Origin of the sequence: Lysinibacillus sphaericus (genome assembly GCF_001629735.1) — a bacterium.
Lineage (GTDB): Bacteria > Bacillota > Bacilli > Bacillales_A > Planococcaceae > Lysinibacillus > Lysinibacillus pinottii.
The window spans coordinates 57,672-173,014 of sequence record NZ_CP015224.1 but is presented as its reverse complement, the minus strand read 5'-3'; the positions used below and the strand labels follow the sequence as shown (position 1 = coordinate 173,014).

Here is a 115,343-nt window from a genome sequence, read left to right as displayed (position 1 = left end):
AATGACACCAATTATACAAATAACAGCATACGCGGTGCTCAATAATAAAAATAAAAAACGCCAAATTTTCTTTAATAAAGGCTTCACTTCTATTTCTTTTTTTGTCCGCCAATCAATATATGTAAAAATCATAGCCATCATTATTGCAAGTATGACTAAAAGTCCCCCTACATTTATTTGCCATAGTACCCCAATGCCTAAGGGTACCGAAAAGAACAAACAGAAGGTTGTCACATCAGAGGCTGCACCAAATGCATGCGTGCCCCGTATTTTAACTTTCCTACTAATTAGATAGACTATAATAAAAAGAACAATTGGACAAAAAATAACGATACTAACAATTATATGTAAAATGTCTTTCAACTTTGTTCACCGCTCTCCTCTATCGCAAGTACTTGGAGATATAAGGTACGCAAAGTAGGCAAATGATGACCATTTGTTAAGGCTTTATTCAGTATGGCACCAACAATTGTTTCAATCTCACTTCTTCTTCCCTGCATACGATCTGCAAGCATAGAAGAGGTATTTTCGGCTGTTTGCCTACATAAGTCTACCACGTCTCCAAAAGATATAGTGCGCTCAATGCCTTCGAACGCCATTGTTAACTCCTCATATAAATTTTTCATAAGTACATACGCATGTGTATTCGTCACTAGTTCCCCGTTCTTTATTTGTAATACACAAGTTAATGGATTGATTAAGCTATTGAATATAGCTTTTTCAAATAGCATCTTCTCCGCATTATCGACCAGTTCAACAGGAAACAATGGGTTTTGTAACTGTAACAACTTAAAAAAAACATGTTGTTCCCCTCGTTCAATAGCTATTTTACATGGACCAATTCCTCTATGTTGAACCGTTGTTTGATTCAGCAATTGTGCGCCAAAAGATACAGAGCAAAACGCGATATTTTTTTGAGGTAAATTTAGTGCCTCCTCAAAATGAGCTAAGCCATTTTGCAAAAAGAGCAAAGGTATTTCATTTGATAGTGACGCTAATTGGTCGTAGAGATTCTGTAAATGAACATATTTAACAGCAATGACCATTAAATCTTGAGGTGGTAAAGAAGTTAAATTTGTTGTAGAAACAATTTTTTGTACAGTTTTAGTTCCATCAACATTCAATCGCGTTAATTGATTGATAGTTAGCTCTTCTACCTGCTCCTGTTTTCTGGCAACCAATGACACTGACATTCCCGACTCTGCTAAAAAGCTTGCTGTTAATTGACCAACCGCACCAGCACCAATAACTGCTACCTTCATCATTTCATTTTACATCCTTTCCTCACTACTTTATAAAGCTATAAGAATAAGGTGCCTCAGAATAAATTCTAAGGCACCCCTAAGCAGGTTCTTCTATTATACAAGATTGGCTGATTATTGACGATATACTGAAAGGGTTTTATCTCTAGGAAAGATAAATATTGTATAATCTTCCGAAGCTACTGTAAATTTAATCTTTCATTAATGAATAACCTTGTTGCAGCCACTTCACTAATTTCTCATGTTCATTTTGCAACTCGCGATGTTTCATTTCAAGGGTTTGATAGGCATCTGTTAATTCGTCAAAACTTGTCAATGCCAATTTCAAGTGGCTTCGCATAGATTGTTGTGGTTGATTTCTTACAGCTAATAATGACTGACTATATTGACCACGTAATGTTTTATTCCAACGGAAGCCACATGCCTGCTTTGTACGGCCCAATTCCACAGCCGCCATTTCAAAAGCCTCCAACTGCGTTTTGCCATTTTGCACATTATGCAAGACAATTTCTGCTAGTCTTTCATCGTCTTCCTTTGTCCATTGATCTTTTCTTTTTTTCAATTCCATAATCTATCACCCTCGCATTTTTTACTACTATATGCAGTAGCGAGCAAAATAGAATCATTGCATGAAAAAAGACAGTGATGATGTTTTACTTTCATCACTGCCTTTATACATCACTTTTTATTCTTCTTAGTTAAGAAATTATTAACAGCCAGATGATGCGCTTCGCTTTCCCACAATTTTGCACAAGTACGAACTTCCTCCATCACCCGCTCATACATATTTCGTTCGCGCCATTTACGAAGTTCGATTTCCTTATAAGCTTTATGAACAGACGGATGTATTTTTCGCATATGTTCAATAAAATCATTTAACGCCTCTTCTTTTGAGCCTTCAAAAACTCGCATTGCCCACCCTATTTCATAGAGCAAATGTGCAGGATATGGCTTTGCATCTACAAGCATTTTTAACGCACGATCATGACGTAACCCTCTTTCAAAAAGATATGTACCACCACCCCAGCCACTCGTAATGGCTAAGGTCCCTTGAATAAAACCGCACTTGGCATGTTCTGCCACTAAACGGAAATCACAAGCCGTGGCAATCTCACAACCGCCACCAACTGCAGTACCATTTATAAGCGCTATCGTCGGAACCGGGAGCGTCGCAAGGTCATATAATATGTTCCCCATTTTACTTAACATACCAAATGCCTCATCCTCCGTCTCCAGAGAATGAAACTCAGATAGATCTCCCCCAGAGCAAAATGATTTTTCTCCAGCACCCGTCACTACTAAAAAACGTACATCCTCATGTTTACGAATATACATAATGACTTCCTGAAGACCATTCATAACCTCATCATTGACAGCATTACGCTTCTCTTCTCGATTAATCGTAAAAGTCATAACACCATCACGATTGTCAATCGTATAACTCACATCACTACCCCCTTTGTCTCCATGAAATAATTGTATCATACAATTATTTCACTATTATATTAAACTTCACAAACGACGCAATATTCCGTTTTTAATCCATCAAAAAAAGGCTAGTAAAGAGCCATGGTCTCTCTACTAGCCTTTTAAGTGAGCAAACACTGTATTATTTGCTTACTACTTCTTTACCTTTGTATTGTCCGCAAGCTTTGCAAACACGGTGTGATAATTTAGCCTCACCACAGTTAGGGCAAGTTACCATACCAGGTACAGATAATTTGAAATGCGTACGACGCTTTCTTTTTGCAGTTTTAGAAGTTCTTCTAAATGGTACAGCCATTGATGGCACCTCCTTACAGATCGTCTATTCGTCTGTTTGATCAAAATACTTAGCTAAAGCAGCTAGTCTTGGATCCACTTTTTGTTCGTCAGCTTTTTTGTGTAGCTCTACGTCTTCGTCTGTTGCATAAGACCAGCTTTTACCGCCTTGCACTTGTCCTTCAGTATTTTCCTTGAACACTTGCATAGGCACCTCGAGTAACACTAGTTCCTCAAGAACTGGTTTCATGTCGATGACTTCACCGTCAATATAGTGAATGTCTCCGTCATCGTCTCCTCGTTGATCTTCGTCAATCCAGCTAAAAATTTCAACTGTCTCAACATTGATAGGAAACTCAACATCCTCCCACGTGCGAGCACATGGTAGTGTTAACGTCGCTTTCACAGTTAACTGACATGTCATTTGCGATGCACCAAAAGTACATAGCCCTTTTACATGAACGGGCGAAATTGCTCGAATATCCTGGTTTCGCTCCATCACTTCGTCCAATTGGACAAAGGCATCGATTGGCATCCCGTTTTGGCGGTATTTAGATAATTGATGAATTGACCATTTCATTCGTTTAATCACCTCGAGACAACAATGTTGATTATATAATGTGTAAAAATAGATGTCAAGATAATTTCTTGTCACTACTTTAAAACCTACTTATAATTATATACTATAAGAAGTATATTTGCTCCTAACAGCTTACCATAAAAACATAAATGACCAGGAGGGAAAGCATGAAAGCAGTTGGAATTGTTGTTGAATATAATCCTTTTCACAACGGACATGCCTATCATTTGACACAGGCAAAAAAAGTAGCGAAAGCAGATATTGTCATCGCTGTTATGAGTGGAACATTTTTACAACGTGGTGAACCAGCTATGGTTGATAAATGGACACGTACAAAAATGGCACTCGCAGGTGGTGTAGATATTGTCATTGAGCTACCTTATGTCTATAGTACAGCTCCTGCTACTGATTTCGCAAAGGGGGCGATTTCAATATTAACTGCCGTTGGCTGTGACTCATTTGCTTTTGGTAGTGAGGATGGCTCTATCCAACCATTCTTGAACACTTATGATTTGATTGACAATAACCGTACAGAATATGACGCACTCATAAAAGACAGCCTTAAAACGGGGGCTAGCTACCCTAAAAGCCTATATTACGCCTATGAACAGCTTACTCAGAAGTTCCCAGCCCCATACATTGATCTTGCACAACCCAATAATATTCTTGGCTTTCATTATCTAGAGGCGGCGAGAACGCTGGACAGTAACATCAAGCCGCTAACCATTCCCCGTATCGCAGCAGGTTATCATGATGCACTTAAACAGGACTCATCCATTGCAAGCGCCACTGGAATACGTAAAGCCCTAGCATCTACAAGTTCTTTACAAAGTGTGCAAAAGGTTGTCCCTGAGACATCTTTTGATTATTTGACAGACTGGCATAGACACTATAAAAAATTTGCCAGTTGGGAATCATTTTGGCCACTATTACAGTTCACTATCATGAGACACACGCCTTCAGAGCTCACTCGTTATGCAGAAGTAACTGAAGGAATTGAGAACGCTATTATGAAAGCTGCAAAAAATAGCTCATCCTTTAATAGCTTTATGGAAAAAATAAAATCTAAACGTTATACATGGACACGAATACAACGTATGATCACTCATATTTATACAGGGTTTACAAAGGAGCAGCTACAGAGCTTTGAAGCCCCATCATTTATCCGTTTACTTGGCATGAGCGCAAAGGGTCAAGCTTATTTAGGAAAGCGCAAAAAAGATATTGAATTACCTTTAATAAGTCGTGTTGCAGCTGCAAATGATGCTATGTTGGCCATCGATATTCATGCTGCAGAGCTATACAATTTAAGTATAGAACAAGGCGTTACAGCGCAGAGTCTCCCTAAAGATTATCAAACACCCCCAATTCGTAATTAAAGTCATAAAAAGAGATGCTAGATAGTCTAGCATCCCTTTATCGTCTTTATTTTGGTTGCAGCTGCTTTAAATATTTTATGGCATCATCTACATTTTTCACAGGTACAATTTTCATCTTTGTCCCAATCTCCTTCGCTGTTTTTACAGCAGTTGTATAATTCGACTCTAAATCTGGATATTTTGCCTTCATTTCTGTAGAAATTTCATCATCGGGGGCAAAAAAGATTTCCATACCATCACGATCAGCCGCTATGACCTTATAGTCAATCCCCCCAATTCGACCAACAGATCCATCCACTAGCATTTCTCCTGTACCTGCAATGGCATAACCTTTCGTTAAATCCTCATCCAGAAGTTGGTCTAATATTTCAAGTGTAAACATCAATCCTGCAGATGGACCACCAATATCCTCTGTTTTCATTGTTACTTGTGGATTGGTTTCAATTGATTTGCTTTCTGTATAAGAAATCCCTAAACCCGCTCTATGTTCTTGCGCATTTGGAATTTCCTTCAATGTAACCGTTGCCTTTTGCTGTTCTTCTTGTCGTATAAATTGAATCGTTACTTGATCCCCAAGCTGTTTAGGCTGTAAAAGCTCTACAAGCATTTGCTGATTAGTTATTTTGTGACCATCCACTTCAATTATTTCATCACCAGCTTTTAAGATGCCGTCTGAAGCACCACCATCTAATACATTTAAGATAAAAACACCGTTAAAATGAATTTTTGTCTCTAATCCAGCTCTTTGGAAAGCTACATATTTTGCATTAAATTGTGAATCTGACATTAATTTCAACTGTCGAACATTATATTCCTCATCATCCTCTAATGGATTTCGGACTTGTTCAATATCCATGAGTTTTTGATATTTTTGAGTTTTAGCCCATAAATATGAAAACGGTGTGGCTTGCTGCATGGCAACCGTCATGAGACTCATAGACCCTAAACTATCTGGCTCCTTGCTATCGACTGTAACAAATTTACTGACATCATAGGCACTACCAGGTTTCATAATATACGCGTCTAGTCGGTATAACATCATAGAACAAATCACGACTATTACCACCGCATAAATGCCAATTTTTTTCTTCACTTGAATACACCTCCTAGGACGCTTGCAAAACCATACGTTCATGTTTTTGCCTTTCTCACATATATTAATTTTAGCATTTGCCTATGTGAATGACAAAAAGTTGAAACGAGATGATAACATGTTTGCTACAATTCAAATAGCGCTCTGCGTAATTCTAATTCTCTTACTCTTGTTATTCCCACAAACCGCTCATAGTGGTACTGATTTAGGCTTATCTCTTTTCATGGAGGCGTTATTTCCGTATTTACTACCCTATTTGGTATTAACACAATGGCTTTTGCGTTTAACAGCGCCTATGCGTACGAAAACAAAGAGAGCTTCCTTATACGTACAAGCCTATATTATTAGCGCACTTGGGGGCTATCCAACTGGAGCAACCACTATTGTTTATTTAAAAAACAGCGGTCAGTTACATCCTAAAGAAGCAAATTTTCTACTAGCTGTTTGTCATGCACCAAGTCCATTATTCGTGTTAGGTTTTGTAAGTCTTGATTTACTACACAGTAATACGTTTGGATGGTTATTTTTATGTTTACTACATACGTTTAATATTTGTTGCTTAGTAACTGGTTACTTTTTATACCGCAAAACGGATTCACCTACCATATCTGTTCACAACACTACACTTTATACGGCTCCCTTTTCAGAAAGTATTAAAGAAACTGCCCCAACAATTTTGCTAGTGGGCACAACTATTATCTTTTTCACAACCATCCAGACTATTGTGCAACAGGGCTTAGATCAATTAATACCAAAGCTGCCTTATACAATTGAACTTTCCTTAGCAGCTATTCTAGAAGTGACAAATGGTCTTAAAATGACTGTCACTGCCTTCCCAGATTTTCCATATACTACTTTACTAGTCGTCATTTTGTTAACGATGCAAAGTATAAGTATTCATTTACAAATTTTTGTGATTGCTAAATCCGCCAAACTTTCTGTGAGACCTTATCTAAAATTCCGCCTCCTTAGCATAATCATTGTACCAACTATTTATGCTCTATTTTTTCTGAAATAATTAGTTTTCACAGATAAAAAAGAGGATGTTCAGCGTATATTACCGACATCCTCTTCAACCACTATTGGGAAAAACCATATTTTTCTTTTAAAGCTTGTACAACACAATCTGGAACTAGCTCATTTACATCACTTCCATATTTCGCAACCTCTTTTACAATACTGGAACTTAGGAATGAGTATTGATTCTTCGTCATAATGAAAAATGTTTCGATGGTTTCATCAAGAAAACGGTTCATAGAAGTAATTTGCATTTCATATTCAAAATCTGAAACTGCTCGTAAGCCACGTACAATGGCCTTGGCTTTTTTTTCTTTAGCATAGTCTATGAGAAGACCTGAAGAACTTTCTATCCGAACATTAGGTAACGCTTTTGTTACTTCAGCCATTAAAGCCATACGCTCCTCTACAGAAAACAACGGATTTTTTGCTGAATTGTTTAATACGGCGACATAGACGATATCGAACACATCGGCTGCACGTTTAATAATATCTAAATGGCCAAATGTCACAGGGTCAAAACTTCCAGGAACTACAGCAATTTTCTCTGACAACTTATTCTCCCTCTTCCTCTGTACAGCGATAAACAGAAATAATTGTTCCGCCATATGTTTCTTGTCTTTTTAAAACAAACTCACCAAAACTTTGAGGCAATGTTACTTCTTTTGCATGTTCACATAAAATAATACCATTTTGTTGAATTTTTTCATTATCAACGAGTAATTGTACTAAGTCATAGTATTCCTTTTGATGATAAGGTGGATCTAAAAAAACTAATGAAAACGTAATATCACGCTTTAATAGCGCTTTCACAGCACGCTTTGCATCAATGCGAAACAGCTCAGTATGCTCTTCGTAACGGCATTTTTTTATATTTTCTTGCAGCACCTGAAAGGCTTTTGCATCTTTTTCAATAAAAATAGCACGCTCTACACCACGACTTAGCGATTCAATACCTAAACCGCCGCTTCCTGCAAACAAATCAAGTGCAGTACCTCCATCAAAAAAAGGACCAATAATATTAAAAATCGATTCCTTCACTTTATCAGTTGTAGGCCTCGTCGTATTCCCAGCTATCGCCTTTAGCGGCATTCCTTTACGCTCTCCTGCTACAACTCTCATATAAGCTATCACCGTACTTTCATCCATATAAATTATTTTTGCAGCGAAAGGAAAGCCCTCCGCTGCAAAATTTATTGTTGCTCTTGTGTTAATACTTGAATACGTTCCTCTTTCTTTTGTAATTCAACTAAGAATAAACGTTGTAACCAAGCTTCTTCCACATAATATTGATTAGCAATTTTAATAATTGGCTCTGAAATTGTTGAATATCTTCGCTGATTGAATACATAAAATCCAGGTTCTTTAGGGAATCGGAATGTGCGATGCTCGCTATTTACATAATAGCCGTTCTTTCCTTCTCCGACTGTATAACCAAGATAAGGTAATAACGTATCTGCCGTATATAACGCTTGTCCTTCATATAGAATAACATGAACGTCTTCCTTCAACACATCATTCACATATACATCTCGAGAATCCTCAAATAATAACGGATATGTTCCGTTTTTCTGTGCTGCATTTAACGTAAAGTATGATGTCTTAGCATCTAACACTTGCGATAAATACTCATCCATAGTGTTTGGAGAAATAGGGTCATCTCCAAGTTTTTTCAACTTATCTTGCCAACTCTGCTGTTGACTATCTGTCATATAATCATTCAATGTCTTCACAATTTTCTTTGCTTTGTCTCCACCAATTGAATCATTCACTAAATAGGATGCCACAACTTCTAGCAACCATTCTGGGGAGTCCACAAATGTATATTGCGATTTTATTTGGGACAAAATGACTTCCTGTTCAACAGCTTGAGCTGTAAGTGTTGGTAAAAATAACAACCTTTCATCATGAACCGGGACAGGACTTTTCTCTTGAATAATCGCGATATGTTCATCATTTAAAAACTGTAAACTCTCTAAAGATTTTAGGAAATCATTCGGAACAGCCTGTTGTGCATAGATTGATAATATAGGCGTTTGTTCTTGTACTTTGAGTTTTCCTGCTTGCCAATAAAGATCATGAACAGTTCCGTTGCCTCTAAACATCGTATAGTTAACAAGTGATAGCTGTTGTTGACCTACTAATGGCAAACCTGTAATCCATTGTCCATTAATTTTACTATCTGTAGAAATATGAACAATTGAATAGGACGCTTCACCATTAATTAGTGTAGCAAAAACGTCTTGAAGGAGCATCTTATTTTTCAAGCCACCCTCAATCGGAATTATGTATGACACAGATTGTGATTTTGTCTCCCCTTTTGCAAAATAAGAGACCTCATCTGATAATCGATCACAGCTTTTTTCATTCTCGATAAAGCAACTAGGATTTGTTGCCTTTTCAGGCCATTTTATTTTCACCTTTTGATTTGGCAAATTTTTAAAATGTTGGCGAATATCTAAGCTATTTTCACGATAAACAATCTCAATTTCCTGCGAGTAATGAAAATCCCCTATGCCGGTTTCTAAATCAGATGAGTATGCATGATACTGGAAAAATAACGTTCCTGAAATAATAAGTACTAAAATAGAAAAAAAGCTTAATGCAAATTTCATGTGCTTGACCTCCCGCAGCATGATACTATGAGTATTGGAAAGGATGTGCAATTATTATGCCACAACAATTTATAGAATTAGGAGAAGGCTATGGTGATGTATACGAGCTACTTGAAATTATTAAAACCAATCAGGAACGCTTTCATCAGGCCTTTATACTAACATCTACAAAAGAAGATAAAAAGGTAATCTCCTTAGCCGTTGCCTTCAAACCAGTGGGTGAAAGTAAATTCATGCCAATATATATTTGTCGCGAAGGCATCCCTTATCATGATGAACAACCAACTAAGCGACAAAAAATGTTTGAAGCACAAATAGAACAACTAGACCGAAAAGCAGTTGTTGTAGAAATAAAGCACTCATCTATATTTTCGGAATCAAAACTATTTTATCAATACTTAATCGGCATATTAAGACTAAATAACTATATACCAGCATTAGCCTAATATTATAGACCTACTTTATAGTCATATTCCTTGGCTTTATCTGGCTTTGCATTTTCGTATTCAGTTTTCACAAATGGACGGTAAGATTCCACAACGTCTTTCACAAATGGAAGGCGTTGTAGTTTTGTTGTCAACATTTCAATGTCCTCACGATCACAATACAGCACTACATATTTTTGTCTTCTAGAAATATAAAGAACATGACCATATTTCCGAAGAGACTTCGCATGTTTTAATTGATGGACGTAAACGATTAGCCCTTGTCGTTCGTTCATAATGGATTCCCTCATTTCTTACCTAAAAGCATACCATAGACCAGAAAATGATAGCAACAGAGTTTAGCTGACAGAACACTCGATTTTCCGTTATAATGGAAAAGCATACTACGTTAGCATCGTAGAAATTCGAATCAGTTGTTTTAAATAGCTTACATGATTATTTTTTCCATGGAATGTATATTTTACTGAAGGATGAGATGTTTATGCCTCATTCTTTCATCACGGATGAAGGTAGAAGTCGACATGAAAAAATCATCATTCCCTTAACTACTTACTAGTTTTTTATAAAGCTCTTGGACGAACGTTGGGAGCTAGTCATTGAAACAATGAATTCACCATTACTTTAGAAAAAAATTGTTAAGGAGGACGAATATGGGGAAGAAAACTAAAATAGCAATTGCAATCGCAGCTGCAAGTGCGGCAGCTTGGGCGGGTAGTAAAGCTATTTCTAAACCACAGCAACGTGAAGGTAAACAAGCATTACAGTTTGATCGCACAATCATTCTTGCACACCGAGGCGGAGCTCATTTAGCACCCGAACATACTATGATCGCCTTTGACAAAGCAGCTCAGCTAGGCGTTGATGGATTTGAAATAGACGTACGATTAACAAAAGACGAAGAAATTATTGTTTTCCACGATGATACAGTTGAACGAACAACAGATGGCTACGGTCTTATAGCTGATATGACATTGGCAGAAATCAATGCCTTAAACCACGGCTATCAATTTGAAGATTTGGATGGAGCCTTCCCTTATCGTGAGGATAAATTACAAGTAGTAACATTACGTGAGCTACTTGAGACGTACCCACATATGTTAATCAATATCGATATTAAAGATGCCCCTGAAACTTATGAAGGAAGTCTAATGCCTTCTAAGCTCTGGCGTTTAATTGAAGAACTTGGCGCAGAGGATCGTGTTGTTGTAACAAGTTTTTATGGTGAGCAAATAGATCGTTTTAACTTATATGCTCAAAATCAGGTGGCGCTTGGTGCAGGTGAATCAGATGTAAGAAAAGCATTTGCTTCCTTCTCCAGTCAATTCGGACATTTATATCATCCAAAAGTAGATGTGTTCCAAATTCCTCCTAAATCAGGGGTTATCGCTTTAGATTCTCCAAAATTTATTCAGTTTTTAAATAATCTCAACATTCCAGTTCACTATTGGACAATCAATGACATAGAGACGATGAAAAAATTAATTACTAACGGCGCTAAAGGGATTATTACGGATCGTCCTGATATAGCCGTAGAATTATTGCAAACTCAAGAGTCTTAACAAGGAATTATCCTATGGAAAGCTAATGTTTTAAATAAACGCCTTCCTTCTTACTATTGATAAAAGCCATCGAGATACACGATGGCTTTTGTTATATTAAGTAATGTCTTTCATTGATAGACTGATTCTTCATGTTGTAATACCGCATCCGTTCAGTAGCCCTCTTAAGAAATATGGTCTGGCACTAATTGCGGCATGCCCACTGCCCATAAGAAAATTTGGTCATATGACTCTAAATCTCTATCCCATTTTCAGGTTTCATATTAGTCCTCTCTAAGTGATAATGCCCCTGGAAAGATGTCCACTCGTATTGAAAGCGACCATCTAATAGATCCCCCTTATTAAGTGCATGTGCATCTATAACTGCTGGTACTACCTCTTTTCATATACCATCTTCTGGTACGACTGCAATCCTATGTTTTTCATGTATATTGCCTCCTGCCATAATTGTATAGAAAAAGACTGTAAACAAACTCAGTTTTACTTCGAGTTGTGTACAGTCTAGTAGAGATGTGTTTTAACACATCTTCATTTACGCTGAGCATGAGCATGAACCGCCCGAGCTACATCCTCCTCCGCAAGATGAACCAGATGCAAAGAATGGATTGCTTACAGGAACTTTTACCGCTTCAGAGACTGTTTTCCCTACAAGTAGGCTAATCTCATCAAGCAAGTCCTGAAAATCGTTTTCAGCAATTTTTAAGGCAGAAACCTTTTCATTTAAGTCAAGCGCCCTCTTCTGTTGGCGAATCGACTTCATAATTGTATGGTAGTCCGGATGATATTTTCCGAAACGTTGTACATCTTCGTACTGTTCTTTCATGCGATTAAACGCGTAAATAGCTTCTACAATTTGTGTATCACTATAAACGGCATCATACGCTTGTCGGAGCGCCATCGCAGGTTCTGAGGAAAGAATCATCTCACAAAGCGCTTCCGCCTCATCTAAAATGAATACCCAGTCAGAGGTCATCATCATTTTTAATTCCCCCAATCTCTTTCCCATCATAACAGATTTTATGGTAATTTTACATTAATGAGATTATTAATGAAAGAGGTTTTTCCAATTGATGACAACATCCAAAGAAAAAATCGATCTATTATTAGGGGCAATTTTACAAGATAGTACGGAGGAAGATGAAGAAGTTCTTTTACATCTTTTAACCGGGCTCCGAGAAAAACAACAAGGCATTCATCGTCGCTTTATTAACGCTGCCTTACACATGGTTGGCAAGTTTGAGCCTGAAGTCAGTGAGGTTCGTATTCCCATTACACCAGTTATTCATAACACGATAAAGGTGCCACACGGCGGCATTATTGCGACTATAGCCGATGCGGCAATGGGTGGACTTGCTTCCCGTTCTGTACCAGAAGGATTTAATGTAGTAACTACAAATATGAATGTCACGTATATTGCCACAACAACGAATAAAGAATTAATTGCGCGTGGTCGTTTTGTTCATAAAGGGCGGCAAACACTTGTAATGGAATGCGATATTGAAGATGAGACAGGGCGCAAGCTAGCCATTGCTACGGGATCATTCTTTGTTATTCAGCGTCGGTAAGTAAACCTGTAAAATAGTCTTTGATACACTGTTGATCGGAAAAAGGGAATTTTTGATTTTTAATTTGCTGTGTTTGTTCATGCCCTTTTCCGGCAACAAGGACAATGTCCCCTTTTTTTGCCTTCGCTAACGCTTGATGGATTGCCACTTTACGGTCTAAATAAATTTCATAGTATTGTTGCTCTGTAAAACCAGCAATAATACTTTCATTAATTATGATTGGATCTTCATCTCGAGGATTATCTGTTGTTAAATAGATAACGTCTGCATATTTGCTTGCTACAGCGCCCATAGCAAAGCGTTTCGCTTTATCTCGATTTCCTCCACAACTAAAGACAAGATAAATCGTTTTCGAACGATCGAAGGTTTGTAACACCGCTTGGAGCGCTTCAGCAGTATGAGCATAATCTACATAAACATCAATTCCAACTGGGTTATCGATCTTCTCGAGCCTACCTTCTGGAAGCTTTAAGGACCACATATGTTCGATTATATCATCTATTGGAATTCCTAAGCGCCATACTGCCATCAATGCTGCAACCGTATTTTGCACATGATACTTCCCTACAAATGGGATTTCTACAATATGCTCACTCGCAGATGTTTGTAAGCAAAGCACTGTTTTGCCAACTGTTTCACTGACAATTTGGATATGTAAATCATTGTGATTATCAAAGCCAAATGAGCAGGATTTTTTCTTATCATAAATTCCAACAGAACGGCAAAAGTTATCATCGCCGTTTAATACTAACTTTTTAGATAAGTCAGCTAATCTTTTTTTCGCACGTTTATAGGCTTCTAATCCCCCATGATCTTCTAAATGATCTTCTGATAAGTTTAAAAACACTCCACAATCAATATCACAATGATCAAGTCTATGTTGCTGTAATCCCATTGAAGATGCTTCTAACACTACATGTGAGACACCTTTGCGTACACATTGTTTTAATATCGGATGTAATTCTTTAGCCTGCAATGTGGTAAGCTGCTCATAAGATGTTTGTTGCTTTTCGCCATCAAGATAAAACCCAATCGTTCCTATAACCGCTGCTTTTTTATGTAGAGCGTTTAAAAGTTGACTGACAAAGTGACTCACTGTGGTCTTCCCATTTGTCCCCGTTATTGCAATAACACTTAATGCTTCTGCCGGAAAAGCCGCTAGCTTTGCACTTGCATACGATAGAAATAAGGCTGTATTAGGAACCCATACAAAAGGAATTTCTTTATCAATAATGGGTAAAGAAATACTTTCCTCCGAGACAATTGCGGCTGCTCCACGGGCCAATGCTTCTTTGACAAAACGACTTCCTGAAGTTTTTTTGCCTTTTCGTACAATAAAAATGTCGCCAGGTTGTACGGCCTGTGCATAATCCTCTACGCCTGTAATTTCTGTTCGAATCGAACCTCCCGTCACGCTACATGGCCAGTCTTTCAATAACTCTGCTAATTGCAAGCCTCTTCCCCCTTTCAGTTCTCTATCATATGACGGCCTTTGTAACGGTGTGACGAAAAATGTTGAAGCCAATCGGAGCACTAACAAGCACAAAAAAATGAAGACAAGTCCATTCAGCGAAGGCTTGTCTTCATGTAAATTTATTATTTTATGGTGATTGGTCCTTATTCTCTTCCTCTACAGGTTCCTCACTTTCAGTGTCTTCATTATTTGACTCCTCATGATCCACCTTCTGTGAAGCAGGTTCTAGATAAATTTGTGTATAATAATCAACGAAAACGCCTGAACCAACTTGTGAATATTTATCATTTAGAAGAACTTTTCGATGTTCTGGTGAATTTGTCCAGCCATGCATTGCCTCAATCGCATCAAAATAGGCAGTTGCTAGATTTTCATTAGCATCGCTATAGTCAATGTTCTGTGCTTGTAACCTCTTTTTAAGATCTCCATAAGTGGGGGATTCATGTGATAAAAAATTTTGTACCTTCATATCTTCGCTATGCATTCTCGCTGTATTTTCCAATGATTCATTCATTTCTACAGGCAGCAACCCATGATGCTTTCTCGTTACATTTAGTAAATCATCGAGCTGTTTGGCATTCGCCCTATCAATTTCTTGCTGTAAAAATGAAGAAGGCGGTGTACGTCTAACAAGCTCTCCTTGATAACTCATTTCATATGGCTGGTGAAGGACAAGTGTTTCACTATCGGTATATCGGATCCCCTGTAACTCACTTGTTTCTCGGTCAATATAAAGCTGAGCATAGAGTCCATCAAATTTGACCAGTAATCTTGTTTGCATATCTTCTTCATTCATCGAGAATATGTAAATATTATCACCAACATTGGCGGCTACCTCATAATCAATAATCGTCATGCGATAAATTTCATCGCGTTTTTGTCCTACTTTAAAAGGGAAAGCATTGATATCTTGCCCTGCTATGTAAACTTGCGTAACAACGTTATTTTCAACGCCAATCATAAAAAAGGTAGAAATATCTTTATTATAGACCCACCATTCATACCCAAACGAGGAGGGTTCCTTTCTTCCTGGTACCCCATATTGTTCCAAAACAGTTTGTGTGCCTTTCCCTATTAATGTTGAAATACCCGTTTGTGGACGTGTCATTGCTCCTATATCAGGCTGTTTTAGTTCTGTTTGAGGGATTATATTAGAATTGGTATTCGGGCCTTCTAGTGGTTCATTTTCCTTAGGGGTATTAAAAAACATAAAGCCGATTAATGCTATCGCACCACAAATCATTAATATGCGGAATAAAGCTTTCATATAGGACTCCTTTCATCACCATTATTGTAAGTTATTATATCAATTGTAATTGGGTTGACACAATGTTGTCATTGCAACAATGTCGAATATGCTCTATTATAAAAATGAGCGTATACTTTGTACGAGAACCTAAAGGAGGATTATACATGTATTTTGAAAATACTAACCTTGAAAATTTAACAGCTGATCAAGAGCTACTTGTCAGCATTATGAAAAAACATGGTTTAGAATGTGATGGCGGTTGGGATTATGAACGTATGACATTCGATAAACGTTTCGATACTCGTGAAGGTCGCTATTACCTACGCGTTTTCGCATATGCCATTTCTGGTGATGTTGGTGCTCACGATGCCATCCTTACTTTAATGAAGCCAGCACTTGGTAAGTACTATTATCCACATGGTGTTGAATATGGGGATGATGAAGTTTACCCAGCACACCTAGTGAAAAAATGTGAAGAAATCTTAAAAAAGGTTAAATTAGAATTAGATCAATTCTCAATCGAGCCTACAAATAAAAATAACTTTGAACCTGTTAACGCACGCTAATCTTTATTAACTGAAAAAGTGATAGCAAGTATCGCATTAAATAGCTTCATTGTTACGAAAAGACTGGTAGCCCAGTCTTTTTTATTTTGAGTAAAAATTTGATTTCTTCTCATACTACCTATATCTATAAGAAGATGTAGGTGAGAAAATTGTTGTCCTTTTTTAATCGTCCTTTTTTTCGTCATCCCATAATCGTTATCGCAATTGGGGTCTTTCTTCTCTGGTTCATTTCAATATCATTGCCGATCTTACTTGCCTACTTAACCGCCTTACTTTTAGAACCTATTATAGTTCGGATGAGCAAACGTTTTCGAAAAAAGCGTAAAATAGTGGTCTCGATCTTTTTTATATTTTTTCTAAGTATATCTTTATTATTATGTACGCTTATTATTTATATAAGCTGGAAACAATTTTCATCTTTTATAATTCATATTCCAGATTATCTGAATCAACTTTCTGCACTATGGATTCAAATGCAATCTAAATTGAGTAACCACACCTACCATTTACCTGTAGAGCTAGTTTCACAAATTCAATATATGATTGCAAGAGCTTTAGTTTCCACTGAAAATTTTGCACTCTCTTTAACAAACATCGATGTCTGGTCAGCCTTATTAACGTATATCCCTACACGATTATTTGATATTTTTGTCTATTGGATCGTCTTATATATGTTACTTTTGGAATTGCCAACCATCAATCAAAAAATATTAATGCCCATCCCTTTCCATTACCATCAGAAAATTGTATTTATTGGGCAACGAGTAAAACTAGCCTTATTTGGATTTTTGAAAGCACAATTGCTAGTAGGATTAGGCATTTTTGCTTTAGCTATCGCTGCCTTTTATTTTCTTAAAACGCCATTCCCTCTATTGTTAGCATTGCTGCTTGTCGTCTTGGACTTTATTCCTTTTCTAGACTCCTTTATTTTATTAGTCCCTTGGGCAATCTATCAAGTTTTTGCTGGCGACTATCTTTATGCCGTTGTATTAATTGTATTAACAGTAGGTCAATTTTTAGTTCGTCGTATGATTGAGCCTAAAATAATAGGTGATAAAATTGGACTTTCTTCTCTTTCAACTTTTATTGCCATGTTTATTGGATTCAAAATTTTTGGATTTTTGGGTATTTTAATTGGTCCATTACTTTTTGTAGTGGTACTCTCATTACTTCAGCCAACGACAAAAAACCTCCCACCTATAGAAAAATGAGGTGGGAGATTTTTATTATAAGCCTAAAATAGCTTTAATAACGGATGTTGTTTCGCCTGGTTCAAATAAAACATACAATAATAAATAAACAAGGACACCTGTTATAGCGACGAAGAACCAAATAATACTTGTAATTGGTCCGATACGACGGTGTAATTTTAGGTTTGTTTTAAGACCTGAAATAATACTAACTATCCCAAACACGGCACCAGATGTTGCTAAAATAATATGGAATATCAAGAAGAACGTATAATATGGTTTTAAATGTTCTCCACCACCAAAGGCAGTATTTCCAATAAACACCGTACGTGAAGCATAAATAATAAAGAAGATAAGAGCAGCAACACCTGCAGCAAGCATTACCTTTTTATGCCCTTCTACATTTCTTTTTATAATTAAGCCCCATCCTATTGCTACTAGTACGGCACTAATGACGATAAACGATGTACTAATAGTAGGCAAAATTTGCAATTCCATTATCAAAACCCCTTATACAAAGTAAATTTCTATTTTATAATTAATGTTGCTGTTGACTTTCCCACTTTTTTTGATGGGCTGCTAATGCATCAGCTGTAATTTTATCTGGATCCTTTTGTTCAGCACGATACCATTTTGTAAAGATGGCACCAAGTAATACACCAAAAATAAGCTCTTGTATGATTTTCATTAGTACGCCACCTAACTGCTGGTCAGCAACAGGTTTCATGTCTGTAAATAACTCAGGTCCTGATAATGATAGCCCCGATAACGTAGAAGCTGGAACACAGAGCTCCATTGCCTTTAACCAAGCTTCACCATTCGTATACGTTTCATACATGGCATTAGGCGCAAATATGATTAATCCGCAGGCAGGAGTAATTAAAACGGCATTTGCAATAATATAGCCTAATTTATGCAAGGGCTTCATTTGAGCTCTACCAGGGATATTTTGAATTAAAGGCCAGTACATAAATACAGCAGATAGGAATAAGACAAATGTATAGGTACCATGTAGCGTTTCATTTAATTTAATATAATCTAATACATCTGGTAAATGATAGAAGGAAAATAGACCAATAAACACAAACACGGCAACAACTGGTAGTGTTAATACTTTAAATATAGTTCTAACAACAGGTGCTTCAATGGCAACCTTCCAAACCCACCAAGGTATTCCTTTAATTAAGAAAATCGGTACTAGTAATAATAAAATAGCCATTTGAACCATATGCATTGTAAACATAATATGAGCCATTAAATCAACTGGAGATCCTTTAATGATATAAATGGTAATCATGGCTAATACGAAATAGATTGCTTGTCCCTTTTTTAAAGGTTCACTTTCTTTAAAATCCTGACGCCACTTTACTGTGACTAAAAAATAGATGATTGTTATAAAGACAAGAACCCCTATTAAATATGGGCTCCATAATGCTTGGAAACCAAATATACTAAGTGGCATATAGAACGCACTCCTTTAAACTTCAGTACTCCTATTATAAAACGCTTACAGCTATACTGCAATGAACGAAAGGTGAACAAATGTTAAGATTGCCAGTGTTTGCTTCTTTTTGCAACTATCACTAAAATTTAAAATAAAAAAAGCACGTTCGTACAAAGTAACGAACGTGCTTTTTTTGGTGATTACCACCAAATAATTGTTAAGAATGCTAAGAAGAATGTAAATGCAATTAAAATCCCCATCCACATGAAGAAACCAATAACGCCACCGAAGTGTGTTTTTTTGTCTTCTAAGTGCATGAAAGAATACAGTTGAAGTACAACTTGAACACCCGCTAATAATAAAACGAATGGCATAATTAAGTATTTAGAAAAATCAGCTGCAACTACTGCGAAAGCGATAAAAGTAAAGAAAATCATAATCGCAAAGTTGAGTACTTGTTTACGCATATGAACGGCATTATGATGACGATCATACTCATATTGTGCCTGTGATTTAGCAACTATAGGTGTATCGTGTGAAGACATTATCCGATCACTCCCATCAAGTAAACTACTGTAAAGATGAATACCCAAACAACGTCGATAAAGTGCCAATATAAAGCAGCTACGAAGAATTTAGGTGCATTGTATAAGTTTAAACCACGTTTAGCATTACGAATCATTAAAGTTGCGATCCATACAAGTCCTAAAGTTACGTGGAAACCATGTGTACCAACTAAAGAATAGAACGCAGTTGCGAATGCAGACTGGTTAAATGTAAAACCAAGATGTACATAGTGTTGGAACTCATAAATTTCAAGAGCTAAGAAACCAAGACCTAAAGCTAAAGTAATTGCTAACCAAGTTTGCATTCCTTTAAAGTTAAAGTTACGCATATGGTAAATTGCATAAACAGATGTTAGTGAAGATGTTAAAAGTAACATCGTCATAGCAAATGCTAATGGTAATTCAAATAAACCTTGAGTTGTGAACTCCATGCCAGCTGGCCCTTTGTTCTTAAGCGCTAAATAAGTAGCGAATAAACTTGCGAAAAGTACAACTTCACAGGCAAGGAAAATCCAGAAACCAACGACTTTGTTTTTACCTTCCAGCGTTGCTTGTTCAGGATGATCTGGCCAAGTATGAGGAGTAAATTTAGTATTGAAATCCATTATTTATTTCCCCCTTTGCCATAAAGTTGTTCTTCAATTTCAAGAATTTCTTCTTTGTGTAAATGGAAGCCGTGATCATCTTTAACAGAGCGGACAATCATTGCGCCAAATGTAATTGCAAGACCTGCAATTAAAACATAAATTGACCAAGGTTTATCTGCATCAGGATTATAAAGTGCACCGAATGCTGCAATAAACATACCTAATGAAATAACGAATGGAATCGCTGAGTTATTTGGCATATGAATATCGCCTAGTGGCTCAGCAAATGTAACTTCTTTGTTACCTTCTTGTTTTTCAATCCACCATGGATCTAAACCACGAACAAGAGGTGTTTGACGGAAGTTGTAGAATGGAATTGGTTGTGGAATTGACCATTCTAATGTACGTCCATCGCCCCATGGATCGCGACCTGCTGGTTTGCCTTTGATAGACATTAAGCAGTTGATTACCATTAAGATAACCCCTACACCCATCATTAATGCACCGATTGTAGAGATATAGTTGAATTGATCCCAACCTTGACCTTCCATGTAAGTGAATACACGACGTGGCATACCCATTAAACCAAGGAAGTGTTGAACGAAGAACGTTAAATGGAATCCGATAAAGAATATCCAGAAAGTAATTTTACCAAGCGTTTCGTTTAACATACGGTTGAAGAAAATTGGCCAGTAGAAATGTGCTGAACCAAATAATGCAGTAACGATACCACCAACGATTACGTAGTGGAAGTGAGCTACGATAAAGTAAGAATCATGTAATTGGTAGTCAAGAGGTGCAGATGCTTGCATTACCCCTGTAACACCACCCGCAACGAATGACGGAATGAAACCAAGTGCATAAAGCATTGGTGTTGTAACTTTAATAGATCCACCCCAAATCGTTAGGATCCAGTTGAATACCTTCATACCTGTTGGAACGGCAATTGCCATTGTTGCAACGGCGAAGATAGCGTTTGCTGTTGGTCCAAGACCAACTGTAAACATATGGTGGGCCCAAACCATGAACCCTAAGAAACCGATTAAAATTGTTGCGAATACCATTGAAGAGTATCCGAATAAACGTTTACGAGAGAACGCTGGGATAATCTCAGAGAATAATCCGAACGCAGGTAATACTAAGATATATACTTCTGGGTGTCCGAAGATCCAGAATAAGTGTTCCCAAATAACTGTGTTACCACCCATTGTATGGTCAAAGAAGTTACCACCGAACATACGGTCAAATAACATCATTAATAAACCAATTGTTAATGGAGGGAATGCGAATAAAATTAATGCACTTGATACAAGAGCTGTCCATGTGAATAATGGCATACGCATGAATGTCATACCAGGAGCACGCATCGTGATAATCGTAACGATAAAGTTAAGACCCGAAATTAACGTACCTGCACCTGAAATCTGTAAACCAAGTACATAGAAGTCAATACCATGCCCTGGAGAATATAAAGATAGTGATGCATAAGAAGTCCAGCCCGCATCAGGAGCGCCACCCATAAAGAATGACAGGTGAAGGAATACTGCACCTAGGAAGAATAACCAGAACCCTAATGAGTTAAGGAACGGGAATGCAACGTCACGTGCACCAATTTGTAATGGTACAAGCATGTTCATAAATGCGAATAGTAATGGAGTAGCAGCTAGGAATAACATCGTTGTTCCGTGCATTGTTAATAATTCATTGAAAAAACCAGCTGACACGAAATCGTTATTTGGTTTCATTAACTGAATACGCATTAATAACGCTTCAAAACCAGCGATAGCGAAGAACAATGTACCGGCTAATAAATACATAACTGCTAACTTTTTATGGTCAACAGTAGTAATGTAATCCCAGACAGTTGCTCCAAAGCCCTTTTTCTGTGTGTATGAGCTCACAACTTTTACCTCCCTCAAAATTTGTTACATAGAACGGAAATTATTTTTCAACTGATAAGCCCATGATATAAGTTGCAAGAGCTTCAATTTCTTCGTCAGATAAATTGCCGTATATAGGTGCAGTACCATCAGCATTCATCATCAAGTTACCTGGTTTAAATTCCTCAGGGTTTTTAATCCAAGCTTTTAAGTTTTCTTCATTGTGTTCTAAGAAACCAGCAACACGGTTACGGTCACCAAACGTAGTTAAGTTTGGACCTGGTGTACCGCCTGCTCCTGAACCAGAGATAGCATGACAGCCTAAGCAGCTGTTAGCAAAAGTTGCTTCGCCAAGATCTGATGATGCTTTGTCAGCAGTCTGTCCTTCTGTTGCTTTCATTGCATCAACCCATGCGTCAAATGCATCTGGGCTTAAAGCTTTTACTTTAAAGTCCATTAAAGCATGTGAAGGTCCACATAATTCAGCACATTTACCATAAAATACGCCATCTTTTAGGTCTTTAGATTCTTTATCAAATACTAAATAGAATTTGTTTAAGTTTTCTACGTTTGTATCCATTTTACCGCCTACAGCAGGAATCCAGAATGAGTGCTTAACATCGGCAGCTTTTAAATTAAAGTAAACTTTTTCACCTGTTGGTACTACTAGCTCTTGAGCCGTTATAATACCTTGGTTAGGATATTCGAACTCCCACCAGTACAATTTTGCTGTTACATTGATTGTTAGGGCAGTTTTGTTCCCCTCTTCATCTACCTCATCCATTGCAGCAACATCTGCAAATTTATAAGTAGTTGTAACAACTGGTACAGCGATAATTAATAATAGAATAATTGGTATAACTGTCCAAATCACTTCTAACGTATGACTACCCTCTACTTGCTTAGGGATAACATTTTCACCAACGCGTGAACGACGGTATTTCAGGAATGCAAGTAAATAAATAACGGATACTATTACCACTACTAGCGTCATAATTACAGTAGTTAACAGTAATAAATTTAATTGTTGTTTACCTACTTCTCCAGATGGTTTTAGTGTAGAAAGATAATCTTCACCACAACCTGAAAGGAAAACCATCATCACTGCTAGAAGTGAAAAAAGACGCCATTTTTTAAGCCCTTTCATCATAGCTTAATTAAACCCCTCTTTCTTTGTTGTATTTTCATGTGTACATAGGACATTAGTTCTGTCTATATGAATTCTTTTAAAAAAGAAAGAATTCCTAAATTTAGCTAAACACCGCAAATATTATGATGGATACAAATAGTATGGTCATATGATTCAATGAATAAATAAACATTCTGTTTGCCCATTTCATATCATCTTTTGCTGTAAAGCCTTTCAGAGCTAGTATTAACCAACCCAAGTTCAATGCAGTAGCAAGAGTTAAAAAGCCAATTCCAAGCTCCGGTAAAAGGAAAGGTAACGGTAATAATAAAAGAATCCAGAATAACATTGAGTACTTTGTACGTTTAAATCCCTTTACAACTGGTAGCATTGGTATTTTAGCTGCACGATATTCCTCTGTACGTTTCATAGCAAGCGCGTAGAAATGTGGTGGTTGCCATGCAAACATAATTAGAAATAAGGCAAGTGCTCCTGGACCTAAAGCAGGCTCAACTGCTGCGAATCCAATAATAGGAGGAATAGCCCCTGAAATGCTTCCTACAACCGTGTTACTAACATGCTTTCTCTTTGACCACATTGAATACAGAACGACATAAGCAAATATTCCTGCTAGTCCCCACATGCCGGCTGCAAACGATGCCGCAAATAACAAAATTTCACCTACAATTAAAAATGAGAGGGCAATGGTCAATACAAAATTTGGCTTGAATCTGCCAGTCACTGTCGGTCTTGCCTTCGTTCTTTTCATGATCGGATCTATATCTTGATCAATAAAGTTATTCATTGCACCTGAGCCACCAATGATTAATGCCGCACCCAGCATGGTGAATAAGATGACATCCAGTTCTTGCAAGAAGTGTCTACTAGTAAATTGAAAAGCCAGCCACATCCCTGTAAACGTTGTGACAAGATTCGAGTTTACAATGCCAATTTTTATTAGTGCTAAGAAATCTTTTACAACTGATGTTGTTTCTGGACCAGTATTTCTAGTAGCCGCCAGCGTACGACCGTTTGACATACTACCTCTCCTTTCATTTTTGTAAGCATATTCCGCTAACAATAACTATAGCGAAATTTGCGATTGATTTCTAGACATTAAGTGAAATTTAGATGAAGTTGTAAAAATTAGTTTTGTCTAGAAATATAATTAAAAACAACATATCTATAGTAAATCATTTTCTAAAATGAATTGTGAAGGTTAAAGCACGAAATTATGAACAATTTGTGAAATGGAATCGACATCTAGTACTCCCTTCCCTTTACAAGTTGTTTTTTAAACGTATTTTCGATATTATCTAGTAGCAGAAACATTACGTTCTTGTAATGTTGATAGATAAAGTAGGTGACTCATTTTATGCAACACAATAGATATTTAAAGTGGTTTGCTGTTGCCGCTACGGTAGGGATGCTCCTTATTTTATTAGGTGGGGCTCTCGTTACGAAAACAGATAGTGGCTTAGGCTGTGGTCGAAACTGGCCTGATTGTAATGGATCTCTTATTCCAAAGGAGATTACACCGGAAGTCCTTATTGAATTCTCACATCGTCTTGTTACTGGAGTCGTATCTATTTCAATTCTTGTGTTAACAGTTTGGACATGGCGTAAGCTCGGACATATTCGTGAAGTAAAACTTTTAGGTTTTTTAGCAATGTTTTTCTTAATTGCGCAGGCTCTTATTGGAGCTGCTCAAGTACTATGGGGGCAAGGTGATTTCATCTTAGCACTTCATTTTGGTATTTCTCTTATTTCCTTTGCCGCGGTTCTGCTTCTCTCTATGATTGTATTTGAAGTCGATCGGAAATTTGATGCCGATAACGTATTTATTGGTAAAAAGTTACGTTGGCATACAATTGCTGTCACAATTTATTCTTATTTGGTCGTTTATACCGGTGCGTTAGTTCGACATACAGATTCGAGCTTAATTTGCCCAGACTGGCCATTTTGCTATAACGAAACACCATTAGCATCTCCAAATAACATGTACGAATGGGTGCAAATGGGACATCGTTTAGCTGTTCTTATTATTTTTATTTGGATTGCATACATAACTTGGCACGCTGTGAAAGAATATAAAAATCAACGTGTGGTTTACTATGGTTGGATCATTGCTTTTACTATAGTATTTTTACAAGTGATTGCTGGTATGTTAGTAGTCCTAACTAAACTGAACTTAACAGTCGCTTTAATGCATTCATTATTAATTTCTCTCTTGTTCGGTCTATTATGTTACATGATCATGCTCGTTGCTCGTAGTAACTACAATGAAAAAATGAAATAGTTTAATAAAAAAGATTCGTTACAGTATTTGTAACGAATCTTTTTTTTTTCTTATCGTTGTTTCTTCATAGATTCAGTTCCTATAATCCCTACTATTAAAATAATCATAGATACTAGGGCGTAGTCTTTAAAGAATGATGTAAATGGAATGTCAAAATATCTACAAATCACTGTTACAAGACGACCACCTAATAGTATTAAACCAATGACAAACATCCAATTAAATAAAGCTTTAGGCATGGTTAGTGTCCTCTACTTTCATAGCTGTCCAGCTAATGTTGATGACCTCTTCGATGAGGTATCCTTCTTAACATGTACTCCCCAATCAATCCTTGAATAAGTTTTACCATAACATGGACAGATGTAATATATTCCCCTTGTTCCTTTAGTTAATATATTGCTCAAGGCTTGTAATAAAGATCTTCTCCATCACCTGGCAACTTATCAAAAGGAATGTTATTAGCAGTACTAGTAGCGCAGTATTACCTTCTGGGTGTATCTCTTGATATGACCTCCATAAAATGAGCTAATGAATCATCCGCAACATGTGTTTTTGCGAAATGATATGAAATTAAAGCTGTGCTAATGAAAGTACATTTGCAATTTGGGCTAAACTCGACTTCACATAGCCAATATCACTGAACGTCCTTATAGTTACATCAAATAATTTGCTGTTTCCTTGCTTCCTGAATAAAGGTATTTTTATTAATTTCCATAAAATCTCATTGATTACTCAAACATCTCTTAATCAATTAATCAAATTCTATATAATTGTTCTCATTTCTACAATTAAAAAAGGTATGCAGATATTAAAAAAGCATCTACATACCTTGTATTACTATCAGTTATTCAACTTCAATCAGCAAATCACCTGTTGAAATAGCATCTCCTGCACTTGCATAAACCTCTTTAACGATACCATCTTTTGGTGCTTGGACAGTTGTTTCCATTTTCATTGCCTCTGTAATCAATAGATGATCACCACGTTTTACAGGACTTCCTTTGGACACAACGACCTTCAATACAGTACCAGGCATTGTAGCACCAATTTGATTTGGATTACTTGGATCTGCCTTTAATGACAGATTGCCATCTACTTCCACGGTCATATCTTGAATGACCAATTCACGGGATTGACCATTTAGCTCAAAGTACAGGACACGCGTTCCATTATGTTGCGGTTCGCCGATAGAGACCAGTTTAATAATCAGCGTTTTTCCTTTTTCGATTTCAACTTCAATGATTTCACCAAGCTTTAAGCCGTAAAGGAATGTAGGCGTATCAAGAACTGAAATATTACCGAAAGATTCTGCCGTTTTCGCATACTCTTCAAAAACTTTTGGATAAAGGGCATATGCCAATACGTCCTTTTTCGAAACCGGACGATTCAATTTTTCTTCTAGCACTGCCTCCAATTGTTCAAATTGAATAGGCTCTAATAATTCACCAGGTCGAACTGTAATAGCTTTACGGTCTTTTAGCACTACTTGTTGCAATGCTTTAGGGAATCCGCCGTGTGGCTGTCCTAGATAGCCTTGGAATAATTCAATAACAGAGTCTGGGAAATCAATCGTTTGACCCCTTGTTAATACAGTATTTTCATCTAAGTCATTTTGTACCATAAAGAGTGCCATATCACCTACTACCTTCGAGGAAGGTGTTACTTTGACAATGTCCCCAAATAATAGGTTCACACGGGAATACATACGTTTAACTTCTTCCCAGCGATCGCCAAGGCCTACTGCTTTTGCCTGTTGTTGTAGATTACTATATTGTCCTCCAGGCATCTCATGTACATAGATTTCAGAGTGTGGGCTAATCATGCCACTTTCGAAATCCTTATAATATTTACGTACATCTTCCCAATAATAAGACAATCTTTCCAATGCATCGATGTCTGCACGGAGCTCACGTTTACTGCCCTTCATGGCATAGTAAAGTGAGTTTGCACTTGGCTGAGATGTGAGACCCGCCATTGACCCTAATGCTGTATCAATGATATCTACACCTGCCTCAATGGCTTTTGCATATAAGTAAATACCATTACCACTAGTGTCATGGGTATGCAAGTGGATTGGCAGACTTGTCGTCTCTTTTAATTCGGAAATTAAACGATATGCTGCTTCTGGCTTCAGTAAACCAGCCATATCTTTAATAGCTAAAATATGAGCACCAGATGCCTCAAGTTCCTTGGCCATGTCCTTATAATATTGCACAGAATATTTCGCACGAGTATCATCCAGAATATCGCCAGTATAGCAGATTGCCGCTTCCGCAATTTTCCCTGATTGTCGTGCTGCATCTATAGCTACTTCCATTCCCTTAATCCAGTTCAAGCTATCGAAAATACGGAACACATCAATACCCGATGCAGCTGATTCTGCGATAAATTCACGGATTAAATTGTCAGGATAGTTCGTGTAACCAACAGCATTGGCACCACGCAACAACATTTGGAATAATACGTTTGGAACTTGCTCACGTAGTTTTGCTAAACGCTCCCATGGGTCCTCCTTTAAGAAGCGATACGCCACATCAAACGTAGCACCGCCCCACATTTCCAAAGAGAATAATTGATGCATCATACGAGCTGTTGCATCTGCAATTTGATACATATCATGCGAGCGTACACGAGTAGCGAGAAGAGATTGATGAGCATCACGGAAAGTAGTATCCGTTAATAGCACATCATCTTGTGCTAAAATCCATTGCACTAAGCCATCTGCTCCCTGTGTATCTAAAATTTGTTTCGTACCGGTTGGTGGCACAATTAAACGATCTATTTTAGGAATGTTCGGTTGAACAAAAATGGGCTTTGATTGCTTTTCCACACCAGGGAATCCGTTTAACGTTACATTACCGATATAGCTTAACAGCTTTGTCCCCCGGTCTTGACGTACTGGGAAATGGAACAGCTCTGGTGTAGTGTCAATAAAGCTTGTATCAAAGGCACCGGATAAAAATTTCTCATGTGTCACAACATTATTTAAAAACGGAATATTCGTTTTGACGCCACGAATACGGAATTCTTTTAAATTTCGGTCCATTTTCGCAGCAGCTTCTTTAAAATTCATGCCAGATGTAGAGATTTTTACGAGTAAGGAATCATAGTATGGTGTGACAACAGCACCTTGGAAACCATTACCGGCATCTAAACGCACTCCAAAACCACCACTAGAGCGGTAAACCATTAACTTTCCTGTATCCGGCATAAAGTCGTTAGCAGGGTCCTCTGTTGTTACACGAGCCTGAATTGCATAGCCGATCATTGGCATATCTTCTTGCTTTGGCATATGAATTTCTTCGCTGAACAGGCTATAACCTGCTGCTACCTTAATTTGGGTATGAACAATATCTACACCTGTAATCATTTCTGTAATCGTATGTTCTACTTGAATGCGAGGGTTTACCTCGATGAAATAAAAATCGTCCCCTGCGACTAAAAATTCCACTGTCCCTGCATTTATGTACGAGACATTCTTCATTATTTTCACAGCAGCAGCACAAATACGATTTCTTAGCTCTTCGGAAATCGAGTTAGAAGGAGCAATCTCAACTACCTTTTGGTGACGACGTTGGATTGAACAATCGCGTTCATATAAATGCACAATATTGCCTTGCTGATCACCAATAATTTGTACTTCAATATGCTTTGGTTTTATAATGGCCTTTTCAACATACACCTCATCAGAGCCAAAAGCAGCTTTTGCTTCTGATTTTGCGCGTTCATAGGCAGAAGCAAGCTCCTCGGCTGCATGCACAAGACGCATGCCACGACCACCACCGCCAAGCGCTGCCTTAATCATAATTGGATAGCCAAAAGTGCTAGCAAATGCCTCTACCTCTGCTAAATTGGCTACAGGGCCATCTGTACCAGGAATAACAGGAATGTCAGCCGCAATGGCTTGCAAACGTGCTTTAACCTTATCCCCAAACATATCTAAATGTTCAGAAGTTGGTCCAATAAAGATAATACCCTCTTCTTCACAGCGACGTGCAAATTCCACGTTTTCTGATAAAAAACCATACCCAGGATGAATCGCATCAACATCTGCATCTTTTGCGATGGCAATAATACCTTCAATATCTAAATAGGCATCAATTGGTTTCTTGCCCGCTCCCACTAAATAAGCTTCATCAGCTTTAAAGCGATGAAAAGCACCACTATCTTCTCTTGAATAGATAGCAACAGTTTGGATATTCAGCTCCGTACAAGCACGGAAAATACGAATTGCAATTTCTCCTCGATTGGCTACAAGGATTTTGTTGATTGATTCCATAGATATCCCCCTTTATGATTGTGTTTTTTTCCTCTCTACCTTTTCAAACATAGAAACATTGATTAATATTCCCATTGCTAAAGATAGAATGATTATAGATGTACCGCCATAGCTTATAAAAGGTAACGTTACACCGGTTAACGGGATTAACCCAGTTACACCCCCAAGATTTATAAACGATTGCCAGCCTATCCAGCTCGCAATACCTGCCGCAATCATGCGTGCCATTGGATCCTTTGTTCGCAAAGCAATAGAAAAACCTTTATACACGATAAACCCTAAACCAGTCAGGACGATTAAAACTCCCCATATCCCTAATTCTTCCATAATTATAGCCATAATAAAATCTGTTTGTGGTTCAGGTAGGTACCCTAATTTTTGAATGGATTGACCAAGTCCTCTTCCTTCTAAGCCGCCTCCACCAATTGCATAATAGCTATTGGCCACTTGGTGACCACTACCATTTTCATATTCGAACGGATTTAAATAAGATAAAATTCGCCCTTTTCGGTTATCAGTTAATAGTTCACCCTTGAATAACAAAAGTATGCCAAGGATTGCAGCACCGAATGCCGCCAATACACCAAAAAATTTCCAAAAGGTCTTAAAGGGAATACCACTGGAAGCTACGACGGATACGGCAATACCACATAAAATAATAACTGCCCCTAAATCTGTTTCAAATGCAACACCAGCCACTACTAGAATCCATAGAAAAATGGGATAAAAGATTTCCGTCGGTTGAAGTTTTTCAAATGTATATTTTTGTGATTTGCGATAAAAAGCAGCTGCAAAATATAAAATTATAAATAGTTTTGCATATTCAGATGGCTGAAAGTTTCCTAAACCAGGCACACGTATCCAACTTTGTGACCCTACATCTTCTGCACCATGCCCTGCTACCTTTAGCCAAGTAAATAGAACAGCTAATATGATAGTAAGTATCATCATAATATTCTTATTCGCATAATGCTTATAAGGGAAAAATGCTGCCACAATAAAACCTAAAGAGGCAACTATTAAATTGGTGATTTGCTTTTGGTAAAAGTAATCAGGCGCTTCTCCTTCACGTACAATAGCTACCATCATACTTGAACTATAAATCATAATTAATCCAAATAAGCTCAATAATAGGACAGTAAAAAATAAGGGGTAATCAAAATTTTGTGCATATCGTTTTAAGTATTGTTTCATGTGAAAAACCTCGTTCTAGTAAAAAAACTCAAAGCGCAAAAAAGCGTTTGAGTTTTTTCTTTTTATTTGTCTGTATACGCATCGTGTAGTACAGAAAGTTCTTTCTCGAGTGAATCGAGAATTTCCTTGCCTTTTTCACGTTCAATCAGACCTAGCTTCACAGCAAAATCAATTTCACGAGACAGGCCGAACATTTGTGTATCTAATACTTCCTCATATAAAGGGCATTGTGGCATTGTTAAATGATCCATTTGTACTCGAATAAGGCGAGCAATCTTATCTGCATCAGCAATTAAAAGCTCCAAAGCCTTTTCTTGAAAAGAAGTTTGTGATTTCGTATCCATGAGGACGCCCCCATTATCTGATATTTCTTCGATTCTATCTTAATAAAGTTTATCTTTTAGTCGTTAAAAATGCAAGTGTCTTCATTGGAAAATACCGAATTCCAATTTTATTTCTTTATTATTTTTAGGCATTAGCGTTATACTATGTCATGGATATACAAGATTTGAGGAGGATTTCTATCATGGAAACAATAATTCCTATCAAGGGCGCAGTATCATATCAATTAACATTAGATCCCACTGTTTGGATTTTCGATGACCGTAAATTAGATTTAAAAACATATTTCACGACACAAGATGTTGAGGAAGATTCAGACATCAAATATATGCGTGAAGTTGGTGCTCACTGGTCTCGTGAGATTATGGAAGGAGCTACATTTCCACCTACATTAAAATCAGAGCGTAAATTTGACCGTAAAGGAATGGAAACAGGCACATTTGGTATTGAATTAGGTCATTTCTTGAAAAATGCTGAAATTAAACCTGAAGCAACAAAGATTATCTTTGAATGTGAAAATGGTCAGGAATATCCTTTTTCTATTGAAGAAGCCTATAAACTTATTTTAAAATATAGCCAAGATGGCAAACCACTCTTAGAGGATGGTCCTATCCATGTATTAATGAGAGATGGTTCAAATCTTGACAATCCTATTAAAAACGTATTAGCCATTCGCGCTGAATAGGGGGGAATGCAATGCGCGTAAAATGCGTAATTTGCGATACGATTCAAAATATAGACGATAATTTACCTTTAGCTAAAAAATTACGTAATCGTCCAATCCATACTTATATGTGTGACAATTGCCATGATCGTATTAAAGAAAATACGGTTGCACGTTTAGAAACAGGTAATTTCCGTTTTTATAGAACTTCACCACAAATGGATAAAGAATTTTAATGTATAAAACCAAAAAGAGGTGCATCCCATAGGAGACACCTCTTTACTATATTAGCCATTATTTTTAATAACCGACTTTTCTATCAACTCAACCACCTGATACATAATCGTTGCAAAAAATGCAATGATAAGCAAGGACATGAGCACAAGGTTAAAATTAAACACTTGGAAGCCGTAGATAATTAAATAGCCAAGACCTTTAGAGGCAACTAAAAACTCACCAACAATAACCCCAACCCACGATAGTCCCACATTCACCTTCAAGGTTGAAATTATGGTCGGAAAGGATGCTGGTAAGATGACTTCTCGAAAGATTTGCCACCTAGTTGCACCGAATGTTTGTAGGACTTTACTGTAATTCGGATCAACACCTTTAAAGGCCGTATATACTACGATGGTCGTAATAATAATGGAAATTAAAGCCCCCATCGCAATGATGGAAAAATAACCCGGGCCTAGTGCAACAATAAGAATAGGTCCTAGCGCCACTTTTGGCATCGCATTTAAAATAACTAAATAAGGGTCGAGTACCTTCGATAGAAATGGTGACCACCACAATAGGATAGCTATGAGCGTCCCCAGTAAAGTCCCAGCAATAAAGCCAATAACCGTTTCCATTAATGTCACACCAACATGCAATGTTAAAGTTCCATCAATTACTTTTTCGATAAATGTATGCCAAACTTGTGTCGGTGAACTAAAAATTAAACGGTCAATCCATTCTAATCTAGAAAGCAGCTCCCAACCTCCAAAGAAAAGAAGCAGAATAATAAGCTGATATAGCCGTACAAAGCGTTTTTCTTTTTTCAGCATTTGCTGATATTGTTTAAATAATGTGTTATCCAAGGCTCTCCAGCTCCTTCCAAATGATTTGGAATACATCTGCATAGGTCGGATGCTGTCTTACCTCAAACGGTGACAATTCACGAAGTTCTTCAGGTATTTCAAACACTTTATGCAATGTCCCTGGATTGGCAGAAAATAAAAAGACACGCTCACTCATAGCTATTGCCTCTCCAATATCATGTGTCACAAGAATTGCTGTCTTTCTATAGGTCTTTAATGTTTCTACAACTAAATCCTCAAGCTTTAATTTTGATTGATAATCAAGAGCTGAAAATGGTTCATCTAACAATAAAATTTTAGGGTTTACTGCTAAGGTGCGAGCAAGTGCCACACGTTGTCTCATACCCCCTGATAATTCTCGTGGATAATTGTTTCCCACATTTGGTAATCCTACTTCTTGCAAAAGAGCATTGGCGGTTACTTTATGCGTATTATTGCTTCGCTCCATAATTTTCAAACCAATAGTAACGTTTTCTTCAATCGTTTTCCACGGAAATAAATAGTCCTGCTGAAGCATATAGCCAATGCTTGATTGATTATATGCCGATAGTTCCTCACCATCTATATAGACCTTGCCTTCTGTTGCTGGAAACAAACCAGCGATTATTGATAATAACGTCGTTTTGCCACAGCCACTAGGCCCGATAAAGGACACAAACTCTCCTTCACGAATGGCCAAGCTAATATCACGTAATACTTCCTTTGCCTGGGTGCTTGAAAAATAACTATGGTGAATATTCTCTAGCTGTAAAAATTCCATTACTCAGCAGCCTTTTTAGCAAAAGTTGTGTTCACAAGTTTTTCATACTCCACACGTTGAGGAAGTTCACCTGCTTCCTCCATTATTGTTTGCAAGTTATCCCACTCCCCCTCATCGAGGATTGGGTCTGTTGCATAAGAGCCTTGTGCTTTATAACGCTCGATTACTGTTTCAATAATCGCAACATCTACATTTTCAAAATAAGGTTGAATAATTTTTGCCACTTCAGCGGCACTCTCTTGCTGTACAAAATCCTGTGCTCGCTGCAAGGCATTTGTAAAGGCTTGAACTGTCTTCTTATCATCCTTTAAATAACTGCTTTTCGCCATAAAGGACGTATAAGGCAAATTACCAGACTCAGTGCCAAAAGATGCTACAATATAGCCTTTCCCCTCTTTTTCAAATACGCTAGCTGTTGGTTCAAATAGCTGCACATAATCACCAGTACCCGAGGCAAAAGCTGTAGCAATATTCGCAAAATCAATATTTTGTATAAGGGTTAAATCATTAACAGGGTCAATGCCATGCTTCTTCAACACAAATTCCCCTGCCATTTGCGGCATTCCGCCTTTACGCTGCCCTAAAAATGTAGAATCCTTCAATTGATCCCATGAAAATTTATTTATTTTTTCCCTTGCAACTAAAAAAGTACCGTCAGTTTGGGTTAACTGAGCAAAATTCTGAATGGGATCATTCGCCCCTTGTAATGTGACGTAAATGGAAGTTTCTGACCCGACTAAAGCAATATCAATACCATCTGACAGCAATGCCGTCATAGTTTTATCGCCACCAGCTATCGTTTGTAGCTCTACAGAAAGACCCTCATCCTTGAAGAATCCTTTTTCAAGCGCTACATATTGAGGTGCATAAAAAATCGAACGAGTTACTTCTCCAACTTTGACTTTTTCTAGCTCTGCTTTATTACATGCTGTCAAAGAAAGGAGTAACAAAGCAATGACACCTATTAGAAAACCTTTTGTAAGCCAACGCATTCCCTTTCCTCCTTGATGTGATGAAAATAAGCCTATCGACATTAACTTATTCACATCTGAAGAATTCGGTGCCAACCATTTTATATTGATTTTGTAATTGTGTAGCATTAGGTATGCAATAGGATTTTTTTGAAGAAGTTTTTAGTTATATAAAAAAACAGCCTTAGCAATTACTGTGCTAAGGCTGTTTGATAAACGATTAAAGCTCTAAATATATAATACGTACTGCCTTTTATTGATTGGCAGCTTGTTGCTCTTCTCTTTTTTCACGCCATAATCTTGTTTTATAAACAATTAAAATTAAGGCGGCTACAATCAAGCCCTCAATCATTGGCAAGAATAGAGCGAAGAATGTTAGCATGATACAACCCAAAAAGAGGAACGCATAAATAATAATGTTTTGAGATAGTTTTAATTTCTTGGCAAAGCCAAGCTTATAGACAATGGCAGAAAGTGCAAATACAAGAAGAAATACAACATAGCCTGCAATTTCATAGCTTGGTAAATTTTCGTATAAAAATCTAGTTATACCCGCCATTCTTCCAAAAACTCTTGTTGTTTCCTCGGAACTTGTCTGTGCAGCAACTTGAATAACATTTAGTTCACCCAATAAAGCGGACTTAATATCCAAGACTCCTCTTCCTTTCATGTCAGCGAAAATTATTGTTCTGCGTTACGTAATTTTTTCGCTGCTTTCTCACGTTCATTTTTATCTAGAATTTTTTTACGCAGACGAATAGATTCTGGTGTAATTTCTAAATACTCATCATCACCTAAGTATTCAAGCGCTTCTTCTAAAGATAAAATACGTGGTTTTTTAATAACATTCGTTTGGTCTTTATTTGCTGAACGAATGTTTGTTTTTTGTTTCATTTTAGTGATGTTTACAGTGATATCAGCGTCACGAGTATTTTCTCCAACGATCATACCTTCGTAAATATCTGTACCTGGCTCCAAGAACAGTGTACCACGATCTTCAATTTGCATCATACCATAAGTTGTTGATTTACCAGTTTCCATAGAAACTAGCACACCTTGGTGACGTCCACCAATTTTACCTGGTAGTAATGGTTGGTAGCAATCAAACGTATGGTTGATAATACCAAAACCTTTTGTCATTGACATGAATTCAGTCGTATAACCGATCAAACCACGAGCCGGTACTAAGAACGTTAAACGAACTTGACCACTGCCGTTATTCACCATATCAAGCATTTCACCTTTACGTGTACCAATAGATTCAATAATTGAACCAACATTTTCTTCCGGTACATCGATTTGAACGCGCTCAAATGGTTCACATTTTACACCATCGATTTCACGCACGATTACTTGTGGTTTTGATACTTGTAATTCAAAACCTTCACGACGCATATTTTCGATAAGGATCGATAGGTGAAGCTCACCACGACCTGAAACTGTCCAAGCATCTGGAGAGTCAGTATCTTCAACTCGTAATGATACGTCCGTTTGTAATTGAGCACGTAAACGCTCTTCTACTTTACGAGATGTAACCCATTTCCCTTCACGACCTGCAAATGGAGAGTTGTTTACTAAGAATGTCATTTGTAAAGTTGGTTCATCGATACGTAATGGCGTAAGCGCTTCTTGATGCTCAACAGGACAAACTGTTTCACCTACGTTGATATCTTCCATACCAGAAACGGCGATTAAATCACCAGCTTTTGCTGTCTCTACTTCTTCACGTTTTAAACCGAAGAAACCAAAGATCTTCGTTACACGGAAGTTTTTCACTGTACCATCTAATTTCATCAGTGCAACTTGTTGACCTACAGAAATTGTTCCACGGAATACGCGGCCAATTCCGATACGTCCAACGAAGTCATTATAGTCAAGTAAAGCTACTTGGAATTGTAATGGGTCTTCTGAGTTATCAACTGGTGCTGGGATAGATTCAATAACTTTTTCAAATAGACATTTCATATTTTCTTCTTGTTTAGATGGATCAGCGTCTAAAGAAGCTGTACCATTTACACCTGAAGCATAGACTACAGGGAAGTCTAATTGATCGTCATCTGCACCTAGCTCGATAAATAATTCAAGTACTTCATCTACTACTTCTAGTGGACGAGCTGAGTCTTTGTCTACTTTATTAACAACAACGATTGGTGTTAGACGTTGTTCTAATGCTTTTTTTAATACGAAACGTGTTTGAGGCATACAACCTTCATACGCATCGACAACTAGTAAAACGCCGTCTACCATTTTTAAAATACGTTCTACCTCACCACCAAAGTCAGCGTGTCCAGGCGTATCAAGGATGTTGATACGAGTTCCTTCATAGTTTACTGCTGTATTTTTAGCTAAAATCGTAATACCACGTTCGCGTTCAATATCATTAGAGTCCATTGCACGTTCTTCAACACGTTCGTTTGAACGGAATGTACCTGATTGTTTTAGTAATTGGTCGACTAAGGTAGTTTTACCATGGTCAACGTGGGCGATTATTGCGATATTGCGAAGATCTTGACGTAAGTTTGTCATTATTCCACTCCATATTCTTTTTTCGAATGTTTAACTGTGATATTATAGCACAAGAAGGATAGAAATGTCCTTATTAGAATTTCCATCATTCTAAAAAATATATTTGATTGATAAATTTTTTATATAGGAGGCTAGGCTATGAATCGTGCAAAATTCGTAATGGCTATTTATGCATTAGCAGCTGTTTTAGCAATGTGTTCAATTGGCTATTCAGTGGCGGCTAGTAGTGTACTTGGTGCAATAGCAGGTATTGTCGCTACTTGTGTCATTTTCATGACAGCCTTTAAAATGAAGCGTAAACTACGTATGCAAGGTTTACTTTAGTTAAAAAAAGGAGCTGTCTAGTAACTAGACGGCTCCTTTTTATTCATAAGGTACAATATATTTTTCCAATAATTCTCTATGAATGGAAGGATTAGCGATAATAAAAGTGTCTTGATGCAAGAAGTCAAAGCCCTCTCCATGCAAATTTGTGGCAATGGCCCCAACCTCTTGAGCAATAATGGTACCACCTGCTATATCCCACGGTGATAGGCGCATGGAAACGTAAGCATCCAACTTCCCACTAACAACAAATGCGATTTCCATACAAGCTGAGCCATAGGAACGCGTGCCCCTAACTTTGCGGACCATTTCAATGACCTTTTCATGATGAATATGTCGATTAGGTGCTACCCAATGTGCATTGATGCCGATGACTGATTCCTCCATCGTAACGGATTGAAGTTTCCGCAATGGAGAATCGTTATACCATGCGCCTTGGCCTTCAATCGCATAAAATAAATCTTCACGCATGACATCAAATATGTACCCTAACTTGCCTACCCCATTAATAAAAATACCTATTGAAATCATAAAGTGACGATGTTGTTTGACAAAATTCATTGTGCCATCTATTGGATCAATAATCCAAACTACACCATCTAATGACTCTACCTTTTCTCCCATTCCTTCTTCGCCTAAAATTTTGTGGGCTGGATTAAAAGCTTTAATTTGGTCGATAAAAAATAACTCAGTCTCTCGGTCAATATTTGTTACCAGGTCATTGGCACCTGATTTTGTCTCAATGACTAAATTATACGAGAAGGCTTTTCGAATACGCCTTCCAGCTTCAAAGATTATACTTTTCGCAAATTCATCTATTTGTTGTAAATCCAATTAAAACCCACCCTTCGAATATAAGAAAAAGCCTTTTCTTTCCTCACTCTTTATTCATTTAGTTTCATCTGTTCCATCTCTTTACAATGTCTTTATAGCGATATAAAACATGAATTTCCAGAATTACTGAAATTCATTTCGCTTAATATAGTATCTATTTTACCCTTTGTCACAATAAAAATCACCTGCTGTCGGAATATTCAGCAAGTGATTTTTTAAATGGGTATAAGATTTTGATTACGCATAGGCGTGCAAGCTTTCAAGTTCCATCTGGATTTCTCCAAGACGTTTTTTACTTTTTTCAATTTCAATTTCGTTTTTTTCATTCATCGCTGCAAACAGCGAAGCTAATTCATAATCTAATTCCAATTGTAAAATGTGTTCATATTGCTTTTCAATGTCAACTTTACGTATAATTTTTACGATTGGTTTCATAAAAACACTTCCTTTTTTAAATTTTTTTACAAAAACTTTTCTAATTCGATATAGTTCTTGTTATAAGATTTTTTCCCAAAATCAGCGTAAAATAAACCTTATAAAACGAAAGGAGTAAAATAAAATTGCCTAAAATAAAGTGGACAAACAAAGATTTTAATGTTTTTAAAATAGACGGTTTAGAACAAAGGATGAATGCATTAAACGATCATGTACGCCCAAAATTCCATCAGCTTGGTGATGATTTTGCCACCTATTTCTCAAGCAAGCTAGGTGAAGAATTCTTTCCTCATGTTGCCAAACACGCTCGAAGAACTGTCAACCCTCCACAAGATAGTTGGGTTGCCTTCGCCCCGTATAAAAGAGGTTATAAATCATTGCCTCACTTTCAGATTGGTCTATGGCACTCACATTTATTCATCGTCTTAGCTATTATTTATGAAGCTCCTCAAAAAAAATGTAATGGCAGAACGTTTACTCGCTCATCCATCCTTATTTGAGCAGCTATCTGATGACTTTATTGTGTCTGGTGATCATATGTCCCCAGAGGCCATTTCACTTGAAGAGGCGAAAGAAGACAAGCTTAAGGAATTGCTCTTACGTCTGCGAGATGTAAAAAAAGGTGAGTTTTTAATTGGTCGTCATATTCCAAAAGACCAAGCAACAAAATTAACTGCCAGTGAATTCCACCAGTTAACGGAACAAACATTCAACAGCCTGCTACCTTTTTACAATGTCATCGTTGGGAAGGACCTAAAATAAGCTTTAACCTAATGTTATTTGTTGAAGTAGTGTATGCCAAATGTCGTTTTTTAACACCCTAAAATAAAAAGCGGATGTGAGTTTTTCTCACATCCGCTTTCTTATCGATTTTTTTTAGGGACTATTTTTATAATTGTACCATCTGCGGCTTCTTTTGTTTGTTTAACAACAGGATAGCTAATATAGCCACTCGCTTCTTCAAATTCACGAAAGATTGTTTTTTCCTCAGCCTGTGAAGGAACAATTTCCTTAAAGCGGCGATATTTAGCCATCATAACCTCACGCTTGATGCCCTTTTCATGAGCTTGTTCAATTCCTTCAAAAAATTGAACAACATCCACAATCTCCTCTGTAGACCAATCTGTTGAAAACGGATAAGAATATTCCATTCGACAAAACCACCTTTACATTATTGCCCCCATTTTAACCGGATACTTTCCGCTTCTGCAACCATTCGATTGATTAATTCCTCAACGGTTGGAATATCATGAATCATCCCTGTTACTTGTCCAGCCCAACCAAAGCCTTGCTTTTGTTCACCATCATAAATAAAACGCTTATTCGCTGAACCACTTATATATTCCTTTAACGCTTCATAGGTTGGCTCTTTTTTCTCAATATCTAAAATTTTTGCCGTAAACTCATTTCGTAAAGCACGAGCAGGTGCACCAATAGAACGTTTTATAATCGTTGTATCAGCCTCTGTGCTTGCTATTAGTGCCTCTTTATAAGCTGCAGAAGCATCAACACATTCTTTAGTTGCAATAAAGCGAGTACCCATTTCAATTCCTTCAGCTCCCAATGCATGGGCAGCCATCCAGCCTCGGCCATCGCCAATTCCCCCTGAAGCAATAACTGGGATTTTTACACTATCAACAACCTGTGGGACGAGCACCATCGTACCTACATCATCTCTTCCAAGATGTCCGCCACCCTCTTGTCCAACAACCATTACAGCATCTGCTCCAAGCTGCTCAGCTTTTTGTGCTTGTCTACGTGCAGCTACCAGTACCATTTTTTTTATATCTGTACCTGCTAATAAATCAAAAATGGGTGCAGGATTACCTCCAGTCATCGTCACAACAGGTACTTCTTCTTCCACTGCAACGAGAACCATTTCCTCATAGCCTGTACCATGCATACCAATAGCAAAGTTTACGCCAAAAGGCTTATCTGTTAATGTTCGTACTTTATGAATCTCTGCTCGCAATAAGTCAGGGCTTCGTAAACTCATTGCTGTTATTTGACCTAACCCTCCAGCATTCGACACTGCTGCAGCTAAATCAGCATAGGCTAAATACGCTAAACCACCTTGAATAATTGGGTATTTTACTTGTAAAAGCTCTGTCACCCGTGTATTCCAACTCATAATACCTCCCCTTTCATTCGGTATTAATTTCTCGATATCCTTAAAAAATCCTTTTATTTTTTATGAAAAGTCTATTTTTTCGTGTCGTTAGGTGCTATAATTCATTTGTTTTCTTAGATAATTAAAAGTGAGGTGGTACCTGCGTTGTCACAACTAGAGACTCCATTGTTCGACGTATTACTTAAACATCGGAACAGACATCCCATTCAGTTCCATATTCCAGGCCATAAGAAAGGGCAAGGGATGGACCCTGCTTTCCGAGAATTCGTCGGCGACAACGTTTTATCAATTGATTTAATTAATATTGCTCCACTAGACGATTTACATTCACCAAAGGGTGCTATTAAAGAAGCGCAAAATCTTGCAGCAGAAGCTTTTGGTGCTGATCATACATTCTTTTCCGTTCAAGGTACTAGTGGCGCCATCATGACGATGATTCTGACCGTCGTTGGTCCAGGCGATAAGATTCTAGTGCCACGGAATGTCCATAAATCTATTATGTCGGCGATCGTTTTCGCTGGTGCCATTCCTATTTTTATTCATCCTGAAGTCGATAGTGAATACGGGATTTCTCATGGCATATCCCCTGAAGCTGTCGAAAAAGCGTTAAATGCTTATCCTGATACAAAAGCTGTGCTAGTTATTAATCCAACTTATTATGGCTTCACAGCAGATTTAAAACGTATTGTCGAAATCACTCATAGCCGTGATATACCTGTAGTAGTAGATGAAGCCCATGGTGTACACATTAAATTCCATGATGACCTTCCTTATTCAGCAATGGAGGCAGGTGCTGATATGGCTGCTACAAGTGTTCATAAGCTTGGTGGTTCAATGACACAAACATCCATTTTGAATGTTCGAGAAGGACTCGTTTCAGCAAAACGTGTACAAGCTGTTTTTTCTATGCTAACAACGACATCAACATCCTATCCATTGCTCGCTTCCCTTGACACAGCTCGACGTCAATTAGCGATTCATGGATATGATTTAATTGACGATGCACTACGTTTAGCAAAGGATGCACGTAAACGAATTAACCAAATCCCACACTTAAAATGTGCAGGCAAGGAGAAATTACATTCATCTGCTACTTATGATATGGACCCTTTAAAGCTTCTTATAAGTGTCAAAGATTTGGGTATTTCTGGGCATCGAGCTGAGGAATGGTTACGTTATAATGCCAATATCGAAGTAGAATTGTCTGACCTTTATAATATTTTATGCTTAGTGACATTAGGAGATACGAAAAAAGAAATTAATCTTTTAGTAAATGCATTATCTCGTATGTCAAAAGCATTTGATTCGGAAGCTGCTATCACAGAGGCTGTAGTTAATGTCCCAGATATTCCAGCGCTTGCTATGTCACCCCGTGATGCTTTTTATGCTGATACAGAGGTAGTTCCACTTGCTGAAGCAGATAACTGTATTTGTGCAGAATTTATTATGGTATATCCTCCTGGAATTCCAATTTTTATTCCCGGGGAAATAATTACTCAAGAAAATATACTTTATATTCAAATGAATATTGAGGCGGGGTTACCAGTTCAAGGACCAGAGGATACAACATTAAAAACGATTCGTGTTATAAAAGAAAGAAAACCTATTATTTAATCTTAAAAGCTAGCTCTTCAAGGAGAGCTAGCTTTTTCATTATTTATAAAAAGCAGAGGTTGCGATCGCTAAAATCGGAAAGGCTAACCACCAAGAATGCCATAAAAAAGTCGCCAACTATTTTATTCAGTTCATCTAAGGAAATTTGAAACAGTTCACTTTACTTAATGAAATTATCTATATCAGGATAACCTTTCCTAATTTCTATTTAGACACAACCTGCGGTGAAATCTGTAAGTACTCTGCCACTTCATCCTGAGTATAGTGATGTTGTTCCCTTAATTTCTGTAAACAATTTTCCAAATCACCCATAAAATTTACCTCCTAATTATTATTACATAATAGATCACAATTAACTTAGAAGCCAGAATTTATTATTAGCTTTTATAAGCTAAAAGTTAGAATAACGAATGCACATTATCTACAATATAGAAAAGGAGGAATGGATTCATGAATACATGGAATCGACGTTTTCTAGGATCTGAATACGTTTATGGTGAACAACCAAATGCCTTTATTAAAGATTATGTAAATTATTTAAAAGAATGCCCTAATATCGCAGCCTATGCAGAAGGTGAAGGACGCAATGCTGTTTTTTTAGCCTCAATGGGCCATACTGTCACTGCCTATGATTATGCACAAAGTGGTCTTACGAAAACAGAACAATTAGCACTGAAACATTATGTGTCAGTTCAAACTATGCTAACTGATCTACTACTGGATGACCTACCTGTGGAGAAATATGATGCGGCTATTATGATTTTTGGTCATTTTCAATTACAACAACAGCAGGCTGTCATCCAAAAGATTATCGATTCAGTCAAGCAAGGTGGGCGGATCATGATGGAATTATATTCTATTTATCAGCTCCCCTATGCGTCTGGTGGTCCACAGCAGCTCGATTTTTTATATGACCCCATTCATGTTCTGCAATGGTGTCAGTCTCACAAAATTATCCATTTTTTCACAGGAGAGCAAATACGCCATGAAGGGACGTTACACACTGGACTAGCCCATACTATTCAATTCATTATTGAGAAAAAATAAATGAGTTGTCTCAAACCATTTGAGACAACTCCTAAAATGAGAATTCTTTATAAAAATAAATACACAAATAATGGACAGAAAAAAGCCCCAATAATAGCCGTTAGGCCCATCGATAATGAACCAACTGATAATTCCTGTTCTCCATATTCCCTTAATTTCACAAGTCCTACACCATGAGAGGCACTCCCCACTGCGACCCCTCTACTAACCGCCGAGTCGATTTTGCCATATTTAATAACTAATGGGCCTATAATAGCCCCTACAAACCCTGCTATCATCACAAAAACAGCTGTTAATGGCGGGATACCACCGATTGTTTCGCTGACCTGCATCCCAACAGGCGTTGTTAGAGATTTAGGCAAGGCTGTCAGCATCCAGCTAGATTTTACACCAATCGATCTTAACAATAAAAAAATAGTTATTAATCCTGTCACCATGCCGATGATGAGTCCTGATAAAATAGAATATTTATATTTGATAATAATTGCCCGCTGATTATAAAGAGGATAGGCAAGTGCAACTACAGCTGGCCCAAGCATTTTCTGAAGCCATTCTCCACCTACCATATATGTAGCATAGGGGATTTTAAAAACTAGTAAAATCACTGCACTAACGACGGTAGTCGTAACTAAAGGAATCATAATAGGATGTGGATATCGCTGATAAAGCTTCGTAAATAATATGAACATAATAATAGTGCTCAGGACAACAATTGCTTCAATCAACCGTTAACTCACCCTTCCCTTCTTCAACAATAGATTCTGTTCCTTCTTTTTTCTTTAATTCTTTCTTCTCAATTATTTGCGTCAGTAAACCTGTGACATAAATAGAGATTAATGTACTAGCAATAACGGCTAGAATTATAAGCAAGCCAGTAATTGACATGAGTTCTGGGTAATCAATAACACCCACTGTTGCCGGTATGAAAAACAACGTTAAAACGCCAATTAAAAAACTTGCGCCATCTTGAATATATTCAACCTTAATGATTTTAAAAATGAGTGAAAGTACCAATAACAGTAATCCAATGACACTCCCTGGAAGCGGTATGTGTAAATAAGTAACAATCCCTACCCCCATATAATAAAAAATGGTCAGTATGCCAATTTGAAAAATGATTCGAGCAACTCGCAACAAAATTGTAGCAAAATTTTCGTTCAACATTTCGCCACTTTTCACCCCCTATATCGTTCATTCTACATCTGTAGGAATTTTCTGTCTATTGTAATTTTAGAAAAATAATAATCAGTTACAAAAAGACTAAAAATGATTCTAAGTTTTTACATATACAATTTTTAATCGATATTTAGGGTGAATTGTCACTAAGGACTATTCAAATAGCTTTTTTTACCAATGAAAAATATCCTCTATTCATCCCCTTTTCTTTAATCACTAGCTAGCAAATTCCAGAATTTTTATATATAATCTGAAATTACAAAAGATACTCATTTTTCAAACAATCATATAAGTCTCCAGAATACACAATAAGGTGGGATCTTCTATTATCTTTAAAACATTAAAACTTCAAACTCGCATTTCTTATTACAGCAGCTTTTTAATATTTCTTATTGTCACTTTAGCTGGTCTACTCTTCTACATAACAATTTCTGATGCACTGCAAACACAAATTGGTAATCGAGCGCTTTATTTGGCGGAAACAACTGCTAGTAGGGGCGACGTAATAGAAGCCTTTCACACCGACAACCCATCAGAAAGTCTGCAAAAAATTAGCAATGATATTATGGTTGCTGCAAAAGCTACTTATGTTGTAATCGGTGATAAAAATGGCATTCGCTACACCCACCCTCTCGCCGACCGTATTGGCAAATCCATGGTAGGTGATGATAATGACAGAGCATTGATCAACGGTGAATCTTATATTTCAATCGCCGATGGTTCAATGGGACAATCTATACGTGGGAAAGCGCCTATCTTTGATACGAATGGAGCGATTTTAGGCGTTGTGTCAATTGGCTATTTAACAAGTGAATTGGATAACTTATATTTTTTATACTTGGATAACATTTTTTATACAATCATTATTGCACTCACCATCGGTATTATTGGCTCTATTATTTTATCCCGTAATATTAAAAAGCAAATTTTTAATCTGGAGCCAAATGAAATTGCCAATCTATTAACAGAAAAAAATACTTTAATAGAATCAGTACGAGAAGCTATTATTACGATCAACGATAAAGGCAAAATTACAACATTAAACAATGCCGCCGCCAATATCTTAAATTTACCCGATTCTGCTTCGATTATTGGACATAATATTAAGCAACATATCCCAAATACACACCTACTAAATGTATTAATGAATGGTGAGAAACAGCTTGATAAATTAATGATTATCAACGGTGATGAAATTATCGTTAACCGTGTTCCTATGAGAGTGAATGGTAAAATTGTCGGTGCTGTAGCAAGTTTCCGGCTACAATCAGAAATTGAGCAAATGGCGATTGAATTATCACAAGTAAAACAATATACAGAAGCTTTACGTGCACAAACACATGAGTTTAATAATATCCTTTATACCATTTCTGGTCTTATTCAATTAAATGCATCCGATGAAGCTTTAACAATTATTCATAATGAGGTACAAGGACATTCATCGTTAACACAATTTATTACAAATCGTGTTAAAGACCCATTCTTAAATGGTTTAATTATCGGATTTTTTAATCGTGCTCGTGAATTAAAGATTCAACTAATATTTGATGAAGATAGTTATTTAGAAACCTTCCCTGAAAATATCGAAAAAGGCCTTATTATTTCGATTATGGGCAATTTACTAACCAATGCTTTTGAGGAGGTCGAAAGAAATAAGGAGCAACAGCCAATTGTAAGGCTTTTTATCTTTGATAATGGAGAGGAAATCATCTTTGAGGTCGAGGATTCTGGCAATGGCATAGCACAAGAAAAACTAGATGTATTATTTTCAGAAAATATCTCAACTAAAGATAGGAAGCATCGAGGCTATGGGTTAAAGAAAGTAATTTCTAGCATCCATGATTTAAACGGCACACTCGCTCTTGGGGAAGGCGATTTAGGAGGTGCCCTATTTATCATATCTATTAGTAAAAGGGGGACTATTAACAATGACTGATATTGAAGTGCTAGTAATTGAAGACGATGTACGTGTAGCAGACGTACATCGTCGTTTTTTAGAGAAAATTGAAGGATTTACAGTAATTGCGTGTGCAAATACTGGAGAAGAAGCTTTAGACTGGCTTCAATCATTTGCACCACAGCTAATATTACTCGATGTATTTTTACCAGATATACTTGGCGTGGATCTAATTGATAAAATCAAAAAAATGAGCCCAACCAGTAGCATTATTTTGATTACCGCAGCCACGGAGGCTCATATTGTACAAAAAGCGTATCGTAAAAATGTTACTGACTATATTTTAAAGCCATTTACATTCGATCAACTAAAAGAAAGTATAGAAAAATTCCGTTTCAAGCATCTACTCCTGCAAAATAATGAGAAATTTACACAAGAAAAAATTCAATGCCTTTGGCCCAAAACTGCTTCATCCATCCCAGAGGATACACAGCTACTATTACCAAAGGGCATTGATCTAACAACGATGAATCATGTCATCAACTATTTAAGCACAAGGAAAGATGGTAGTACAGCTGAACTGTTAGGAAAAAATATTGGTGTTAGTCGTTCCACTGCTCGCCGCTATTTAGAATTTTTAGTCACACAAAAGCAGGCCTATATCGAACTAACTTATGGCACAGTTGGTCGTCCTGAACGGCGATACTTTATTTTCTCATAAACTTTATGAACAAAATGACGTTAATCCACAATATCACCACAATATTTTCACAATTCTGATATAAGTTATAGTTATGATAGCGCTCGAATGATAGCGCTATCATTTTATTTTTAAGGGGGATTTTTATGTGGAGGAAGATTTCAAAAGTTATGATAGCTGGCTTACTATTTACTAGTTTAGTTGGCTGTTCATCATCAAATGGAGAAACAGCAGAAGGAAAAAAAGCAAATAATTATCCGAAAAGTAATATTACCATTGTTGCTCCATCAGGGGCGGGGGGTGGTTGGGATTTAACAGCTCGTGCAGTAGCAAAAACGATGAATGATACAGGTTTAATTAATAAATCAATTCAAGTTGAAAACAAGCCAGGCGGCGGTGGTGCTGCCTTTATGGCAACATTTGCTACAAAGGAAGCTAGCAATGATTATATGTTAATGGTTAAATCACCGCCAATTCTTATTAATCATGAAAAAGCTGAAGGAAATAGTAAATTTGGCTACAAGGACACTACACCCTTAGCACAAATAACGCGTGACTATGGTGCAATTGTTGTTAAGAAGGATTCTCCATTCCAAACGCTTGAAGATGTATTAAATGCTATAAAAGATTCGCCAAAAGATGTTACTTTAGCAGGTGGCTCTGCACCGGGCTCTATGGATCATCTAGTAGGAATTATTCCTGCCTATAAAGCTGGCTTAGACTTAAAAACAATTAAATACGTTTCTTACGATGGTGGTGGTGAAGCTGTAACCGCGTTACTAGGCGGCAACGCTGATGTCATTGCAACAGATGCTTCGACAATTGCTACTTATGTTAAATCAGGAGATGTGCGTGTATTAGCCGTAAGTTCCTCTGAACGTTTAGAAGGTGAGCTAGCAGAAGTTCCTACATTTAAAGAGGCTGGTATTGATGAAGAATTTACTATTTGGCGTGGTATTTTTGGTCCGAAAAATATGAGTGAAGATGCGGTTACCTACTGGTCTGAAAAATTACAAGCAATGGCTGAATCAGAAGAATGGCAAGCTGAGGTGTCACGTAATGGCTGGCAAGCTGAATACCGCAATGCTGAGGATTTTACAACTTACCTAGACAATCAGAATAAAATCATCGTAGAACTATTGACAGCTCTTGGTATGCAAAAGTAAAGAATAGCCTGTCTCGAAAAAGAGCACAAGTATTTCCATCCAATAAGATTTACTTGTGCAACCTTAAATTATTATCAACGGAGGTGTATAACGATTGAATTACACATTTGATAAAACATTTAGCATTATCCTCTTAGCTGTTAGCATTTTATTTATCTTTCAAGCAACGCAAATTTCTGATAGTGCTTATGGATCTACAGTCGGTCCTAAAATATTTCCACTAGGTTTAGGTATTATTTTAGGTTTATTAAGTCTTCAACTATTTTATGAATCATGGAAAAATGCTGTAAGGGAGAGAATTACAGGAGGACCAACTGCACCTTCTAAAACCTCATCTACTGAGCTCAAGAAATTTTTAATCATTTTTGTTAGTGCGATTGCCTATGTATTCTTCCTAGAAAAAATAGGCTATGTGATCACAACGTTTTTATTTTTATGTATTAGCTTCCAAACGATGGAACGAGCTAAGCTTATTTATTCCATTATTATTGCCGCTGGATTTTCATTGGGTGTCTATTATTTATTTACAAGTTTACTAGGAGGTTCATTGCCTAGTTTCCCAACTTTTTAATGTAAAGGAGTGAACATATGTCTACATTGCAATTTTTAGCTGATGGATTTGCTATTGCCCTTCAATGGCAAAATCTTTTATTCGCTCTTGTTGGTGTCATAATTGGAACAGCAGTTGGTGTCCTTCCTGGCATAGGTCCAATGAGCGGCGTTGCTTTATTAATCCCAGTAACCGCAACCATTACAGCGGGATTACCTACGGAGGCCGCCGCTACAAGCTCAATTATTTTACTTGCAGGGGTTTATTATGGAGCCATGTATGGTGGTTCTACCACTTCGATTTTATTAAATACACCTGGTGAATCCTCATCAGTTGTTACTACATTGGATGGCTACCAAATGGCTAAGCAAGGACGTGCTGGAAGTGCTCTTTCTATTGCAGCAATTGGTTCCTTTTGTGCTGGGGTTATAGCATTACTTGGTCTAATACTATTAGCGAATCCATTATCAAAATTAGCCCTTAAATTTGGACCAGCAGAATACTTTTCATTAATGTTACTAGGGCTTGCTGCAGTAAGTGGACTTGCAGGCCGCTCTATTACAAAAGCTTTAATTATGACTGCCTTAGGACTTATGCTCGGTACAGTTGGCATTGATGCTGTATCCGGAATCGAACGCTTTACATTTGGTCAACCTATGCTGTTCTCAGGTATTGAATTTTTAACAATTGCCGTTGGTTTATTTGCGTTAGGAGAAGTATTTAAAACGATACTTGAAAGAGATGAGGAAGATGGTCAATTAGCAAAAATTAATCGTGTATTACCAACAAAGCAGGATTTAAAAGAAAGCGCTATCCCTATCGCTCGCGGTTCACTACTAGGATTTTTCATTGGCGTTTTACCTGGCGCAGGCGCAACACTTGCCTCATTCTTTTCTTATATTACCGAAAAGAAATTCAGTAAAACACCTGAGAAGTTTGGAAAAGGCCATATTGCCGGTGTTGCTGGACCTGAATCAGCGAACAATGCTGCATCAGGAGGCGCAATGATTCCATTGCTAACATTAGGTATTCCTGGTTCAGGTACAACTGCTATTTTAATGGGTGCACTTATTATGTATAATATTCAGCCAGGTCCATTATTATTTGATGAGCATCCTCAAGTCGCTTGGGGATTAATTGCCAGTATGTTTATAGGAAACTTTATGTTATTAGCCTTAAACATGCCTCTCGTTCGTATTTTTGCAAAAATCATAGAAACTCCGAAAAAATATTTATTGCCCATTATTGTTGCGATTTCAATTTTTGGTGTGTATGCAGTACAATTCGCCACTTTTGATTTATTTTTATTATTAGCTTGTGGTGTGCTCGGTTATCTATTTGCTAAAAATGACTATCCAGTAGCACCTTTAGTACTAGCACTTGTCCTAGGACCGATGATTGAAAATAATATGCGCCGTGCATTAACTATTTCTAATGGTGATTTTTCTATTTTTATAGTAAAGCCTTTATCATTACTATTTTTAATAGCTGCTATTGCTTGGTTACTTATACCACTATTCATGAAAATGCGTGGTAAAAATGTTCTGATTAACGAAGAAGGATAATCCATAAAATCCACTACACATTCTATTAATGAAAGTATAGTGGATTTTTTCACTATAATGCGTGACCAGAACCACCATCAATATTCAATGAGGTCCCGGTAACATAGCTAGCTGCATCAGATACTAAAAACGTAATGACGTTAGCAGCTTCTTGTGTATCACCTACACGACCAAGTGGAATAGATTGTCCTACTTTACGAGAATAGTCTTCCCACGATAAACTAGGATCTTCCTTCTTCCATTTTTTTTCGATTTGATCACTGCGAATAAGCCCAATACATACAGAATTTACACGGATATTATCCTTACCTAAATCCTTACTCATCGCTTTTGTCAAGGCAAGTCCCGCAGCACGGCTAACAGTTGTAGGAAGCGAGCTTGCAGGGGGAGTCTTAGCCATCACCGCAGTCACATTAACGATTGCACCGCCACCAGCCTTACGCATATATGGCGCAGCATATTTTGAGCAATGAATAGCCCCAAATACCTTTAAATCTAAATCTGCTTGCCACAGCTCACTACTCACAGATTCAAAAGGATTTGCTGAAGCTGTCCCAGCATTATTAATGAGAATATCAACGTGTCCAAAATGTTCAACTGTACGCTCAATTAGATTCTTACAATCTTTTTCTTTAGTAATATCCGTTGGAACAATTAAAACATCGATACCCGTTTCATTTTTAATACACCCAGCTGCCACCTGTAGCTGTTTTTCTCCACGTGCACAAAGGACAACCTGTGCACCCTCTTTTACAAGTTGCATGGCCGTATAATAGCCAATACCTTTACTCGATCCTGTTATAATTGCTACTTTCCCCTTTAAGCCTAGTTCCATTATATTCACCCCAAATATTTTCGAATATTCTTAACAATATATTTACTTTAACAAAATTATAGATAATATACAAAAAACGGCTACAAAGCATTTGCTTTATAGCCGTTTAAACGGTTTTACATTATTTTTTTGCTACAATGTGAATTGGGTTGCCAAGTAATACTTCAGCAGTTTCCATTGTAATTTCACCTAATGTTGGGTGAGCATGAATTGTTAATGCGATATCTTCAGCAGTCATTCCGCCTTCAATGGCTAAGCCCATTTCAGCGATCATATCAGATGCACCAGCACCTACGATTTGAGCACCGATTAATAAACCATCTTCTTTACGAGCAACAAGCTTCACGAAGCCTTCAGATTGGTTTAATGCAAGAGCACGACCATTTGCTGCGAATGGGAATTTCGCGGCAGTGTATTCGATACCTTCTGCTTTTGCCTGTTCTTCGTTGTAACCAACTGTCGCCATTTCTGGATCTGTGAAACATACAGCAGGTACAGCAAGATAGTCAACAACTGATTTTTCACCAGCAATTGCTTCAGCAGCAACTTTGCCTTCATAAGAAGCTTTATGTGCAAGCTGAGGTCCAGCAACGATATCACCGATTGCATAGATATTTGAAATATTTGTACGACATTGTTTATCTACATTGATTAGACCGCGTTCACCGAATTCAACGCCGATTTCAGCAAGGCCCATTTCATCAGTATTTGGACGACGACCTACAGTCACTAATACGTAATCAGCTTCAACTTTTTTCTCTTCTCCGCCAACTTCATAAGTTACTACTACGCCGTTTTCTGTTTCTTCAACGCCTTTTGCAGATGCGTTTACTTCGATTTCAACGCCTTTCTTTTTAAGGCCTTTTTTCACGATTTGAGTCATTTGTTTTTCGAAGCCAGCTAAAATATCTTTTCCGCCTTCAATAATTGTTACTTGTGAGCCAAGGTTTGCATATGCTGATCCTAACTCTGTACCAATGTAACCTCCACCGATTACCACTAATTTACCAGGAACTTCTTGTAAAGAAAGTGCACCAGTAGAATTTAGTACGCGCTCAGAGAATTTGAATGTAGGAATTTCAACTGGACGAGAACCTGTTGCAATAATGACATTGTTAAATGTGTAAGTTTGAGCAGATTCACCATTGATGATACGCACTGAATGAGCGTCAACGAAATAAGCTTCACCTTGTACAATTTCAACTTTGTTCCCTTTAAGTAAGCCTTCAACACCGCCAGTTAATTTTTTAACAACGCTGTCTTTAAATGCTTGTGCTTTTGAGAAGTCTAATTTCACATCAGAAGCGATGATTCCCATGTCATCTGAATGCTTAGCTTGCTCAAAACGGTGACCTACTGAAATTAATGCTTTTGATGGAATACAACCTACGTTTAAGCACACACCACCAAGTACATTTTTTTCAACGATTGTTACTTTTTGGCCAGTTTGAGCTGCACGAATTGCTGCTACATATCCTCCAGGACCTGAACCAATGACAAGAGTATCTGTTTCGATTGGGAAATCTCCTACTACCATTTTTGTTACGCCTCCATTAATAATAATTCTGGCTCACTTAACAAACGCTTCAAGTGATTTAAAGCATTTTGCGCAGTGGCTCCATCGATCATACGATGATCAAAGCTCAATGATAATGCTAACACAGGTGCGGCTACAATTTCACCATTTTTTATTACAGGTTTTTCTGAAATTCGACCAATACCTAGAATTGCTACTTCAGGATGATTAATTACTGGTGTAAACCATTGACCTCCCGCAGAGCCAATATTCGTAATAGACATAGATGCACCTTTCATTTCATGTGGTGCAAGTTTACCTTCACGGGCTTTAGTCGCTAACTCATTAATTTCATTTGACACTGCAAATACAGACTTGCGATCTGCATGCTTGATTACTGGGACAAGTAAACCTTTATCAGTATCCGCTGCAATACCAATATTGTAGTAATGCTTTTGGATAATTTCTTGTGTTGCATCATCTAATGAGCGATTAAATTCTGGGAATTCGCGTAATGTTGAGATTAGTGCTTTCACTACATAAGGTAAGTATGTTAATTTAACACCTTTTTCAGCTGCGATATCTTTGAATTTTTTACGATGCGCTACAAGAGCTGTTACATCGACTTCATCCATTAGTGTAACATGTGGAGCTGTTTGTTTCGAGTGTACCATTGCTTTTGCAATCGCTTTTCGAATACCAGACATTTTCTCACGAGTTTCTGGGAATTCCCCTTCAAGAACAACTGGTGCTGTTGGAGTAGTTTCTTGTTGAACAGCTTCTTCAACTGTCACATCAGTTGCTGATTCTGTCTCAACAGTACCTCCACCATTTAAGAAGTTTGTAATATCCTCTTTCAAAATACGACCATTTTTGCCTGAACCTTTTACCTCACGGATGTTTACGTCGTTATCACGTGCAAATTTGCGAACAGAAGGCATCGCAATAACACGTTTTGTTTCATCAACAACTGTCTCGGCTTTTTCAGGAGCTTTCTCTGGTGCTTTCTCCTCTTTAGCAGGAGCTTTCTCTACGTTCTGACCAGATTCAGCAGTTGCTTGAACTTGTGCTTCTGTTTTCTCTTCAGCATGACTATCACCTTTTAGCTTTAAATCTTCATAGCCAGGTGCATCCAAACGGATTAAAACATCGCCTACAACGGCAACTGTTCCTTCTCCTACTAAAACTTCCTCTACTGTTCCTTCAACTGGTGAAGGAATTTCTACTACTGCTTTATCATTTTGTACTTCACAAAGAATATCGTCTTCTTTTACTGTATCTCCAGCCTTGACGAACCATTTCACGATTTCGCCTTCGTGAATTCCCTCGCCAATATCCGGTAATCTGAATTCAAATGCCATGTGTACCCATCCTTTCTATTTACTGATGTTCAAGTTTAGAAGCTTCATTAGAATGTTAAAACTTTTTTCGCTGTTTCCATTACATCTTTGTAGTTTGGTAACCAAACACCTTCAGCTTGTGGGAATGGGTACACAGTATCTGGTGCAGCCACACGAAGAACAGGCGCTTCTAAGCTTAGAATTGCGCGCTCAGTAATTTCTGCTACTACATTTGCCGCGATACCTGCTTGTTTTTGTGCTTCTTGTACAACGATTGCACGACCTGTTTTTTCTACGGACGCAATAATTGTTTCGATATCAATTGGTTGAATTGTACGTAAATCAATTACTTCAACAGAGTGGCCTTCTTTTTCAAGTTCTTCTGCAGCCTTTAAGCTTTCATGAACCATTAAACCGTAAGCAACAATTGTTAAATCTTTACCTTCACGTTTTACATCCGCTTTTCCTAGTGGAATTTCGTAAGCTTCTTCTGGTACTTCTTCACGGAATGAACGGTAAAGTTTTAAATGTTCTAAGAAAATAACTGGGTTGTCATTACGAATAGATGAAATAAGTAAACCTTTTGCATCGTAAGGTGTTGATGGTACAACTACCGTTAAACCTGGTTGTGCAGTCATTAAGCTTTCTAAGCTATCTGAGTGCATCTCAGGAGTATGCACTCCACCACCAAATGGTGAACGAATTGTTACTGGTGCGTTATATACGCCGCCACTACGGTAGCTCATACGTGCTAACTGACCACTAATTGAATCCATTACTTCATAAACGAAGCCGAAGAACTGAATTTCAGGAACTGGACGGAATCCTTGTAGAGAAAGACCGACTGCTAAGCCACCAATACCTGATTCTGCTAACGGCGTATCAAAAACGCGGTCAACTCCGAATTCTTTTTGTAGGCCTTCTGTCGCGCGGAATACCCCACCGTTGACACCTACATCTTCCCCGAATACAAGAACGTTTTCATCATTCTTTAATTCTGTGCGAAGTGCATCTGTAATTGCTTGAATCATCGTCATTTGTGCCATAGGTTATTTCGACTCCTTCTCTTTATAGATTTCATACTGTTCTTTTAAATTAGATGGCATTTCGCCTTTATACATGTTTTCCATTAACTCTGTTACTTTTTGTTTTGGAGCAGCATCAGCTTTTTTAATGGCTTCTTTAATCTCTTCTTTTGCGCGCTCAATAACTGCTTCTTCCTTCTTCTCATCCCATAGACCTTTAGCTTCTAAGTATTTACGGAAGCGTACAAGTGGGTCTTTTTGAGCCCATTCATTATCTGTATCAGAAGTACGGTAACGCGTTGGGTCATCCCCAGCCATTGTATGTGGGCCATAACGATAACACATTGTTTCAATTAACGTTGGACCCTCACCATTAATAGCACGCTCACGTGCATCACGAGTTGCAACGTATACTGCAAGCGCATCCATTCCATCTACTAAAATACTTGGTAAACCTGCAGCCACACCTTTTTGAGCAATTGTTTTTGCAGCAGTTTGGAGTTCACGTGGTGTTGAAATTGCATATTGGTTATTTTGGACAATGAAGATTGCTGGAGATTTAAATGCACCTGCAAAGTTAATACCTTCATAGAAATCCCCTTGTGATGAACCACCATCACCTGTATATGTTACGGCAACAGCCTTTTTCCCACGCTTTTGAATACCTAGTGCAACACCTGCTGCTTGAATATATTGAGCACCGATAATAATTTGAGGTGCTAAAACATTTACACCCTCAGGAACCTGGTTCCCCATGAAATGACCACGAGAGAATAAAAACGCTTTATCTAAAGGTAAGCCATGCCACACGATTTGTGGAACATCGCGATATCCTGGTAAAATCCAATCCTCTTGTTCTAATGCAAAGTGTGAAGCAAGCTGAGAAGCTTCCTGACCTGCCGTTGGTGCATAGAAACCTAAACGGCCTTGACGGTTCAGTGAGATTGAACGTTGGTCTAAAATACGTGTGTAAACCATACGTGTCATTAGTTCAACTAATTCTTCATCCGATAATTTAGGATCTGCCTCATTATTTATAATTTCGCCTTCTTCATTCAAAATTTGAAACATTTCAAACTTATCTTCGATTTCAGTTAGCGTTTGTTTAGCATCAAAAATATTATTGTTTTTCTTGCTCATTTGTCACATCTCCCTTTCAGCTGTATTAAAATAAATCACCTTTTTGACTAGTACAACTTATTCTTGACACTCAGTATACTGAATAAAATACTGTCGGTCAATCATATATTACGGCTATAAACAAAGATTTTTTCTAGAATAACATTTAATTATCTCTGTCCTATACTGTATTACTAATAACGAAATTCTGTATTAGAACACCATATTTACACCTTGTAATTCTTAAGTTTTTCAACAGGTTTTCCAATAGTAGAATACCCCATTCTAGAAAATCTAATAGCATTCGAAAAATTTTTTGAGTATATTCAAATAAGGTCTTTTTTCATGTGATTGTTTTTAGACGTGATGTATACTAATTAATAGAGCACTACAAAGATGAAAGGAAGATTACTATATGATTTTAATGGATGATATTATCCGCGAAGGTCATCCGACTTTACGCACGAAAGCTGAGGAAGTTAAATTCCCTTTATCTGATGAAACAAGGCAGCTCGCCGAGGATATGCTGCAGTACTTAATCAATAGCCAAGACCCAGAAATGGCAGAAAAATATAATTTACGCAGCGGCATAGGCTTAGCTGCCAATCAAGTAAATAGTCTACAGCGTATGTTTGCACTTCATTTGCAAGATGATGCTGGTGAACAATTAAGCTTCGTAGCCATAAACCCCAAAATAGTCAGCCATTCAGTTGAAAATACATACCTTTCTGCTGGAGAAGGTTGTCTTTCAGTTGATCGTAATGTTCCTGGATACGTCCCACGCCATGCACGCATTACAGTAAAATTTAAAACTATAGATGGGGAAGAGAAGAAAATGCGCCTTAAAGGATTGCCTGCCATCGCCTTTCAGCATGAATTAGATCATTTGAACGGTGTCATGTTTTATGACCGTATTAATGAGAAAAATCCATTTGCTGAAATTCCAGATTCAATTCCTTATGAACGTGATTAAAAGCAAATCAACAAAACAAACCTCAGCAATTGTGCTGAGGTTTGTTTTTTCTTTGTTCTCAATTTCTATCGTTCGTTTCATTTGCTAGCTCTTCATTTATCGTATTAATTAATATAGGTAGGTCTTTCATCGTTTCAATGGTATAGTGTGCACCAGTCATCTCAAAAATACGTTTTGTTTTTTCAATGGCTTGTTGTTGTTCTTCAGCAGTTAAAGCTAGGAACTCTTCTTCAGACAGTCCCATTTCCGAACTTCCAATAATAACACCAACAGCCCAAACACCTGCATTCAGCGCCTCTTTTATATCTGATGTTGTATCGCCGACCTTTACTACTTGCTTGGTTGATTTCGCTCCTAATGCCTCCATATTTCTGAAAATCATATACGGATAGGGTCGCCCTTTATCACTAACCTGTGTCGGAGTTACTAAAAAATCTGGTTGATAGCCCTTCGTAGCAGCCTGTTTTGTTACGACTTCCATCATGAAATCTGTGTAGCCTGTAGTAGAACCAAATCGAATACCCGCTTCTCTTAATTGCTGTACAGTCGCGGTTACATGCTGAATAGGATCTGTGTAGGTCGCCAAAGATTCCATTAGCTTTGACTCAAATTGATTGTATAGAAGATGTACATCTTCCTCCGTAAAATGCTGGCGATGAACTCGTTTCCATTCTTCATTAATCCTTGGCATTTCAAGCATCGTACGAATATGATCAATTTTCAGCATGCCCATAGGTTTACGAGCTTCCTCAAGGGTTACTGTTACACCAGCATCTTCAAAAATCGTTAAAAAGACATTTACAGGGGCAAAGCAACCAAAATCAACTGCTGTACCTGCCCAATCCAAAATAACTGTTTCAATTTTCATTATTTTTCACCACCATATAGTTTTCAATGACTTCACATAAGGCCTGCATATCTTCCTCATATATATCTCCAATATTTCCAATACGGAATGTATCTACATCTGTCAGCTTACCAGGATAGATGACAAAGCCTGCCTTTTTCATTTCCTGATAAAAATGTTCAAAAGAAAATTCTTTATGTGGGAACAAATACGTTGTAATAATCGGTGATTGTAGCTCTTCAGAAATATATGCCTCGAACCCTAGTACCGATAAACGAGAACGCAGTAATAGATTATTATCAGCATAACGTTGGTAACGTGCGTTAACTCCTCCTTCTTCCACTAACTCTTCTAACGCCTTAGCAAATGCCGCTACTACATGTGTTGGGGAAGTAAAACGCCACTTCCCATCCTTTTTCATTACTTCCCATTGACTATATAAATCTAAGGCTACACTGCGCGCTTGTCCTTTGCATTTTTCTAATATATTTGTTTTAGCAATGACGAACCCAAACCCAGGAACACCTTGAATACATTTATTGGCACTACTAATACAAAAATCAATATGCAAGTCGGATAAATCCATTGGCACACCACCAAAGCTACTCATAGCATCTACGATAAATGTTTTGTTGAAAGAATAAACAACTTCTCCTATTTCTTTAATTGGATTTAAAATACCAGTAGTTGTTTCACAGTGTACAACCGCTACATGTGTAATACTTGCATCTTTTTCTAGTAACGCTTGAACTTCTAACGATGATGGCTGTTTATCATAAGGGACACTATAAACAACTAGTGCCAATCTTAACACTTTAGCCATTTCTACAATTCTTTCACCATAAGCGCCATTCGTTATAATTAGCAATTTATCATCTTCACCCACAGCAGTTGTTAGCACCGACTCTACAACAAAACTGCCACTACCTTGCATTAGTACTGCTGTATAATGTGGCTCATCGACTTGCGCTAAATTTAAGAGTTGCTTCCGTATCACTTGTGTCACATTTTTATAGTCGTCATCCCACGTACAGCGATCCTTTAACATTTCCTGTTTGACTGTCTTAGTAGTTGTTAATGGTCCTGGTGTTAATAATTTATAGTTGCTCATCTTCTACAACCCCTTATTTTTGCGCTTCTTTAAAGAAAGCTTGGTGTTTTTCTAGTAAATCTACTGTTAAGGTAGTATCCCACTTTTTAAGGTGTGCCGGCACATGCTCTGCCTTTACCTGCTCTCCTTCATAAAGCGCTACAGGGTATTGCTCTAATAAACCATTTCGAGCCTCTGTTGCAATTACCTTTGCCATTTCTTTAGCTAAAGTTTCATCTCCTTCTTTATCTACCACAGCAACTGATTCTGTTAGCGTAAAGTTCCCTTCCACTGGGTCTATATATTCTATTGGTAGTCCTTCTTTTTTGGCATCAATAGCTTGAATACGTAAACCAAATCCAGCTGCTACTTCTCCTGTCTTCACTTTTTTTATTGGTCCTGATCCAGAGCTTTCAATATGAGGTCCAGCATTTTTAATTAAATCCGCCAAAATCCTTTGTCCCTCTTGCTCACCATATTCTTTAATAATGGCTTGTACTAATAGCCAACCGGTTGAAGAGTCCATAATATTAGGGAATGAGAGTAAATCCTTAAAGGCAGGGTCCGTCAAATCTTTTATCGTTGTTGGAACCGGCAAGTCCTTTTGCTGCAAAACACCTGTATTAATAAAAATAGATCCAACATTTCCTAAAATCGGCAATGCATATGTAACACCGCCATCAAGAGGTTTTAAATCCGAAGAAATATCTGTAAACATGGATTTCGAGGTTTGGGCGCTTTCTATAAAATAAGAAGCCATCGTTACGATATCCGCTTCAATATCTGTTCCTTCAGCCATCATTTTTCCACCCAACTCTGAAGTACCGAATGATTGAATTACATATTTTCCTTTATAGCCTTTTTCGTCTAATGTAGATTCCATTACTTCAATTGCCTCATCATCTGCATTTGAATAAATAATTATTTCATCTTTCGAACCTGCTTCTCCCCCTCCACATGCAGTTAATATTATTGCTGCTGCACTAACTGTCCCTAACATCATGATTGTTGATTTTTTCATTTTGAGATCTCCTCCACTTTTTCTTGATGTGCTGTTATATAATCACAACCTAATTTCACAATGAGGTTTGTACATAAAATGAATATCGATAGTACGAAAATATCTGTATATTTTGCAAAATGCTGAAGCTCTTTTATTCTTGTCGAAACAAGCATAGTCTTTGTGCTGACAAGGAAAATAACGCCACTGACCGTGACCATTGCATTTAAAAAATAGTAGCTAAACATTTGATAAATGGTCGATTTAATATTTGGCAAGATAATGCGTATGACTGTTTTTAACCAAGAATCCTTTAATAGCTCCGCTGTCACTTCCCAGGTTGGGTCCATCTTTTGCAATGAATTTTTAGCCATTAAATAAGGAGTTGTAAAAAAATGCACAATATTACATGCGATAATGATAAGAAATGTACCCTTTAATGAACTTCCATTAAAGAAAAACAAATACGATAGACCAAGCACCATTCCAGGAACTGTGTTAGTAATCATTGAGGCAATATCTAAGCTTTTCCTTCCTTTCAATGGCGTCCTTGCATTAAGAAGAGCCGACATAAATGTAATCATTACACCTAAAACAGCTGTTAAAGCCGCAACGATAAGTGAATTAACATACACCTTTATTAAATCTTTCTCCGCTAACACATTTTGCACATGTTCAAATGTAAAGCTGAAATCATAGGGATAACCCTTCGTAAATGGAACGATAAACATGGTTGAAAAAATGATAAATACGACTGCAACAGAGGCAATTGAATAGGCAGTAAACAATGTGTCACGAAGACGATGTTTAACAAGTTCACTTCTCCCCGCCTGTTTATAATGAAAATTAAAACGTTCTAAAATGGTTAACATGAGGACACCCAATATAGCTGGGGCAAGCATTAACACTGAAATAACTGCCCCACGCTCAAAATGCACAATCGAACCTAGCATAGCTTGATAAAGTTCAGTGGCAATTACCCTGTAATTACCACCTACTGATGCAGGGATTCCGAAATCTGTAAAGCTTAAAATAAATGTTAAAATAAACGCACCACCAATCGTCCCAAGCATCGGACGTAATACCGTATGATAAAAACGACGGAGCGGACGATCATGCATTAACATAGACACTAGCAAAAATCGTTTATCGATATATTGCATAGAGTTTTGCATTAGAATAAAAGCGACTGGCAATGTGTATAAGATGTAACCTATCACCAAACCGTTATATCCATAAATCGTGAAAAGTGGTTGTCCAGCTAATCTTGTTAGAATTCCTTGATTACCAAATGTATAAATCAACACGAAGCCATAGGTGATAGTCGGCAATAGCATAGGCAACGTAATTCCTATTTGTACTAGCTTTTTTGTATGGCGATGCATCGTTGTAAAATGAACAGCATAGGCCAATAAAAAAGCTAAAATGGTTGTAATGACAGATGCCACAAAAGAAACTTTAAAGCTATTGAAGAAAGCATCACGGATTTCTACATTTTTTAAAGCATCTATATAATGTTGAACGGAAATATCATTTCCTACTTTTAAAGAGTGCCAAAACATATAAATCAATGGCACTATTAAAAAAAATAGGAGAAATAATAGAATCGGCAGAAAGATTAATTTCATCATTTTATTCGTTTTAAGCATATGTTTCTCCAAACAATTGATAGATATTATTTCGCTTAATATGAAGCTGCTTTAAAATAAAATCCTCAATAAATGAATTTTTCGGTGCTGCTACGATTTCATGTGGTGTACCGAATTGAGCGACTGTTCCTTCATTAATGATCAAAACTTTATCCGATAAAGTTAGCGCTTCTTCTGGATCATGTGTCACAATAATTGTCGTCAAATTAAATTCACGAGCAATTGATTTAATACGCTCCTTGATAGATTCCTTAATGACCCCATCAAGTGCGCTTAACGGCTCATCTAACAAAAGTATGTTGGGTTGCATAACAAGCGTTCTAGCAATAGATACACGTTGCTTTTGACCACCTGATAATTCATGAATCTTTTTTTGCAAATGCGGAGTCAGTTCTAAAAAATCAATATATTCCTGTACATCTTCTTTGGACATTTGCTTATTTTTATTTTTCAATCCATATACAATATTGTCGTAGGCATTTAAATGAGGGAATAACGCAAAATCCTGAAAAACAATATTGAATCCTCTTTCTTGCATGGATTTCTTCGATATATCTTGCCCATTGTAGAGCAGCTGACCACCCGTTTGCTCTGTAAGCCCTAAGATGATATTAAGCAAAGTAGTTTTACCGCAGCCACTCGGCCCTAATAAAGATATGATTTCACCTGATTCGATGGTTACATTGATATCTACTAAGACTTGCTTATTTTTATAGCTTTTTGAGATATTTTTCAGTTCTAACAAATTGGTCACCTCTCTCAGTTCTTAGCTTTAGTATAGGGGCCATTTGTAAAGGAAAATACGCCTTTGTGTAAATGTTGAGTAAATTCTGACCAATTGTTGACAAAGTTATGTATACTTTGAGTAAATATCTATTAGAGGTGATGAAATGTATATGATTGAAAGACAACAACAAATATTACAATTTGTAAGACAGCATAAGGTTGTGAAATTGGTAACACTCACGAAAGAATTTAATGTCTCAATGGAAACAATTCGTCGCGATATTCAACAGCTAGTGCAAGACAAGAAAATTGAGAAGTTTTATGGAGGTATTAAATATATTGAACCTGTAGAGGGACTAATTGATCAACGACTACATGAACAGTTAACAGAAAAAATTGCCATCGCCAAAGCAAGTGCTTCTCTTGTTCAAGATGGAGAATGTATTTTTATCGATAGTGGAACAACTACATATCAAATGACACCATTTTTATTGGACAAGGAAAAATTAACAGTCGTGACAAACTCATTACCTGTAGCTTTCGATCTAATCGGCTCTAATATTGAAGTTATACTGCTCGGTGGAAAAGTGCGTCACTCTGAAAAATCCGTTACATCGAATGAATTTCTCTTCCACTTCGAACATCTAAATATTAATAGGGCTTTTATTTGCGCTAGTGGGGTATCTCTTGAAAAGGGGATTTCCGACTTTAATCTAGAAGAAGCTATTACGAGAAAAAAAATTATTTCGATTTCTCAAACCGTCTATGTCGCTACTGATTCTTCAAAATTTAACAAGGATGTAGCTATTCAAGTATGTCCTCTTGAAGAAGTAGATGTCATTATTACAGACGACACACTGTCTAAAAAAACGATTCAACATTTTTCCGATAAAGGGGTTGAAATAAAACTAGTGAACATTTCTGAAGAACACCAGTAATTTAACCAAAAAAACAACTAGTTGCTACGATTGTCAACTAGTTGTTTCTTTATTATATGATAGCAAGCTTGCGCATTATTTTAGCGAGACCATCTGCATCTACATGATCGGCAATATGATGTGCAATAGCCTTCACTCGTTCATGACCATTTCCCATTGCAACACCGGTCCCAACCGCTTGAAGCATTTCTATATCATTAATACCATCTCCAAAAGCAATGGCATCCTTTAATGTGATGCCCATTTTATCCAATACTTTTTCAATCCCTACCGCCTTCGAACCGCCCTTTGGCAAAATATCACAAGAATACGGATGCCAACGGACAAATTGGACATTCGGAAACATTTCACAATATAAAGGTTCATCTTTTTCTTCCATAAATATAAGTGTTTGATATACATCATTCTGCATATAATAGGATGAATCTAATTCTGGATACGGGTATTTAAGTGTATCCAAGCTTTCTGCTACCATCATATGGTCACTGACAGACGCAATCATACGTTTGTCATCTAAAAACACTACCGGTTCATTGCGAGCTTCACCAAAAGCAATAATTTTAGCTAATTCATCTTTTTCAATTCCGTTCGTATAGACAACCTCACCCTTATAAACAACATACTGTCCATTGAAAGTAACATACGTATTAATATCAAGTTCTTCTAATAATGATTCAATCATAAAAGGTGCACGACCTGTAGCAATCGCCAATTCATAGCCATTGCAGCGTGCTTCCAAAAGAGCATTTTTTGCAGATTCAGGTAATTTTTTTTCGCTGTTATAGAGAGTGCCATCAACATCAAAAAACAAAATTTTATTCATTTTATAATCCCTTTCTATAAATAGTACCCATCAAGGTGAATGACTTTACACAGACAATAATTTTGATTATAATGATCCTAAGGAGTGATGTGCCATGCTGAAGAAACTAAAACGGAAATTGTTGAAGCAACTTCGTGGCGTACTCGGAAAAAAATCAATTGCCTAACATTTGCCCTTCATTATTTGAAGGGCTTTTCTTTATTTTAGAGGAACTGCGTGATAATATAAAGGAAATGCATTTATTTGGCTATACGCAACCACTGTCTCACTACTTCCTATTCATTTTATAACATAGTGCACAACCGAAGTATTGAGATACAAGGACTACAAACGTACATTTCTTCTTATAAGAAATTCGTTGTTTTCTTGTAGCACGTGTGTGGTAGTAGTCAAAGGTGCAATAAAATTGTACGCAATTAAAGGAGAGCAAACTATGATTTACAAAGTTTATTATCAAGAAAATGCAAATGAGATTCCAGTTCGCGAAAATACTAAAAGTCTATATCTTGAAGCTGCTTCAGAACGAGAAGTACGTCAAAAGTTAAAAGACCGTAACTACAATATCGAGTTCGTCCAGCTGCTTGAAGGTAACTATTTGGAGTACGAACAAGCAAGCCCGAACTTCGTCTTGGAGGAAATTTAACAAACATGAAGTTTGTTAAAAATGACCAAGCAGCTGTTTTCGCGCTCGGCGGACTGGGCGAAATCGGCAAAAATACTTATGGCGTTCAATTTCAAGATGAAATTATTTTAATTGACGCTGGCATTAAATTTCCAGAAGATGACTTACTCGGCATTGACTATGTTATTCCAGACTATACGTATTTAGTACGTAACGTCGATAAAATCAAAGGACTATTTATTACACATGGACATGAGGATCATATTGGCGGTATTCCTTATCTTTTACGTCAAGTGAATGTTCCAGTCTATGGTGGTAAGCTCGCACTTGGCTTATTACGTAATAAATTAGAAGAACATGGCTTGCTACGTACAACTAAACTCATCGAAATTAAAGAAGAAGATGTTATTAAATTTAGAAAAACATCTGTTAGCTTCTTTAGAACAACTCATAGTATCCCTGATGCTTATGGAATTGTTGTTAAAACACCACCTGGTAATATCGTTCATACAGGTGACTTTAAATTCGACTTTACACCTGTTGGCGAACCAGCCAACCTAACAAAGATGGCCGAAATAGGACGAGATGGCGTACTTTGCTTACTATCAGATAGTACAAACGCTGAAAAGCCTAATTTTACAATGTCAGAGCGTACAGTTGGCAAAAGTATCGATGAAATTTTCCGTAAAGTGGATAGCCGAATTATTTTTGCTACATTTGCGTCAAATATTCACCGTTTACAACAAGCAACAGACGCTGCTATCAAATACGGAAGAAAAATTGCTGTCTTTGGTCGCTCTATGGATAATGCGATTACAATTGGGCGCGAGCTTGGTTATATCAACGCTCCAAAAGATACATTTATTGATGCTCAAAGCATTAATCGACTTCCAGCAAATGAAGTAATGATTTTATGTACAGGCTCACAGGGTGAACCAATGGCTGCATTATCACGTATTGCCAATGGTACTCATCGTCAAATCCAAATACAACCTGGTGATACAGTTATTTTCTCTTCTTCACCGGTTCCTGGTAATACTGTGAGTGTTAATAAAATCATCAATTTATTGTTCCGTGCGGGTGCAGAAGTTATTCATGGTGCATTAAACAATATCCATACTTCTGGTCACGGCTCACAAGAAGAACAAAAATTGATGCTACGTTTAATGAAACCTAAGTTTTTTATGCCTATCCATGGCGAATACCGTATGTTAAAAATGCATACACACTTAGCAGAAGATTGCGATGTACCACTTGAAAATACATTTGTTATGGAAAATGGCGATGTGTTAGCACTAAGTGCCAATGAGGCACATGTGGCTGGTCGTATCCCTTCTGGTGATGTTTATATCGATGGTAATGGTATTGGAGATATTGGTAATATTGTGTTGCGCGATCGTCGCATTCTTTCTGAAGAAGGCCTAGTTATCGTAGTCGTAAGCGTAGATATGGAAAATCAAAAAATTGTTTCAGGTCCTGATATCATTTCCCGTGGCTTTGTCTACATGCGCGAGTCAGGTACGATGATCAATGAAGCTCAAAAAATGCTTAATCGTCATCTGAATGAAACCATTCAAAGCAAAACCCCTCCTCAATGGACAGAGCTTAAAAACGAAATTACAGACGTTTTAGGTCCTTACCTATTTGAAAAAACAAAACGTCGTCCAATGATTCTACCGATTATTATGGAGGTTTAGCCTCATGGAAAGAAGCTATGTAATATGTACATAGCTTCTTTCTTTTTGCTAATTGTAAATTTACTTAATTTTTTTCTTTTTTTGAAACCTCCCTTTTTATTTTTGCGTATATAGTAATAACAACATCCAAAAGGAGCGTTTTATGCTAAATAAACTTCTTCAATCCCTACTCAATGGTAAATCCAAACGTCATTATTCTTCATCAAGCAGTCGTCGCAGATATTCCAAACGCCATAATTATTATGGCCATAAGCATTATAAACGTAGTTCTCGTAAAAGCTCACGTAGTTTTTTCAGCTCTTTGAGTTTTTTCAGTAGCTAATGTGGTGGAAACGACTTTCAGAAAAAAACTTTGATTATGCTGTAGAGCTTTTCATAGCTGAGCATCCAGATTTCACGTTTAAAAAATTTCTTGGCTTTGGCTCATATGGTCGTGCGTACTTAATTGAAAATTGCTCATCAACAGGTCTGTTCGTCTTAAAATGCCTGCGTCCCAAGCATCGTCATCACCAAAAGACCATACATAAATTCAGGCAGGAAATTCAAATTCTACAGCAATTATCATTGCCGAATATACCTAAAATCCATTCGACTGGAACTATCCAAGATATGCCTTATTTTATGATGGACTATATAAACGGCCAAACCTTTGAACAGCTTATTTTTCAAGAAGGTGTTAAATTTCCTGTCGCTCAGTCACTTGAAATAACCAAACAGCTTTTAGAACAAATTATCCTGCTACACAATCACGGAATTGTCCATCGAGATTTACGTATACCTAATATCTTATTGGTTGATCAACAATTACACATTATAGATTTTGGTCTCGCAACGACATTACAAAAGGCAGTGGAACTTTCTTCTATACAAAACCCGAAGCGAGCTGAAAATCATATTAGCGATCTATATTTCGTGGGCCATTTTCTATTGTTCTTACTTTATTCAGACTTTAAGCCACGTAAAAAGAAAGAGGACACGTGGCAACAAGAATTGAATTTACCGATAGAAGTGAAGGATTTTCTCGAACGATTATTATGGATTCAAGACCCTTTTAGTAGTGCATTAGAGGCTTACCGATCTCTGCCACATTTAATAAATATTTCCATACATTTGAAAGAAAAATAAAAAAATAGAATTGTTCACCGATCTAAAGTGAGCAATTCTATCCTATAATTTAAATATTTAAGTATTTTGCACATACATAAGCAATCCAATGATACGCAGGGCTAAGTCGTAGATTTTCTATTAGCCCCTTTACGATGGCTTTACTGTATGTTGGCTTTTCTATTTCGAGTTTTAGCAGTTCCAATGATTCTTTTTCAATAGAATCCTCAGTATTATCAATATTTTGTTCAATTAACTGCAGTAACATTTCCTTTGAAATATCCTGTTCGCAAGGCTTCGCTATAAAAGTAACAAGCTCCTTCGTAATAAAAGGTATCGTTGTATGTCGTGCAATAATATCTGTTTTTTCTGCTAAAGATTTCGCAAGTTGTTCTAAATCGAGAGGCATATCTGAAAAGATAAAAAGTTCCGCATAGCTCTTCATAAAACCTTTAATACAATACATGACATCGTATTTTGTTTCTTGTAGCTTATCCTGATAAAGTTGCTCCAGCATATAAATGATAGATTTAGACATCTCTGCTTCATACGCTGTTATTTTATGAAATAGCTCTTTTTTTGTTAGAAAGACCTTCTCATTAAAAAATACTCTAGCAGATGCAGAGTGATTTTTGAATGCCTGAAAGATACTTTTATAAAATTCAACCAAAATCGTTTCTTTGTTATACGTCCCTCTGACTACTCGGTCAACATCTGTAATAAATTGTTGTAAGTAGTAGTCAACCATAGAGATAACAAGCTCGTCTTTTGTTTTGAAGGATAAGTAAAACGCACCCTTAGAAATCCCACAACGTTCTGTTATTTGCTGTACTGATGTAGCTTCAAAACCCTGTTCAGAAAACAGCTCTAATGCTTTCTCCATAATTAATTGCTTTTTTAACATATTTTTAACTCTCTCCTAATGCATTTCGTTGACAAATGACCGATTAGTCATTAGTATAAATAATTGAATTTAGTTAGTCAATAAAGGGTAGGTGTGAAGGTGAAAGGTTTAGTTAATTTCGTATTGAAAAACAAATTGGCAGTGTGGTTATTAACAATTATCATCACTGTCTCTGGTATTTATTCCGGCACAAGAATGAAAATGGAATCTATACCTGATATCTCGATCCCATACTTAATTGTCATGGGCGTATATCCAGGTGCAACGCCTGAACAAGTCATGAATGAGCTTTCCATCCCATTCGAAAAATCCATAGAAAGCTTAGAAGATGTGAAGGCAGTTTACTCAACATCCTCTTCCAACGTAGCACAAGTGCAGGTTGAATACGACTATGGCATTGATATGGATGAAAAAAAGCGTCAGTTAGAAGCAGCTTTAGATAATCTAAAATTGCCTGAAGGTGCTCAAGAGCCAACTATTATGGCTATCAGTATGAACATGATGCCAGTAGTAGCTTTATCCGTTAGTAGTTCTGAGGAAGATATTGTCGATCTTACTTCTACAGTAGAAGATGTTTTACTTCCTAAGATTGAAAAAATTGATGGTGTTGCCTCTGCAACCATTACAGGTCAGCATATTGAACAAGTATCCTTTAAATATGATGAAGAAAAAATGGCTGCATTAGGGTTAACAGAGGAAACAGTCAAGCAAATGATTCAAGCAAGCGATATGTCACTATCACTTGGTTTATATCAATTTACTGTTGGAGAACAAGCAGTTTCTGTAGACGGTAAAGTAAAGTCCGTAGATGAACTAAAAGATTTATTAATTCCAGTCACACCTTCAGCAACAAATCCTTCACCATTCGTTCGTCTGGGTGATATTGCAAAGATTGAAGTAGAAGGTAAAGTACAATCTGTGTCCCGTACAAACGGTCAAGATGCTATAGCCATTCAAATCGTTAAGGGTCAAGATGCTAACACTGTAACTGTTGTCAATGCCGTTAAAGACCTTATGAAAGATGAAGAAAAACGTTTAGATGGCCTAAACGTAGATATCTCTCTTGACCAAGGTGCCCCAATTGAAGATTCTGTCTTTACCATGATTGAAAAGGCCGTATTTGGTGGTGCAATTGCTGTATTAATCATCTTGTTATTCTTACGTGATTTCAAATCAACCATTATTTCGATTGTTTCGATCCCAGTTTCAGTTTTCATGGCATTACTACTACTAAACTGGATGGATATTACATTAAACATTATGACCCTTGGGGCGATTACCGTTGCCATTGGACGTGTTATCGATGACTCGATTGTAGTTGTTGAAAACATTTATCGACGTATCCATTTAAAACAAGAAAAATTAACAGGTCGAGCTTTAATTCGTGAAGCAACCATTGAAATGTTTAAACCGATTCTTTCGTCAACATTAGTTACAGTGGCTGTATTTGCTCCACTTATTTTTGTAGGTGGTATGGTTGGCGAACTATTCATGCCATTCGCACTAACAATGACGTTTGCATTAGGTGCATCATTATTAGTAGCCATTACCATTGTACCTGCATTATCCCATTTCCTATTCCGTAAAAAACTATACGGTGAGAAAAAAGAAAGCCAGCATAAAGAAGTTGGTAAACTAGCAACATGGTACAAAGGTGTTTTAGAAAAAGCGTTAAATCATAAAATTATTACGTCTCTAATTGCGATTTTCTTACTTGTAGGTTCACTAGCGTTAACTCCTTTAATTGGGTTTAGCTTTATGGGATCACAGGAAGAAAAAGTTATGTACCTCACATATACTCCTTCAACTGGAGAGCTTGCAGATGAAACTGCAGCAAATGTTGAAAAAGTAGAAAAAGAATTAATGAAGCGCAAAGACGTTGATATTTTACAAGTTTCCATTACAGATGCGAACAATGTCGATCCATCAGCAATGATGATGGGCGGAGGCGCTGGCGGAGCTTTAATGTACCTAATCTTTGATCCAGATATGAAAGACTTCCCTAAAGCTCGTGAAGAAGTAGAAGACTATGTATTTAATATAGGTCAATCAGGAGAATGGAAATCTCAGAACTTCTCTTCAATGTCTATGTCTTCAAACGAAGTAAGCTACACACTATATAGTGATGATTTAGATAAGCTACGAGACGCTGTAAATCAAGTAGAAGGTGCTTTAAAAGATGTGGATGGCCTAGAAGATATTAAATCAGATAACGAAGATCCATATGTTGAAAATGTACTTAAAGTAGAACAGAAGAATGTCCTTCAATATGGTTTAACAACTGCTCAAATCGTGATGGCTTTAAATGCAAATACATCACAAGAAGTTTTAACAACCGTGAAAAATGATGGAAAAGATATTGATGTCATTGTTCAACGTGATGCCAAAGCAGCTGCGACTTCACTTGAGGATGTTTTAGCAACTGAAGTTAAAACAGCATTAGGCACAACGATGACTATTGGTGAGCTAGTAGATGTTGAAGAAGGCACGACTCTTAACTCACTATCTCGTTCAAAAGGTGAATACTTCGCAACAGTATCCGGTACGATTATCGGCGATGATATTTCAAAAGCAACTTCTGCTGCCGATAAGAAAATTGACAAATTAGATTTACCAAAGGGTGTAACAACAGGTGTTGCTGGAGTTGCTGCAGATATGCAAGAAACATTCACGAAGCTGGGTGTTGCTATGCTAGCGGCAATAGCGATTGTATACTTCATTTTAGTTGTTACGTTCGGTGAAGGTTTAGCTCCATTCGCTATTCTCTTCTCGCTTCCATTCGCCGTAATCGGTGCATTTGTTGGTTTATTCGTAACAGGTCAAACGATTTCTGTTTCTGTTATGATGGGTCTACTGATGTTAATCGGTATCGTTGTGACGAACGCCATCGTATTAGTTGACCGTATTATTCATATGGAACATGCTGGTTTAGTCATGCGTGAAGCCATTCTAGAAGCTGGTGCTACACGTTTACGCCCAATATTGATGACAGCTATTGCAACAATCGGTGCGATGGTTCCTATGGCACTTGGTTCTGGTGGTAGTGGATTAATATCAAAAGACTTAGCCATTACTGTAATTGGTGGTTTATTATCATCCACTCTATTAACATTAGTGGTTGTACCAATTGTGTATGAAATGCTTTCAAAAATGTTAAAGAAAAATCGTAAAGATATCGAAGAAAATTAATAAAAAACAGCTACTCATGCGGTTCAATCGCTTGAGTAGCTGTTTTATTATTTATTGAACCTCTTTCACTACAAAAGCTTCCTTGCTTTCTACACCTGTAGCAGAAACGGCCGTAATGCCGTATGTATAGTTTTGCTTAGCAAGAGCTGACTTGTCCACAAATTGAGTGATGCCATCCTTATTATATACAACATCCACTATATTTTGAGGGTCATGGTAGGAACCTTCTTTGTTCCCTTTAAAACGATATATAACATACTTACGTGGCTGTGTTCCATTATCGTCAATAATTTCAATCTTACGACCTGCCGTTTCCTTTGTCACTTCTACATAAGTCGGCTTGTTCGGCACTGCGTCATCATTCCAAATTGTTTCTGGTGTCATTGCTGTATAATTATATAGCTGTTGACTAACAATTGTTGCATAGCCTAATTTATTGCTTTGAAAACTTCTTAACGAGAAATGCATTTGCCCATCGGCTGCTACTTTTTCTGAACGATTTTCTAGTATTTGACTGGGCAATTCCATTTTATTTTTCCATGCAGCATCACTGTCATTGCCAACTTTATAATCAGCCAATCCAATATATAGATGAACAGGATGCATTTTTGCATATGTTTGTACTTCATGGCTCCACCAATCTAACAATGTCCCATATTTGGCAACAGATAATGTTCTTGACCAGTAAATTTGCGGGGTAATATAATCAATCGTGCCATTTTGAATCCATGTTCTGACGTCTGCATATAAATCATCGTAATTATTGACACCAGCTCGTGTATCACTTCCTGTTTTATCCAATGATTTATTACGCCATACACCAAATGGTGAAATACCAAATTGTACATATGGCTTTGTCTCTTTAATAGCTGTATAAAGATTTTCAACAAGCCTGTTCACATTATTTCTTCGCCAATCCTCTACCTTGTTAAAGGAAGCACCATATTTTTTGTAAGCTGCTTGATCTGGGAAAACTTCATTTGCAATTTTATATGGATAAAAATAATCATCCATATGAACGGCATCAACATCATAATTGGCTACTAGCTCTCTTACTATTTCAACTAAATAGTCTTGCACCTCAGGTAAACCAGGATTTAAATAATATTGTTTGCCATATTTAACAACCCAGTTTGGATGTGTTATAGCTACATTATCGGGAGCAAGGTCAGTTAGCTTTTGTCCAGACATTGTTACACGATAAGGATTCATCCAAGCATGCAGTTCCATCCCTCGTTTATGTGACTCCTCTACTAGTATCGTAAGAGGATCGTAACCGGGGTTTGTACCTTGTTTTTTCCCTGTTATGTAGGACGACCATGGGGCTAACTCAGATGCATACATTGCATCATTTGTTGGTCTTACTTGATAAATAACAGTATTGAATTTATTGGCTTTTAATTGATCCAATGTTTGGCGTGCCCAAACCGTGTACTGCTCCTTATTCATACCTGCTTTCATATCAAGATTGAGAACCGTTGAAATCCAGACAGCCCGCATTTCTCGTTTCGGCTGTGTTGTGCTTGCCTTCACTGTATTAGCAGGGATTGCTGATAGGCATAACATCAAAATCATAGCGACTAAAGCAATAAGTTTCCATTTACTATTTTTCTTTCTCATATTTCCTCCATTTGCTATTTTTCTATTTTAGTATATGATAAGTTCACGCTATATGCACGTTCCTGAAGCAACTTCACTAACTGGATCAAATAATAATCATGGAATTTGAATTACTACGTATGACTAAAACAAAACCATTTGTTTCTATAACCCTATTTAAAAAGCGCTTTAGTTAATGCAAAAATATGTATCATTATAATCCCTCCAAAAAACACAGATGACCTACACTTCATTATTATTCCGTTACAATTTCCTTATTTTATAATTTAACCTAATTTTTGTTTGATTCATTCTTTACGCAGTCATAAACTGTATGCTACAATCAACACAACTTATATGAACGGAGGGTATTCCAAATGACAGCTTCAATTAGACTACGATTTCACATTACTAATTAAATATGTGTACTCTTTGCCTGCTGTGCAAGGAAATGGAATTAGGTCTAGTCTGTTTTAGGAATACTGGAAAAGAGGGGGACTTCTACTCCCCTCTTTTTTGTTGTCTTTTTACTTTCCACACAGGCATTACTGTTAGAAAGGGATGACGAAATTGGAACATTGGAAACGTAATACAATACTTTTTTTAAGTAGTCAGACGATTTCACTTTTTGGCTCTGCTCTTGTGCAATATGCCATTACATGGTATATCACGCTTACAACGCAATCAGGCAGCATGATGACCATTGCGATTATTTGTGGCTTTTTACCAACCTTCTTCCTAGCACCTATTGCTGGTGTCTGGGCAGATCGTTATAACCGAAAATGGCTTATTATCTTGGCAGATGGCATGATCGCCTTATCTACACTCTTTTTAGCCATTTTATTTTTAATCGGCTATGATGAACTCTGGCTATTGTTTGTCATATCGGCGGTACGTGCAGTTGGTGCAGGTATTCAAACACCAGCTGTGGGCGCTATTTTACCGCAATTTGTACCTGAAGAGCATTTAATGAAAGTTAATGGAGCGAATAGTAGTATTCAAGCTTTTATCATGATTCTTGCACCTATGGCAAGTGGAGCATTATTAACGATGGCTTCAATCGAGTCTATTTTCTTTATTGATGTGACAACAGCTGCTATTGCTATTGCTATTTTCTTATTATTTCTGCATATTCCTGCACATGCAAAAGCTAATCAGCCACAAACAACAGGTTATTTTAGTGATATGAAACAAGGCTTCATCTACATTAAAGAGCATGCTTTCTTGAAACATTTATTCTTGTTCTTTGCCTTTTTCATGCTGCTCGCTGCCCCTGCTGCCTTTTTAACACCTTTGCAAGTTACTCGTAGCTTTGGTAATGATGTCTGGCGCTTGACTGCTATCGAGATGGCCTTTGCCATTGGGATGTTAATTGGTGGTATCGCAATCGCAACATGGGGTGGCTTTAAAAATAAAGTGCATACGATGACATTATCTGCTTTATTATTTGGTCTTTGTACAATGGCTCTCGGAGTCATTCCTGTTTTTTGGCTGTATCTCATAATCATGACAGTTACTGGAATAGCTATGCCAATCTTTAATACACCCGCAACGGTGTTATTACAAGAAAAAGTGAATAGTGATTATATGGGAAGAGTATTTGGCATTCTTAGTATGATATCTACCTCTATGATGCCTTTAGGTATGCTTATTTTCGGTCCGATTGCAGACATTATTGCTATCGAGTGGCTACTTATTGGTACAGGAATCCTCTTATTTATCCAAGGATTTTTCCTACTGGGCAGTAAAGTCTTATTACATGCTGGAAGACCTACTGCTGAGCATAAAGATGTTTAAACATCCTTCTAGTTAATCAACTGACGTTTGCAAACCTGCTGCAAAGCACCTTCCTCGATGTTAAGAAAGTCCTGTCACCATGCAGGGCTTTTTTAATTATCATCATTTTTCTTCTAACAAAACTTATTGAAAAGGCTTTTGCCTGCTGAAAGTGAATAAACGACTAACAGATGAAAATAACAAAACAGCCAACACACAGCTGACTGTTTTGTTTCTGAAATTTTAAAGGGGCACTATTTTCTCTTGCTACCGATTAACAATGTGATTTGTGCCATCGTGAATGGTAATGATGATTTTTTCCGATACGCTACATATTTGGGTACCCAAAAATCTGCATATTTTAACTTGAAGTTTTTTAATCCTTTAAAATGATAAAAATGCTGTCCATGTAGAAAGATTTGCGCAGCTATTTTTTCACTTAAAAAGGAATATCTAGATTGTCCGACGTTGGATAAAGGAGACATCCCCATATTAAAGACACGATAACCTTCCGATTTTGCCCATTCAAATAGTGATAGGAAAATGAAATCCATTGTTCCAGATGGTGAGCCAGGCTTAAAGCGCATAAGATCAACAGAAACCCTTTCCCCTTGATCATACATGGGCATAATACTAGCAAAGCCAAACGTTCCTTGAGCACCACGTAAAACAGCAATATTTGAAGTACTTAAATAATGTTCATCAAAAAAACCAAGTGAAAAACCCTTCTCTGCCCTTCCCTGCAACCATTTTGCTGATACCTCTTTCAATTCCTTCATGACTTCCTGAGAATAAGGTGGACTCATTATTTCCACTATATAATTTTCACGTTCAAACTTATTTCTGATTGCTCGGCTACCCTTCATTTCTTTTCCTGTAAATGTAAATTTATCTAAATCTACAAAGGCTTCCTCACCAAGCTTAAAGAAACTATATCCATACTCGTGTAAGGCGGAGAAAATTTTATTGTTAATTTCGTAAAATACAGGTGTATAGCCATAACGATCAGCCATTTCCAAAAATTCCTGGATAGCAGATAAAAAATCAGATTCATTACCAACCGGATCTCCAAGAACAATAATCTTATCTGCATAAATTTGATAAGAGAATAAAACTGTTCCTTTATCATTCCAATGTACAAATTTATCATGTAAAAAAATTAAATGTGAATACTCCGTCCCTTGATAGGACATCAAATGATTTTTAATAGCTTCCTCTTGTTCATGAGATAAAAGTTTGACCATTTTCTTAGGTGTACATATAAAATAGCCTATATAAAAAATAACAATGGCGATCAGAATACCGATAATCGCACTATTAAAGAGGTCCTGATAATCGGTTATCATATAGTCTTGTAGGGCACTAGGAAAATGAATTTTGGCAGAGGGCAAATTAACGTAGCCAATTACCACATACATCGCTGTAATAACAGTTACTACAGCAAAATCAATAATGACAATTCCCCATGTCAAAACATAACTTTCTCGATAAAACTGCTTTTTTGACACCATTAATAACACTGCGACAATGACTAAAAAAATGGCTTCCTCATAATCAAAACCTTTAAAAATTGAAAATAGCGCCGAACTACTTAGCACAACAATAGCGAGCTGGTAGGCCCTTTTTACCTTGTATTTGATTCCCCTACATAACCCTAACAGTATAAAGCCCGCTGCCACGGTCAATTGATGGGATACATTCATAATGGGCGAGGATAAAAACTCCTGAGCAATTTTTAGACGACTTAGTATCCCTGGCAAAGCTGCAGATAGCAATAAAATAATGCCAGATATAAACACCAATATGGTTAATAGCGTATGGCTTAGTTTCTGAAAAATAATATTAGGTAAGTCATCCCAAGATTGATTCCACCGCATCCAATATTCTTTAATAAATAAGAGTACAGAAACTAAAAATGGTAGAACAAAATAGCCCACTCGATACAATATTAATAGAAACAACACCTTTTCATCAGCAATTCCAATACTTTGTGTTCCCCATAAAAAAACGAGATCAAAGGAGCCAACACCGCCAGGTATCATACTGACTATTCCTGCGCTAGAAGCAATTAAAAAAATGGGAATTAATGTAGATAATTCTATTGGAATCTTCAAAATAAACGTTAAAGCCCAGATCACAAAAAATACGGCAAGCCACTCAGCTACTGAAGTGATCATCAATTGAACTGATATTTTTGGTGTTAAAGAACTTTCCTTTTTATAGCGAATTATATACATCGCCAAAAAAGCTGGTACATATAGGCTGACAAGAACTACGGCAATCGATAACCATCGTTCTTCTTTAAGCAACGGGAAATCCCAAAAGAATATATACATAATCCACGTTAACAAGGAAATTCCGGTTAAATAAAACAGTGTGACCGAAGCAATACTTCGCATCATGCCTTCTTGATCTTCTTTATATTTGGTATAAAAATAATCGCGTAAAAATATACCAACTAATCCCCCAAAGCCAATGAGGTTTGAAAAGGTATTAACAATAAATGAATGATTGAGCAGATTACGTTTATTAATCTTGATACGTAAGATGTTTGCTAAAATAACATCGTAAAAAATCATTGGGGTAATCGCTAAAAAGGTGATTAGAAAGATCAATAAAAGCTCCCATAGCTGAAGCTCATTCACTTCTTTTTGTAGTAAATGAACATCTATCCCACTCACTGTTTGTTGAATTTCATAAATAGCTATCCCCAAAAGTATTATTGGGAAAATAATTTTTAATAATTTCAACAGTGCCTCTTTTCGAACGGTAAACATATGCCAAACCTACTTCCCATAATCTAACTAAACTTTCTATTACCTATTTAAGGTAACAGACTATTTCCATATTGTAACGTATTCTTTGCTATATGTATTGTCAAAGTAAGGTACTACTATTCATTAATAAATAAACTATATAGAACAATTTTATACTCCTAACTAACCAACATCAAAAGGGCCATTTTCATCCCTCTATAATTAGAGACATAAAAATGACCATTATTGGCTCTAATTTTTTAGAGTCGCATACAGTAAAGTGAATGACCATACAACCGATAAATCTAACATAACTAATGATTAGATATAGTAACGATGAATAGGACGTCCTACACTTCCATATTGTATATCTACTTTTAATAGACTTTGCTTTTCTAAGAAGTCAAGATAACGTCTAGCTGTAACACGTGCTGTACCTATATAAGTAGAAACCTCCTCGGCAGATACTGCCCCACCACTTGTTTGAATATAGGCAAACACTTTATCTAACGTAGCTCGATTAAACCCCTTTGGTAGCTCCTCTATAGTAATTGCCTCCGTTCCTGCTGTTGTAATAACAACTTGCTCAGGGAGACGTTGCTGCATTAAATGATCCACATCATGCTGGGTTAAATCCTGCATACCGCTTATTTTTTTTCTGTAGCTTCGATAATTTTTTAATGTTTGCTCAATCCGCTCAAATGTAAAAGGCTTCATAATATAATCATATACACCTAAGTGTAAAATACGCTGCACAGTGGGCATATCATTCGCAGCAGTTACAGCGATAACATCGACCGGAAGATGCTCCTCTCGAATTTTCCCTAACGTAATAATGCCATCTTGCTCTGGCATAAAAATGTCTATAAAGACAAGCTCTGGGGTTAATTGTTTAATTTTTTGAATTCCCTCAATACCATTACTAGCATAGCCGACTAAAGAAAAACCTTTGATTTGCTCAATAAATTGCCTGTTCACTTCTCGTACCATTGGATCATCTTCAATTAATAAGACATTTATTACATCCATCTATACTTCTCCTAACTCAAATAAAATTAAGAAACTTGTTCCTTTCATAAATTCACTCACTACTTCTATATCTCCGTTGCCTTTTCTTATAATTTCATAGACTAGATGCAAGCCAATGCCCCGATTTTCAGCAGCCTTTGAAGAAAATCCATTTTCAAACATACGATCCTGTACCTCTTTGGACATGCCAATCCCATTATCAGAAACTGCTATCGCTAAGACTCCATCATGCTCGTCTACAGAGATGGCTACATATTTATCTTCTTTAGAAAGGACATTCAAAGCCTCAAAAGCATTTTCAATTAAATTGCCGAGTAACACAACAAAATCATGATGATCTAATAGAGGAGGAAAGCGTTTAAAATGACTTTTCTGATCAATCTCAACCTCGATACCCAGTTCTTTTCCATAACTTACTTTACTTAATAACAAACCTGAAATATTTTCATTATGAAAGCGTTCGTTTAAGAACTTCGTCAATGATGCTTCATTTTCAGTGGTGACTGTAACATATTCAAGTGCTTGCTTTGTGTGTCCCAGTTGTAATAGTCCTGCAATCGTATGAATTTTATTTTTATGCTCATGGGTTTGCACACGTAATGCTTGAACAAAGGCCTTTACACCTGTCACTTCCTCTGCAAGCTTCTTCACAGCTGTTAAATCTTTAAACATAGCAACTGCCCCAACTAGCTCGCCATTCACAATAATGGGGACACGATTACTTAAGATACTATGATGATTAATGTAAAGCTCTTGATCATAAACAGGAGTTGCTGTTTCAACAATTTCAGGCAGGCGAGTATCCGGCAAAACATCATAAATCTTTTGTCCAATACAGTCCTCTATTTTCCGAGTAACACCTAAAATATCAGCTGCTTTCTCATTAAAAATCGTTATATTCATCTCCTTATCAACGGCTATTATTCCCTCATGCATAGCATTAAAGGTTTCTGTTCTTTCCACATACATTTTGGCAATTTCATGAGGTTCTAGCCCAAACATTTGTTTTTTTATATGCCGTCCAAGTGTATATGCACCAAAAATACTGAAAATCAGTGAGATAACAATAGTTATCATAATTTCTCGCTCATAGCTTTGTAGCATTTCTAGCAGTGTTGGTAATGAATAGCCAACTACTACAATGCCCACTTGCTCCCTTTTGTCATTAATAATGGGGACAAAAGCCCGTATCATGACACCTGATTCTCCACGTGCCTTCGAAACATAATAATGCTCACTAAATGCCGCATTTAAATCCTGCGACTCACTGCGCTGTCCTAATTCCTTACTTACTGGATGAGATAGTTTAATACGATCCATATTCATCACAACAATATACTCTGCCTTATTAATCACTCTAATGCCATCTACAATTTTATTAATATTTTTGGCGGATTCTTTTATATTGTCATTGTTCAAATGCACACTTAACTCTGGTACATTCGATACAGTTCGTGCTACAAGCATTGCTCGCTGACCGTAATCTTTTTCCTGTTCAGATAATAAGTTACCGAGTACAAAAATACCACCTAGTAAAAAGGAGAGTGCAATGATTAAAAATGTCATTAACAGTATTTTGCCGTTTACAGGCATTTTCATCATTCAATAAATCCTTCCTTTCAAATTCGCATTCTCATTAGTAGTGGCACACATATTTACGATATGGTTTTAAGATTATCTGCAAAAAATTCTTTTGACAACACCTTTAGTCTATATAAATAGCAGAAAATATTGAATTTAATGAACAATATTATAATTCGACCATTTACAATGAACTCTTTTTTTATTTTATGTTTTTGTATTATAACAATAATAGATTAACTTTAGCGTACCATAACAGAGATAGTTATTGATATTACTATATTTATATGTGAATGTAAGAAAATGTACTTAATGAACGTTATGTTTCTTATTTTCTAAATCTCTTTTTTTAAGAAGTATTCGCTATGATGATTCTAGTGAAAGCGATATCAAAGAGAAAATTTAGAAAAGAGGTAGCAAAAAATGAGGATACTGAAAAATTTAACTGTTCAGGTTATTGTGGCTATCATCCTTGGGATTATTGTTGGTGCCATTTTCCCCGAGTTCGGTGCTAGTTTAAAAATCTTAGCAGATCTATTCATTAAATTAATTAAAATGTTAATTGCCCCAATTATCTTCCTAACAGTTGTTATTGGAATTGGCAGTATGGGGGATATGAAAAAGGTTGGGAAAATCGGAGGTAAGGCATTACTTTACTTCGAGATAGTTTCCACAATTGCCTTAGCAATCGGAATTGCTGTTGCTTTAATTGTAAGTCCTGGTACTGGATTAGATACATCAGGTGCGTCTGATGCTGATATTTCGAAATATACAACTGCTGCGGCTGAATCTGAGCAAGGCTTGGGTGCATTTATTTCTAGTATTATTCCTGAAAATGTAGTGGGTGCATTGGCAACTGGTCAACTATTACCAGTCCTATTCTCTGCTATTTTATTTGGCTTAGCAGCTGCCTCAATCGGAGCACCTGCAAAACCAGTCATCACATTCTTTGAGCAAGTAGCAGAAATCTTCTTCAAGATTGTCAGTATGGTGATGAAAATATCACCAATTGGAGCTTTTGGTGCAATGGCCTATACAATTGGGAACTTTGGATTAAAATCCTTAGGTAATCTAGGTCTATTAATGGCTGCCGTATATATTACAATGTTTTTATTTGTTGTCTTTATTTTAGGTGGCATTGCAAAGTTTTTTGGATTCAATATTTTTAAATTTATTGCTTACATCAAAGATGAAATTTTCTTAGTAATTGGGACATCCTCCTCTGAATCAGCTCTACCATCTATGATGCGAAAGCTAGAGAATTATGGCTGCTCAAAGCAGGTTGTAGGTTTAGTCGTTCCTACTGGGTATTCATTCAATCTAGATGGGACTTCTATTTATCTATCAATGGCAGCCCTGTTTATTGCACAAGCATACGGGATGGACCTAACTTGGATTCAAATCATTACATTACTCGGAATTTTAATGATTACTTCTAAAGGTGCAGCGGGTGTAACCGGATCAGGATTTATTACATTAGCAGCGACTTTAGCTGCTTTCCCAATGATACCAGTGGAAGGAATAGCACTTTTAATTGGTGTCGATCGTTTTATGTCAGAGGCTCGTGCTGTTACAAATTTAATTGGTAATGGCGTTGCTTGTGTGGTAGTATCGAAATCCGAAAAAGAATTTGATGTCACGATGGAAGAACGTGCCCTTCAAGGAAAGGCCACTATAGTATCCTAAGAAAAAGGGTAGTGATGACAGCCACGGCTGTTTCACTGCCCTTCTTATGTTTTTTTTCAAGGGTAGACTATGGAAAACGATTATGTTTAAACTCTAGTAAAATGGTGAAAGTGTATAGTAAGAGGTGATTATAAATGACTAATAAAAAGCAATCAAAAACGCGCTATACAAACAATCCTGATGTGTTGGATACAGGGAAGGAAAGTATTTTTGATAAACATGAGGATATGAAAACCGTTGATCCTATACCTGTCGAAGAACTAAATGAAAAAGTCAAAGATGAACAGCATAAAACGAAAACAAAGGACTCCTCTGCAACCGATAAACGCTATCCGTAAAATGAGATTACGCATAGAAGATGTGTCCACAGATGATGTGTATGTGTATTCACCCATCTCCCCTTTATAAAAAGTTGGCCCCATTCATTCTGAGGTCAGCTTTTTTGTATACAATAATGTTAAAGGAGGGGATTACATGAAATATAATGTACCCATTTTGAAAACAGAAAGACTACTTTTAAGACCTGTTACACAGCAGGATGTCGAGGCTATGTTCGATTATACTTCTCGAGAAAGCGTAGCCCGTTATGTAACATGGCATGCCCATACAAGTATAGAGGATACTAAAGCTTTTTTGACGTTCATTTTAAATGGGTACGAGCAAGGCAATCATTTACTTTGGGGAATTGAATATTCAGGGACTCTAATTGGGACAATTGACTTTGTTACAGTTGATAACACCCATAAATGTGGGGAAATCGGTTTTGTTCTTTCGGAGGATTATTGGAATAAAGGAATGACAACGGAAGCCACAAAAAAGCTGATTGACTTTGGATTTCAGGAATTAAAGCTCGTACGTATTCAAGCGAGATGCTTTGAAGAAAACATAAGCTCTCAAAAGGTAATGGAGAAATCTGGAATGCAAATTGAAGGGCTGTTACGCAAAAGTATGTTCGTCAAGGGTCAATATAAAAATGTGAAAATGTACGCTATAACTGATGATGATGCAAGGAACCCATAACAAATAAAAGCCTTGCCAAATTAGCAAGGCTTTGTACTATAACCATTGTTCGATACAATAAATCTTTCTAGCTGTAGCATCTAGCCTCACTCGTTTACCAATTGCTATCGGATGCATAGGCTGTGTATGAGAAATATCCACTTCAGCCAAAATAGGCATAATTATACCGTCCAATTGTTCAAGTAATATATCGGAAGGCTGGCGTCCGGTCCCTAGATCATCATAACATTCATGCTTGCCCAAAATAATTCCACTGATTTTGTCCAAAATACCGTGCAATTTGAGCATCGCAAAATTCTTTTCCACAATCGCCGCATTTTTCATACAATCTTCTATTAATAAAATGTCGCCTTCAGCAATTACTGGGAAATAAGGCGTACCAATAAAACCATACATGGCATTAACATTTCCCCCAATTAGCCTCCCTTCTACAACTCCCTCTCGGACGGTTATCCATTCATTTTTGATTAACTTTTTCTCCACTGTTTTCTCTAGCCAATTGACTGGCTCATCTGACCAGTAAGGGGGCTTTTGTATTTCATAAGGAAGCACTTGGGGTTGCAAGAAATACGCCTCAAAAAATTTGTATGTATCGTTGACTAATGGCTCAAACTCGCCAAAGGAAGGCACGAACGCTGGACCATAAAATGTTGAGATACCTGTCTTCGCATAAAGCGCCAGTAGAATAGCTGTTGCATCAGAGTAGCCTATAATGATTTTGGGGTTTCGTTGGAAAGCCTCATAATCAATATAAGGTAGCATACTATTGGAATTGGTACCTCCAATCGTAGACATAATAATATCCACCCTTGGATTGCGAAGTAATTCATTTAATTCTTCTGCTCGTTTTTTAGGTGAGCCCGAGCGATAATAATCGGATTTGTCAGTAAGAGAACCATCTACAATATGAAAATTTCTCTCTTCTAGAAATGCTTTCGCACGCTCAAAACGTTTTGACGCAGAAACCGTCGCTGGAGAGGACGGTGAAAAAATACCGATAGTAGTCATCTCCTACTCCTTTTCTTATACAAGTTTTGACATGTAATACTCATTGATATATTGTCCATCCACATACAAGGAATCCCGTTTCATTCCCTCAATATCAAAGCCCATTTTCTTATATAAAGCAATTCCAGCTTCATTATTTTCCATCACCGTTAACTCGAGACGATGAATACTATTATCTTTTGCCCATTTTTCTACATGATTAAATAAGGCTGTTCCAATTTTTCTGCCTCTATAATTACTCTGGATGCCAATGACAAGATAGGCACGATGAGCAATTCTGGATGCTTCATTACCTTGTGCAATTAAATATGCGACCACCGTATCATCTATTTCAGCTACGAATAAGGCTGAATGACGGCTATGATTTAGCTTTTCTAAATAATTTGCAAACGGCTCAGGCGCCATTTTTCGTTCGCCAGGACCAAATAACATCAAATTAGATGCTTCCGCATTTTTCATAACAGCTATAATTTGAGCACTATCATTTCTTGTTGCTTCTCGTATTAGCATGTCAAGAACCTCACTTCCTATTTTTTTTCTTTATCCATTAGAAAATAAATATATGTTTATCTAAAGCCCCCTATCTCTGCTTTTAAAGCTTTAGCATGTTTGACCTGACCATAATTTCCTTCCCTTTTAATAGCATTGGATTTTAGCAACTAATTTTTCATTGTTAAAATGAAGCGTCTCTGCATCATTCAGCATATATGCCTGCAATGTTGCATTATTTTTTAGCCAGCTATTAAATAGCATGCTTCGTTCTGGATCATCATAATGTGGACAAAATGTTCCTGATAATATCCCTAGCCCGTTGTATTCCTCATAATGATTGTTTTGATTTTCACTAAAGCATTTGTCAAACCAACACATTGCCCCAGCACTAATGCCAGCTAAAATAACACCGCTTTTATAAGCTTCCTTCAATAACTCCCCGAACTGATAGGCATGCCATTTATCTAAAAGAAGCTTGGTATTTCCCCCACCTACATAGATAATATCCTGTGCCAATATTTTTTCTCGAATTTGTATGTCATTCATGTCCTTTTGCAAAATATGAGTAGCGTCACAATGTGTAAATGCTGAATAAAATTTGTCGATATACCCCTGTGCATCATTACTTGCTGTTGGAATAAAACAAATTTTGATACGTTCATTTGTCTTAATTTGACTCAAAATATAATGGTCAATAAAGGAAGGGATTTGCTGAGAAAATCCTCCGCCTGATATGGCAACGATTTGTCTAGTGACAGCACTCGTTTTTTTAAATTCATAGACCGCTTGCTCTCGACCAAATCTTTCAAGTACCTGTACTTTTTTCATCCCTAGCTTTTCGAGTAGGCGACAGGATGCATGATTAACAGTTTGTGTCTCTGCCACGATAGAAGAGATATTTAAATACTTCAAACCTTCCTCTATCACTTGTGTTAACACTTCGAATGCTAACCCCCTCCCCCAATACTGAGGTAAAAATTGATAGGAAAGTTCATACATCTCTTGCTCATGATACTCATCAATGGATACAAGGCCTATAAATTCCCCCGTCTTCTTTAATGAAATATAAAAATATGTATTAGGAAATGGTGCCTCTAGCATGCCTCGAAAAGAAGCTTCAATATAGTTTTTTTGTGGAACTCCTCCAAGATACTCTCTGACGCTTTCATTTGTGTAGAGCCCCTGAATATCTATGAAGTGTTCTGGTTGTATACGTTCGATCACACATCGATTAGACATAAACTTCATATATTTTTACCCCCTTCTTTATGTCAAAGTTTAATCGAACTACCATACTGAAATCAAACAATTTTTTCCAAACAACACATACCTACAAATAAAAAAATAGTGACCAGCCGGACATGCTGTGTCACTACCTTCATTAATGTTGATATGTCTCCAGTAAACGCTGAGTATTGGTTGATTGTTCTAAAGCTTTTTTCTCTTGAGTCCAATAAATCATATAGTGACCGTCACCGATAGGAAAAACCATTTGTTGTAATTCTTCGCTTAGTTCAGAGCTAATCGCTACCTTTAAAATGTCCACTTCATAAAGCGGCTTGTCCTTTATTTTATAAACAATATGATAGGCTGGCTCTTCTTCAAAGAATGTTCGTTCTTTTTTAGAAAGCTTCTTTACATGACTTAATGGGTATTTCTCGACGAAGTTTTTCGCCTCGCCGTTGATTGCTCGAAATACAGGTTGTTCCCCTTGAAATATTTCAATTGAATCAATTTTGGCGGCTTGATCTAAAATAAGAGAAATCGATTCCTTCTCATTTTTTTCACGAGACTGCATAACAAAAATACCAATCAGTAAAATAGCTGCAAATATAATAAGTCTCCATCTTCGTTTAGTCATGGACAATTACCCATTCAATGCCTTTTTGACAAAACGATTTATATCAACGTCAGCACCGATTACAAGCATAATATCTCCCAATAAAATCTTATCACTTGCCTGTGGTGATACAATAATATCAGCACCACGCTTAAGCCCTACAATGTTAATACCATATTTTGCTCGAATATCTAAATCCATAATAGAATATCCCGCAATGGCATCATTCGCCTTTAATTCCATAATAGAGTGTTCATCTGAAAGCTCTAAGTAATCTAGTACTGTATTCGATAGCATATTATTAGCAATACGAATACCCATATCTCTTTCAGGATGGACTACAAAGTCAGCACCAATTTTACGCAATACTTTTTCATGGTAATCATTTTGAGCCTTTACTGTAATTTGCTCAACACCAATTTCTTTTAAAATAATGGTTGTTAAAATACTTGCTTGAATATCTTCCCCAATGGCTACAATCACATGTTCAAAATTACGGATACCTAATGAATTTAGGACCGATTCATCTGTTGAATCTGCAATGACAGCTTGTGTCGCAATAGAAGCAAATTCGTCTACACGCTCTGAGGAATGGTCAATTGCCATCACTTGAGCACCCTGACTCATTAATTCACGAACAATACTTCCCCCAAAACGTCCAAGCCCAATGACCGCAAACTCTTTTTTCATCATAAAAAATCCCTCCGAAAACTACTATACCATCATTGTAGCGTATTCTTTGTGATATGTATTGTCAAAACAAGACGCGATTCGTCATTGTTGGACAACCCTCCAAACATAAAAAAAGACGAGGACCTTCATCCCCGTCATCACCTACTATAATTATTCAGCGTTACGCATTTCATCTAGTACGCGATTTACACGTTTTTCTAACATTTTCATACCACTACCACCAGCTTGCATATGACGCAGTTGACCATCTTTATCAAACACAAAATAAGCAGGTACATATTGGTTTTCAAAAGCATCTGTTAATTTCATTTCGCTATCCACAAAGATTGGTTGCGAAATATCATGCTCAGCCGCTACTGCCTTAATTGTCTCTAAATCAGTATCTGCTTCAGAACGCGGCATATGTACTGCTACAACATTTAGTTCATCTTTATATTGATCACGGAAATTATTAACATCAGGCATAGCTTCTTTACATAAATGACAGCTTACTGACCAGAAATGAATTAATGTTGGTTTTTTGCCTACTAGTTCCGCTTTTGTTACTTCGCCATTTAACCAAGTTGTTGCGCCAACTAGTTCAGGCATTTGTTCACGAAGTTTCATAAAAATCCTCCTCTAATAGATCATTTTCTTTAGATGCTTAAGATTTGGTTAAAACTCCTCCCCAAACTCTATTGCCATCTAAGATAAAGTAAATTAGCACTCGCCACTTCACTTAAAAGTCCCCACAAACATGTCGTGGGGACTCTTTTTTTGTTACAGCATGACTCAACTCTATGCTCTTATAGAGTTGCTTGACCTGGACGCCAGTTTGCTGGGCAAAGACCGCCAGTTTGTAGTGCTTGAAGTACACGTAATGTTTCATCAACATCACGGCCGATATTATTATCGAATACTGTTTGGTATTTTAATTCACCTTCTGGATTAATGATGAATAAACCACGTAGCGCGATACCTTCTTCTTCAATTAACACACCATACTCTTTTGATACTTGATGGTTTGTATCCGCAGCTAATGGGTATTTTAATTCACCTAGACCATTTTGAGTACGGTCTGTATTAATCCATGCTAAGTGAGTGTGGATTGTATCAGTAGAAACACCAATTACTTCTGCATCTAAGTCTTCGAACTCGTCATAACGATCACTCATTGCAGTGATTTCTGTTGGACATACAAATGTGAAGTCCATTGGATAGAAGAAAAGTACTGTCCATTTATCTTGTGCTTTAATATCTTCTAATGATACTTTACCAAATGATTTGTCTGAAAGTACTGCTTCCATTGTAAAGTCAGGTGCTTGTTTACCTACCATGCGTTCTGCCATAATAAATCCCTCCGAATAAATATGTAGTTTATATATTCCATTCGCACAAGCGAACTCGTCTTCTACGATAGCAGAGTAAACGTAGTTTTTCAAACAAGTAAGCTCCGCCCAATTACACGATTGAAATAAGGCGACAAAAAATTGTCAAATCCGAAATTGGAATTTCTGCTACATCCTATTTATTAGCTATTTTTAACAATTATATTCTTCTTTATACAATTTTTTTCTCCACTACATTTATGACTCTTTTTTTAACATTTTACAGCGATTTTTTTCATAAATAACGATTGCAAATTTTTATTTATTATGTATAATTGTAATGGTTTTAGTAAACTAAAAGTTTCGTTAAAGTAAACTTCATATTTCAAAAGTTTATGATTGCTAAACTTCTTCTAGGAGGGAAAAGATGCAAATAGGAGCAAAAATTAAAGCGCTTCGTTTAAAAAAAGGTCTTACCCAAGAGGAACTTGGAGAACGTACAGATTTAAGTAAGGGCTATATTTCCCAATTAGAGCGTGATTTGAATTCACCTTCTATTGAAACACTTTTTTCAATATTAGAAGTGTTAGGGTCCACACCCAAGGAATTTTTTGATGATGAATCACCTGAACAAAAGGTAGTTTATACGGAGGAAGATCAGTCCATCTTTACAGATGAAGAGAAAAAATACGAAATTCAATGGCTCATTCCAACATCCAACGAAAAAGAAATGGAGCCCATTTTCTTAACATTTGAAGCCAATGGCGAATTCAAGCAATTTGAGCCATCACTATCAGAAACATTTATTTATGTAGTTAAGGGGCGTATTCGTCTCGTTTTAGGGAATGAACAATATATCGCTAGTGAAGGCAATGCTCTTTATTTTGACGCGACAGACCATCATCAAATTTTTAATGCCCATGCTGCTGAGACGAAAATTTTACTCGTTGCAACGGATTCATATTTATAGCTTAAGGAGGCGCATCAATGACAATGAATTCTATTATACGTTTTGAAAATGTATCCAAGTCTTATAGTGACGGAACAGTCGTCTTAAAGAATATCAACTTGGAACTAGAAAAGGGCAAATTTTATACTCTCCTTGGCCCATCTGGTTGTGGAAAAACAACCATTTTACGAATTATTGCTGGTTTCACAGAACCTACAACTGGGGATGTGTTTTTCCATGATAAAAAAATAAATTCTGTTCCTGCCAATGAACGTCAGGTGAATACTGTTTTTCAAGATTATGCGCTGTTTCCTCATTTAAATGTATTTGAAAATGTCGCATTCGGACTACGTATCAAGAAGTTACCTGAAAAGGAAATAAAAGAACGTGTGGCGGAGGCATTAAAATTTGTCAATTTAGCAGGCTATGGCAATCGTGAAATCTCCGAAATGTCTGGTGGTCAACGTCAGCGTGTAGCAATTGCGCGTGCCATCGTTAACGACCCTGAAGTAATTTTACTGGATGAACCACTTTCTGCATTAGACTTAAAATTGCGTACAGAAATGCAATACGAATTGCGTGAATTACAGCAACGTCTTGGCAAGACCTTTGTTTTCGTTACTCACGATCAGGAAGAAGCACTTGCTATGAGTGATGAAATTTTCGTCTTAAGTGAAGGGCAAATTCAACAATCTGGTACACCAGTAGATATCTATGATGAACCTATTAATCGCTTCGTGGCAGATTTCATTGGTGAATCCAATATAGTACCCGGTGTCATGATTGAAGATTTTAAGGTTGAATTTGCTGGTAAGATTTTCGAATGTGTTGACCAAGGTATGAAACCAAATGAGAAAATTGATATTGTTATACGCCCAGAGGATTTAGAAATGACAACTATAGATAAAGGGAAGCTTGTAGTAAAAGTAGATACACAATTATTCCGTGGCGTCCATTATGAGCTATCTACGTATGATAAAGATGGCAATGAATGGCTAGTCCATTCGTTGAAAAAAGCTGAAGTAGGGACAGAAATCGGCTTAGACTTTGATCCAGAGTCCATTCATGTAATGCGTTTAAATGAAACAGAGGAAGAGTTCGATAAACGATTAGAATCCTACGGAGACGACGAAGATGCAAACTAAGCCATCAAAATCAGCGTTATTTCCATATGTTTTATGGATCGCCTTTTTTGTTATCGCGCCGATTGCACTCGTTGTTTATTATTCCCTACTCGATTTACATGGCAATTTCACGCTCGATAATTATAAAGCGTTCTTCACTTCTGTTTACTTAAAAATGACATTAAGCTCGTTTTGGTATGCATTTTTAATTACATTATTTACATTATTAATTTCATATCCAACTGCTTACTTTTTAACAAAAACGAAACATAAGCAGCTTTGGTTACTGCTCATTATTATTCCTTCATGGATTAATTTATTGTTAAAAACATATGCCTTTATCGGCATCTTTGGTTTATACGGGCCAATTAATGCATTTATCGAAGTGTTTGGCTTTGATCCAAAGCAAATGCTTTTTACGGATATTAGCTTTGTTTTTGTATCCGTGTACATTTTTATTCCGTTTATGATTTTACCGATATTTAATTCTTTAGATCGTTTAAATCCGACACTTATTTATGCATCTCGTGATTTAGGCGCATCTGCCTTTACAACGTTCCGTCGCGTTGTTTTACCATTGACAATGGATGGTGTTAAATCAGGTATTCAGGTTGTTTTCATCCCTGCTCTATCACTTTTCATGATTACTCGCTTAATTGCAGGAAATCGTGTTATCACGCTTGGTACAGCGATTGAGCAGCAATTCCTTGTGACACAAAATTGGGGGATGGGTTCAACTATTGCCGTGTTCTTAATTTTATTTATGGTCATCATTATGCTTGTTACGGGACAAAAAGATAAAGGAGGTCGCGTACGATGAACAAACTCTCTGCATCAGCCAAAGTCTATTTAACGATTGTTTTTGTCGTTCTGTATGCACCCATTTTCTATTTAATCTTTTATTCGTTCAATAGTGGTGGCTCCATGAATAACTTTGAGTCCTTTACTTTAGAGCATTATCAGGCTGTTTTTGAAGATTCAAGGCTACTTGTTATTTTAATCAATACTGTTATCGTAGCATTACTATCTGCTTTAATTTCTACTATTATTGGAACATTAGGAGCAATTGGTATTGTCACTGTCAAAGATTCAAAAATGCGTAATACATTATTGTCCCTAAACAATGTTTTAATTGTCAGTCCAGATGTCATCATTGGGGCAAGCTTTTTAATTCTATTTACAATGGTTGGCATTAAATTAGGCTTTGCTTCAGTATTATTAGCACACGTAGCGTTTAGTGTACCGATTGTAGTGTTAATGGTTTTACCTAAATTGTTAGAAATGAATAAATCACTAATTGATGCAGCGTTAGATTTAGGAGCAACCAAAAAGGATGTTATGATGCGTGTCATTTTACCGTATATTCAGCCAGGTATTTTTGCAGGTTTCTTCCTAGCTCTTACGTATTCATTAGATGATTTTGCTGTGACATTTTTCGTAACCGGCAATGGCTTCAGTACATTATCGGTAGAAATATACTCGATGGCTCGCGCAGGAATATCTCTCACAGTTAACGCTATTTCTGGATTAGTATTCTTTGTAACCGTTATCGTTGTGGTTGGTTATTACTTCATTACAAGTCGTACAAGCAAAAGAACGGAGGGACAACAATGAAGTCATTAATTCAAGCGACCATCGCTATCCTTGTTGTTTCTGCCCTTTTATTCTATGCTGCTGACGCCTTAAGTGCAGGTGGCGGTAAAAGTGGAAAAGACACTTTAACCATTTTTAACTGGGGAGAGTATATTGACCCTGATCTATTGAAGGAATTTGAAAAAGAAACAGGTATTCATGTCATCTATGAAACATTTGACTCCAATGAAGCTATGATGACAAAAATACAGCAAGGTGGTACAGCTTACGATATTGCTGTTCCTTCTGAGTATATGATTGAAAAAATGAAGGAAGATAATTTATTGATTCCTTTAGACAAAGCAAAAATACCGAATTTAAAAAATATCGACCCTTACTTTTTAGACTTACCATTCGATGATAACAATCAATATTCAGTTCCTTACTTTTGGGGAACAGTAGGGATTGTCTATAATCCAAAACTAGTTGGAAATTTAGATTTCTCTTCTTGGGACGATTTATGGGATCCTTCATTAAAAAGAAAAGTATTTTTAGTAGACGGTGCCCGTGAAGTGATTGGGATGGGGTTAAATAGTCTTGGACACTCCTTGAATTCATTGGATAACAATGAACTACGGGAAGCAACTGACAAATTGATTACACTTGCGCCCAACGTAAAAGCGATCATTGGGGATGAAATTACACCATTAATGATTAATAATGAAGCAACAGTAGCCCTCACTTGGTCTGGTCAGGCAGCAGACATGATGTTTGAAAATGAAGAGTTGGACTTTGCTGTTCCTGAAGAGGGCTCCAATCTATGGTTCGATAATATGGTTATTCCCAAAACATCGAAAAATATTGATGGTGCACATGCCTTCATCAATTTTATGCTAAGTGCAGAATCCGGTGCTCAAAATGCCGATTATGTTGGCTATTCAACGCCAAATATTGCTGCGATGGACTTAATGGACCCAGAAGTAGTTTCAGATGAACGCTACTACCCATCTGAGGACCAACGTGATACCTTAGAGGTATACAAAAACTTAGGTCCAGATTACTTAGGAAAATATAATGAACTGTTTTTAGAATTTAAAATGAGTATTCGATAATTTATAAGAGCGAATTGGTCTACAAACCAATTCGCCTTTTTTATTTAAGCATTCATTTGTATCGCTATATTTAGAAAGAAATTCTACTAGTAACCAGTTGTCGATCATACAATCCCACTTCGTCTAGGTATCATCAATTTTTTCAAGATGCCAGCAATCTTTAGTTTTTCTTTATCCATAAAAAGACCTTGAATCTACGTCGTACGACACCTGCGCATTATAACTTCATCTTTAACTTTCATCTACACGGTTATAGGTAATGGCAAACGCAATTATTTATTTTCACTAGTTTTTTACTCTCCCTACTTCAAGTCTCTAGAAAAAGCAATTCTCTCTCCTCACTCCACACCCCGAATTTTTATGAGATAAAAGCTTTTCTGGAAAATCATTCTACATATCGAACCAGTTACAGCAATCTCAACTATTAGCCAGCCATAATTCTTTATGATAGACTGTACTATATTTGATTACAAAAAGGGGGGCTTGTCGATGACCCAGCAGAAGTCCAATAAGGCGGCTTTGTATATTTTAATGTTTAACATGTTTATCGCAATGGGGAGTATTGGAATTATTATTCCTGTAATGCCTGAATATTTAAGAATATTTGGAGCAGCAGGACAAGTTCTAGGCATGCTTATTGCAACGTTCGCCTTAGCACAATTCGTATTTTCTCCAATTGCTGGGAATCTTTCGGACCAGTATGGGCGGAAAAATTTAATTATTTTCGGTCTTATACTAACAGGACTTGCACAAATCGGTTTTGGCCTTTCTACAGATGTATGGATGCTCTTTTTAGCACGTTTTTTAGGTGGCCTTGGCTCTGCATTTGTAGCACCTCCTATTATGGCTTTTGTAGCAGACGTGACAACTTATGAAGAACGCGGAAAAGGAATGAGTTTGTTAGGAGCTGCTATGTCTTTCGGCTTTATGATTGGCCCTGGAATTGGTGGTTTCCTTGCAAAGGTTAGCTTACATTTTCCATTTTTCATGGCGGGAGCTGCCGCCATTTTAGCGGCTATTTTATCTTACTTTTTATTACCATCTACAAAGCCAAATACTGCGCAAAATAGACAAAAGCAAGATAATCTGGTAAAACAGATGGCTCGCTCTGTACATATGCCTTATTTTGTTATGTTAATTATTATGATGGTATTCTCATTTGGGATTGCTAACTTCCAAACGACCTTATCACTATTTGTGACAGAGAAATTTAATTACTCACCTGGCGATATTGCCATCATTTTAGTTGTTGGTGGTGCGTTTGGGGTAATTGTACAAATGTTTATTATTACGCCACTCTTTAAACGGTTTGGTGAAATGAAAGTAGTTTTGGTCAATTTATTTATTGCGGCCGTTGCTATTTTCTTAATATTATTTGTTTCTGGTTTTGCACTAATATTAGTTGTTGCAACCATCTTCTCTACGGCGACAACGTTGATTCGTCCAGCTGTTAATACTCTCATATCAAAACTTGCAGAAAAAGAGCAAGGATTCGCAGCCGGCTTGAATAATGCCTATATGAGTCTAGGAAATATGATTGGACCCGCTTTGGCTGGTTTTTTATTTGACTGGAATATGAACAGTCCTTATATTTTTGGTGCCATTATCTTATTAGCTTGCTTCTTCCTTGCCCTGATTTGGACATTGAAAAAGGCGCCTCAGCTTATGCATCCAGATTCACATTAATAGGTAACTCTTATTGACTATTTATTGAAGTATGTTACACTTCTAAAAAATAGAAAAATACTTACCACTAGGGGAGTCTTCTAAAGGCTGAGACGTATATGGTTATATACGGACCCTTCGAACCTGATCTAGTTCATACTAGCGGAGGAAAGTGGCGCTTCTTGCTATTTTCAGTGTATAAGCAAGGCCGCTTCCTGTCGTTTGAAGGAAGCGGCTTTTTTCATTTTCCTAGTGGCTAAAATGAAAAGGAGTACACCTAACATGTCTATTAGAAAATTAACAATTATGGCTTTATTAGTAGCCTTTGCTGTTGCAGGTTCTACTTTTATCTCCATTCCAACTGGGATTGCTCGTGCTTATCCGGTGCAGCACGCTATTAACGTAATAGGAGCCATTATACTTGGACCCGTATCTACAGTTGTGGTTGCCTTTGTTACGGCCATAATTCGAATCCTTACAGGGACAGGCTCTCTTTTAGCCATTCCTGGTAGTATTATTGGTGCATTATGCGCAGGGCTTGCCTATAAATATAGCGGTAAAATTTGGTTTACTGGTTTGGGTGAAGTGATTGGCACTGGTCTTCTAGCATCACTTGTAGCAGTGCCCTATGCAAAGGTACTTATGGGAACTTCCGTAGCAGCCTTATTTTTTATGCCTGCCTTTTTAATATCAAGTACAATTGGAGCAATTTTAGGCATTTTAGTAGCTAGCAGTTTGCGAAAAACGGTGCTAGTAAGATATTTTAATCCTACTCTCTTTATTAAATAGTGTCGTAGGAGGATTTCTTTTTCCATGAATGTACAAAAAGCAGTGCGAAATTCGCACTGCTTTCATCTAAACAAAATTATTGGCGTTTTTTCATACCCTTTAATAGTTGTGCTACATTCGTGTCTTCTGCTTGTACAGGGAGATCCTCTACCAGTTGCTCCTTTTTCTTCGACTTCGTTAGGAAATTCCAGCCAAAGCGCCTTATTGTTATATCAATAAAGAATAAGAGCATACCTGCAAGGAGAAGCCATGTGGCAATGTTTTGACGATCCGCCCCTTGCTTTGTAAAGTCACGGAACACTTCTTGTGGTTCTTTTAAAACAGCACCACCTGTTTGTTCGGTTATTTCTTCTATTAATTTATCATTAACAGGAAGAAGTTCATATTCAGCGCTGTAAGGAACACTTAATCCCGCCTGATAAATCATTTCCTTTTCATCAGCGATACGGAAGAAGATTAACCCCGGCTCAGCTTGTACCACAGCTCGCACCTGAGAGGCTGATATAGTTTCAAGCTGTGTGTCTAGCTCTTCACCCGCTTCATTAACAGCCACAATATCTAAAAATGCTGCCTCATTTGTAGGGTCTGTAATCATAAAGGATCCATCTGATTCTACTCTTACATCGTAGGCAACGTCATTATAACTTGGGAGCATTTGCGAAATAAGCGTTTGCCAAAATGTGCCCCAGTCCTGCCATCTTGCCCAGTCTCCTGACCACTTTCCTGTTGAATCAGAAGTAAATGCGAATGTTTTGCCAAGACCGTATTGCCATTGTGCTAATACTGGATCTTCCTTTTCGCTTTCAGCCACGACAGTAGCACCCTGCTTTGCGGTTGTTCCAATATAAGCATTCATTTGTGGAACGCCATTGGCAAATAGCGTATTCCATCCCCCTGCATTATACAGTACAGGATAGAATGGATTATCTTCAATGTACGTACGGGAAATCATGGCCGTTTCACGAGATAAAATGGACGGAATAGTTTGCTCATCGATAACATTGTAGAAACGTCCACTCCCCATCTCACTCAGAGCTTCCAATAAGTTTGCATCCGCGTCTTGACCAATAGCTACTGTCGATAAGGTTATTCCGTTATCTTTTCCTTGTTCAATTAAATCGTCATAATTTCCTGGCTGCGATTGTCCATCCGTTAAAAGAATAATATGCTTACGTTGCAGTTTCATATCTGCTAGGTTTTCATATGCTTTTGCAAGTGAACCATAGATTTCTGTTCCGCCTCCTGGTGTAACGGATAAAATGGTATCCACTGCCTCTTCTTTATTATTCAAAGGTCCAGTCTCTATAATTTCCCAAGGACGATCATCAAATGCTATAAATCCTAATGTATCTTCATCACGTAGCATTTCAACTGATCGTGCAGCCGCTTCCTTTGCAAGCTCTAGCTTGGATCCTGACATACTGCCAGAACGGTCTAGCACAATGACAAGTCCTAGCGAAGGTAATTGTTCTTTCCCCTTTATCTCCATTTCAACAGGTAATAAAGTTTCAATTGGTGTTTTAAAATAACCACCTAAACCAAAGCTATTTTCTCCACCCACCATTGCAAAACCAACACCAAAGTTTTTGACTGCTTGCTCTATCACACTCATTTTTGCCTCACCGACTAAATGTCCCGGTACATTATCAAAAATAATGGCATTATATTGCAAATAACTGGAGAGTTCATTTGGCAAGCTTTCAGGTGATTTTACATCATAGCCTATTGATTGCTGACCAAGTGCCGCCGCTATTGGTGAAGCTGTTTCATAGCCATTCACAATGAGTAAATGTGGTTCGCTTTGTACCATTGTGACACTTGTTAATTTATTATTTTCAAATATTGCGTCCTGTCCTACTTGAACAACGGCTTCATATTTCACCAGCCCTTCACCAGTCGCTGCATGTTTATAGGTAAACATATTCGTTCCTTCGGCTAGCTCGACTCCCTCACGATGAATCAGTTCATCATTTTCATATAATAATAGCTCGCCTTGTCCAGCTGTTGTTGCATGCACTTCTGTTACCAGTTGTTGTTGCTCACCTACATAGGCAACTTGTGGGGACACAAAGCTTTTTAATGAAACATCATTCACAACAGGCTGACTGAAGGGCACAACATCCACACTAATATTGGAGCCTTTAAACTTCGTGGCGAAATCTAAAGCACTTCCCTTTGTCTCATTGCCATCTGTTAATAGCACAAGGCGTGTTGCTTTTTTCGGATCTATAATACCTGTGGCAAGTTGCAGGCTTTGTTCTATATTCGTTTGATCAGTAGCCTTTATTTCCGTAAACTTTGGTACTTCCTTTAATGTTTTAGTCATAATGGCTTCTGTTTGTAATGTTGATGAGAATGAATACAGCCCTGCAAGCTGTTCATCTTTTTTCGATTGTAAACTATCCTGTATAAACTGTACCATCTCATCTTCAGTCCCATTCATGGAAGCTGAGCGGTCAACTAGATACACGATTTGTTCTTCTTTTATAGGTAATAAAAGATACGGCCCTGCCAATGCGAAAACTAAACAGCCTACCGCTAGCATGCGAATCATAAGTACGAAAGCATGACTCTTTTTTAGTCGCTGTCGTTCTCGCCAATAGGTCCAACCAAAATAGATGAGTAATGGAAGTAATAGCAACAATATGAATGGCATATCAATTCGTAAATCCACGACGTCGTTGCACCTCCCACTCTAAAACAAGTAAAACTAAAATAATAAGAATTAGCCAAGGGACAAAAGAAGCCTTCGAAATCTCAGCCTTTCCGTTATCAGAAATATCCCCTAATGTATAGCTTGTTCCTTGCTCAATAACACGTTCTTGCGCCTGCAATTGTACAATAAAATGTTTTTCTTCATTATTAGAACGCACAAAATAGATGCCAGGTTTTGTTGGCGCAGTTAGCATACCATCCGTAACCAATGATAGAAATTCATCTTCTTGTGAATATACGCTCCAGTCTTCCTGCGCTAAAGCTACTGCTCTTTGTTCATTTGGTGTGAAAATACCGAGTGAACCAATGGATTCTGATAACTGCTGTTCAGTACTCCATAAGAATAACGGGAATGATGGGTGTAGTGGCCAATCCGTATCTGCAATATCTGCTAAGACGACGATATCCCCTTTAGGAGAGCGCTGTATAAACGGCTTTTCTCCAACAGTAGCGATAGTTTCATAATTTGTAAATCCAGGATACAAGGCGCTAACATAAACATCCTTAAGCTCACTAAAAGCAAATAAAGCATCACTTTTAGTACTTACTATGCCACTTACCTCTACCTTTTCAGCATCATCACGGCCAAATAACACAAGAGGTTTGACCATCTTTTCCAGCAATTCAGCTTGATTAGTGATCACCGTGGCATCCTGATTGTCTACTACTTGTAAAGGCGGAACGATTTTCACACCCGTACTTACGGATTGAAATCCTTTTTGAATCAATTGATGCATGCCCTGATCAACCACAATTTTTGAAGTAGCCGTTTGTAGTAAAACCGTTTGTTGATTATCTACGTCATAATCATCTTGCGCATCAATAATCGCTGTCATCGATTTTTCTACAGGTAACTCCTTGAAGGTTTTTGTTATCGCTTCCTTTGGAGGAACAGCGATATTCTCAGCTACTAACTCTTTACCCTCTTCATTTAGTAATGCTAGTGTGACCTTTTGCTCGTTGTCTGTATCATTATGAAGCTGCACAAGCGCCATTGTAGCCTGTCCATCTGTTGTTGCAGCAAATCGAGTAATAGCAATATTTGTTAAGTCCTTCGCAGCACCTCTTACTAGCCATTTAACGGAGTCCTTATTCATAGGTAGTTGTTTTTTATCGAGTGCATCTGTAAATACATAGATGGAAGTCGGTGTATCTCCTACAAATGCTTGTGCCACATCTAGCGCCTTATCCATTTCTGCCGTTTCATAGGTTACTTGTAAGTCTTTAATACCTTTTTCGATTTCTTTAACATTTGTCTCTTGCTGCAAAATCGCTTTTGGTGCTGAACCAGTCGTAATTAACGTGACTGGTCTCCCATTTAATTCATCTATAAGCGTCAGCATTTCCTGTTTATGTGTGTCAAAGGTAGATTGCCCCTTACCAGCTAACATTGTTGCAGAAGTATCCACAATAAATATAGTTTGCTCACCAACAATCGTTGATTTTTTCACATAGGGATTCATGAGTGCCAACACAAGAAGCAACAATGCTAGTAACTGTAAATAAAGTAGGGCATTCTTTTGCAAATGCTTTAAATAAGGAGATACCCGTGTTTCCTGCATAATCTCAGACCAGAAAAGTGTTGAAGAGACCGGCTGATCTGTATATTTTTTTCGAAAGAAATAATAGAGTAGGACAATGACCGGGATGATGGCCGTCCAGCTAAACATAATTTGACTAAAGCCCAATACGGCTCACCTCACCTAATCCAATGTGCTTTTAATAATTGCTGAAAGATTGCCTGTTGCAAACCATCTTCCACCTTCAATTGTAATTTTCGAATGCCGAAACGACGACAAATAGCTTCAAACTCTTCTTCATGTAATAAACGTCTTGCATGATAGGTTTCTAGTACTTTAGTGGACATTGTCACATTGACTTCATTACCTGTTTCACGATCAAGAAGACGCACATCCCCTGAATAATTTGGTGATAGTTCTTCTTCCGTCACTATTTGTAGTATACGTACATCGCCAGCATAGCGTGGTAGCCTTTTTAAAAGTTGCTCCCATTCTTCAATTGACTCTAGACCATCTGTAACAATAAATAACACTGTACTATCCTTTGGTAAAGCCTTTAAGGAACCCTGTGCAAAAGAATTCGAATAACTCGCTTCCTCTATATCTGTTACTATTTGTAAAAATGCTCGGCGATACATGGCGCCCTTGCGACGAAATGGAGGCTTCGTTTCATCTTGTAAAAATGAAAAAGATAAACGATCGTCTCTACCAAGTACCATTAAACCAAGGGATGCCACTATTTGACGAGCAAAAGTCCACTTGGCATCCATGCTCATTGATTTTGTGGTATCGAGTAGGATGTGTACGCGCATTTCTTGTTCATCTAAAAATCTTTTAATAAAGTATTTATCCGTTCGGGCAAAGACGTTCCAATCCACTTGTCGTACATCATCACCTAAATGATATTCTCGAAAATCCGAAAAATCGAGGGATGCCCCAAAGCGCTGTGAACGATGCGAGCCTTTATGCTGCCCGCGTAGCTTGGAGGCAGTAGCTACTTGAAAACGACTGATTTTCGCTAACCAGTCTTCGGGCAATAAGTAGTTGGCTGTCACTTGCTAACACCTTGTTGAACCTTTTCTAAAATAACATCAATGACATCATCTGCTGTTTTTCCTGAAGCCTCCCCTTCATAGTTCAATAGCATCCGATGACGTAATACAGGTTTTGCTACTGATTTAATATCAGCCACTGAAACATGGAACCGACCATTCATCAGCGCTCTAGCTTTTGCTAATTTTATTAAACTTTGCAAACCACGAGGTCCACTGCCATACATCGCATATTGCTTGACCTCGTCCAGAGCATCAGATCTTTCTGGGTGCGTTGCCACTACTAAATCGGTTGCAAATTCAAGCATTTCATCAGCAACCAGCACTTCCTTCACCATTTGCTGGGCTTCTATTAGAGCCTCTGTATTCATCAGTTTCTGTAAGCCAATTTCCTGAGCACCTGTCGTTCGCTTCATAATTTCCATTAGCTCATTTTTTTCCGGATAGGGGACAAGAATTTTACAAAGGAAACGGTCCATCTGTGCTTCTGGTAACGGATATGTGCCTTCCATTTCAATCGGATTTTGAGTCGCTAACACGAAAAATGGTCTCGCCATTTTTTTTGTATCGCCCAAAATCGTTACCGTTTTTTCTCCCATTGCTTCTAACAAAGCACTTTGAGTCTTGGGTGTAGCGCGATTTATCTCATCTGCTAACACCATCTGACTAAAAATAGGGCCAGGCTGAAACGTAAATTGTTGTTTACCATCTGGGGTGCGTTCAATCATACTTGTCCCAGTTATATCCGCCGGCATAAGATCCGGTGTAAATTGTATACGTGAAAACGATAAGTCAAGAACTTCAGAAATTGTACGAATTAACATCGTCTTCCCTAAGCCTGGTAAACCTTCTAATAATGCATGACCATCTGCTAGTACAGCATACAAAGTATAATCAATCGCATCTTCTTGCCCTACAATAAAACGATGAATTTCATCTTTTACTTGTTGTAATTTTGTACTCATTTCTACATATTGTTGCTCTGTAAATGCCATTTCATTTCCTCCTACTGCGACTCAATTGACGTGAAATAAGATTGCACGACATTTTGTAAATCCTTCGGTAATTGTAAACGCTCTGAGCTTTCTAAATAGCTGTCTTTATAAGAACCAATTATTTCTTCATACGGTCGAATGCTGCCCTTTGTTATCGGACCATTCCCCTGTTGCTCAGAGACATGAGAGCCATCTCCTAATGCTCCACCATCCACGGATGTCTCGTTTGACCCACCAATCCGATTCGGTGTCGTTAATAAATCTCGACCACCTTGACCTTTACCTGCGCCCTGACCTTGTCCCTGTCCTTGTCCTTGGCCCTGTCCTTGTCCTTGTCCTTGGCCCTGTCCTTGTCCTTGTCCTTGGCCCTGTCCTTGTCCTTGTCCTTGTCCTTGGCCCTGTCCTTGTCCTTGTCCTTGACTATTACCATTTTGTTGTTGGGAACCATTTTGAGCATTATTTTGACCAGACTGACTCGTCTGCCCTTGCTGATTGCTTGGCTGGGAATTACCAGATGACTGCTGACTACCTTGTTGTTGATTATTATTTTGATTGTTAGTGCCAGCATTATTAGCACTTGCAATTGCATTTTGTAAGGAATTACTCGCTGGTTTACCAAGTTTACTCATAGCTGTTTGTGTTGCATTTGCATTTTGTGTGAGCTGTTGCTGCATTTGTGCAAGTTCCTTCAATTGCTCAACTTCTTTTTTCGATAAGCCTTGTTCATCGGTAGCTCCGTCTTGACTTGCCGTTTGTTTATCCTTTAATTGCTGCTCCTTAAGAGCAAGCTCCTTTTGCTTCTTCACCACTTCGCGGAGTGCCTCTTCAGCTGTTTCTGCTTCCTTAAGCGTGTTTTGAAGCTCTTGCAATTGCTCTTTCACTTCTTTTGTCTGCGCTTTTTTCTCCAGCTCCGCAACTTCCTTCTTCATATCGTCGATTACAGCTTGCTCTTTTTCAACTTCAATCGCTTCTATTTGAGTCGCTGCCGGGAACATATAAAGAATTGCTAGGACGACAGCAGTGCCAAATAGTCCAATAAACGCCTTTGGTCGAAACAAATTTTTCTTGCGAGCCTTAAAGCTTATGAAAGCCTGTTCAACATTCTGTATCGCCTTTAATAATAATGCTTGAACAAGTGGGTCCTGATCGTCTTTCAATGATAAAGCTGTAACCAACTCATTATGTGAAAAATAGTGATCCAATGTATGCAAAGCTTCTTTCTCTTTGACACGTCTCCACCAGATGTAAACGATCGTTGCAATAATAAGTGTAACAAAGATAGCCAACGCAATTTGGCGGTAATAGGGCCAGACAAATAATCTTGAAATAAGAACGAGAGAAGCACTCGAAAGCAATGCCAAAAACAGACCATATTGTGCAATAGGAATGCTTTTTTCAAGTGTTAAACTCGACTTTGCACGCTGAATATATTTTCGTAATTGCTTACGACGCTCCATAATAATTCCTCCTCATCGGTTACTTTTCATGTTGGCACGTAATTTTTTTATGGCAACTGTTAAACAAAGTACAATAATCAATACATAAACGATTAAATAAGTAATCCACACAGGTAGTTCCACTCCTGAAAGTTCAGCTAACGCATTTCCCATCTCAGGTGAAATCAGCGTCAGCATTAGGGCACCTGGATTAATTGAAGCCCAAAAATAAGTCATAAAGGAGGTACTTGCACCTACAGCATTACCCATTTGATGGAAAGCCATTGTTAAAAAGAAGAAAAACGCTGTAATCCCACCTAAAAAGATAATAGAACCATATGTGGCAATCATGGCAACAATCGTTTTTTTCGTAATAGTTGAAAACATGACACCAATACTACCTATTGCTACTACAGTAACTAAATAGAATAAAAATATAGAAACAAGCTGGGAAGGTGAAACCCCACCAAATAGGAACACTAAACTATATAATGGTAATCCTGCTACAAGCATTAAAACTAGAAACGACACCGATGATAATAATTTACCAACAACAATTTGTGTAGAGCTTTGTGTCGTTGTTAGCAAAATATTCAAGGTTTGTTTTTCACGCTCACTACTGATTGCTCCTGCTGTTAAGCTTGGAGTAATAAAAAGAACTAATGCCATTTGTAAAATGGTTAATACAGCAAACATCATAAAACTTGTTTCTGGTTTAAAGAATCCCTTGCCAGTAAATTCAGTGGTAAGCAATAAAAAACCTGCAATGAAAATACAAAGTACCGCTAAATAAAACATTAATCCTGAGAAGCTTTTAAAAGAACGGAATCGTAATTTTAACTCTTTCACAAATACTGGATTATAAAATCTTTCCATCATTGACTGTCCGCTCCCTTCGTAATCGCCATAAAGACATCCTCTAGATCTTTCTCTTCCTCACTTAACGCATAAATAGGTAAATCTGCAAGTATCGCCTTTTTCAGTAATGCTACCTGCTCTGCATCTGTTCCACGATAATTAAAGGCTATTTCTAGACGATGCTCAAGGACATCAATAGATGAAATATGGGGATCTTCTTCCAAATATGCACGTACTTCGTGTATACGATCTGTTACTTTCATGACGATACGCTTTTCTCCCTGTAACTGCGCCTGAATGGCAGCAACATTTCCATGTGCAATTAATTTGCCATTATCAATGACGCCAATTTCATCACACATTTCAGCAAGCTCAGGCAAAATATGAGAAGAGATTAAGATGGTTTTACCCATAGACTTTAAATTCCGTAAAATATCTCGCATTTCCACACGGGCGCGAGGGTCTAATCCTGACGCAGGTTCATCTAAAATCAATACTTTAGGATCATGGATAAGTGCACGTGCAAGACATAAACGCTGCTTCATCCCACGCGATAATAAATCAACGTATTCATAACGTTTGCTCGTTAAATTTACAAGCTCTAAAAGCTGTGGAATCAGCACTTGGCGCTCTGCTAGTTGAATACCGTAGCTAGCTCCATAAAAATCTAAATATTCATCTACTTTTAGCTGGTCATAAACACCAAAGAAATCAGGCATATACCCGATTTGCTTGCGTACTTCTTTCGGTTCCTTAACAACACTTTTACCGTTTATCAACGCATCACCTGATGTCGGTGACAGTAATGTCGCTAAAATAGAAAATGTTGTTGATTTACCCGCTCCATTAGCACCAACAAAGCCAAACACGATGCCTTCTTCTAAGGACAAATTTAAATGATCCAGTGCCGTAAAGGAGCCATATCTTTTCGTTAGGTCACGAATTTCAATCATGATTATTTTGCCACTCCCTTCAGCTCTATTTCAGGTAATTTCGTTTGTTCACCAGTTGGATCTGGACCATACTTAATTTCAAGTCGAACTTCACTATCTTGATTAATAAAATTTTTAATATTATCTGTAAACACTTGCTTTGTATCAACTAATGGCTCATACATATTTGTGGCATTATTCCATATCGACAGCTGCATACGTTTAACATCCTTATTAGAAATGGTTAGTTCATTAAGTGATTCCACAGCGTCCATAAATTGATCAGGCATTGCCATTGTTAATTCGTATAAACCATCAGATAGATACCAGTTATTCAATTCCTCATCGATTTTATCGAAATATCCACTCGCGGATAGTGAGTTTAATGAGTACGTGAAATTATTGCGTTTCATTGTAAATGGTCCTGATAGTTCCACTTTCCCTTTAAACGGTTGAACAAGCATTGTAATTGGAGACATATTTGCACTTGTTTCAAGCTCAGCCCCTACTATCGCTTGATCTGTCCATGCTGTAAGTATTGGCTGTCTATCATTCTCTACAAGTGGTAATGCTAATGTTTTCATTCGTTCAACACGCATTGGATCTACCTCATCCTTCTGAGATGGGTAACTGTAGTTGTAATTATTAAAAACAGATGGCTTTTGAAGTACCGTTGTCTTCAATTCCTTGTCTACTTGCAAAGTTCCATTTGCTTTAATATCACCCAGCTTTACTTCTTTCACGCCAGAAATTAACGTGACGTCTTTTAATTCAAATGGGAAATTATTTTTTATTGTTCCAGTCAGCTTTTCATTTTTCAATGTGATATCAACATCCATTTTCCCAATATTTTGAGCTGATGTTTTCCCTCCAAATGATTGAACAGACCAATAATTTAAATCACGTAATGTTAACGTTGAACCGTTGGCATTTTCTTTAATATAAGAAGATTCATGTAAATCACCCACAGTACCTGTGAAATTATTATAATTTCTCATCGCAACTGCCGTTGTATTTTTATCCGCATTAACGATAAAATCCCCGCTACGATTCGTTAAGATTGATTCAACATAATACCCATTCAAACTACTATCCTCATTGACCTTATAAAATGCGGATTGTTGTACTTGTGGCTGAACAATTCTGTCTTTTGCTCCAACAATGAAAAGACCAATCGAAAGAACGATTGAGAACACGGGAATAATCCACCATGCATGCTCACGCTTGTCTACTTTTTTCAGAACAAAATAAAGAACTGGGCCAATGATGATAATATAAAGAATAATGACGATAAGCATATAGCTTACTGAAACTTCAAAGGACGGGAATAATTCATTTATGTTACGAAGCTCATAAGAAATTTGATCGAGTGGGGATTGGCCCTGATTCATCATTCCATGCTGCGAAATACTTTGAATATCGATCATTTTTGCTAGAAGGGCTGCATAGCCATCCATTGAAGCAAGCGGCTGATCTCCTAAAGAAAAGGCTGTTTGAATAATTTCACCACCGCCAATTTTTTTCTTCGAAGCTAGTACAACATTATTCTCCGTTAATACCGGTAAACTTCCTTCAAGATTAGTAGCTGTATGAATCGAAATTGGCTGCGTAAAAATACCACCCCCCGATAATTTTGTTAATGTTTCTGCAGAGATAGATGTCGTCTCTTGTGATAATGACATTGGTAAATAATCTTTAAAAACCCCTGCTGTGGCATCCACTTGATCAGTAGCCCCTAAAAGTAATGTACCCCCATCTTGTACCCATTTCAGCAATGCCTCTTGTTGTTTTTGTGCTAAGTCGGCTATTGCAACTTCATCTACGACGATGACATTTGCCATGGCAAGTCCTTGTTCATCTTCTGGGAATGTATAATCCTTTAATTGATTAATGTTAAATATTTCTACATTGTTTTGAGGAACAAATGATGATAAACGTAAAAGTGCTGATAGTCGATCACTTTTATCTGTCAATGTATAGACAAATGTTGATGTAGGATCTAAAAAATTCGATTGTAGACGCTTAGTCCCCTTATAGGCAATCTTTTTTCCTTTTTCAATATTTCCTTCATAAAAAGCAAATAAATCTGCGTCCGAATATCCATTGTCAGCTAAACCATCTAGATAGAAGGTAAATGTCTTCTCTTCTCCAGCTGCTATATCAATTGGAACGACAAGTGCGGATGCTGCTTCATAGGAATTAGAAGAATTTATTGCCATATCTCCAGAAAAATCTGCACCGTTATTTTTCACTGTAACTTGTAAGGGCACAACTGATTGATATTTAGCTTTCCCTGAAATGCCTGCTGTTGCTTTGACCTCTAATGGTGCAGCAGCTTGCGCCTGTGTGGAAGGCAACAGAAAGCTCATCATCAGCATTACTAATAAAGTCAGTGCCATAATTTTTGTCTTTTTCAAAAGCTCAACCCCTTTTTATGTAAGTAGATGGTTACATAATTATACGATTTAAATTGCATTTTGTTCCATTTCTTATGATATCTTCATCAATATTCATAAACTCTTAAGAAATCACTGAGCCAAAACGAAAAGGCAATCCCCTAATAGACTGGAATTGCCTTATTTTTTATTTTGTATAGTCAAACAAACAACGTGCATGGTCTTGCACTACTTCTACAAATGCCTCTACTTGACGCAATTCAAAAGATGATTCATAGCCAATAAGCCATGTATCTCGTGTAATCCCAAATTCCTTTTCATCGTTTGTTAAAGGTATTTTATGAATTTCATCATGATCATTTAATGTGATGGATGGTAGTATAGCATAACCTATTCCATTTAAAGCCATCTGTTTACAAATTTCAATTTGATCTACTAAAATTTGTTTTCTGGGATTTTGAGCAAAGTGTTGCTGCCACCATTGTTGAATTTCCTGATAGTAGTTCGAATCACTTTTGTATTGAATAAATGGACGATCTGTCGTCAGTACATCTTCAATTGTCTTCAATTCCTTATCCACTAAATAAAGAGTGTCTCTGAAAAGGTGAATCTTTTCCCCTTTCCAATCTACCTGACCTCGTACAATTCCAATATGTGCCTCGCCCTCATAAAGTGCTTTCACAATTTCAGAACTCCAGCCCGTCATAAGCGATATTTTTGCATCAGGATATTTAGATACAAATTCCTTTAGGATTTTAGGCAACCAGTTTTGTCCAACAATGGACGCACAGGCAATTTTCAATGTCCCATTTACCTTTGTTGTTAAAGATTGAATCGTTTCAAATATTTCTTCCTTTTTCGCTAGCATTTCCTTTGCATAGGCAATAACCTGTTCACCAGCAGGTGTTGCTGTTAAACCTTTTTGTGAACGAATAAATAATTGTGCACCCCAGTCCTTTTCAATGGTTTGTAAACGTTGAGAAAGGGCTGGTTGGGATAGAAATAGACGTTCAGCTGCTTTCCGCATATTGCGTTCCTCAGCCAAAATTTTTAAAATCTCTGCCTCTGTTGCCATCAATCTGTAAACCTCCAATACAAGCAAAGAGGGCCTCATGACTTTCATATGAGCTCCCTCTTAAACTACTACTCTTTTTGATAAATATATTTTTTCAATTGCTTTAAAATAACACGTCTTGTTAATATCCCTGCAAATGTACCATCTTCGTCCACTACACATAAAAATGCGTGGTTAATAACTAAATCCAAAGCTCGCTGAAATGTATCTGACAATTTTAATACAGCGATCTCTTTTTCCATAATAGAGTCAACTTTAATATCAGGAAGCTTTTCATACTCAATATGTTCGAGTCCTAGAATCGATTCCGTTATCATTTTCATGCTCAGTAAACCTTGAAGTCGATATTTCATATCTAATACAGGAATGGACGAATATCCTGTCCGCGTTAGTACAAGGAGTGCGTGTTCTGCACTATTACCACTTTGTACATGTGCAACTTTTTCAGAGGAAATGATAAAATCACTAATTGGCATTGCTAATAAGTCTTTGCTGTTAGTTGAAATCATGAACTTCTTCTCCTTTTCTGTCCTGGCTGTGCAGAACAGTCCTTCCCTTTCATCATATCACAACTTTTCTATGTCTGACCATGATCAGGACGGGAAGAGTTTTTCAGGAATAACGAATTATTTTGAATCATTCAACAAAAACTAAGTACACCCTCAATCAGTTAAAGTGTTTCATCTCTGATTGAGGATGCGTTATTTCTAATAGCCAGCCTTACTCCAGTAATAAAAAATCATGATCCCTAAAAAGAGTAAAAATATCAGATATACCCATACGATTGGATTGAGCATCGTTGCATACTCTTCAACCGTTTCTGAAATCGGAGTATCCTTTTCAGACTTCCGTTCAGAAGTCATCTTTGCAATTTTCAACGTGGATACAAACGAAATAACACAAATAATTATCATGGCAATTAGAGCTGGTATTAACCACATACCCATTGTCAAAACTCCTTTCTTTTCCCTTAGTATGCGTCAATCCAGCTCTCCATTATGCAAACATTTTTAGAATGGATATTGATTGAGCCACTGGCCACCATCCAATGTCACACATTCTCCGTTCATATAACTTGCTTTATTAGACATCATAAATGTTGCTAAATCAGCTATTTCCTCAGGTGTACCCGTTCGTCCTAGTGGAACAGAATCTAATGTACGCGCAGCAGCTGCTTCCGATTCCCAAAGCTTATCTGCTCCACCCGTCCGTTCAATTGGTCCTGGTGCTATTGCATTGACGCGGATACCATACTGCTTTCCCCATTCTACTGCTAATGTTCTCGTCAATGATAATACTCCAGCTTTTGCCGCAGCTGAATGGACCACACCAGCTCCTGCATTCCAAGCATAAGTAGCCACCATATTCAAAATAGAGCCCTTAATTTTATTTTTTATCCAATATTTACCTACAGCTGAAGAACAGAAGAACGTACCATTTAACACGATATCTACAACTGCCTTCCAACCATTAGGTGTTAAATCCTCAGCATGTACAATGAAATTACCTGCCGCATTATTAACAAGACCATCAACCTGTCCAAATTTTTCAATAGCAAACGCTAGCATCGCCTCTGCATGTTCTGGTACTCGTACATCCATTTGAAAAGTTTCAATAGTTGAGCCAGCCTCTGCAATAAACTTTTTTGCCTCTGCTAAACGTTCTTCGTTGCGCCCTGTTATAACAACATTTGCTCCTTCAGCAACAAATTGCTTCGCCATATAAAGGCCCATCCCACTTGATCCACCTGTAATGACAATTGTCTTCCCCTGCAACATTCCATTTCCCCCTTTATTAAAAATGAATGGTTATTCATTAAAATTTTACTATATTTTCTCGAATATGTCATATTAATTCTGCTTTTCACTCCTTTTAATTTCTATAAAAAATATAAAAGAGCTATCCACAATAATGAATAGCTCGCAAATTTTTTAGAATTCATAAGTATAAGCTATATGATATAGCTCCATTAGTTCCTCTTTTGTCGGTATCTTCGGGTTATTGCTAGGACTACCACTTGCAATCGCATCTTCAGCCATTTTAGGGATAGCCTTATAATAAGCTGCCTCCTCTATGCCCCACTGTTTTAAATTACTTATATTCAAAAGTTTACATATTTCCTTAATGGAAGAAATGGCTAACTGAGCAAGCTCCTCTTGTGATAATATTTCATTGCTTTTATGAAAGAACTCTCCTAAAACTGCTAACCGATCTATACAAGCTTCTTTTGAAAATTCTAAAACGGCTGGTAAAAGCATCGCGTTGGAAATACCATGGGGTACGTGGAACAACGCACCTATTGGACGAGACATCCCATGTACTAACGCGACCGAAGCATTAGAAAAAGATAGGCCTGCCTGCATGGAACCTAATGACATAGCTTCTCTCGCATCTACATCATCACCTTGCTCATAAACTCTCATAATGTTATGAATGATTAAATCCATGGCAGAAAGAGCAAGTACATTTGAGTATGGGTGGGCTAAACGTGACAAATAACTTTCAATGGCATGGCTTAAGGCATCAATCCCTGTAGCCGCTGTAATTGCAGGCGGTGATGTTATCGTTAAAATAGGATCAACAATGGCAATCGTTGGCATAAAGGCAGGCTGTTTAATCATCATTTTGACTTCACTCTTTGTATTGGTAATAACAGTAGCATCTGTTGCTTCAGAACCTGTTCCAGCTGTTGTTGGAATAGCAATATGTGGGATTGGCGCTTGCGCTGCAATTTTTGCCATTTTCATGTAATCTCCTATGTAGCCACCGTTAGTAGCCACCACTGCAATTGCCTTTGCTGTATCAATGCAGCTTCCACCTCCAACAGAAATGATGACATCACAGCCTTCTTGCAGAAGAAGCTGTAGGCCTTCCTCTACATACGTGTCATCCGGCTCAGTTACTACCCCAAGGTATGAGGCGACTTCTATTCCATTTGTGTTTAACAAGCTACTACATTGCTTCACAAAGCCTAAGTTGTCCATAATGGGATCGCTAATAATAAGCGCTTTGGTACCGAGTTTTTTAGCATACTCACCCACCTCTTCAAAGGAATCACGCCCATAAACAATCGTTCCAGGTGAATGAACAGTAAAGATTGTTTTTGTTTGAATCATTTTTCTCCCTCCTACACTATTGAGCTGTATAGCCACCATCTAAAAGAATTGCCTGACCCGTTAACCCTTTAGCTAAATCACTTGCCAAATATAAAGCAAGCCCTGTAATTTCTGAAACATCAAGTAAACGCTTTTGAGGTACAAGAGGATAGAGTACCTCTTCAAGTACTTCTTCTACTTGAATTCCTCTAGTTAACGCTAAATCTTTAAACTGATGACGAACTAATTCTGTATCCACATATCCTGGACAAATCGCATTTACCGTAATGCCATCCTTCGCTACCTCCAGTGCAGCTACCTTCGTTAAACCAATGACACCATGCTTCGCCGCATTGTAACCGGCCTTTCCAGCAAATCCAATCACTCCATTAATAGAGGCCATATTAATAATACGACCACATTGATTTTTCTTCATATGAGGGAATGCATATTTCATCGCAATAAATGGAGCAACCACCATTACTTTTTGCATGTCTTGGAAAATTTCAGTCTTAAAGTCTTCAATAAGCGAGACATGTTGAAATCCTGCATTATTGATTAAAATATCTAACGTTGTAAATCGATTGATTGTCCAATTAATTGCCTCTCTTATGGCTTCTTCATCTGTCACATCACATGTATAAGCCGTTAAGGAGGGGTTTTTTCCAACAGCCTCTCTTAAAAGCTGTTCATTTTTATCCGTAATGACGACATTTGCCCCTTGCTCGGTAAATGCTTGTGCCATGCAAAGACCAATGCCACGAGCTGCTCCAGTAATGAACACTGTTTTTCCTTGCATACAACATTCCTCCTACATCCCTATTGAAAATAAGATAATAGCTATTATTGTGCCGATAGTTGGAATAATAACCGTCAACGCTCCAAATGGCATATAGGCGTCCTTGTGCTTTTCATTACAGACTGAATTAATGGTAGTGACCACATAACCACCATGTGGTAATGAATCAAGTGATCCTGATGAAATGGCAATTGTCCGATGCAAAGCCTCTGTATTTACCCCCATGTCAATATAGTGGGGTGCAAGCAAAGGCATCGCAATGGTTTGACCACCAGATGCAGAACCAGTCAAACCTGCAATGACAGCAATAGCTAGGGCTCCTCCAATTAACGGACTGCCAGGGATATTTGTCATGACATCTACGGTAGCCAAAAAGGATGGCGTTGCTTTTACGACACCACCAAATCCTACTACAGCCGCTGTATTAGCAATGGCAATAATGGCACCCATTGCTCCCGCTGCTAATGTTGCTCCAACGGATTTGGCATACTTATAACTCACTAAATAGGCGACAATACAGCCACTTGTCAAAGCAACAATTAAAGCAGAAGTTCCAAGCGAATTATGGAAAACATAAGAAATCACTAAGACGACTAGCAATGGTATTAGACTAAGTAGCGGACTGGGAAGCTTCCGCGTTTCATCAACTATTGGATCTGTCGAGCGTTCTATAAATATTTCTCCATTGTTTACAGCTCGTTTAATCATCCAATTCAGCCAAAGAGAACCACCAACAGCCATAAAAATAGCGACAATAATACTAACTTGCCATCCTGCATATGGTGTCGTTCCAAGATATTGAATGGGAATCCAATTTTGAATTTCAGGTGAGCCAGCTGACGTCATCGTAAAAGTGACTGAGCCTAGACCAAGTGCAGCGGGGATAAAGCGTCGTGGAAAATTCGCTTGTTTAAATAAACTGATAGCCATCGGATAAACAGAAAATGCTACGATAAAAACAGAAACACCCCCATAAGTAAGGACCGCTGCTGCTAACACAACCGCATATGTTGCATATTTCACCCCGATTTTTTGAATAATCCATGTTGAAACACTATCCGCTGCTCCTGTATCCTCCATGACTTTCCCAAAAATAGCACCTGCCATAAACATTAAATACCAAGAACCAACGAACCCAGTAAATCCATCCATATAGCTTGTTAGAAAATTGGCTTGGTTCTCACTTGCAGTTTGAGGAAAAAATGCTAAACCATTAGTTAAAGCAGCTAACAGTGCGGTTAACGGTGCTGAAATAAGTAAATTAACGCCCTTCATTGTTAAATAAACTAATAATGCTAAGCTACCAAAAAGACCCATGTACGCCAACATAGACATCCCACCCCTCCCCATTTTTAGAAAAAGAGCTGTATAACGCTACAGCTCTTTATAGGTATTAGTCGTTATTGCTTGGGAATGCAAATGTAGACGCAGTGGAAGTATTACTTGCCATCCAGCGTTCTGAAATAGTCTTTGTTTTAGTAAAAAATCGCGCCTGATCTGGACCAAACATATGCCCTTCACCAAAACGAGAGCCTTTAAAACCAGCAAAATTATGGTAGCCAACCGGAATAGGAATTGGCACATTCACCCCTACCATGCCGACATCTATTTCTGTTGTGAATTTACGAGCTGCTAATCCATCATTTGTAAAGATAGTGACACCATTTCCCAGCTCATGCTTATTAATTAGTTCAATGGCTTCCTCTAGAGAGTCCACGCGTACAACATTACGAGCAGGACCAAATACTTCCTGCTCATAAATTTCCATACCAGGCTTTACATGATCTAAAAGTGTAGGACCTACATAGAATCCTTTTGACTCTTTAACGATATCCAAAACACGACCATCACAAATAATGGATGCTCCCTCGGATTCTCCACGATCAATTGCAGCGAGTATTGCTTCTTTTGATTGTTGAGAAATAACTGGACCAAAATCTGAATCAGGATTTGTATATGGACCTACCTTCAGATTAGTAATCTTCTCTTTTAATATCGACACTAGTCGATCAGCAGTATCTTTGCCTACAGGCATGATTGTGGATATTGCCATACAACGCTGAGACGCTGCCCCATAGGCTGCCCCAATAAAGGCGTTTGCAACTTGTTCAAGATCTGCGTCTGGCATGACAACCATATTGTTTTTTCCACCGCCAA

General features: G+C 37.4%; 111 protein-coding genes, 1 pseudogene and 1 riboswitch (2 of these 113 cut by a window edge). Of the genes and pseudogenes, 36 read left to right on the top strand and 76 right to left on the bottom strand.

Features of this window, described 5'->3' with window-relative positions:
• The 6 genes from A2J09_RS00800 to A2J09_RS00775 form a co-directional block, all read right to left on the bottom strand.
• Positions 1-363, bottom strand: the 5' portion of a protein-coding gene (locus A2J09_RS00800) for a DUF3397 domain-containing protein (protein WP_031418914.1). Its footprint begins 33 nt before the window's first position; 363 of the gene's 396 nt are visible here — the first part of the coding sequence; its start codon is at positions 361-363; its stop codon lies off the left edge, out of view.
• Positions 360-1,265 (bottom strand): ketopantoate reductase family protein, encoded by a 906-nt coding sequence (locus A2J09_RS00795; protein WP_012293148.1) that lies wholly within the window; start codon positions 1,263-1,265, stop codon positions 360-362. Before A2J09_RS00795 ends, A2J09_RS00800 begins: the two co-directional genes overlap by 4 nt.
• Positions 1,266-1,452: 187 nt before the next feature.
• Positions 1,453-1,830: a transcriptional regulator gene (locus tag A2J09_RS00790; protein WP_012293147.1), complete on the bottom strand. Its 378-nt coding sequence runs from the start codon at positions 1,828-1,830 to the stop codon at positions 1,453-1,455.
• A 110-nt stretch (positions 1,831-1,940) separates the two neighbouring features.
• Complete coding sequence (locus A2J09_RS00785; protein WP_031418911.1) at positions 1,941-2,708, bottom strand: enoyl-CoA hydratase/isomerase family protein; 768 nt, start codon at positions 2,706-2,708, stop codon at positions 1,941-1,943.
• A 163-nt stretch (positions 2,709-2,871) separates the two neighbouring features.
• Positions 2,872-3,045: a 50S ribosomal protein L32 gene (rpmF, locus tag A2J09_RS00780; protein ID WP_004224819.1), complete on the bottom strand. Its 174-nt coding sequence runs from the start codon at positions 3,043-3,045 to the stop codon at positions 2,872-2,874.
• Between the two features lie 24 nt (positions 3,046-3,069).
• Positions 3,070-3,603, bottom strand: a complete 534-nt coding sequence (locus A2J09_RS00775; RefSeq protein WP_031418910.1) for a YceD family protein — start codon at positions 3,601-3,603, stop codon at positions 3,070-3,072.
• Between the two features lie 167 nt (positions 3,604-3,770).
• On the opposite strand from A2J09_RS00775, the gene A2J09_RS00770 reads away from it, so the two are divergent.
• The gene (locus A2J09_RS00770) at positions 3,771-4,982 is read left to right on the top strand and encodes a nucleotidyltransferase (RefSeq protein ID WP_012293144.1); all 1,212 of its coding nucleotides are present in this window, start codon (positions 3,771-3,773) and stop codon (positions 4,980-4,982) included.
• A 46-nt stretch (positions 4,983-5,028) separates the two neighbouring features.
• Here the strand turns inward: A2J09_RS00770 and A2J09_RS00765 are convergent, their stop codons facing one another.
• Positions 5,029-6,075, bottom strand: coding sequence for a SepM family pheromone-processing serine protease (locus A2J09_RS00765; RefSeq protein ID WP_031418908.1), 1,047 nt, complete (start codon positions 6,073-6,075; stop codon positions 5,029-5,031).
• Between the two features lie 118 nt (positions 6,076-6,193).
• Between A2J09_RS00765 and A2J09_RS00760 the strand changes: the two genes are divergently transcribed.
• Positions 6,194-7,093, top strand: a complete 900-nt coding sequence (locus A2J09_RS00760) for a hypothetical protein (RefSeq protein WP_230584349.1) — start codon at positions 6,194-6,196, stop codon at positions 7,091-7,093.
• Between the two features lie 61 nt (positions 7,094-7,154).
• On the opposite strand, the gene coaD is transcribed toward A2J09_RS00760, so the two are convergent.
• The 3 genes from coaD to A2J09_RS00745 all read right to left on the bottom strand — a co-directional run bounded on the left by coaD (position 7,155) and on the right by A2J09_RS00745 (position 9,707).
• Entirely contained in the window at positions 7,155-7,646 is a 492-nt protein-coding gene (gene coaD, locus A2J09_RS00755) for a pantetheine-phosphate adenylyltransferase (RefSeq protein ID WP_012293141.1), read from the bottom strand.
• A gap of 1 nt (position 7,647) precedes the next feature.
• Positions 7,648-8,214 carry a 16S rRNA (guanine(966)-N(2))-methyltransferase RsmD gene (rsmD, locus tag A2J09_RS00750; protein ID WP_036162598.1) on the bottom strand — a complete coding sequence of 189 codons (567 nt, stop codon included), beginning with the start codon at positions 8,212-8,214 and terminating at the stop codon, positions 7,648-7,650.
• Positions 8,215-8,285: 71 nt separating this feature from the next.
• Positions 8,286-9,707: a hypothetical protein gene (locus A2J09_RS00745; RefSeq protein WP_012293139.1), complete on the bottom strand. Its 1,422-nt coding sequence runs from the start codon at positions 9,705-9,707 to the stop codon at positions 8,286-8,288.
• Positions 9,708-9,763: 56 nt separating this feature from the next.
• Here A2J09_RS00745 and A2J09_RS00740 point away from each other — a divergent pair, with 56 nt between their 5' ends.
• Positions 9,764-10,153: a DUF7147 family protein gene (locus tag A2J09_RS00740; protein ID WP_012293138.1), complete on the top strand. Its 390-nt coding sequence runs from the start codon at positions 9,764-9,766 to the stop codon at positions 10,151-10,153.
• A 2-nt stretch (positions 10,154-10,155) separates the two neighbouring features.
• Here the strand turns inward: A2J09_RS00740 and A2J09_RS00735 are convergent, their stop codons facing one another.
• Positions 10,156-10,428 carry a YlbG family protein gene (locus A2J09_RS00735; RefSeq protein ID WP_031418902.1) on the bottom strand — a complete coding sequence of 91 codons (273 nt, stop codon included), beginning with the start codon at positions 10,426-10,428 and terminating at the stop codon, positions 10,156-10,158.
• A 375-nt stretch (positions 10,429-10,803) separates the two neighbouring features.
• On the opposite strand from A2J09_RS00735, the gene A2J09_RS00730 reads away from it, so the two are divergent.
• Positions 10,804-11,712 carry a glycerophosphodiester phosphodiesterase family protein gene (locus A2J09_RS00730; RefSeq protein ID WP_012293136.1) on the top strand — a complete coding sequence of 303 codons (909 nt, stop codon included), beginning with the start codon at positions 10,804-10,806 and terminating at the stop codon, positions 11,710-11,712.
• Positions 11,713-12,244: 532 nt separating this feature from the next.
• Here A2J09_RS00730 and A2J09_RS00725 read toward each other — a convergent pair.
• Positions 12,245-12,691, bottom strand: a complete 447-nt coding sequence (locus A2J09_RS00725) for a YlbF/YmcA family competence regulator (protein WP_036160933.1) — start codon at positions 12,689-12,691, stop codon at positions 12,245-12,247.
• A 91-nt stretch (positions 12,692-12,782) separates the two neighbouring features.
• On the opposite strand from A2J09_RS00725, the gene A2J09_RS00720 reads away from it, so the two are divergent.
• Positions 12,783-13,277: a PaaI family thioesterase gene (locus A2J09_RS00720; protein WP_012293134.1), complete on the top strand. Its 495-nt coding sequence runs from the start codon at positions 12,783-12,785 to the stop codon at positions 13,275-13,277.
• Here the strand turns inward: A2J09_RS00720 and A2J09_RS00715 are convergent.
• Together A2J09_RS00715 and A2J09_RS00710 are read right to left on the bottom strand one after the other, a co-directional pair.
• Positions 13,261-14,730, bottom strand: coding sequence for a UDP-N-acetylmuramoyl-L-alanyl-D-glutamate--2,6-diaminopimelate ligase (locus A2J09_RS00715; protein WP_031418899.1), 1,470 nt, complete (start codon positions 14,728-14,730; stop codon positions 13,261-13,263). The two genes, A2J09_RS00720 and A2J09_RS00715, sit on opposite strands and share 17 nt — an antisense overlap.
• Before the next feature lie 148 nt (positions 14,731-14,878).
• Positions 14,879-16,018, bottom strand: a complete 1,140-nt coding sequence (locus A2J09_RS00710) for a CAP domain-containing protein (protein WP_012293132.1) — start codon at positions 16,016-16,018, stop codon at positions 14,879-14,881.
• 146 nt (positions 16,019-16,164) lie between these two features.
• On the opposite strand from A2J09_RS00710, the gene A2J09_RS00705 reads away from it, so the two are divergent.
• Both A2J09_RS00705 and ytvI read left to right on the top strand, forming a co-directional pair.
• Positions 16,165-16,566, top strand: a complete 402-nt coding sequence (locus tag A2J09_RS00705) for a YugN family protein (protein ID WP_012293131.1) — start codon at positions 16,165-16,167, stop codon at positions 16,564-16,566.
• A gap of 140 nt (positions 16,567-16,706) precedes the next feature.
• Positions 16,707-17,777, top strand: a complete 1,071-nt coding sequence (ytvI, locus tag A2J09_RS00695) for a sporulation integral membrane protein YtvI (RefSeq protein WP_230584348.1) — start codon at positions 16,707-16,709, stop codon at positions 17,775-17,777.
• A gap of 15 nt (positions 17,778-17,792) precedes the next feature.
• On the opposite strand, the gene A2J09_RS00690 is transcribed toward ytvI, so the two are convergent.
• From A2J09_RS00690 to cyoE, 7 genes are all read right to left on the bottom strand, one after another.
• Entirely contained in the window at positions 17,793-18,254 is a 462-nt protein-coding gene (locus A2J09_RS00690) for a DUF420 domain-containing protein (RefSeq protein ID WP_012293129.1), read from the bottom strand.
• Positions 18,255-18,294: 40 nt separating this feature from the next.
• Entirely contained in the window at positions 18,295-19,218 is a 924-nt protein-coding gene (gene ctaG / locus A2J09_RS00685) for a cytochrome c oxidase assembly factor CtaG (RefSeq protein ID WP_012293128.1), read from the bottom strand.
• Between the two features lie 182 nt (positions 19,219-19,400).
• Positions 19,401-19,745, bottom strand: a complete 345-nt coding sequence (locus A2J09_RS00680) for a cytochrome C oxidase subunit IV family protein (protein WP_012293127.1) — start codon at positions 19,743-19,745, stop codon at positions 19,401-19,403.
• Positions 19,745-20,371 carry a cytochrome c oxidase subunit 3 gene (locus A2J09_RS00675; RefSeq protein ID WP_008173951.1) on the bottom strand — a complete coding sequence of 209 codons (627 nt, stop codon included), beginning with the start codon at positions 20,369-20,371 and terminating at the stop codon, positions 19,745-19,747. The genes A2J09_RS00680 and A2J09_RS00675 overlap by 1 nt, the downstream gene beginning before the upstream one ends.
• Positions 20,371-22,254 (bottom strand): cytochrome c oxidase subunit I, encoded by a 1,884-nt coding sequence (gene ctaD, locus A2J09_RS00670; protein WP_012293125.1) that lies wholly within the window; start codon positions 22,252-22,254, stop codon positions 20,371-20,373. The genes A2J09_RS00675 and ctaD overlap by 1 nt, the downstream gene beginning before the upstream one ends.
• 40 nt (positions 22,255-22,294) lie before the next feature.
• A complete protein-coding gene (gene coxB, locus A2J09_RS00665) occupies positions 22,295-23,383 on the bottom strand; it encodes a cytochrome c oxidase subunit II (protein ID WP_031418894.1) in 1,089 nt (362 codons plus the stop codon).
• 100 nt (positions 23,384-23,483) lie between these two features.
• A complete protein-coding gene (gene cyoE / locus A2J09_RS00660; RefSeq protein WP_012293124.1) occupies positions 23,484-24,401 on the bottom strand; it encodes a heme o synthase in 918 nt (305 codons plus the stop codon).
• A gap of 336 nt (positions 24,402-24,737) precedes the next feature.
• Between cyoE and A2J09_RS00655 the strand changes: the two genes are divergently transcribed.
• Positions 24,738-25,661, top strand: a complete 924-nt coding sequence (locus A2J09_RS00655) for a COX15/CtaA family protein (protein WP_012293123.1) — start codon at positions 24,738-24,740, stop codon at positions 25,659-25,661.
• Between the two features lie 50 nt (positions 25,662-25,711).
• Here the strand turns inward: A2J09_RS00655 and A2J09_RS00650 are convergent, their stop codons facing one another.
• The 4 genes from A2J09_RS00650 to A2J09_RS00635 form a co-directional block, all read right to left on the bottom strand.
• A complete protein-coding gene (locus A2J09_RS00650) occupies positions 25,712-25,900 on the bottom strand; it encodes a hypothetical protein (protein WP_012293122.1) in 189 nt (62 codons plus the stop codon).
• A gap of 605 nt (positions 25,901-26,505) precedes the next feature.
• On the bottom strand, positions 26,506-29,940 hold the full coding sequence (gene pyc / locus A2J09_RS00645; protein WP_012293121.1) for a pyruvate carboxylase: 3,435 nt from the start codon (positions 29,938-29,940) through the stop codon (positions 26,506-26,508).
• Between the two features lie 12 nt (positions 29,941-29,952).
• Complete coding sequence (locus A2J09_RS00640) at positions 29,953-31,134, bottom strand: FtsW/RodA/SpoVE family cell cycle protein (protein ID WP_012293120.1); 1,182 nt, start codon at positions 31,132-31,134, stop codon at positions 29,953-29,955.
• 62 nt (positions 31,135-31,196) lie between these two features.
• A complete protein-coding gene (locus A2J09_RS00635) occupies positions 31,197-31,478 on the bottom strand; it encodes an Fpa/YlaN family protein (RefSeq protein ID WP_012293119.1) in 282 nt (93 codons plus the stop codon).
• Positions 31,479-31,660: 182 nt separating this feature from the next.
• Between A2J09_RS00635 and A2J09_RS00630 the strand changes: the two genes are divergently transcribed.
• Both A2J09_RS00630 and A2J09_RS00625 read left to right on the top strand, forming a co-directional pair.
• Positions 31,661-32,161, top strand: a complete 501-nt coding sequence (locus A2J09_RS00630; protein ID WP_012293118.1) for a molybdopterin-binding protein — start codon at positions 31,661-31,663, stop codon at positions 32,159-32,161.
• 11 nt (positions 32,162-32,172) lie between these two features.
• Positions 32,173-32,376 carry a YlaI family protein gene (locus tag A2J09_RS00625; protein WP_012293117.1) on the top strand — a complete coding sequence of 68 codons (204 nt, stop codon included), beginning with the start codon at positions 32,173-32,175 and terminating at the stop codon, positions 32,374-32,376.
• Between the two features lie 51 nt (positions 32,377-32,427).
• Here the strand turns inward: A2J09_RS00625 and A2J09_RS00620 are convergent, their stop codons facing one another.
• The 5 genes from A2J09_RS00620 to typA form a co-directional block, all read right to left on the bottom strand.
• On the bottom strand, positions 32,428-33,222 hold the full coding sequence (locus A2J09_RS00620) for an ABC transporter permease (protein ID WP_012293116.1): 795 nt from the start codon (positions 33,220-33,222) through the stop codon (positions 32,428-32,430).
• Entirely contained in the window at positions 33,215-33,982 is a 768-nt protein-coding gene (locus tag A2J09_RS00615; RefSeq protein WP_012293115.1) for an ABC transporter ATP-binding protein, read from the bottom strand. The genes A2J09_RS00620 and A2J09_RS00615 overlap by 8 nt, the downstream gene beginning before the upstream one ends.
• On the bottom strand, positions 33,982-34,974 hold the full coding sequence (locus A2J09_RS00610; protein ID WP_036160924.1) for an ABC transporter substrate-binding protein: 993 nt from the start codon (positions 34,972-34,974) through the stop codon (positions 33,982-33,984). The genes A2J09_RS00615 and A2J09_RS00610 overlap by 1 nt, the downstream gene beginning before the upstream one ends.
• A gap of 232 nt (positions 34,975-35,206) precedes the next feature.
• Positions 35,207-35,605, bottom strand: a complete 399-nt coding sequence (locus tag A2J09_RS00605) for a YlaH-like family protein (RefSeq protein WP_031418888.1) — start codon at positions 35,603-35,605, stop codon at positions 35,207-35,209.
• Positions 35,606-35,634: 29 nt separating this feature from the next.
• Positions 35,635-37,479: a translational GTPase TypA gene (gene typA, locus A2J09_RS00600; protein WP_008173982.1), complete on the bottom strand. Its 1,845-nt coding sequence runs from the start codon at positions 37,477-37,479 to the stop codon at positions 35,635-35,637.
• Between the two features lie 138 nt (positions 37,480-37,617).
• Between typA and A2J09_RS00595 the strand changes: the two genes are divergently transcribed.
• A complete protein-coding gene (locus A2J09_RS00595; protein ID WP_012293112.1) occupies positions 37,618-37,803 on the top strand; it encodes a DUF5325 family protein in 186 nt (61 codons plus the stop codon).
• 39 nt (positions 37,804-37,842) lie between these two features.
• Here A2J09_RS00595 and A2J09_RS00590 read toward each other — a convergent pair whose 3' ends face one another.
• Together A2J09_RS00590 and A2J09_RS00585 are read right to left on the bottom strand one after the other, a co-directional pair.
• Positions 37,843-38,637, bottom strand: coding sequence for an inositol monophosphatase family protein (locus A2J09_RS00590; RefSeq protein WP_012293111.1), 795 nt, complete (start codon positions 38,635-38,637; stop codon positions 37,843-37,845).
• 237 nt (positions 38,638-38,874) lie between these two features.
• Positions 38,875-39,072 carry a hypothetical protein gene (locus tag A2J09_RS00585; RefSeq protein ID WP_012293110.1) on the bottom strand — a complete coding sequence of 66 codons (198 nt, stop codon included), beginning with the start codon at positions 39,070-39,072 and terminating at the stop codon, positions 38,875-38,877.
• A gap of 125 nt (positions 39,073-39,197) precedes the next feature.
• Between A2J09_RS00585 and A2J09_RS00580 the strand changes: the two are divergent.
• Positions 39,198-39,834: pseudogene (locus tag A2J09_RS00580) on the top strand (YktB family protein).
• 101 nt (positions 39,835-39,935) lie between these two features.
• Here the strand turns inward: A2J09_RS00580 and A2J09_RS00575 are convergent.
• Both A2J09_RS00575 and A2J09_RS00570 read right to left on the bottom strand, forming a co-directional pair.
• Positions 39,936-40,223: a UPF0223 family protein gene (locus tag A2J09_RS00575; RefSeq protein WP_012293108.1), complete on the bottom strand. Its 288-nt coding sequence runs from the start codon at positions 40,221-40,223 to the stop codon at positions 39,936-39,938.
• 20 nt (positions 40,224-40,243) lie between these two features.
• Complete coding sequence (locus A2J09_RS00570) at positions 40,244-41,203, bottom strand: NAD(P)H-dependent flavin oxidoreductase (protein ID WP_031418882.1); 960 nt, start codon at positions 41,201-41,203, stop codon at positions 40,244-40,246.
• 144 nt (positions 41,204-41,347) lie between these two features.
• On the opposite strand from A2J09_RS00570, the gene A2J09_RS00565 reads away from it, so the two are divergent.
• Positions 41,348-42,817, top strand: a complete 1,470-nt coding sequence (locus tag A2J09_RS00565) for an aminotransferase class I/II-fold pyridoxal phosphate-dependent enzyme (protein WP_031418880.1) — start codon at positions 41,348-41,350, stop codon at positions 42,815-42,817.
• A 204-nt stretch (positions 42,818-43,021) separates the two neighbouring features.
• On the opposite strand, the gene A2J09_RS22705 is transcribed toward A2J09_RS00565, so the two are convergent.
• On the bottom strand, positions 43,022-43,129 hold the full coding sequence (locus A2J09_RS22705) for a helix-turn-helix domain-containing protein (RefSeq protein WP_080695171.1): 108 nt from the start codon (positions 43,127-43,129) through the stop codon (positions 43,022-43,024).
• A 138-nt stretch (positions 43,130-43,267) separates the two neighbouring features.
• Here A2J09_RS22705 and A2J09_RS00560 point away from each other — a divergent pair, with 138 nt between their 5' ends.
• Complete coding sequence (locus A2J09_RS00560; RefSeq protein WP_012293105.1) at positions 43,268-43,864, top strand: methyltransferase domain-containing protein; 597 nt, start codon at positions 43,268-43,270, stop codon at positions 43,862-43,864.
• A gap of 47 nt (positions 43,865-43,911) precedes the next feature.
• Here the strand turns inward: A2J09_RS00560 and A2J09_RS00555 are convergent, their stop codons facing one another.
• Positions 43,912-44,589 carry an LrgB family protein gene (locus A2J09_RS00555; RefSeq protein WP_012293104.1) on the bottom strand — a complete coding sequence of 226 codons (678 nt, stop codon included), beginning with the start codon at positions 44,587-44,589 and terminating at the stop codon, positions 43,912-43,914.
• Entirely contained in the window at positions 44,582-45,028 is a 447-nt protein-coding gene (locus tag A2J09_RS00550) for a CidA/LrgA family protein (protein WP_031418876.1), read from the bottom strand. The genes A2J09_RS00555 and A2J09_RS00550 overlap by 8 nt, the downstream gene beginning before the upstream one ends.
• A 325-nt stretch (positions 45,029-45,353) precedes the next feature.
• Here A2J09_RS00550 and A2J09_RS00545 point away from each other — a divergent pair, with 325 nt between their 5' ends.
• The 5 genes from A2J09_RS00545 to A2J09_RS00525 all read left to right on the top strand — a co-directional run bounded on the left by A2J09_RS00545 (position 45,354) and on the right by A2J09_RS00525 (position 50,918).
• Positions 45,354-46,976 (top strand): ATP-binding protein, encoded by a 1,623-nt coding sequence (locus A2J09_RS00545; RefSeq protein WP_230584347.1) that lies wholly within the window; start codon positions 45,354-45,356, stop codon positions 46,974-46,976.
• A complete protein-coding gene (locus tag A2J09_RS00540) occupies positions 46,969-47,658 on the top strand; it encodes a response regulator (RefSeq protein WP_012293101.1) in 690 nt (229 codons plus the stop codon). Before A2J09_RS00545 ends, A2J09_RS00540 begins: the two co-directional genes overlap by 8 nt.
• A gap of 125 nt (positions 47,659-47,783) precedes the next feature.
• Positions 47,784-48,803 carry a tripartite tricarboxylate transporter substrate binding protein gene (locus A2J09_RS00535; protein ID WP_036160915.1) on the top strand — a complete coding sequence of 340 codons (1,020 nt, stop codon included), beginning with the start codon at positions 47,784-47,786 and terminating at the stop codon, positions 48,801-48,803.
• Between the two features lie 94 nt (positions 48,804-48,897).
• Complete coding sequence (locus A2J09_RS00530; protein ID WP_012293099.1) at positions 48,898-49,374, top strand: tripartite tricarboxylate transporter TctB family protein; 477 nt, start codon at positions 48,898-48,900, stop codon at positions 49,372-49,374.
• Positions 49,375-49,391: 17 nt separating this feature from the next.
• The gene (locus tag A2J09_RS00525) at positions 49,392-50,918 is read left to right on the top strand and encodes a tripartite tricarboxylate transporter permease (protein ID WP_012293098.1); all 1,527 of its coding nucleotides are present in this window, start codon (positions 49,392-49,394) and stop codon (positions 50,916-50,918) included.
• A gap of 52 nt (positions 50,919-50,970) precedes the next feature.
• On the opposite strand, the gene A2J09_RS00520 is transcribed toward A2J09_RS00525, so the two are convergent.
• From A2J09_RS00520 to pdhA, 5 genes are all read right to left on the bottom strand, one after another.
• The gene (locus tag A2J09_RS00520) at positions 50,971-51,753 is read right to left on the bottom strand and encodes an SDR family NAD(P)-dependent oxidoreductase (protein WP_012293097.1); all 783 of its coding nucleotides are present in this window, start codon (positions 51,751-51,753) and stop codon (positions 50,971-50,973) included.
• 121 nt (positions 51,754-51,874) lie between these two features.
• Entirely contained in the window at positions 51,875-53,290 is a 1,416-nt protein-coding gene (gene lpdA, locus A2J09_RS00515; RefSeq protein ID WP_012293096.1) for a dihydrolipoyl dehydrogenase, read from the bottom strand.
• A gap of 5 nt (positions 53,291-53,295) precedes the next feature.
• Positions 53,296-54,630, bottom strand: a complete 1,335-nt coding sequence (locus A2J09_RS00510) for a dihydrolipoamide acetyltransferase family protein (protein WP_012293095.1) — start codon at positions 54,628-54,630, stop codon at positions 53,296-53,298.
• A 47-nt stretch (positions 54,631-54,677) separates the two neighbouring features.
• Positions 54,678-55,655 (bottom strand): alpha-ketoacid dehydrogenase subunit beta, encoded by a 978-nt coding sequence (locus tag A2J09_RS00505; protein WP_012293094.1) that lies wholly within the window; start codon positions 55,653-55,655, stop codon positions 54,678-54,680.
• A 3-nt stretch (positions 55,656-55,658) separates the two neighbouring features.
• On the bottom strand, positions 55,659-56,774 hold the full coding sequence (gene pdhA / locus A2J09_RS00500) for a pyruvate dehydrogenase (acetyl-transferring) E1 component subunit alpha (RefSeq protein WP_012293093.1): 1,116 nt from the start codon (positions 56,772-56,774) through the stop codon (positions 55,659-55,661).
• 394 nt (positions 56,775-57,168) lie between these two features.
• On the opposite strand from pdhA, the gene def reads away from it, so the two are divergent.
• Positions 57,169-57,726 (top strand): peptide deformylase, encoded by a 558-nt coding sequence (def, locus tag A2J09_RS00495; RefSeq protein ID WP_012293092.1) that lies wholly within the window; start codon positions 57,169-57,171, stop codon positions 57,724-57,726.
• Positions 57,727-57,784: 58 nt separating this feature from the next.
• Here def and phnX read toward each other — a convergent pair whose 3' ends face one another.
• From phnX to A2J09_RS00470, 5 genes are read right to left on the bottom strand one after another with little or no spacing between them, the layout of a single operon-like run.
• Entirely contained in the window at positions 57,785-58,594 is an 810-nt protein-coding gene (gene phnX, locus A2J09_RS00490; RefSeq protein WP_012293091.1) for a phosphonoacetaldehyde hydrolase, read from the bottom strand.
• A complete protein-coding gene (locus A2J09_RS00485) occupies positions 58,584-59,684 on the bottom strand; it encodes a 2-aminoethylphosphonate--pyruvate transaminase (RefSeq protein ID WP_012293090.1) in 1,101 nt (366 codons plus the stop codon). Before A2J09_RS00485 ends, phnX begins: the two co-directional genes overlap by 11 nt.
• Before the next feature lie 13 nt (positions 59,685-59,697).
• Entirely contained in the window at positions 59,698-60,684 is a 987-nt protein-coding gene (locus A2J09_RS00480; RefSeq protein ID WP_012293089.1) for an extracellular solute-binding protein, read from the bottom strand.
• Positions 60,681-62,312: an ABC transporter permease subunit gene (locus A2J09_RS00475; RefSeq protein ID WP_012293088.1), complete on the bottom strand. Its 1,632-nt coding sequence runs from the start codon at positions 62,310-62,312 to the stop codon at positions 60,681-60,683. The genes A2J09_RS00480 and A2J09_RS00475 overlap by 4 nt, the downstream gene beginning before the upstream one ends.
• Positions 62,305-63,057 carry an ABC transporter ATP-binding protein gene (locus A2J09_RS00470; protein WP_031418862.1) on the bottom strand — a complete coding sequence of 251 codons (753 nt, stop codon included), beginning with the start codon at positions 63,055-63,057 and terminating at the stop codon, positions 62,305-62,307. Before A2J09_RS00470 ends, A2J09_RS00475 begins: the two co-directional genes overlap by 8 nt.
• A gap of 151 nt (positions 63,058-63,208) precedes the next feature.
• Between A2J09_RS00470 and A2J09_RS00465 the strand changes: the two genes are divergently transcribed.
• Positions 63,209-63,976 carry a DeoR/GlpR family DNA-binding transcription regulator gene (locus tag A2J09_RS00465; RefSeq protein WP_012293086.1) on the top strand — a complete coding sequence of 256 codons (768 nt, stop codon included), beginning with the start codon at positions 63,209-63,211 and terminating at the stop codon, positions 63,974-63,976.
• 52 nt (positions 63,977-64,028) lie between these two features.
• Here A2J09_RS00465 and A2J09_RS00460 read toward each other — a convergent pair whose 3' ends face one another.
• Entirely contained in the window at positions 64,029-64,799 is a 771-nt protein-coding gene (locus tag A2J09_RS00460) for a Cof-type HAD-IIB family hydrolase (RefSeq protein WP_012293085.1), read from the bottom strand.
• A gap of 433 nt (positions 64,800-65,232) precedes the next feature.
• Between A2J09_RS00460 and A2J09_RS00455 the strand changes: the two genes are divergently transcribed.
• The 3 genes from A2J09_RS00455 to A2J09_RS00445 all read left to right on the top strand — a co-directional run bounded on the left by A2J09_RS00455 (position 65,233) and on the right by A2J09_RS00445 (position 68,243).
• A complete protein-coding gene (locus A2J09_RS00455; RefSeq protein WP_012293082.1) occupies positions 65,233-65,442 on the top strand; it encodes a DNA-dependent RNA polymerase subunit epsilon in 210 nt (69 codons plus the stop codon).
• A gap of 5 nt (positions 65,443-65,447) precedes the next feature.
• Positions 65,448-67,118, top strand: a complete 1,671-nt coding sequence (gene rnjA / locus A2J09_RS00450; RefSeq protein ID WP_012293081.1) for a ribonuclease J1 — start codon at positions 65,448-65,450, stop codon at positions 67,116-67,118.
• Positions 67,119-67,439: 321 nt separating this feature from the next.
• On the top strand, positions 67,440-68,243 hold the full coding sequence (locus A2J09_RS00445) for a serine/threonine protein kinase (RefSeq protein WP_012293080.1): 804 nt from the start codon (positions 67,440-67,442) through the stop codon (positions 68,241-68,243).
• Positions 68,244-68,292: 49 nt separating this feature from the next.
• Here the strand turns inward: A2J09_RS00445 and A2J09_RS00440 are convergent, their stop codons facing one another.
• Positions 68,293-69,126, bottom strand: a complete 834-nt coding sequence (locus A2J09_RS00440; RefSeq protein ID WP_012293079.1) for a TetR/AcrR family transcriptional regulator — start codon at positions 69,124-69,126, stop codon at positions 68,293-68,295.
• Positions 69,127-69,225: 99 nt separating this feature from the next.
• On the opposite strand from A2J09_RS00440, the gene A2J09_RS00435 reads away from it, so the two are divergent.
• Positions 69,226-72,315, top strand: a complete 3,090-nt coding sequence (locus tag A2J09_RS00435; RefSeq protein ID WP_036160909.1) for an efflux RND transporter permease subunit — start codon at positions 69,226-69,228, stop codon at positions 72,313-72,315.
• A 51-nt stretch (positions 72,316-72,366) separates the two neighbouring features.
• Here A2J09_RS00435 and A2J09_RS00430 read toward each other — a convergent pair whose 3' ends face one another.
• Positions 72,367-73,935, bottom strand: a complete 1,569-nt coding sequence (locus A2J09_RS00430) for a glycoside hydrolase family 10-like protein (protein ID WP_012293077.1) — start codon at positions 73,933-73,935, stop codon at positions 72,367-72,369.
• A gap of 540 nt (positions 73,936-74,475) precedes the next feature.
• Between A2J09_RS00430 and A2J09_RS00425 the strand changes: the two genes are divergently transcribed.
• On the top strand, positions 74,476-75,711 hold the full coding sequence (locus tag A2J09_RS00425) for an MFS transporter (protein WP_036160906.1): 1,236 nt from the start codon (positions 74,476-74,478) through the stop codon (positions 75,709-75,711).
• Between the two features lie 233 nt (positions 75,712-75,944).
• Here A2J09_RS00425 and mprF read toward each other — a convergent pair whose 3' ends face one another.
• The 3 genes from mprF to A2J09_RS00410 form a co-directional block, all read right to left on the bottom strand.
• Positions 75,945-78,467, bottom strand: coding sequence for a bifunctional lysylphosphatidylglycerol flippase/synthetase MprF (gene mprF / locus A2J09_RS00420; RefSeq protein WP_012293075.1), 2,523 nt, complete (start codon positions 78,465-78,467; stop codon positions 75,945-75,947).
• A 300-nt stretch (positions 78,468-78,767) separates the two neighbouring features.
• Positions 78,768-79,475: a response regulator gene (locus A2J09_RS00415; protein ID WP_031418850.1), complete on the bottom strand. Its 708-nt coding sequence runs from the start codon at positions 79,473-79,475 to the stop codon at positions 78,768-78,770.
• Positions 79,476-81,077, bottom strand: a complete 1,602-nt coding sequence (locus tag A2J09_RS00410; protein WP_036160903.1) for an ATP-binding protein — start codon at positions 81,075-81,077, stop codon at positions 79,476-79,478.
• A gap of 402 nt (positions 81,078-81,479) precedes the next feature.
• Between A2J09_RS00410 and A2J09_RS00405 the strand changes: the two genes are divergently transcribed.
• From A2J09_RS00405 to A2J09_RS00395, 3 genes are all read left to right on the top strand, one after another.
• On the top strand, positions 81,480-82,742 hold the full coding sequence (locus tag A2J09_RS00405; RefSeq protein WP_031418848.1) for a dicarboxylate/amino acid:cation symporter: 1,263 nt from the start codon (positions 81,480-81,482) through the stop codon (positions 82,740-82,742).
• 134 nt (positions 82,743-82,876) lie between these two features.
• Positions 82,877-83,080 carry a hypothetical protein gene (locus tag A2J09_RS00400; protein WP_012293071.1) on the top strand — a complete coding sequence of 68 codons (204 nt, stop codon included), beginning with the start codon at positions 82,877-82,879 and terminating at the stop codon, positions 83,078-83,080.
• 136 nt (positions 83,081-83,216) lie between these two features.
• The gene (locus tag A2J09_RS00395) at positions 83,217-83,762 is read left to right on the top strand and encodes a GNAT family N-acetyltransferase (protein WP_012293070.1); all 546 of its coding nucleotides are present in this window, start codon (positions 83,217-83,219) and stop codon (positions 83,760-83,762) included.
• Between the two features lie 36 nt (positions 83,763-83,798).
• Here the strand turns inward: A2J09_RS00395 and A2J09_RS00390 are convergent, their stop codons facing one another.
• The 7 genes from A2J09_RS00390 to A2J09_RS00360 all read right to left on the bottom strand — a co-directional run bounded on the left by A2J09_RS00390 (position 83,799) and on the right by A2J09_RS00360 (position 89,123).
• Positions 83,799-84,770 (bottom strand): S66 family peptidase, encoded by a 972-nt coding sequence (locus A2J09_RS00390; RefSeq protein ID WP_012293069.1) that lies wholly within the window; start codon positions 84,768-84,770, stop codon positions 83,799-83,801.
• Between the two features lie 15 nt (positions 84,771-84,785).
• Positions 84,786-85,280 (bottom strand): GNAT family N-acetyltransferase, encoded by a 495-nt coding sequence (locus A2J09_RS00385; RefSeq protein WP_012293068.1) that lies wholly within the window; start codon positions 85,278-85,280, stop codon positions 84,786-84,788.
• Between the two features lie 126 nt (positions 85,281-85,406).
• Positions 85,407-86,510 carry a GNAT family N-acetyltransferase gene (locus A2J09_RS00380; RefSeq protein ID WP_036160900.1) on the bottom strand — a complete coding sequence of 368 codons (1,104 nt, stop codon included), beginning with the start codon at positions 86,508-86,510 and terminating at the stop codon, positions 85,407-85,409.
• A gap of 133 nt (positions 86,511-86,643) precedes the next feature.
• Entirely contained in the window at positions 86,644-87,123 is a 480-nt protein-coding gene (locus A2J09_RS00375; RefSeq protein WP_012293066.1) for a hypothetical protein, read from the bottom strand.
• A 6-nt stretch (positions 87,124-87,129) separates the two neighbouring features.
• Positions 87,130-87,792 (bottom strand): potassium channel family protein, encoded by a 663-nt coding sequence (locus tag A2J09_RS00370; protein ID WP_031418843.1) that lies wholly within the window; start codon positions 87,790-87,792, stop codon positions 87,130-87,132.
• Between the two features lie 153 nt (positions 87,793-87,945).
• Positions 87,946-88,401, bottom strand: a complete 456-nt coding sequence (locus tag A2J09_RS00365; protein WP_012293064.1) for a TlpA family protein disulfide reductase — start codon at positions 88,399-88,401, stop codon at positions 87,946-87,948.
• A gap of 179 nt (positions 88,402-88,580) precedes the next feature.
• Complete coding sequence (locus A2J09_RS00360; RefSeq protein ID WP_004224676.1) at positions 88,581-89,123, bottom strand: peroxiredoxin; 543 nt, start codon at positions 89,121-89,123, stop codon at positions 88,581-88,583.
• A 406-nt stretch (positions 89,124-89,529) separates the two neighbouring features.
• Here A2J09_RS00360 and A2J09_RS00355 point away from each other — a divergent pair, with 406 nt between their 5' ends.
• The 7 genes from A2J09_RS00355 (at position 89,530) to thiW (ending at position 96,313) form a co-directional block, all read left to right on the top strand.
• Entirely contained in the window at positions 89,530-90,072 is a 543-nt protein-coding gene (locus A2J09_RS00355; RefSeq protein ID WP_012293063.1) for a helix-turn-helix domain-containing protein, read from the top strand.
• Positions 90,073-90,089: 17 nt separating this feature from the next.
• Positions 90,090-91,196 carry an ABC transporter ATP-binding protein gene (locus A2J09_RS00350; protein WP_031418840.1) on the top strand — a complete coding sequence of 369 codons (1,107 nt, stop codon included), beginning with the start codon at positions 90,090-90,092 and terminating at the stop codon, positions 91,194-91,196.
• Complete coding sequence (locus A2J09_RS00345) at positions 91,186-91,995, top strand: ABC transporter permease (RefSeq protein ID WP_031418839.1); 810 nt, start codon at positions 91,186-91,188, stop codon at positions 91,993-91,995. The genes A2J09_RS00350 and A2J09_RS00345 overlap by 11 nt, the downstream gene beginning before the upstream one ends.
• Positions 91,992-92,789, top strand: a complete 798-nt coding sequence (locus A2J09_RS00340; protein ID WP_036160896.1) for an ABC transporter permease — start codon at positions 91,992-91,994, stop codon at positions 92,787-92,789. Before A2J09_RS00345 ends, A2J09_RS00340 begins: the two co-directional genes overlap by 4 nt.
• The gene (locus A2J09_RS00335; RefSeq protein ID WP_012293058.1) at positions 92,786-93,859 is read left to right on the top strand and encodes an ABC transporter substrate-binding protein; all 1,074 of its coding nucleotides are present in this window, start codon (positions 92,786-92,788) and stop codon (positions 93,857-93,859) included. The genes A2J09_RS00340 and A2J09_RS00335 overlap by 4 nt, the downstream gene beginning before the upstream one ends.
• A 489-nt stretch (positions 93,860-94,348) precedes the next feature.
• A complete protein-coding gene (locus A2J09_RS00330) occupies positions 94,349-95,545 on the top strand; it encodes an MFS transporter (protein WP_012293057.1) in 1,197 nt (398 codons plus the stop codon).
• A 59-nt stretch (positions 95,546-95,604) separates the two neighbouring features.
• Positions 95,605-95,712: riboswitch (TPP riboswitch) on the top strand.
• A 94-nt stretch (positions 95,713-95,806) separates the two neighbouring features.
• Positions 95,807-96,313: an energy coupling factor transporter S component ThiW gene (gene thiW, locus A2J09_RS00325; RefSeq protein WP_036160892.1), complete on the top strand. Its 507-nt coding sequence runs from the start codon at positions 95,807-95,809 to the stop codon at positions 96,311-96,313.
• Between the two features lie 76 nt (positions 96,314-96,389).
• Here thiW and A2J09_RS00320 read toward each other — a convergent pair whose 3' ends face one another.
• From A2J09_RS00320 to A2J09_RS00245, 16 genes are all read right to left on the bottom strand, one after another.
• Positions 96,390-98,987: a VWA domain-containing protein gene (locus A2J09_RS00320; protein WP_036160890.1), complete on the bottom strand. Its 2,598-nt coding sequence runs from the start codon at positions 98,985-98,987 to the stop codon at positions 96,390-96,392.
• On the bottom strand, positions 98,971-100,716 hold the full coding sequence (locus tag A2J09_RS00315) for a vWA domain-containing protein (RefSeq protein WP_031418834.1): 1,746 nt from the start codon (positions 100,714-100,716) through the stop codon (positions 98,971-98,973). The genes A2J09_RS00320 and A2J09_RS00315 overlap by 17 nt, the downstream gene beginning before the upstream one ends.
• Before the next feature lie 11 nt (positions 100,717-100,727).
• The gene (locus tag A2J09_RS00310) at positions 100,728-101,603 is read right to left on the bottom strand and encodes a DUF58 domain-containing protein (protein ID WP_012293052.1); all 876 of its coding nucleotides are present in this window, start codon (positions 101,601-101,603) and stop codon (positions 100,728-100,730) included.
• Positions 101,600-102,595: an AAA family ATPase gene (locus tag A2J09_RS00305; protein ID WP_012293051.1), complete on the bottom strand. Its 996-nt coding sequence runs from the start codon at positions 102,593-102,595 to the stop codon at positions 101,600-101,602. Before A2J09_RS00305 ends, A2J09_RS00310 begins: the two co-directional genes overlap by 4 nt.
• 11 nt (positions 102,596-102,606) lie before the next feature.
• A complete protein-coding gene (locus tag A2J09_RS00300) occupies positions 102,607-104,052 on the bottom strand; it encodes a DUF8809 domain-containing protein (protein WP_012293050.1) in 1,446 nt (481 codons plus the stop codon).
• Positions 104,053-104,064: 12 nt separating this feature from the next.
• A complete protein-coding gene (locus tag A2J09_RS00295) occupies positions 104,065-104,910 on the bottom strand; it encodes an ABC transporter permease (RefSeq protein ID WP_012293049.1) in 846 nt (281 codons plus the stop codon).
• Complete coding sequence (locus A2J09_RS00290) at positions 104,907-105,842, bottom strand: ABC transporter ATP-binding protein (RefSeq protein WP_012293048.1); 936 nt, start codon at positions 105,840-105,842, stop codon at positions 104,907-104,909. Before A2J09_RS00290 ends, A2J09_RS00295 begins: the two co-directional genes overlap by 4 nt.
• Before the next feature lie 2 nt (positions 105,843-105,844).
• Positions 105,845-108,238 (bottom strand): DUF8725 domain-containing protein, encoded by a 2,394-nt coding sequence (locus A2J09_RS00285; RefSeq protein WP_036160884.1) that lies wholly within the window; start codon positions 108,236-108,238, stop codon positions 105,845-105,847.
• A gap of 166 nt (positions 108,239-108,404) precedes the next feature.
• On the bottom strand, positions 108,405-109,292 hold the full coding sequence (locus A2J09_RS00280; protein ID WP_012293046.1) for a transcriptional regulator CcpC: 888 nt from the start codon (positions 109,290-109,292) through the stop codon (positions 108,405-108,407).
• Positions 109,293-109,360: 68 nt separating this feature from the next.
• Positions 109,361-109,801, bottom strand: coding sequence for a cyclic-di-AMP-binding protein CbpB (gene cbpB / locus A2J09_RS00275; protein WP_012293045.1), 441 nt, complete (start codon positions 109,799-109,801; stop codon positions 109,361-109,363).
• A gap of 198 nt (positions 109,802-109,999) precedes the next feature.
• A complete protein-coding gene (locus A2J09_RS00270) occupies positions 110,000-110,239 on the bottom strand; it encodes a hypothetical protein (RefSeq protein WP_008174117.1) in 240 nt (79 codons plus the stop codon).
• A 63-nt stretch (positions 110,240-110,302) separates the two neighbouring features.
• Positions 110,303-111,070, bottom strand: a complete 768-nt coding sequence (gene fadH, locus A2J09_RS00265; protein WP_012293044.1) for a 2,4-dienoyl-CoA reductase — start codon at positions 111,068-111,070, stop codon at positions 110,303-110,305.
• A 153-nt stretch (positions 111,071-111,223) separates the two neighbouring features.
• Positions 111,224-112,408 (bottom strand): iron-containing alcohol dehydrogenase, encoded by a 1,185-nt coding sequence (locus A2J09_RS00260; protein ID WP_012293043.1) that lies wholly within the window; start codon positions 112,406-112,408, stop codon positions 111,224-111,226.
• A 16-nt stretch (positions 112,409-112,424) separates the two neighbouring features.
• On the bottom strand, positions 112,425-113,186 hold the full coding sequence (locus tag A2J09_RS00255) for a 3-hydroxybutyrate dehydrogenase (protein ID WP_012293042.1): 762 nt from the start codon (positions 113,184-113,186) through the stop codon (positions 112,425-112,427).
• A gap of 12 nt (positions 113,187-113,198) precedes the next feature.
• Positions 113,199-114,515, bottom strand: a complete 1,317-nt coding sequence (locus A2J09_RS00250; protein ID WP_036162592.1) for a GntP family permease — start codon at positions 114,513-114,515, stop codon at positions 113,199-113,201.
• Positions 114,516-114,579: 64 nt separating this feature from the next.
• Positions 114,580-115,343: the 3' portion of a CoA-acylating methylmalonate-semialdehyde dehydrogenase gene (locus A2J09_RS00245; protein ID WP_036160881.1), read on the bottom strand. It continues 757 nt past the right edge of the window; 764 of the gene's 1,521 nt are visible here — the last part of the coding sequence; the start codon falls outside the window, past its right edge — the gene reads right to left on this strand; the stop codon is at positions 114,580-114,582.

Bases quoted from the DNA above. Each gene is read 5' to 3' on its own strand.
- thiW (WP_036160892.1), top strand. From the start codon at position 95,807: ATGTCTATTAGAAAATTAACAATTATGGCTTTATTAGTAGCCTTTGCT.
- A2J09_RS00720 (WP_012293134.1), top strand. From the start codon at position 12,783: ATGACAACATCCAAAGAAAAAATCGATCTATTATTAGGGGCAATTTTA.
- A2J09_RS00585 (WP_012293110.1), bottom strand. From the start codon at position 39,072: ATGAAACCAATCGTAAAAATTATACGTAAAGTTGACATTGAAAAGCAA.
- A2J09_RS00675 (WP_008173951.1), bottom strand. From the start codon at position 20,371: ATGGATTTCAATACTAAATTTACTCCTCATACTTGGCCAGATCATCCT.
- A2J09_RS00375 (WP_012293066.1), bottom strand. From the start codon at position 87,123: ATGACTAAACGAAGATGGAGACTTATTATATTTGCAGCTATTTTACTG.
- rsmD (WP_036162598.1), bottom strand. From the start codon at position 8,214: ATGAGAGTTGTAGCAGGAGAGCGTAAAGGAATGCCGCTAAAGGCGATA.
- A2J09_RS00735 (WP_031418902.1), bottom strand. From the start codon at position 10,428: ATGAACGAACGACAAGGGCTAATCGTTTACGTCCATCAATTAAAACAT.
- mprF (WP_012293075.1), bottom strand. From the start codon at position 78,467: ATGTTTACCGTTCGAAAAGAGGCACTGTTGAAATTATTAAAAATTATT.
- A2J09_RS00535 (WP_036160915.1), top strand. From the start codon at position 47,784: ATGTGGAGGAAGATTTCAAAAGTTATGATAGCTGGCTTACTATTTACT.
- A2J09_RS00730 (WP_012293136.1), top strand. From the start codon at position 10,804: ATGGGGAAGAAAACTAAAATAGCAATTGCAATCGCAGCTGCAAGTGCG.
- A2J09_RS00425 (WP_036160906.1), top strand. From the start codon at position 74,476: ATGACGAAATTGGAACATTGGAAACGTAATACAATACTTTTTTTAAGT.
- A2J09_RS00305 (WP_012293051.1), bottom strand. From the start codon at position 102,595: ATGGCATTTACAGAGCAACAATATGTAGAAATGAGTACAAAATTACAA.
- A2J09_RS00705 (WP_012293131.1), top strand. From the start codon at position 16,165: ATGTATTTTGAAAATACTAACCTTGAAAATTTAACAGCTGATCAAGAG.
- A2J09_RS00790 (WP_012293147.1), bottom strand. From the start codon at position 1,830: ATGGAATTGAAAAAAAGAAAAGATCAATGGACAAAGGAAGACGATGAA.
- pdhA (WP_012293093.1), bottom strand. From the start codon at position 56,774: ATGAGCAAGAAAAACAATAATATTTTTGATGCTAAACAAACGCTAACT.
- A2J09_RS00350 (WP_031418840.1), top strand. From the start codon at position 90,090: ATGACAATGAATTCTATTATACGTTTTGAAAATGTATCCAAGTCTTAT.
- A2J09_RS00370 (WP_031418843.1), bottom strand. From the start codon at position 87,792: ATGAAAAAAGAGTTTGCGGTCATTGGGCTTGGACGTTTTGGGGGAAGT.
- A2J09_RS00740 (WP_012293138.1), top strand. From the start codon at position 9,764: ATGCCACAACAATTTATAGAATTAGGAGAAGGCTATGGTGATGTATAC.
- A2J09_RS00510 (WP_012293095.1), bottom strand. From the start codon at position 54,630: ATGGCATTTGAATTCAGATTACCGGATATTGGCGAGGGAATTCACGAA.
- A2J09_RS00485 (WP_012293090.1), bottom strand. From the start codon at position 59,684: ATGAGCAACTATAAATTATTAACACCAGGACCATTAACAACTACTAAG.
- A2J09_RS00295 (WP_012293049.1), bottom strand. From the start codon at position 104,910: ATGATGGAAAGATTTTATAATCCAGTATTTGTGAAAGAGTTAAAATTA.
- A2J09_RS00415 (WP_031418850.1), bottom strand. From the start codon at position 79,475: ATGGATGTAATAAATGTCTTATTAATTGAAGATGATCCAATGGTACGA.
- A2J09_RS00355 (WP_012293063.1), top strand. From the start codon at position 89,530: ATGCAAATAGGAGCAAAAATTAAAGCGCTTCGTTTAAAAAAAGGTCTT.
- A2J09_RS00575 (WP_012293108.1), bottom strand. From the start codon at position 40,223: ATGGAATATTCTTATCCGTTTTCAACAGATTGGTCTACAGAGGAGATT.
- A2J09_RS00345 (WP_031418839.1), top strand. From the start codon at position 91,186: ATGCAAACTAAGCCATCAAAATCAGCGTTATTTCCATATGTTTTATGG.
- A2J09_RS00395 (WP_012293070.1), top strand. From the start codon at position 83,217: ATGAAATATAATGTACCCATTTTGAAAACAGAAAGACTACTTTTAAGA.
- A2J09_RS00655 (WP_012293123.1), top strand. From the start codon at position 24,738: ATGCAACACAATAGATATTTAAAGTGGTTTGCTGTTGCCGCTACGGTA.
- A2J09_RS00725 (WP_036160933.1), bottom strand. From the start codon at position 12,691: ATGATGATGACCTCTGACTGGGTATTCATTTTAGATGAGGCGGAAGCG.
- A2J09_RS00770 (WP_012293144.1), top strand. From the start codon at position 3,771: ATGAAAGCAGTTGGAATTGTTGTTGAATATAATCCTTTTCACAACGGA.
- A2J09_RS00300 (WP_012293050.1), bottom strand. From the start codon at position 104,052: ATGGAGCGTCGTAAGCAATTACGAAAATATATTCAGCGTGCAAAGTCG.
- A2J09_RS00365 (WP_012293064.1), bottom strand. From the start codon at position 88,401: ATGAAACTTCGTGAACAAATGCCTGAACTAGTTGGCGCAACAACTTGG.
- A2J09_RS00505 (WP_012293094.1), bottom strand. From the start codon at position 55,655: ATGGCACAAATGACGATGATTCAAGCAATTACAGATGCACTTCGCACA.
- ctaG (WP_012293128.1), bottom strand. From the start codon at position 19,218: ATGCCACTTAGTATATTTGGTTTCCAAGCATTATGGAGCCCATATTTA.
- A2J09_RS00525 (WP_012293098.1), top strand. From the start codon at position 49,392: ATGTCTACATTGCAATTTTTAGCTGATGGATTTGCTATTGCCCTTCAA.
- rnjA (WP_012293081.1), top strand. From the start codon at position 65,448: ATGAAGTTTGTTAAAAATGACCAAGCAGCTGTTTTCGCGCTCGGCGGA.
- A2J09_RS00280 (WP_012293046.1), bottom strand. From the start codon at position 109,292: ATGGCAACAGAGGCAGAGATTTTAAAAATTTTGGCTGAGGAACGCAAT.
- A2J09_RS00680 (WP_012293127.1), bottom strand. From the start codon at position 19,745: ATGTCTTCACACGATACACCTATAGTTGCTAAATCACAGGCACAATAT.
- A2J09_RS00795 (WP_012293148.1), bottom strand. From the start codon at position 1,265: ATGATGAAGGTAGCAGTTATTGGTGCTGGTGCGGTTGGTCAATTAACA.
- A2J09_RS00690 (WP_012293129.1), bottom strand. From the start codon at position 18,254: ATGGAATTGCAAATTTTGCCTACTATTAGTACATCGTTTATCGTCATT.
- A2J09_RS00335 (WP_012293058.1), top strand. From the start codon at position 92,786: ATGAAGTCATTAATTCAAGCGACCATCGCTATCCTTGTTGTTTCTGCC.
- coxB (WP_031418894.1), bottom strand. From the start codon at position 23,383: ATGATGAAAGGGCTTAAAAAATGGCGTCTTTTTTCACTTCTAGCAGTG.
- A2J09_RS00430 (WP_012293077.1), bottom strand. From the start codon at position 73,935: ATGAGAAAGAAAAATAGTAAATGGAAACTTATTGCTTTAGTCGCTATG.
- A2J09_RS00380 (WP_036160900.1), bottom strand. From the start codon at position 86,510: ATGAAGTTTATGTCTAATCGATGTGTGATCGAACGTATACAACCAGAA.
- A2J09_RS00385 (WP_012293068.1), bottom strand. From the start codon at position 85,280: ATGCTAATACGAGAAGCAACAAGAAATGATAGTGCTCAAATTATAGCT.
- A2J09_RS00260 (WP_012293043.1), bottom strand. From the start codon at position 112,408: ATGATTCAAACAAAAACAATCTTTACTGTTCATTCACCTGGAACGATT.
- A2J09_RS00540 (WP_012293101.1), top strand. From the start codon at position 46,969: ATGACTGATATTGAAGTGCTAGTAATTGAAGACGATGTACGTGTAGCA.
- A2J09_RS22705 (WP_080695171.1), bottom strand. From the start codon at position 43,129: ATGGGTGATTTGGAAAATTGTTTACAGAAATTAAGGGAACAACATCAC.
- A2J09_RS00710 (WP_012293132.1), bottom strand. From the start codon at position 16,018: ATGAAAGCTTTATTCCGCATATTAATGATTTGTGGTGCGATAGCATTA.
- A2J09_RS00250 (WP_036162592.1), bottom strand. From the start codon at position 114,515: ATGTTGGCGTACATGGGTCTTTTTGGTAGCTTAGCATTATTAGTTTAT.
- A2J09_RS00360 (WP_004224676.1), bottom strand. From the start codon at position 89,123: ATGGCAGAACGCATGGTAGGTAAACAAGCACCTGACTTTACAATGGAA.
- pyc (WP_012293121.1), bottom strand. From the start codon at position 29,940: ATGGAATCAATCAACAAAATCCTTGTAGCCAATCGAGGAGAAATTGCA.
- A2J09_RS00635 (WP_012293119.1), bottom strand. From the start codon at position 31,478: ATGGATACGAAATCACAAACTTCTTTTCAAGAAAAGGCTTTGGAGCTT.
- lpdA (WP_012293096.1), bottom strand. From the start codon at position 53,290: ATGGTAGTAGGAGATTTCCCAATCGAAACAGATACTCTTGTCATTGGT.
- A2J09_RS00480 (WP_012293089.1), bottom strand. From the start codon at position 60,684: ATGAAAAAATCAACAATCATGATGTTAGGGACAGTTAGTGCAGCAGCA.
- A2J09_RS00570 (WP_031418882.1), bottom strand. From the start codon at position 41,203: ATGAGTTGGAATACACGGGTGACAGAGCTTTTACAAGTAAAATACCCA.
- A2J09_RS00745 (WP_012293139.1), bottom strand. From the start codon at position 9,707: ATGAAATTTGCATTAAGCTTTTTTTCTATTTTAGTACTTATTATTTCA.
- A2J09_RS00550 (WP_031418876.1), bottom strand. From the start codon at position 45,028: ATGTTGAACGAAAATTTTGCTACAATTTTGTTGCGAGTTGCTCGAATC.
- A2J09_RS00630 (WP_012293118.1), top strand. From the start codon at position 31,661: ATGGAAACAATAATTCCTATCAAGGGCGCAGTATCATATCAATTAACA.
- def (WP_012293092.1), top strand. From the start codon at position 57,169: ATGATTTTAATGGATGATATTATCCGCGAAGGTCATCCGACTTTACGC.
- A2J09_RS00270 (WP_008174117.1), bottom strand. From the start codon at position 110,239: ATGGGTATGTGGTTAATACCAGCTCTAATTGCCATGATAATTATTTGT.
- A2J09_RS00625 (WP_012293117.1), top strand. From the start codon at position 32,173: ATGCGCGTAAAATGCGTAATTTGCGATACGATTCAAAATATAGACGAT.
- A2J09_RS00390 (WP_012293069.1), bottom strand. From the start codon at position 84,770: ATGACTACTATCGGTATTTTTTCACCGTCCTCTCCAGCGACGGTTTCT.
- A2J09_RS00520 (WP_012293097.1), bottom strand. From the start codon at position 51,753: ATGGAACTAGGCTTAAAGGGGAAAGTAGCAATTATAACAGGATCGAGT.
- A2J09_RS00455 (WP_012293082.1), top strand. From the start codon at position 65,233: ATGATTTACAAAGTTTATTATCAAGAAAATGCAAATGAGATTCCAGTT.
- A2J09_RS00290 (WP_012293048.1), bottom strand. From the start codon at position 105,842: ATGATTGAAATTCGTGACCTAACGAAAAGATATGGCTCCTTTACGGCA.
- cbpB (WP_012293045.1), bottom strand. From the start codon at position 109,801: ATGATTTCAACTAACAGCAAAGACTTATTAGCAATGCCAATTAGTGAT.
- typA (WP_008173982.1), bottom strand. From the start codon at position 37,479: ATGACAAACTTACGTCAAGATCTTCGCAATATCGCAATAATCGCCCAC.
- A2J09_RS00560 (WP_012293105.1), top strand. From the start codon at position 43,268: ATGAATACATGGAATCGACGTTTTCTAGGATCTGAATACGTTTATGGT.
- A2J09_RS00640 (WP_012293120.1), bottom strand. From the start codon at position 31,134: ATGAAACAATACTTAAAACGATATGCACAAAATTTTGATTACCCCTTA.
- A2J09_RS00405 (WP_031418848.1), top strand. From the start codon at position 81,480: ATGAGGATACTGAAAAATTTAACTGTTCAGGTTATTGTGGCTATCATC.
- A2J09_RS00400 (WP_012293071.1), top strand. From the start codon at position 82,877: ATGACTAATAAAAAGCAATCAAAAACGCGCTATACAAACAATCCTGAT.
- A2J09_RS00440 (WP_012293079.1), bottom strand. From the start codon at position 69,126: ATGTTAAAAAAGCAATTAATTATGGAGAAAGCATTAGAGCTGTTTTCT.
- A2J09_RS00775 (WP_031418910.1), bottom strand. From the start codon at position 3,603: ATGAAATGGTCAATTCATCAATTATCTAAATACCGCCAAAACGGGATG.
- A2J09_RS00445 (WP_012293080.1), top strand. From the start codon at position 67,440: ATGTGGTGGAAACGACTTTCAGAAAAAAACTTTGATTATGCTGTAGAG.
- fadH (WP_012293044.1), bottom strand. From the start codon at position 111,070: ATGTTGCAGGGGAAGACAATTGTCATTACAGGTGGATCAAGTGGGATG.
- A2J09_RS00650 (WP_012293122.1), bottom strand. From the start codon at position 25,900: ATGCCTAAAGCTTTATTTAATTGGATGTTTGTCATTGGTTTAATACTA.
- A2J09_RS00595 (WP_012293112.1), top strand. From the start codon at position 37,618: ATGAATCGTGCAAAATTCGTAATGGCTATTTATGCATTAGCAGCTGTT.
- A2J09_RS00615 (WP_012293115.1), bottom strand. From the start codon at position 33,982: ATGGAATTTTTACAGCTAGAGAATATTCACCATAGTTATTTTTCAAGC.
- A2J09_RS00410 (WP_036160903.1), bottom strand. From the start codon at position 81,077: ATGATGAAAATGCCTGTAAACGGCAAAATACTGTTAATGACATTTTTA.
- A2J09_RS00760 (WP_230584349.1), top strand. From the start codon at position 6,194: ATGTTTGCTACAATTCAAATAGCGCTCTGCGTAATTCTAATTCTCTTA.
- A2J09_RS00460 (WP_012293085.1), bottom strand. From the start codon at position 64,799: ATGAATAAAATTTTGTTTTTTGATGTTGATGGCACTCTCTATAACAGC.
- A2J09_RS00465 (WP_012293086.1), top strand. From the start codon at position 63,209: ATGATTGAAAGACAACAACAAATATTACAATTTGTAAGACAGCATAAG.
- A2J09_RS00255 (WP_012293042.1), bottom strand. From the start codon at position 113,186: ATGCAAGGAAAAACAGTGTTCATTACTGGAGCAGCTCGTGGCATTGGT.
- phnX (WP_012293091.1), bottom strand. From the start codon at position 58,594: ATGAAAATTGAAACAGTTATTTTGGATTGGGCAGGTACAGCAGTTGAT.
- rpmF (WP_004224819.1), bottom strand. From the start codon at position 3,045: ATGGCTGTACCATTTAGAAGAACTTCTAAAACTGCAAAAAGAAAGCGT.
- A2J09_RS00610 (WP_036160924.1), bottom strand. From the start codon at position 34,974: ATGCGTTGGCTTACAAAAGGTTTTCTAATAGGTGTCATTGCTTTGTTA.
- A2J09_RS00330 (WP_012293057.1), top strand. From the start codon at position 94,349: ATGACCCAGCAGAAGTCCAATAAGGCGGCTTTGTATATTTTAATGTTT.
- A2J09_RS00475 (WP_012293088.1), bottom strand. From the start codon at position 62,312: ATGCTTAAAACGAATAAAATGATGAAATTAATCTTTCTGCCGATTCTA.
- A2J09_RS00340 (WP_036160896.1), top strand. From the start codon at position 91,992: ATGAACAAACTCTCTGCATCAGCCAAAGTCTATTTAACGATTGTTTTT.
- cyoE (WP_012293124.1), bottom strand. From the start codon at position 24,401: ATGTCAAACGGTCGTACGCTGGCGGCTACTAGAAATACTGGTCCAGAA.